At 50.9% G+C, this 115,343-nt stretch carries 102 protein-coding genes, 1 pseudogene and 2 riboswitches (1 of these 105 running past the window's edge); of the genes and pseudogenes, 32 read left to right on the top strand and 71 right to left on the bottom strand.

Annotated elements, in window-relative coordinates; all coding sequences use genetic code 11:
• The 5 genes from ABEW34_RS16785 to ychF form a co-directional block, all read right to left on the bottom strand.
• Positions 1–468, bottom strand: the 5' portion of a protein-coding gene (locus ABEW34_RS16785; protein ID WP_430160318.1) for an L-threonylcarbamoyladenylate synthase. 606 nt of this gene lie to the left of the window's left edge; only the first 468 of its 1,074 coding nucleotides appear in the window; the start codon lies at positions 466–468; its stop codon lies beyond the left edge, outside the window.
• Positions 469–888: 420 nt separating this feature from the next.
• On the bottom strand, positions 889–1,641 hold the full coding sequence (gene spoIIR, locus ABEW34_RS16780) for a stage II sporulation protein R (RefSeq protein ID WP_430160317.1): 753 nt from the start codon (positions 1,639–1,641) through the stop codon (positions 889–891).
• Between the two features lie 226 nt (positions 1,642–1,867).
• Positions 1,868–2,953 (bottom strand): N5-glutamine methyltransferase family protein, encoded by a 1,086-nt coding sequence (locus tag ABEW34_RS16775; protein ID WP_430160316.1) that lies wholly within the window; start codon positions 2,951–2,953, stop codon positions 1,868–1,870.
• Between the two features lie 152 nt (positions 2,954–3,105).
• A complete protein-coding gene (gene prfA, locus ABEW34_RS16770; RefSeq protein WP_046231406.1) occupies positions 3,106–4,176 on the bottom strand; it encodes a peptide chain release factor 1 in 1,071 nt (356 codons plus the stop codon).
• Positions 4,177–4,365: 189 nt separating this feature from the next.
• Complete coding sequence (gene ychF / locus ABEW34_RS16765) at positions 4,366–5,466, bottom strand: redox-regulated ATPase YchF (RefSeq protein WP_430160315.1); 1,101 nt, start codon at positions 5,464–5,466, stop codon at positions 4,366–4,368.
• A 284-nt stretch (positions 5,467–5,750) separates the two neighbouring features.
• Here ychF and ABEW34_RS16760 point away from each other — a divergent pair, with 284 nt between their 5' ends.
• Both ABEW34_RS16760 and ABEW34_RS16755 read left to right on the top strand, forming a co-directional pair.
• Complete coding sequence (locus tag ABEW34_RS16760; protein WP_430160314.1) at positions 5,751–6,173, top strand: macro domain-containing protein; 423 nt, start codon at positions 5,751–5,753, stop codon at positions 6,171–6,173.
• 191 nt (positions 6,174–6,364) lie between these two features.
• Positions 6,365–6,508 (top strand): hypothetical protein, encoded by a 144-nt coding sequence (locus ABEW34_RS16755; protein WP_430160313.1) that lies wholly within the window; start codon positions 6,365–6,367, stop codon positions 6,506–6,508.
• Positions 6,509–6,657: 149 nt separating this feature from the next.
• Here ABEW34_RS16755 and ABEW34_RS16750 read toward each other — a convergent pair whose 3' ends face one another.
• From ABEW34_RS16750 to ABEW34_RS16735, 4 genes are all read right to left on the bottom strand, one after another.
• Complete coding sequence (locus ABEW34_RS16750; protein ID WP_430160312.1) at positions 6,658–9,006, bottom strand: S-layer homology domain-containing protein; 2,349 nt, start codon at positions 9,004–9,006, stop codon at positions 6,658–6,660.
• Between the two features lie 205 nt (positions 9,007–9,211).
• Positions 9,212–9,523, bottom strand: a complete 312-nt coding sequence (gene trxA / locus ABEW34_RS16745; RefSeq protein WP_056036730.1) for a thioredoxin — start codon at positions 9,521–9,523, stop codon at positions 9,212–9,214.
• Between the two features lie 67 nt (positions 9,524–9,590).
• The gene (locus ABEW34_RS16740) at positions 9,591–10,010 is read right to left on the bottom strand and encodes an RrF2 family transcriptional regulator (RefSeq protein WP_430160311.1); all 420 of its coding nucleotides are present in this window, start codon (positions 10,008–10,010) and stop codon (positions 9,591–9,593) included.
• Between the two features lie 135 nt (positions 10,011–10,145).
• Positions 10,146–10,979: an aldo/keto reductase gene (locus tag ABEW34_RS16735; RefSeq protein WP_430160310.1), complete on the bottom strand. Its 834-nt coding sequence runs from the start codon at positions 10,977–10,979 to the stop codon at positions 10,146–10,148.
• A gap of 297 nt (positions 10,980–11,276) precedes the next feature.
• Here ABEW34_RS16735 and ABEW34_RS16730 point away from each other — a divergent pair.
• A pseudogene (locus tag ABEW34_RS16730) lies at positions 11,277–12,033 on the top strand (Rpn family recombination-promoting nuclease/putative transposase).
• Positions 12,034–12,120: 87 nt separating this feature from the next.
• On the opposite strand, the gene ABEW34_RS16725 reads toward ABEW34_RS16730, so the two are convergent.
• The 5 genes from ABEW34_RS16725 to ABEW34_RS16705 form a co-directional block, all read right to left on the bottom strand.
• Positions 12,121–12,975, bottom strand: a complete 855-nt coding sequence (locus ABEW34_RS16725) for a carbohydrate ABC transporter permease (RefSeq protein ID WP_414811837.1) — start codon at positions 12,973–12,975, stop codon at positions 12,121–12,123.
• 48 nt (positions 12,976–13,023) lie between these two features.
• On the bottom strand, positions 13,024–13,935 hold the full coding sequence (locus ABEW34_RS16720) for a carbohydrate ABC transporter permease (RefSeq protein WP_430160309.1): 912 nt from the start codon (positions 13,933–13,935) through the stop codon (positions 13,024–13,026).
• Positions 13,936–14,010: 75 nt separating this feature from the next.
• Entirely contained in the window at positions 14,011–15,384 is a 1,374-nt protein-coding gene (locus tag ABEW34_RS16715) for an extracellular solute-binding protein (protein ID WP_430160308.1), read from the bottom strand.
• 47 nt (positions 15,385–15,431) lie between these two features.
• Complete coding sequence (locus ABEW34_RS16710) at positions 15,432–16,748, bottom strand: glycoside hydrolase family 125 protein (RefSeq protein WP_430160307.1); 1,317 nt, start codon at positions 16,746–16,748, stop codon at positions 15,432–15,434.
• 295 nt (positions 16,749–17,043) lie between these two features.
• A complete protein-coding gene (locus ABEW34_RS16705) occupies positions 17,044–18,201 on the bottom strand; it encodes a GntR family transcriptional regulator (protein WP_430160306.1) in 1,158 nt (385 codons plus the stop codon).
• Between the two features lie 227 nt (positions 18,202–18,428).
• Between ABEW34_RS16705 and ABEW34_RS16700 the strand changes: the two genes are divergently transcribed.
• Positions 18,429–18,635, top strand: coding sequence for a hypothetical protein (locus ABEW34_RS16700; protein ID WP_056036713.1), 207 nt, complete (start codon positions 18,429–18,431; stop codon positions 18,633–18,635).
• Between the two features lie 54 nt (positions 18,636–18,689).
• Here ABEW34_RS16700 and ABEW34_RS16695 read toward each other — a convergent pair whose 3' ends face one another.
• From ABEW34_RS16695 to ABEW34_RS16650, 10 genes are all read right to left on the bottom strand, one after another.
• Positions 18,690–19,355 (bottom strand): serine/threonine protein kinase, encoded by a 666-nt coding sequence (locus tag ABEW34_RS16695; protein WP_430160305.1) that lies wholly within the window; start codon positions 19,353–19,355, stop codon positions 18,690–18,692.
• A gap of 139 nt (positions 19,356–19,494) precedes the next feature.
• A complete protein-coding gene (locus ABEW34_RS16690) occupies positions 19,495–19,809 on the bottom strand; it encodes a DMT family transporter (RefSeq protein ID WP_341279950.1) in 315 nt (104 codons plus the stop codon).
• Between the two features lies 1 nt (position 19,810).
• Positions 19,811–20,218, bottom strand: coding sequence for a DMT family transporter (locus ABEW34_RS16685; protein ID WP_430160304.1), 408 nt, complete (start codon positions 20,216–20,218; stop codon positions 19,811–19,813).
• A gap of 42 nt (positions 20,219–20,260) precedes the next feature.
• Positions 20,261–20,875, bottom strand: a complete 615-nt coding sequence (locus tag ABEW34_RS16680) for a TetR/AcrR family transcriptional regulator (RefSeq protein ID WP_430160303.1) — start codon at positions 20,873–20,875, stop codon at positions 20,261–20,263.
• 274 nt (positions 20,876–21,149) lie between these two features.
• Positions 21,150–21,845, bottom strand: a complete 696-nt coding sequence (locus ABEW34_RS16675) for a stalk domain-containing protein (protein WP_430160302.1) — start codon at positions 21,843–21,845, stop codon at positions 21,150–21,152.
• A gap of 299 nt (positions 21,846–22,144) precedes the next feature.
• Positions 22,145–23,518 (bottom strand): MBL fold metallo-hydrolase, encoded by a 1,374-nt coding sequence (locus ABEW34_RS16670; RefSeq protein WP_430160301.1) that lies wholly within the window; start codon positions 23,516–23,518, stop codon positions 22,145–22,147.
• 3 nt (positions 23,519–23,521) lie between these two features.
• On the bottom strand, positions 23,522–25,192 hold the full coding sequence (locus tag ABEW34_RS16665) for an ABC transporter permease (RefSeq protein ID WP_430160300.1): 1,671 nt from the start codon (positions 25,190–25,192) through the stop codon (positions 23,522–23,524).
• Positions 25,193–25,339: 147 nt separating this feature from the next.
• Entirely contained in the window at positions 25,340–26,425 is a 1,086-nt protein-coding gene (locus ABEW34_RS16660) for an ABC transporter substrate-binding protein (RefSeq protein ID WP_430160299.1), read from the bottom strand.
• Positions 26,426–26,484: 59 nt separating this feature from the next.
• Positions 26,485–27,459: an ABC transporter ATP-binding protein gene (locus ABEW34_RS16655; RefSeq protein ID WP_430160298.1), complete on the bottom strand. Its 975-nt coding sequence runs from the start codon at positions 27,457–27,459 to the stop codon at positions 26,485–26,487.
• 211 nt (positions 27,460–27,670) lie between these two features.
• Positions 27,671–27,835, bottom strand: coding sequence for a hypothetical protein (locus ABEW34_RS16650; protein WP_430160297.1), 165 nt, complete (start codon positions 27,833–27,835; stop codon positions 27,671–27,673).
• A gap of 62 nt (positions 27,836–27,897) precedes the next feature.
• On the opposite strand from ABEW34_RS16650, the gene ABEW34_RS16645 reads away from it, so the two are divergent.
• Both ABEW34_RS16645 and ABEW34_RS16640 read left to right on the top strand, forming a co-directional pair.
• On the top strand, positions 27,898–28,821 hold the full coding sequence (locus ABEW34_RS16645) for a LysR substrate-binding domain-containing protein (protein WP_430160296.1): 924 nt from the start codon (positions 27,898–27,900) through the stop codon (positions 28,819–28,821).
• An 87-nt stretch (positions 28,822–28,908) separates the two neighbouring features.
• Positions 28,909–29,772 (top strand): hypothetical protein, encoded by an 864-nt coding sequence (locus ABEW34_RS16640; protein ID WP_430160295.1) that lies wholly within the window; start codon positions 28,909–28,911, stop codon positions 29,770–29,772.
• A gap of 139 nt (positions 29,773–29,911) precedes the next feature.
• Here the strand turns inward: ABEW34_RS16640 and ABEW34_RS16635 are convergent, their stop codons facing one another.
• The 7 genes from ABEW34_RS16635 to ABEW34_RS16605 form a co-directional block, all read right to left on the bottom strand.
• On the bottom strand, positions 29,912–31,588 hold the full coding sequence (locus ABEW34_RS16635; protein ID WP_046231290.1) for a ribonuclease J: 1,677 nt from the start codon (positions 31,586–31,588) through the stop codon (positions 29,912–29,914).
• A 126-nt stretch (positions 31,589–31,714) separates the two neighbouring features.
• Positions 31,715–32,137: a hypothetical protein gene (locus ABEW34_RS16630; protein WP_430160294.1), complete on the bottom strand. Its 423-nt coding sequence runs from the start codon at positions 32,135–32,137 to the stop codon at positions 31,715–31,717.
• Complete coding sequence (hisC, locus tag ABEW34_RS16625; RefSeq protein ID WP_430160293.1) at positions 32,137–33,201, bottom strand: histidinol-phosphate transaminase; 1,065 nt, start codon at positions 33,199–33,201, stop codon at positions 32,137–32,139. The genes ABEW34_RS16630 and hisC overlap by 1 nt, the downstream gene beginning before the upstream one ends.
• Before the next feature lie 97 nt (positions 33,202–33,298).
• Positions 33,299–33,964, bottom strand: coding sequence for a YIP1 family protein (locus ABEW34_RS16620; RefSeq protein WP_430160292.1), 666 nt, complete (start codon positions 33,962–33,964; stop codon positions 33,299–33,301).
• Positions 33,964–34,491, bottom strand: coding sequence for an N-acetyltransferase family protein (locus ABEW34_RS16615; RefSeq protein ID WP_430160291.1), 528 nt, complete (start codon positions 34,489–34,491; stop codon positions 33,964–33,966). Before ABEW34_RS16615 ends, ABEW34_RS16620 begins: the two co-directional genes overlap by 1 nt.
• A gap of 34 nt (positions 34,492–34,525) precedes the next feature.
• Positions 34,526–36,118, bottom strand: a complete 1,593-nt coding sequence (locus ABEW34_RS16610; protein WP_430160290.1) for a helix-turn-helix domain-containing protein — start codon at positions 36,116–36,118, stop codon at positions 34,526–34,528.
• Between the two features lie 169 nt (positions 36,119–36,287).
• Complete coding sequence (locus ABEW34_RS16605; protein WP_430160289.1) at positions 36,288–37,319, bottom strand: ABC transporter substrate-binding protein; 1,032 nt, start codon at positions 37,317–37,319, stop codon at positions 36,288–36,290.
• A gap of 364 nt (positions 37,320–37,683) precedes the next feature.
• Here ABEW34_RS16605 and ABEW34_RS16600 point away from each other — a divergent pair, with 364 nt between their 5' ends.
• From ABEW34_RS16600 to ABEW34_RS16590, 3 genes are all read left to right on the top strand, one after another.
• Positions 37,684–38,730: a fatty acid desaturase gene (locus tag ABEW34_RS16600; RefSeq protein ID WP_430160288.1), complete on the top strand. Its 1,047-nt coding sequence runs from the start codon at positions 37,684–37,686 to the stop codon at positions 38,728–38,730.
• A 124-nt stretch (positions 38,731–38,854) separates the two neighbouring features.
• Positions 38,855–40,003 (top strand): sensor histidine kinase, encoded by a 1,149-nt coding sequence (locus ABEW34_RS16595; protein ID WP_056036684.1) that lies wholly within the window; start codon positions 38,855–38,857, stop codon positions 40,001–40,003.
• Positions 40,000–40,599, top strand: a complete 600-nt coding sequence (locus ABEW34_RS16590) for a response regulator (protein ID WP_430160287.1) — start codon at positions 40,000–40,002, stop codon at positions 40,597–40,599. The genes ABEW34_RS16595 and ABEW34_RS16590 overlap by 4 nt, the downstream gene beginning before the upstream one ends.
• 88 nt (positions 40,600–40,687) lie before the next feature.
• Here the strand turns inward: ABEW34_RS16590 and ABEW34_RS16585 are convergent, their stop codons facing one another.
• The 3 genes from ABEW34_RS16585 to ABEW34_RS16575 are packed head-to-tail and all read right to left on the bottom strand — an operon-like array spanning position 40,688 to position 43,083.
• Complete coding sequence (locus tag ABEW34_RS16585) at positions 40,688–41,590, bottom strand: MetQ/NlpA family ABC transporter substrate-binding protein (RefSeq protein ID WP_430160286.1); 903 nt, start codon at positions 41,588–41,590, stop codon at positions 40,688–40,690.
• Positions 41,591–41,635: 45 nt separating this feature from the next.
• Positions 41,636–42,301, bottom strand: coding sequence for a methionine ABC transporter permease (locus tag ABEW34_RS16580; protein ID WP_430160285.1), 666 nt, complete (start codon positions 42,299–42,301; stop codon positions 41,636–41,638).
• Positions 42,298–43,083: a methionine ABC transporter ATP-binding protein gene (locus ABEW34_RS16575; protein ID WP_430160284.1), complete on the bottom strand. Its 786-nt coding sequence runs from the start codon at positions 43,081–43,083 to the stop codon at positions 42,298–42,300. The genes ABEW34_RS16580 and ABEW34_RS16575 overlap by 4 nt, the downstream gene beginning before the upstream one ends.
• Positions 43,084–43,573: 490 nt before the next feature.
• Here ABEW34_RS16575 and ABEW34_RS16570 point away from each other — a divergent pair, with 490 nt between their 5' ends.
• Positions 43,574–44,929 carry an LLM class flavin-dependent oxidoreductase gene (locus ABEW34_RS16570; protein ID WP_430160283.1) on the top strand — a complete coding sequence of 452 codons (1,356 nt, stop codon included), beginning with the start codon at positions 43,574–43,576 and terminating at the stop codon, positions 44,927–44,929.
• Positions 44,930–45,002: 73 nt separating this feature from the next.
• Here the strand turns inward: ABEW34_RS16570 and ABEW34_RS16565 are convergent, their stop codons facing one another.
• The 4 genes from ABEW34_RS16565 to ABEW34_RS16550 all read right to left on the bottom strand — a co-directional run bounded on the left by ABEW34_RS16565 (position 45,003) and on the right by ABEW34_RS16550 (position 49,285).
• Positions 45,003–45,932, bottom strand: a complete 930-nt coding sequence (locus tag ABEW34_RS16565; protein WP_430160282.1) for an ADP-ribosylglycohydrolase family protein — start codon at positions 45,930–45,932, stop codon at positions 45,003–45,005.
• A 57-nt stretch (positions 45,933–45,989) separates the two neighbouring features.
• Positions 45,990–46,802 carry an inositol monophosphatase family protein gene (locus ABEW34_RS16560; RefSeq protein WP_430160281.1) on the bottom strand — a complete coding sequence of 271 codons (813 nt, stop codon included), beginning with the start codon at positions 46,800–46,802 and terminating at the stop codon, positions 45,990–45,992.
• 155 nt (positions 46,803–46,957) lie between these two features.
• Positions 46,958–47,440, bottom strand: coding sequence for a hypothetical protein (locus tag ABEW34_RS16555; protein ID WP_430160280.1), 483 nt, complete (start codon positions 47,438–47,440; stop codon positions 46,958–46,960).
• 171 nt (positions 47,441–47,611) lie between these two features.
• The gene (locus ABEW34_RS16550; protein ID WP_430160279.1) at positions 47,612–49,285 is read right to left on the bottom strand and encodes a glutamine--tRNA ligase/YqeY domain fusion protein; all 1,674 of its coding nucleotides are present in this window, start codon (positions 49,283–49,285) and stop codon (positions 47,612–47,614) included.
• Between the two features lie 204 nt (positions 49,286–49,489).
• On the opposite strand from ABEW34_RS16550, the gene ABEW34_RS16545 reads away from it, so the two are divergent.
• Positions 49,490–50,719, top strand: a complete 1,230-nt coding sequence (locus tag ABEW34_RS16545) for a hypothetical protein (protein WP_430160278.1) — start codon at positions 49,490–49,492, stop codon at positions 50,717–50,719.
• Positions 50,716–51,474, top strand: a complete 759-nt coding sequence (locus ABEW34_RS16540) for a glycosyltransferase (RefSeq protein ID WP_430160277.1) — start codon at positions 50,716–50,718, stop codon at positions 51,472–51,474. Before ABEW34_RS16545 ends, ABEW34_RS16540 begins: the two co-directional genes overlap by 4 nt.
• 135 nt (positions 51,475–51,609) lie before the next feature.
• Here ABEW34_RS16540 and ABEW34_RS16535 read toward each other — a convergent pair whose 3' ends face one another.
• The 3 genes from ABEW34_RS16535 to ABEW34_RS16525 form a co-directional block, all read right to left on the bottom strand.
• Positions 51,610–52,155 (bottom strand): glutathione peroxidase, encoded by a 546-nt coding sequence (locus tag ABEW34_RS16535; RefSeq protein ID WP_430160276.1) that lies wholly within the window; start codon positions 52,153–52,155, stop codon positions 51,610–51,612.
• Positions 52,156–52,264: 109 nt separating this feature from the next.
• Positions 52,265–53,608, bottom strand: coding sequence for a DUF2252 domain-containing protein (locus ABEW34_RS16530; protein WP_430160275.1), 1,344 nt, complete (start codon positions 53,606–53,608; stop codon positions 52,265–52,267).
• Between the two features lie 46 nt (positions 53,609–53,654).
• Positions 53,655–54,137: a CcdC family protein gene (locus ABEW34_RS16525; protein WP_430160274.1), complete on the bottom strand. Its 483-nt coding sequence runs from the start codon at positions 54,135–54,137 to the stop codon at positions 53,655–53,657.
• Positions 54,138–54,340: 203 nt separating this feature from the next.
• Between ABEW34_RS16525 and ABEW34_RS16520 the strand changes: the two genes are divergently transcribed.
• Positions 54,341–54,607 carry a hypothetical protein gene (locus tag ABEW34_RS16520; protein ID WP_430160273.1) on the top strand — a complete coding sequence of 89 codons (267 nt, stop codon included), beginning with the start codon at positions 54,341–54,343 and terminating at the stop codon, positions 54,605–54,607.
• Positions 54,608–54,754: 147 nt separating this feature from the next.
• On the opposite strand, the gene ABEW34_RS16515 is transcribed toward ABEW34_RS16520, so the two are convergent.
• On the bottom strand, positions 54,755–55,852 hold the full coding sequence (locus ABEW34_RS16515; RefSeq protein ID WP_430160272.1) for a hypothetical protein: 1,098 nt from the start codon (positions 55,850–55,852) through the stop codon (positions 54,755–54,757).
• 302 nt (positions 55,853–56,154) lie between these two features.
• Between ABEW34_RS16515 and ABEW34_RS16510 the strand changes: the two genes are divergently transcribed.
• From ABEW34_RS16510 to ABEW34_RS16500, 3 genes are read left to right on the top strand one after another with little or no spacing between them, the layout of a single operon-like run.
• Complete coding sequence (locus ABEW34_RS16510) at positions 56,155–56,613, top strand: MarR family winged helix-turn-helix transcriptional regulator (RefSeq protein WP_430160271.1); 459 nt, start codon at positions 56,155–56,157, stop codon at positions 56,611–56,613.
• 12 nt (positions 56,614–56,625) lie between these two features.
• Positions 56,626–58,371: an ABC transporter ATP-binding protein gene (locus ABEW34_RS16505; protein WP_430160270.1), complete on the top strand. Its 1,746-nt coding sequence runs from the start codon at positions 56,626–56,628 to the stop codon at positions 58,369–58,371.
• A complete protein-coding gene (locus tag ABEW34_RS16500) occupies positions 58,364–60,220 on the top strand; it encodes an ABC transporter ATP-binding protein (RefSeq protein WP_430160269.1) in 1,857 nt (618 codons plus the stop codon). Before ABEW34_RS16505 ends, ABEW34_RS16500 begins: the two co-directional genes overlap by 8 nt.
• 103 nt (positions 60,221–60,323) lie before the next feature.
• Here ABEW34_RS16500 and ABEW34_RS16495 read toward each other — a convergent pair whose 3' ends face one another.
• Positions 60,324–61,910, bottom strand: a complete 1,587-nt coding sequence (locus ABEW34_RS16495) for a hypothetical protein (protein WP_430160268.1) — start codon at positions 61,908–61,910, stop codon at positions 60,324–60,326.
• 439 nt (positions 61,911–62,349) lie between these two features.
• On the opposite strand from ABEW34_RS16495, the gene ABEW34_RS16490 reads away from it, so the two are divergent.
• On the top strand, positions 62,350–63,273 hold the full coding sequence (locus ABEW34_RS16490; protein ID WP_430160267.1) for a methyltransferase domain-containing protein: 924 nt from the start codon (positions 62,350–62,352) through the stop codon (positions 63,271–63,273).
• Positions 63,274–63,450: 177 nt separating this feature from the next.
• On the opposite strand, the gene ABEW34_RS16485 is transcribed toward ABEW34_RS16490, so the two are convergent.
• The 4 genes from ABEW34_RS16485 to cls form a co-directional block, all read right to left on the bottom strand.
• Positions 63,451–64,941: a catalase gene (locus ABEW34_RS16485; RefSeq protein ID WP_430160266.1), complete on the bottom strand. Its 1,491-nt coding sequence runs from the start codon at positions 64,939–64,941 to the stop codon at positions 63,451–63,453.
• 225 nt (positions 64,942–65,166) lie between these two features.
• Positions 65,167–66,018 carry a winged helix-turn-helix transcriptional regulator gene (locus tag ABEW34_RS16480; protein ID WP_430160265.1) on the bottom strand — a complete coding sequence of 284 codons (852 nt, stop codon included), beginning with the start codon at positions 66,016–66,018 and terminating at the stop codon, positions 65,167–65,169.
• Positions 66,000–66,389, bottom strand: a complete 390-nt coding sequence (locus ABEW34_RS16475) for a Fur family transcriptional regulator (protein ID WP_430160264.1) — start codon at positions 66,387–66,389, stop codon at positions 66,000–66,002. Before ABEW34_RS16475 ends, ABEW34_RS16480 begins: the two co-directional genes overlap by 19 nt.
• Before the next feature lie 562 nt (positions 66,390–66,951).
• Positions 66,952–68,397 (bottom strand): cardiolipin synthase, encoded by a 1,446-nt coding sequence (gene cls / locus ABEW34_RS16470; RefSeq protein ID WP_430160263.1) that lies wholly within the window; start codon positions 68,395–68,397, stop codon positions 66,952–66,954.
• Positions 68,398–68,544: 147 nt separating this feature from the next.
• Here cls and ABEW34_RS16465 point away from each other — a divergent pair, with 147 nt between their 5' ends.
• The 3 genes from ABEW34_RS16465 (at position 68,545) to ABEW34_RS16455 (ending at position 71,725) form a co-directional block, all read left to right on the top strand.
• A complete protein-coding gene (locus ABEW34_RS16465) occupies positions 68,545–69,861 on the top strand; it encodes a deoxyguanosinetriphosphate triphosphohydrolase family protein (protein WP_430160262.1) in 1,317 nt (438 codons plus the stop codon).
• Positions 69,862–70,736: 875 nt separating this feature from the next.
• Positions 70,737–71,096: a hypothetical protein gene (locus tag ABEW34_RS16460; protein WP_430160261.1), complete on the top strand. Its 360-nt coding sequence runs from the start codon at positions 70,737–70,739 to the stop codon at positions 71,094–71,096.
• 20 nt (positions 71,097–71,116) lie between these two features.
• A complete protein-coding gene (locus ABEW34_RS16455; protein WP_430160260.1) occupies positions 71,117–71,725 on the top strand; it encodes a hypothetical protein in 609 nt (202 codons plus the stop codon).
• A gap of 351 nt (positions 71,726–72,076) precedes the next feature.
• Here the strand turns inward: ABEW34_RS16455 and ABEW34_RS16450 are convergent, their stop codons facing one another.
• Together ABEW34_RS16450 and ABEW34_RS16445 are read right to left on the bottom strand one after the other, a co-directional pair.
• On the bottom strand, positions 72,077–73,039 hold the full coding sequence (locus ABEW34_RS16450; RefSeq protein WP_430160259.1) for a nucleoside hydrolase: 963 nt from the start codon (positions 73,037–73,039) through the stop codon (positions 72,077–72,079).
• A 136-nt stretch (positions 73,040–73,175) separates the two neighbouring features.
• Positions 73,176–74,153, bottom strand: coding sequence for a D-alanyl-D-alanine carboxypeptidase family protein (locus tag ABEW34_RS16445; protein ID WP_430160258.1), 978 nt, complete (start codon positions 74,151–74,153; stop codon positions 73,176–73,178).
• A 272-nt stretch (positions 74,154–74,425) separates the two neighbouring features.
• On the opposite strand from ABEW34_RS16445, the gene ABEW34_RS16440 reads away from it, so the two are divergent.
• On the top strand, positions 74,426–76,294 hold the full coding sequence (locus ABEW34_RS16440; protein ID WP_430160257.1) for an LTA synthase family protein: 1,869 nt from the start codon (positions 74,426–74,428) through the stop codon (positions 76,292–76,294).
• Positions 76,295–76,403: 109 nt separating this feature from the next.
• Here the strand turns inward: ABEW34_RS16440 and bcp are convergent, their stop codons facing one another.
• The 5 genes from bcp to ABEW34_RS16415 all read right to left on the bottom strand — a co-directional run bounded on the left by bcp (position 76,404) and on the right by ABEW34_RS16415 (position 80,136).
• Positions 76,404–76,871 (bottom strand): thioredoxin-dependent thiol peroxidase, encoded by a 468-nt coding sequence (gene bcp, locus ABEW34_RS16435; RefSeq protein ID WP_430160256.1) that lies wholly within the window; start codon positions 76,869–76,871, stop codon positions 76,404–76,406.
• A 64-nt stretch (positions 76,872–76,935) separates the two neighbouring features.
• Positions 76,936–77,997: an asparaginase gene (locus ABEW34_RS16430; protein WP_430160255.1), complete on the bottom strand. Its 1,062-nt coding sequence runs from the start codon at positions 77,995–77,997 to the stop codon at positions 76,936–76,938.
• 137 nt (positions 77,998–78,134) lie between these two features.
• Positions 78,135–78,713: a ferric reductase-like transmembrane domain-containing protein gene (locus ABEW34_RS16425; protein ID WP_430160254.1), complete on the bottom strand. Its 579-nt coding sequence runs from the start codon at positions 78,711–78,713 to the stop codon at positions 78,135–78,137.
• Positions 78,710–79,771 (bottom strand): FAD:protein FMN transferase, encoded by a 1,062-nt coding sequence (locus ABEW34_RS16420; RefSeq protein ID WP_430160253.1) that lies wholly within the window; start codon positions 79,769–79,771, stop codon positions 78,710–78,712. Before ABEW34_RS16420 ends, ABEW34_RS16425 begins: the two co-directional genes overlap by 4 nt.
• A 2-nt stretch (positions 79,772–79,773) precedes the next feature.
• Complete coding sequence (locus tag ABEW34_RS16415; RefSeq protein ID WP_430160252.1) at positions 79,774–80,136, bottom strand: hypothetical protein; 363 nt, start codon at positions 80,134–80,136, stop codon at positions 79,774–79,776.
• Between the two features lie 52 nt (positions 80,137–80,188).
• Between ABEW34_RS16415 and ABEW34_RS16410 the strand changes: the two genes are divergently transcribed.
• Complete coding sequence (locus ABEW34_RS16410; protein WP_430160251.1) at positions 80,189–80,356, top strand: hypothetical protein; 168 nt, start codon at positions 80,189–80,191, stop codon at positions 80,354–80,356.
• Positions 80,357–80,383: 27 nt separating this feature from the next.
• Here ABEW34_RS16410 and mglC read toward each other — a convergent pair whose 3' ends face one another.
• From mglC to ABEW34_RS16380, 6 genes are all read right to left on the bottom strand, one after another.
• On the bottom strand, positions 80,384–81,403 hold the full coding sequence (mglC, locus tag ABEW34_RS16405; protein WP_430160250.1) for a galactose/methyl galactoside ABC transporter permease MglC: 1,020 nt from the start codon (positions 81,401–81,403) through the stop codon (positions 80,384–80,386).
• 33 nt (positions 81,404–81,436) lie between these two features.
• Positions 81,437–82,948 carry a sugar ABC transporter ATP-binding protein gene (locus ABEW34_RS16400; RefSeq protein ID WP_430160249.1) on the bottom strand — a complete coding sequence of 504 codons (1,512 nt, stop codon included), beginning with the start codon at positions 82,946–82,948 and terminating at the stop codon, positions 81,437–81,439.
• Between the two features lie 227 nt (positions 82,949–83,175).
• A complete protein-coding gene (locus tag ABEW34_RS16395) occupies positions 83,176–84,204 on the bottom strand; it encodes a galactose ABC transporter substrate-binding protein (protein WP_430160248.1) in 1,029 nt (342 codons plus the stop codon).
• A gap of 336 nt (positions 84,205–84,540) precedes the next feature.
• On the bottom strand, positions 84,541–85,530 hold the full coding sequence (locus ABEW34_RS16390) for a substrate-binding domain-containing protein (RefSeq protein WP_430160247.1): 990 nt from the start codon (positions 85,528–85,530) through the stop codon (positions 84,541–84,543).
• Positions 85,527–87,419 (bottom strand): cache domain-containing sensor histidine kinase, encoded by a 1,893-nt coding sequence (locus ABEW34_RS16385; RefSeq protein WP_430160246.1) that lies wholly within the window; start codon positions 87,417–87,419, stop codon positions 85,527–85,529. Before ABEW34_RS16385 ends, ABEW34_RS16390 begins: the two co-directional genes overlap by 4 nt.
• Positions 87,416–89,071 carry a response regulator gene (locus tag ABEW34_RS16380; protein ID WP_430160245.1) on the bottom strand — a complete coding sequence of 552 codons (1,656 nt, stop codon included), beginning with the start codon at positions 89,069–89,071 and terminating at the stop codon, positions 87,416–87,418. Before ABEW34_RS16380 ends, ABEW34_RS16385 begins: the two co-directional genes overlap by 4 nt.
• Before the next feature lie 474 nt (positions 89,072–89,545).
• Positions 89,546–89,746: riboswitch (cyclic di-AMP (ydaO/yuaA leader) on the top strand.
• Between the two features lie 108 nt (positions 89,747–89,854).
• A riboswitch (cyclic di-AMP (ydaO/yuaA leader) is annotated at positions 89,855–90,044 on the top strand.
• A 255-nt stretch (positions 90,045–90,299) separates the two neighbouring features.
• On the opposite strand from ABEW34_RS16380, the gene kdpF reads away from it, so the two are divergent.
• The 5 genes from kdpF to ABEW34_RS16355 all read left to right on the top strand — a co-directional run bounded on the left by kdpF (position 90,300) and on the right by ABEW34_RS16355 (position 96,159).
• The gene (kdpF, locus tag ABEW34_RS16375; RefSeq protein ID WP_081418871.1) at positions 90,300–90,377 is read left to right on the top strand and encodes a K(+)-transporting ATPase subunit F; all 78 of its coding nucleotides are present in this window, start codon (positions 90,300–90,302) and stop codon (positions 90,375–90,377) included.
• Positions 90,378–90,491: 114 nt separating this feature from the next.
• Positions 90,492–92,171 (top strand): potassium-transporting ATPase subunit KdpA, encoded by a 1,680-nt coding sequence (gene kdpA / locus ABEW34_RS16370; RefSeq protein WP_430160244.1) that lies wholly within the window; start codon positions 90,492–90,494, stop codon positions 92,169–92,171.
• Positions 92,172–92,193: 22 nt separating this feature from the next.
• Positions 92,194–94,227, top strand: a complete 2,034-nt coding sequence (gene kdpB / locus ABEW34_RS16365) for a potassium-transporting ATPase subunit KdpB (protein WP_430160243.1) — start codon at positions 92,194–92,196, stop codon at positions 94,225–94,227.
• Between the two features lie 118 nt (positions 94,228–94,345).
• Positions 94,346–94,951 carry a potassium-transporting ATPase subunit KdpC gene (gene kdpC, locus ABEW34_RS16360; RefSeq protein ID WP_430160451.1) on the top strand — a complete coding sequence of 202 codons (606 nt, stop codon included), beginning with the start codon at positions 94,346–94,348 and terminating at the stop codon, positions 94,949–94,951.
• Positions 94,952–94,971: 20 nt separating this feature from the next.
• Entirely contained in the window at positions 94,972–96,159 is a 1,188-nt protein-coding gene (locus tag ABEW34_RS16355) for a sensor histidine kinase KdpD (RefSeq protein WP_430160242.1), read from the top strand.
• 126 nt (positions 96,160–96,285) lie between these two features.
• On the opposite strand, the gene ABEW34_RS16350 is transcribed toward ABEW34_RS16355, so the two are convergent.
• Positions 96,286–96,909 (bottom strand): pectate lyase, encoded by a 624-nt coding sequence (locus tag ABEW34_RS16350; protein ID WP_430160450.1) that lies wholly within the window; start codon positions 96,907–96,909, stop codon positions 96,286–96,288.
• 332 nt (positions 96,910–97,241) lie between these two features.
• Here ABEW34_RS16350 and ABEW34_RS16345 point away from each other — a divergent pair, with 332 nt between their 5' ends.
• A complete protein-coding gene (locus ABEW34_RS16345; protein ID WP_430160241.1) occupies positions 97,242–98,063 on the top strand; it encodes a formate/nitrite transporter family protein in 822 nt (273 codons plus the stop codon).
• 29 nt (positions 98,064–98,092) lie between these two features.
• The gene (locus ABEW34_RS16340; RefSeq protein WP_430160240.1) at positions 98,093–99,016 is read left to right on the top strand and encodes an L-lactate dehydrogenase; all 924 of its coding nucleotides are present in this window, start codon (positions 98,093–98,095) and stop codon (positions 99,014–99,016) included.
• Positions 99,017–99,102: 86 nt separating this feature from the next.
• Here the strand turns inward: ABEW34_RS16340 and ABEW34_RS16335 are convergent, their stop codons facing one another.
• From ABEW34_RS16335 to ggt, 6 genes are all read right to left on the bottom strand, one after another.
• Entirely contained in the window at positions 99,103–100,098 is a 996-nt protein-coding gene (locus ABEW34_RS16335) for an ABC transporter substrate-binding protein (RefSeq protein WP_430160239.1), read from the bottom strand.
• Positions 100,099–100,212: 114 nt separating this feature from the next.
• The gene (locus ABEW34_RS16330; RefSeq protein WP_430160238.1) at positions 100,213–101,940 is read right to left on the bottom strand and encodes a helix-turn-helix domain-containing protein; all 1,728 of its coding nucleotides are present in this window, start codon (positions 101,938–101,940) and stop codon (positions 100,213–100,215) included.
• Positions 101,941–102,031: 91 nt separating this feature from the next.
• Positions 102,032–104,086, bottom strand: a complete 2,055-nt coding sequence (locus tag ABEW34_RS16325) for a CotH kinase family protein (protein WP_430160237.1) — start codon at positions 104,084–104,086, stop codon at positions 102,032–102,034.
• Positions 104,087–104,372: 286 nt separating this feature from the next.
• Entirely contained in the window at positions 104,373–105,251 is an 879-nt protein-coding gene (locus ABEW34_RS16320; RefSeq protein ID WP_430160236.1) for a fumarylacetoacetate hydrolase family protein, read from the bottom strand.
• Complete coding sequence (locus ABEW34_RS16315) at positions 105,248–106,450, bottom strand: amidase (RefSeq protein WP_430160449.1); 1,203 nt, start codon at positions 106,448–106,450, stop codon at positions 105,248–105,250. Before ABEW34_RS16315 ends, ABEW34_RS16320 begins: the two co-directional genes overlap by 4 nt.
• Before the next feature lie 197 nt (positions 106,451–106,647).
• Positions 106,648–108,228, bottom strand: a complete 1,581-nt coding sequence (gene ggt / locus ABEW34_RS16310; RefSeq protein WP_430160235.1) for a gamma-glutamyltransferase — start codon at positions 108,226–108,228, stop codon at positions 106,648–106,650.
• A gap of 227 nt (positions 108,229–108,455) precedes the next feature.
• On the opposite strand from ggt, the gene ABEW34_RS16305 reads away from it, so the two are divergent.
• Genes ABEW34_RS16305 through ABEW34_RS16295 form a run of 3 tightly spaced genes read left to right on the top strand, consistent with a single transcriptional unit; the run spans position 108,456 to position 110,117 of the window.
• Complete coding sequence (locus ABEW34_RS16305) at positions 108,456–108,938, top strand: Lrp/AsnC family transcriptional regulator (protein ID WP_056036576.1); 483 nt, start codon at positions 108,456–108,458, stop codon at positions 108,936–108,938.
• Positions 108,939–108,941: 3 nt separating this feature from the next.
• Positions 108,942–109,562, top strand: a complete 621-nt coding sequence (locus tag ABEW34_RS16300) for a chromate transporter (RefSeq protein ID WP_430160234.1) — start codon at positions 108,942–108,944, stop codon at positions 109,560–109,562.
• Positions 109,563–109,574: 12 nt separating this feature from the next.
• Positions 109,575–110,117 (top strand): chromate transporter, encoded by a 543-nt coding sequence (locus ABEW34_RS16295; RefSeq protein WP_430160233.1) that lies wholly within the window; start codon positions 109,575–109,577, stop codon positions 110,115–110,117.
• A gap of 114 nt (positions 110,118–110,231) precedes the next feature.
• Here ABEW34_RS16295 and ABEW34_RS16290 read toward each other — a convergent pair whose 3' ends face one another.
• From ABEW34_RS16290 to ABEW34_RS16275, 4 genes are all read right to left on the bottom strand, one after another.
• Positions 110,232–110,750, bottom strand: coding sequence for a phage tail protein (locus ABEW34_RS16290; protein ID WP_430160232.1), 519 nt, complete (start codon positions 110,748–110,750; stop codon positions 110,232–110,234).
• Positions 110,751–110,775: 25 nt separating this feature from the next.
• Positions 110,776–111,279, bottom strand: coding sequence for a phage tail protein (locus ABEW34_RS16285; protein WP_430160231.1), 504 nt, complete (start codon positions 111,277–111,279; stop codon positions 110,776–110,778).
• Positions 111,280–111,319: 40 nt separating this feature from the next.
• Entirely contained in the window at positions 111,320–111,844 is a 525-nt protein-coding gene (locus tag ABEW34_RS16280) for a phage tail protein (protein WP_430160230.1), read from the bottom strand.
• 48 nt (positions 111,845–111,892) lie between these two features.
• Positions 111,893–115,343 (bottom strand): tandem-95 repeat protein (locus ABEW34_RS16275; protein ID WP_430160229.1); only part of this gene is annotated, 3,451 nt, incomplete at its 5' end.

Raw genomic sequence — 115,343 nt, 5'->3', positions numbered from 1 at the left:
CGTAGGGCTTGGCCTGCCTGAACGATTAGCGCTCGGCGCAGCAACTGGACAGCCAGCAGCTGCAAGGAGGCGCATCGCCACCGGGTGGGAAGGCATCCGAACACCAACAGTGGATAAGCCAGCCGTCACAAGCGGCGACACCGCTCCCGGCTGAACGGGAAGCACAAGCGTAAGCGGTCCCGGCCACAGCTGCTCCATCAATTGCTTTGCAAGTGTCGAATAAGGAAGCACCAGCTCATCAAGCTGCGATATTGTTGCGATGTGAACAATAAGCGGATTATCGGAGGGGCGGCCTTTGGCCTGGAAAATCTTCGCCACTGCCTCCGGGCTGCGAGCATCAGCACCAAGCCCGTATACCGTCTCCGTCGGGAAAGCAACCAGCTCTCCACGGCGAAGCAGTTCTGCCGCTTCCGCGATAGAAGCCTCCGCATTTTCGTCCGTTATTCGCCATACCTTCGTCGTAGTCATCTCTATCCTTCAATCCTTGCTCTGTTATAGTCATCCTTCTAGTCTGTATACTCCCATTAGTATACCATACGGTTGGATAAAACGGAGCCAGCAGCATAACCGCAGCCCGCGGATGCTCACTGGCTCAAACCTGGCTATTAGCTGCTGTTTGTTACGAAGACCGCCTGTAGATGAGACCCTTGTTGCTAAGACCTCATAGCAGCCTGGGAGCTTGATAGTTCGGGAGCTCGGGGCGCTCATTTCATCCTCATTTTGTCGTCAAAATGGCTAGTGGCATCGCATTAGCTGCTCCTGAGTCCGCGACCTATGCCTTAATCCGTAATTCTGTTAAAATAGCGGCTGCAGTGTCCGCCATATCTAACTTTGTACAGGGAGTAAAACCCTGAAACGAAGAGTATGGAGCTGGCTTGCATACTCACCCTAGGCGAACAAGCTTTGCACCCAAGCAATCAGCTTTTGCAGCATTTCCCAAAGGAAAAACTTCGCTTCCGGCGCTTCGCCTGCCGCTTTGCTGGGAGCAGAATCTTGCTTGGCATGGACAACCTCGCCGGTATTTTCTTTCTGTACAGAAGCCTCCTCTACTGAAGCTTTCGCTTCTTTCGCTTCTGCCTTGCTAGCTGCGTTTGCTGCCTCCACTTCGCCATCGGCGGCTACCGCTTCGCCGGAAGCTGCGTCGATGAAGCACAATGGCGGGAACAGCACGCACCACCAGTTTTGCCCCTTGCCTTCGCCTAACGTAATGAGCAGCGCTTCGTAGTTGCCCGCAGGATATACTTCACTTCCGTACATTTTAGTAGGGAAAGGAACTTGGCCAAGCTCAATGTGAAACGCATAATCAAAACCCCGGCTGCTCAATACTTTGCCAACCAAAAGCTCCATCTCGCCCATATGCAGACGCATCGTGGCACGAGCTTCTTCTATCGTCTGCGGCCCAGTTACCCAGCCGTTCATTGCCTCGACCACAGCATCACGAACGACACGTTTAACTGTCTGATCGGCAGGAGCGTCGGAATTAGCCAATATACGGAGCCTGATAGACTCCTCCGGAATATGACTGCCAGCTACAGCAGCATCTACCTTTTGCAGCTCCCAGCTCATCACAAGTACAGCAAGCACCACCATAATAAGAACGACGGATCTACGATAAGAAATACGGGAATAATTGCGGGACATACACAAGCTCCTCTCGATGGCACCCGTCGGTACCTCTGCTTGCGTTCCGGAACGTATCTATCCGTAAGTATGTCCGCGATTCCCGTTCTATAAACGTCAAAACTATTAAATTTTAATAGACAAGCGTAAAGGGTTGTCTCCGTCCTTTGGCCGCGAGATTCAGTCCGAGAAATAAAAGAACAGTAAGGAAAATAAATGCTTCACAAGGGGAGATTGCTCATCCTGCCTAGCCGTTAGTACGAACCGCTATAACATGGCGGTCAATGCCGCCATAATCCGTAATCGTCCGTACCTCGTCCCACTCTCCCGCTCCCCTTAAAAGCTCCGCCACCGCTTCCGCTTGGCCCATGCCCAGCTCGAAAGCGACGATGCGCGGCATTTGCCTCAGCAGCGGGAGCTGCTCTACCATGCTGCGGTACGGGTTCAGCCCGTCCGCTCCGCCATCCAGCGCGAGATGCGGCTCGAAATCCCGCACTTCGCGCTGCAAGCCCGGGAGGTCATCCGCCGGTATATACGGCGGATTGGACACCAGCACATCGACGCGGAGGTCTGCCGCGCCGGGTGCCTGGTCTGCGGCGGCGCCGCCCGTTCCGAGGAACGGCGCCAGCAGGTCGCCCTGCACGAACGCCATGCGGCCCGCCGCTCCATGGCGGGCCGCATTCGTGCGGGCGACAGCCAGCGCGTCCGGCGAAAGATCGGACGCGCATACGCGCCAGAGCGGACGCAGCGCAGCCAGCGTCACGCCGATGGCGCCGCTGCCCGTGCCGACGTCAAGCACCGTCGGCCGCGCAGCCAAACCTTTAGCCGAGTCAGCCGTTATCGCTGACCCTTCCTCCTGCTCCGCCTGCTCGCTGGCGCTATTGCTCGCAGCGGCAAGCCCCGCCCCGGACGCACCTTCCGCTGGCGCGTCCTCCGCTTCCGCCTGTGCCGATTCCGGCCACAGGCGATCCGCCGCCTCAAGCACTGCCTCGACGAGCAGCTCCGTCTCGGGCCGCGGAATCAGCACGGCCGGCGTAACCGCAAATGGCCTACTGTAGAACCACTGCTCTCCGATGATATATTGCACCGGCTCGCCGCTTCCTTTTCGCCGAGTGAGCTCGTCCCATGCCGGAGCCAGCTCGCTCGGAAAAGGATCGCCCCCGTCGCGCAGCAGCTCCATGCGCCCGATGCCCAGCAGATGCAGCAGCAGCAGCTCAGCATTATTGCGCGGCTCCTCAACGCCCTGCCCCGCCAAAAACGAAGAAGCCTGCAAGCAGGCTTCTCTAATGGTACAAGGCAGCAAAACCTGCCACTCCTTGCTATTGTCGCCCATGTATCCAACGTCCCTTCCTTTACTTCCCAAAATACCCGTCAATAAAACACATAGCCGCATAAAAGGCAGGGTCTCCAAGCACAGATGCTCGAAAACCCTGCCTCTTCACGCAGCATGCCTGATCTGGCAGCTCACTTGGGAAAGCACTTCAGTTAGTTCAGTTCTCTCTCCATAATGTCGGCTTGCTCAGCAATCGTAAGCGACGAAATGATTTCCGCCATGTCGCCGTTCATAACTGAATCAAGCTTGTGCAGCGTAAGACCAATACGGTGATCCGTCACGCGGCTCTGAGGGAAATTATACGTGCGAATCCGCTCACTGCGGTCGCCCGTTCCGACTTTGCTTTTACGCTCGCCGGCATATTTCGCTTCTTCCTCTTGACGCTGTACATCGACAATACGCGCACGCAATACTTGCAGCGCTTTGGCTTTGTTCTCATTTTGCGATTTGCCGTCTTGGCAAGTTGCCATAATGCCCGTTGGTACGTGAAGCACGCGGACAGCGGATTTTGTCGTATTAACCGACTGGCCGCCAGCGCCGCTGGAGCAGAATGTATCAACCCGGATATCCTTGTCAAAAATCTCAACTTCCACTTCCTCAACCTCCGGCATAACCGAAACGGTTGAAGTGGACGTATGAATACGACCGCCTGACTCCGTTACTGGAATACGCTGTACCCGATGAGCGCCGCTCTCGAATTTCAGCTTGCTGTAGGCGCCTTTGCCCGTAATCATGAAAATAACCTCTTTAAAGCCGCCCAAGTCATTTTCATTAAAATCCATCAGCTCTACACGCCAGCCTTGCGTATCCGCAAACTTCGTGTACATGCGGTACAGCTCGTAAGCGAATAAAGCCGCTTCATCGCCGCCAGCAGCGCCGCGAATTTCCACGATAACGTTTTTGTCATCGTTCGGATCTTTCGGCAGAAGCAAAATTTTAATTTTCTCTTCCAGCTCTTCCTTGCGGTCAGACAGCTCATCAATCTCCATCTTGACCATCTCGCGCATTTCATCATCCAGCTTCTCGCCCTGCATAACCTTCGCATCGTCCAGCTGCTCCGACACTTGTTTATATTCAGTATAAGCTTCATAAGATTGTTGCAGATCGGACTGCTCCTTGGAATATTCCCGCAGACGCTTCGGATCACTTGCTACATCTGGATCACACAGCAGCTCACTCAACTTCTCGTAACGGTCAGCCAGTGCTTGTAAACGGTCCAACACCATCATTCACCTCTGTTATCACACTTTGATACTCCATTATAACATATGCGCAGCATTCTATCGACAAGCGAATTACTGCCGCCTCGCCCAGTTTTCTACTTTTCCGCTAATAAAGTTCGCATACCTAGACGAAGGAGCCTCCGAATCCGCTTAAATAGCAGATCGAAAGCTCCCTCTTCCGTGAAAAATCTAAACGTTAAAACGGAAATGTATAACATCGCCGTCTTTTACGACATAATCTTTGCCTTCCAGGCGAACCTGGCCACGCTCTTTCGCCACGTTCATCGAACCTGCAGCAGACAAATCGTCAAACGATACAATCTCGGCGCGAATAAAGCCACGCTCAAAATCCGTATGAATAACGCCAGCTGCCTGCGGCGCTTTCGTTCCGCTGCGAATCGTCCAAGCGCGAACCTCCTGCACGCCTGCAGTAAAATACGTATAAAGGCCAAGCAGCTTGTACGCCGCACGAATCAGACGGTTAAGTCCCGACTCCGCAAGACCAAGCTCCTCAAGGAACATTGCCTTGTCTTCGCCTTCCAGCTCGGCAATTTCTTCCTCAACGCGCGCGGAAATAGGTACCACTTCTGCATTTTCAGCAGCAGCGAACTCGCGAACTTTATTAACGAATTCGTTATTGTCCGTGTCAGCAACCTCAGCTTCGCTCACATTGGCTGCATAAAGTACAGGCTTCATAGTCAGCAAATGCAGATCGCGAATGAGCAGCTTCTCATCATCGGACAGCTCCAGACTGCGCGCTGGCCTATCATTGTAGAGCGCCTCTTTCACACGCTCAAGCACTTCAACCTCTTGCACAACTTTTTTGTCGCCGCCCTTGAGATTTTTGCGGGAGCGCTCGATCTTTTTATCAACGGAATCAATATCCGCCAAAATCAGCTCCAGATTAATCGTCTGAATATCGTCGATCGGGTCGATTTTGCCCGCTACATGCGTAATATTCTCGTCTTGGAAGCAGCGAACAACATGAACAATCGCATCGACTTCACGGATATGTGCCAAAAACTTGTTGCCAAGTCCTTCGCCCTTGCTCGCGCCCGCTACCAGACCGGCAATATCAACAAACTCAAATGCTGTAGGCACGATGCTTTTCGGCACTACAAGCTCAACGAGCCTATTCATACGCGGGTCCGGCACCTCTACAACACCAACGTTAGGATCAATTGTACAAAAAGGATAGTTAGCGGATTCAGCACCCGCTTGCGTAATTGCATTAAACAAAGTCGATTTGCCGACATTCGGCAAGCCTACGATACCAGCTTTTAAAGCCATGCGTAAAGACACCCCATTTTCCGAAGTAACAAGCTCTCGTCATTATACCCGATGCGTATAAACAATAAAAGGGTGAGTTCGCTTACCCGCATAGCAAAAAGCCCAGACTGGGGTGTTAATACACTCCAATCCAACCAGTGTTTGAGCAAGAGCTTTAAATTAGAATCCGTATTCAAATTCATATTTGCTGTTTATTTCTTCCCATAGCTTTTGTCTGATTTCCGCTGGTTGCTCCCCACCCACTTTGACCTTGTGATAAAATCAGAGCAGAGGAGTGACGTTTGATGCATTTTACCGAAATGAAAAAGGACTTATTTACGATGCCAGAAACCTATTGCCTAGCCCATTGTATTTCTGCCGATGCCAAAATGGCCGCTGGGATCGCTGTTTTATTCCGTAAACATTTTAAACTCAAATCCCTGCAAAATATGGCTGACAATAGCCCATTAGCTGTAGGAACCTGCTATAAAATCGACAGAGCTTTGAATTTAGTTACAAAAACAAAATATTTTCACAAGCCCACCTATCAAACGCTCACCCAAGCCATCGTATCCATGAGGGACATTTGCTTGCAAGAGGGCATTGCCCAGCTAGCCATGCCCCAAATCGGCTGCGGGCTCGATAAGCTGCAATGGGGGCAAGTCAGAGAAATCATTAAAAATGTTTTTGCAGACACAGAAATCGAGATCGTTGTATGCACCTTGTAACCTTTACGGCAACGCAGCTAAAGAGCCACAAAAAGACAAGCAGCGAATATACAATTGAATTTATGATTTTTACATAATTATGCTTGTACATTTCCGTTTCATAGCTCCCTCGCGTCGTTTTTTCACGCATGCTTCAGAACACTTCGGCCATACTAAAGCTGGGGTTACCCGCAGTCAGGAGGTGAAGCGCCGTGGAAAACAACACTCATAAAGGCAATTACAAAGGCACAACGAAGATGCATGCGAAAAATCAGGACATGGCATTCGTAAACGATAACATTAAGGATACGAAATCCGTATCCAACTTCACAGACAAGAAGGAAAAAACCGACTAACCATCCCTAAACCCCTCTTTTCTTCCAGTAAAAAAAGCATACGGAAGAGCCTCCAGCCACTTAACTGCCTGGCCGAAGGCTCTTCCGTTGTTCATTGCCGCCCTTAGGCTATGCCTCGAATTGCTGAGCAAGGGATAGCCTTTTAGCCCTTAGTTGCGAATCGGCGCTTCCTTCAAATCCGCTCGCGTCTGCAGGTAGCGGAAAAATGCCGTCGCTGCCTCTGCTCGCGTCACTTTACGCTCCGGAAGGAAGCTACCGTCCGACAGTGACATAATGTTCAGGCCGACCACGATGGCCGCCTGGCCTTTTTTCTCTGTTTTGTCCGCATCCTTAAAATTAATATTAAACAGCTGGTCATAATCCGCCAGCGTATTGTAGCCCAATGCCCGCACGATCAGCTCGGCCATTTCCTCACGGTCTACCTCGCCCGCCGGATTAAAGGTGCCATCGCCAATATCAATGAGGTTTTGCTCAAGCGCGCTCTGGACATAAACATAATAACCTGACCCCGCTGCCACATCATTAAAAGCCGCGCTTGCTGATTCAGCATTCGCCATCACTTTCGGACCACGCCCGCTGTTCATGGCAAGCACGAGCATTTTAATCAATTCACCGCGTGTCACAATCGCATTAGGACGAACCTTGCCATCCTTCACATCCAGCGCCTTGTAGGCAACCATCAGCTCTAACTGACGCTGTGCCCAGTGGCCTTCTACATCTAGCGCTTTAGGCTTCTCGAGCGCCGTAACCTCTCCACTTTCGCGATTCCGCCATTGCCCGCTTTTGGCATCCAGAAACACAGATTCATCAATGGCAGCCGGAACAAGACGGTAGACCAGCTTCACATCCGTCTTGCTGTCCACTTGTTCAGAATCCAGTTCACCAGCAGCCAGCATTAGGTTATATTTATCAATAGGAATAGGCTGGCCTTGCAGGGAATATTCCCGCTCTACATAATAAGTCAGCTCTGTACGATAGTAGGTGAGCCACTTTTCAATCGCTTCTGATTTCTCAATGACCTTCGGCGCTTCCGCAGGATAGTTGAAGGAAGCAAGCTGGGCGTCATACATCGTCACTTCATTTGTCCGGGCATCTACATTGACATTGACCCGATCATAGGACACGGTTGCTCCCTGAATTTTGCGAACAAAAGAAACGTAATAGGAATTAATCGTTCCGGCAGGCGCCTCGCTGTACTTCGTCGGATCGGGCTTTACAACGTACAGCTGGGCTGCTGCCCAAGGAAGCTGCTTTTTCACCATATCTGTTGCGATTTTCTCCGCCTGCTCGTAGGTCAGGGAAGGCTTCACCGAGGTATCCCCGCCATCGTAGGCATAGGCATAATAGCTCCGAATAATACCAGTCTTGCTATCCACGGTCGCCGATACAGAGCCCGTCTCTCTGGCTCCGCTTTTCGTCGTCCAATTGAGATTCCAATACGATTCGTTATGACCTGTTGTATCGTCGCTGTACTCATTGTAGCTCGTATTAGAAAGCACAGCGCCTGTTGGCAGCTTGAAAGCAGACTCTACGAGTGCAACTGCCTGTTTATCCGTCAAATTGCCCACTTTCAGCGCTTCGCCGAGCGCTTCCGGCGCAATTGGCGTTTCAGATACGCTGCTTTTCTGATCGTATAACTTTTTAATAAGCGAGCCGTCTAGAGCATTCACTGCCAGGCCGCCCATCTCATAGCTAAGCAGAGGGGTGCGCTGCCCCTCTGGACTATACGGCACAATATATTGCAGCTCTGGCTGGGAAAGCTCACGAAGCTTCGCATTGGCCTGGGCTAGCGTAATGCGCGAGTCTGCTTTTGGAAACTGCAGCGTGTCGTCCCATTGCAATTTATAATTGGTAATATGGCCTTCACTGTCCACATCGAGTTCAATATAGTTGTCTACATAAGGAATGTCGTTAACGATTCGGTCATAGCGGATTTTATGAACAACCTCACCTGTCAGTGGGGGAAGCACCTGTGCTCCGTATTCGGGATTGTAGCGCACCTGCCCTACATAATCTGCTGCAATTTGCTTCATGAAGGAGACAGCAATATCTTGGGCTGCCGAACGCTCTACCTTGAGCGGATACGTTGGCTTGGAGCTAGGATTGTCTATATAGGAACTAAAGGACAGCAACTGGCCGCCGTCAGCATCAATTTGAACATAAATGCTGCCCTTATGCTTGCCGTTTACTTTCTTGACGAAATCAAGCCCCCATACATTACGTTTGCCCTGTGCCAGCACACTGACAGCTAAAGACGCGCCCTGCAGCGTATATTCCTTCGGAATGCTCACTCGCTCGCGCGCCAGCTTCTCTGCCTTATCCTTCGAAACCGATACATTCACCGCAGAATCCATTGAACCCTCCCCGGAAATACTGTCTGCCAAAGTAGTCTGGCGATCAATCGTCACCTTCGCTCCGTTTGCAAAAGCGGCGGTAGGCACACTGCTTGTTATCGCAACTAGCGCAACAAATGCAATCAACCGTTGTTTGCTTCCCATCTCCTGCTTCCCCCTCCAATACATTCCTGAATATCCTATAGACGCCCAAGCTTTGAGGGAAGTTGCGTCATTTTGAAGAATAATTTGCCCAAGCGTAAGCGGAGCTGCCAACCTTTCGTTCCCCTATACAAAAAAAGAAGCCGCACACCGATGAACCATCGGCGATGCAGCTTCCCTTCATTGAATCAATGTGCGACCAAAGGTCTTACAGTTGATTGCTGATTTTTGCTTTCAAAGCATCTTTGCTTTGCAGACCTACCATTTTGTCAACGGGCTGTCCGTCTTTGAACAAAATAAGGGTTGGAATGCTCATTACGCCGAATTGCGAAGCCAGTTCAGGCTCTTCATCGACATTGATTTTTGCAATTGTAGCTTGGCCTGCAAGCTCAGTTGCCAATTCTTCAACGATTGGAAGCTGCATTTTGCAAGGTCCGCACCAAGGTGCCCAGAAATCCACCAGAGATACGCCGCTCTCTACGTTAGATGAAAAGTTGTCTTTCGTTAATGCTACTGCCATTTCAATCATCCTCTCCAGTTGTGTATGCTAAGGGAATACCCCTCACACCGTCTTTATAATCAGCCGCCTATTCACACGCATGAATCTGGCCAAGCACATCCTGAATGGTCGTGTGACTGAAATGCGATTCCAGTTGCTTCTCTGCCTCACAAAAAATCCGGAACATCACCTGGTTCATATTGGAGCCGACGACGCACTCCATGCCCGGATCGCCCGAGCACCAGCTTGGAATAAGCGAACCTTGCGCCATCACTCGGTAAACATCGGCAAGTGTTACTACACTCGGATCAATCGTCAGCCGATAGCCGCCTCCCGATCCTTCGCGCGTATCCACATAACCGCTGCGGCGCAAGCCGCTCATCACCTTGCGAACGCGGGCTGAATGAGTGCCTACGTTGATGGCAATCATTTCGCTGCTCGCCATGTTTTCCGGCAAATGAGCTAAATATACAAGACTGTGTACGGCAATTGTAAATTCGCTGTTCAATGTGAACGGCCTCCCTGTTTAGTACTGTAATTTTATCAATTACAGTTCAAACTGTCAATAGTCCGTTCCCTCTAATATTCAACATTAGGATGCGATGACTCTTCATCTATTATGCACGAGCCAACCAAGCTACCTTTAAAAATTGAAATTCATCGGGTTGGAGCCATAGCGACGGCCTTCATTTAGCCCATCAATCGCCGCAACCTCCGCTTCCGTCAATTCAAAATCAAACACATCGCCATTTTCGATAATACGTTCTTTTCGAACGGATTTCGGAATCGTAATGACGCCTTTTTGCAGATCCCAGCGGATGACGACTTGCGCCGGGCTTTTGCCGTATTTGCCAGCCAGCTCCTGAAGCAGCGGCACATCTAAATTCCCTTGCATGAGCGGGCTCCAAGCCTCAAGCTGGATGCCCTGCTCGCGGCAGAAGCTTTGCAGCTCCGGCTGTGTCAGCAGCGGATGGAACTCCACCTGATTAACCATCGGCTTAATTTCGCAGCCTGGCAGCAGTTCGTCGAAATGCGGCAGCAGAAAATTGCTCACGCCAATCGCCCGAACGTAACCATCCTTATAAAGCTTTTCCAGCGCGCGATACGTTTCCGTAAACTTGCCCGTCACCGGCCAATGCACTAAATACAAATCTATGATATCCAGCCCTAGACGCTTGCGGCTAGCTTCGAATGCTTGCAGTGTCGACTCATAGCCTTGGTCCCGGTTCCATACCTTCGTCGTAATGAACAGCTCGTCCCTTGCAACCCCACTCTCGGCAATTGCACGGCCTACACCCGTTTCATTGTTGTAAGCGCTTGCCGTATCGATGCTGCGATACCCAGCTTCTATGGCGTAACGCACAGCGTGCTCAACCTCATCGCCTTCTTTCGACAAGTATACGCCAAGCCCCAGACGCGGCATTTGCACCCCGTTATTCAGCGTCGTTACTTCCGTGCTTATTGCAGCTTTAGTCATCTTTGTTCCTCCTGTTCTTTTTGAAAATATAAGCATTTATAAGTTTCACACCTATAAATACGCTTATATTTCTCGGACTGAAACGAGCCGCGCCGCGCCGCGCCGCAAAAGGACGGCGACAGCCGTTTCACCTTGAGAAAAGTGATGAACGATTGCAGTAAAACTATTTTCCACAAAATAGTAACAACAAAAGACGGGTGGGTCAACCTATTCCTGTGACTGAAGGGATGATAATGTCTCTAGCCTGTCGCAACGTGATATAATAGATATTAACGTATCGAACGGAGTTGATTATTGATGGCGGAATTGCTTAATCCTCGAAATGACTTCTTGTTTAAACGCATTTTTGGTAGCGAAGAGAACCGGGATGTATTGCTTGCCTTCCTCAACCGGACCTTTACAGAAGCAGGGAAGCCACCATTAACGGAAATCACTCTTCTCAATCCCTATACAGAAAAAGATGCTCCACGAGACAAACAATCGATCTTGGATATTCGGGGCAAAACTGCCGAAGGTGAATTAATTAATGTTGAAATGCAGCTGTTCAATAAATATTCTTAATTACTCATTTTTGCCTAACGAACAGTATCATAACGTGTTTCATCTTCGAGAAGATCGCAGTGGCATTTCCCTAATCGATGATATAGAACTGCATTTTTTAGAATTGCCTAAGCTAGATGACCTCGCAGTACCTGTTGAAAATGGAGGATTGGTCAATTGGCTGCTGTTTCTAAAGAGTACGAATAAATCCAATTGGGAGGTGCTCACCATGAATGATCCTGTATTAAAGAAAGCTATGAATACACTTGAGTTTCTTAGTCAGGATACAGAAGCGCGCCGGTTGTATGAGGATAGGCAAAAGTATTTGCATGATGAGGCTTCCATGATTGAAGGTGCTTTAGCAGAAGGGGAAGCCCGCGGCGAGCGAAAAAAAGCAATCGAAATCGCTTCCGAGCTTATAGCTCTTGGAGTTGAAGCGCATATTATTGCTAAAGCATCCGGTCTTACTGAGTCAGAAATCTTAAACATGAAACAAAAACGCCACGAACGCTAATTTTACGATTACCAAAAAAAAGCGGCATGCCCATCCAAATAAGTGGTGGGGCTTGCCGCTCTTTCATTTAAAACTATTACTTCGTAATTAACCCTTATTCGCCCCGCCAAAGCTAAAGCCTTGGGACATAAAGCGTTGGCCGAACACATAAAGCGCGACCGCAGGGATCGTGTAAATGATCGAGAAGGCGGCCAGCTTGCCGTATTGCACGATGCCATTTTGCCCAAAATACTGGTAAATGGTAACGGCAGCAGGAAGCTTCTGTGGGCTTTGCAGCAAAATAAATGGAACGAGGAAGTTCCCCCAGCTGCCAGCAAAAGCGAAAATGCCTACTGTGAAAATACCTGGCAGCATCAGTGGTGCAACGACTAGACGAAGCGTCGTCCAGATGGACGCGCCGTCCACCCAAGCAGCCTCCTCCAGCTCCAAAGGCACGGAATCCATGAAGTTTTTCATCATCCAGATGGAATATGGCAGCGCGGAGGCGGCCAAGAACAAAATGGTGAAAAACAAGGAATCCTGAATTTGCATATACAGGAAAAATTGATAAACCGGAACCATAACCGCCGTAATCGGCAAGCCTGTTGCGAACAGGATGACATACATAAACGGGCGTTTATACCGCAGCTGATAACGTGACAGCGGGTAAGAAGCCAGCCCTGCCGCCGCTACAACAAGCAGTGCTTGTCCAAGCGCCAGCAGCAAGCCATTGCCGAAAGAGCGCTGATTGTCAGAGCTCGCTAGCGTAGACGTATAATTGCTTAGCGTTACCTCATCAGGCACCTTCAAAGCAAGGGTTGCCGCTCCATCGAATGAAGCCAATACGAGCCATAACATAGGAAGCAGGAACAATAAAGCGATAAAACTCAAAATAATATAAGGAAGCACCCGGCCGACCATAAACCGATTCATTCTGGGGCGCTTGCGTACGTTGCTGCTCATTCTCGCGTCCTCCTTTTAATAAACCATTATCCAAGCTTTGCGCATGGCTTACAGCTTCACTTTTAGAAGCTTCATATACAACAGACTGGCAACAATACCGATCAACAGCAGAACAAGCGAAATAGCTGTGCCGTAGCCAAGCTGATAGTTGACGAAGGCCTGATGATACATATAAATCGGGAGCGTTTCCGTTGCATTTCCCGGACCGCCACCTGTCAACGCATAAATAAGCGTGAAGGAGCCTAATGTTTGAAGCGTTACGAGTACCATATTCGTTACAACAGAACCGCTGATCATTGGAATGGTAATGCGGATAAGTCTTTGCCAAGCCGAAGCGCCATCGATCATTGCCGCTTCCTCAACCTCTTTAGGCACGTCGCCCAGTGCAGCCTGGAATACCATCATCGAGAAGGCTGTTCCATGCCATACGTTTGCAATAATAACGGATACCATCGGGAATGTGTAGAGCCAAGCAATAGGCTCAAAGCCAATGCCTTGAATGAATGCATTAGCCGTTCCCGTATCATTCAGAAAAGCAAACCATACAAATGCGCATACCACTTCCGGCGCGACCCAGCCCGAAATAACGATGGAGCCGACAACACTGCGGAATACGCGGTTTCTGCCATTCATTAGAAAGGCAATAAGAAAGCCCATAACCTGCTGGCCAATAACGGCCGAGAAAATGAGGAAGAGGATGGTATTGCCTACAGAAGTGCGGAATGTCGCATCCTGAAACATATTCGTGAAGTTTTGGAACCCGACAAACTGCGTATTCGCTGCTGCGGCCCCTGTCAAAGCCATATTCGTAAACGCGAAATAAAAAGTTAATACTGCCGGCACGAAGAAAAAGAGTAAAAGCAGCAGCCAGCTAGGCGATAAGAATAGCGCTGCCCTCCACTGTTCACTGCCGTTCCCTTTCCTTTTCGCTTTGGGAAATCGCGAGTTTATCGCTTCCATCTGGTATCCTCCTGACTGAATTTGAAAAAGACAAGCCGATTGTCATTAAGCAACAATCGGCTTCCCAGCTGTGTGCTACTTCGCCGCTACTTTATCAGCGCCGACTGTTCTTTCTACGCTTTTTGCATATTCTTTCATGGCAGCTTCAGGCGCAAGAGATCCCGATGCCACTTTTTCAACCATTTCTTGAATGGAAGTCGATACTGCCGGGTAATTCGCATTAGTAGGACGAACATGCGTGTACGTAATAAATTCAGCAGCTACGCCATACAGCGTGCCAGGCTGGCCCGTGTATTCAGTATCAGCCGCAACGTCGGTACGAGGCGTTAGAGCGCCGTCCAGCATAGCGAACTCTTTGTTATGCTGTTCATTAGTTGCCATTTTAATAAATTCAAAGCCTAGCTCTTTTTCAGTGGATTTCGCGCCAACGCTAAGCGTCCAGCCGCCAGACATCGAAGTGAAGCCAGGCTCTTGACCTTTCTCTGTCGGCATTTTCACGTAGCCATATACATCAAGCGCTTCCGGCCACGGCTTGCTGCCGCTTGCCGACCAGTTGCCAGTCAACCAGTTGCCGTTCAGAACGATTGCGACCTTCTGATTCGGCATCAGATCTGTCTCCAATACTTGACCTGCTTGTGCAGTCAGTACTTGCGACATTTTTGGACCCATGCCCTCGGAGTAGATGGAGTGAATGAAATTCAGCGAGCTCAAAATGCCCGGGCTTTGCGTCACCCACTTGCCATCTTCATAAAGTGTGTCGTCTGTTCCATAAAGCAGCATTTCGAACGTTTGCATCGTCGTTGCTTCTTGGCCTGCTTTACCAGAGTTCATCCAGAAAGGAATGATGTCTGGCAGCTTGGATTTAATGGTGCGGGAAGCGCTTAGCACATCATCCCAGCTCTTAGGCTCCCAAGGCACAGGCAGACCTGCTTTCTTGAACAGCTCTTTGTTGTAATACAAGCCGCGAACGTCAGTGGAGAAAGGTACGCCATAAACTTTGCTGTCCGTAGCTGTTACAGCCGCTTTAATACCTTCGTTGAATTTGCCCCAATCTTCCCATGAATCCACAGCAAGCGGCTCAAGGTAGCCGGCCTCGCTGTCGGCATTAATCATGAAGGAATCTTCAGCAAGCACCTCTGGCGCCGTTTTCCCATCCATCATCAGCAGCGGAATTTTTGTTGCATATTGCGAGCCTTCAATCGGTTGCAGCTCGACAGTAACGCCAGGGTTCGCTTTTTCAAAATCCGCCTTCACGCTAGTCAGCCACTTGCCCCAATTGTCCGTCTCATTCCATTTGCCATATGCGACTTTAACGGTCTTTGTCGCGCCTGCTGCGGAAGTTGCTTCTGCGCCCTCCGAGCCATTTGTGCCTGCATTTCCTGAACATGCTGCTGTGAAAACAGTTAATGCTGCAACCGTACCTGCCAGAATTGTTTTTTTACCTGCCATCTTGATCGCTCCCCTTATTGTCCGTCTGTTACGCTTATTATTTGTTCCTATATTGAACGAGCATTCATGCTCGATGGAACCTTAAAGCCGCAATACGTCAAAATCAATTCGCTAAACAAGGCATTAGCCCAAGAAAACCATTCACGCGTATACTCGCTTGGATCATCTTTATGAAAGCCTTCATGCAGAAAATCCGTTCCGGCATCCGTGCTCTCCAGCACGTTCAGCAGTCGTTCAACCTCTGCCTCATCTTGTGAAGTCAGCGCTTGCATAGCCAGCGAAATGTGCCAAATATAGTTTTCCGGGGTATGAGGGCTGCCAATTCCTTGCGCCGCCGTACCTGTGAAATAATAAGGATTATCCTGGCTCAGCACGAAGCGTCTAGTATTCAAATATATCGGATCATCCAGCTTGCAGCAGCCGAGGTAAGGCAGGGACAGCAAGCTTGGCACATTCGCATCATCCATCAGATTGTAGCCGCCAAGACCGTCTGTTTCGTAAGCAAAAATTTTGCCGAACTGCTCATGCTCGACCGTTGCATACTCTTCGATACCGGACTGTATTTCCTGACGAAGAGCAATCGCCTGCTTCGCCAGCTCTTGATTGCCAAGCACTTCAACCGCCATTTCCGCCATATAATCCAGCACAACGACTGCAAACATGTTGGAAGGAATGAGGTAGCCGTAGTCGCAAGCATCGTCGCTTGGACGAAAGCCCGACCAGGTCATGCCCGTCACTGCGCTTGGCGTGCCTTTGCCTTCATTAAGCAGCGTGTCCGAAGGCGGACAATCCGTTCTTTGGAAACGGTAGCTCGACTGCCCATCGTGGTTCTGCTCCGTTCTCCACACCCGCAAAATACTGAAGCAGGCTTCACTGAATGCCTCATCCAAATGCGCCGTAGTTCCCGTTGTCTTCCACAGAAGATAAGCTAGCTGGATCGGATAGCAGAGCGAGTCAATTTCATATTTGCGCTCCCATAGCCAAGGCGTCATTTCCGTTAAATCGTTCTGATGCCCTTTGCTGTTGGCATGCTCATTAAACGCATTCGCATAAGGGTCCTGCAATATATGTTGAATTTGCCGTTTGACAACGCCTTCAATTAATCGCGCCATCTCTGCATCTTCATTCGCCAAGATCAAGTATGGACGAACCTGAGCTGCTGAATCCCGCAGCCACATCGCTGGGATATCACCCGTAATGACGAAAATAGCACCGTCAGGCTGAGGCTTCAACGTCGTCGTTAACGTATTGGAGAAACAGTTTGCAAACATCCGGGCCAGCTTCGTACGCGAACCGAGCTTCCCTTCTACTTCCTGGATTAACGACTGCACCGATGTCGGCAGCGTTTCCATTACTTCAGTCATTTCAAGCATCCCTTTCTATATAAGCGCTTTCAAGTGGTTTATGTACCGATATTAATCTATATTTCATGTCATGTCAATATACTATGTTATATTATTTAAAAACAAATAGCATACTAATCATTTTATTAGATGCACTTCCGGTTCAAGCCCCTGAAACATAACGATATATAGCAGAAAGCCCTTGCTGTCTTGGTTGACAGAAGGGCTTTGTTCATCAGGATACTAGTGTTCAGTTTCTCACATTAGCCTTAAAATATGCAAAGCACGTAGTACAACGTGCCCAGCAGCCCGTTGCCTATTGGGGTGCTGGCCCCGTCGATTTGCCAGCTACAAGCTTGACTTGCAGCGATATTTTGCTAGGAAGTGTGGCACCTTTAATCAGCTCCAGAACATTATTGACGGCGAGGCGGCCAATCTCTTTCTCATTCTGCTCCAAGTGCGTGAACGGATACAGCGCCGATGTGCTCTGCGGGCTATCAAAGCAAATAATCGAAATTTGCTGTGGAATTTGCAGGCCCAGCTTTTCCACCGCTTCCTTCGCTATGAGCGCCAGCTCATACTCCATTGCAAACAAGGCGGTAATCCGTGGATGCTCGCGCAGCATCTGCTGAATGATTTTCACATATTTATCGATGAGGTGGCTGCTGGAATTGTCATTGGACGTCCAGTTCATATCGGTAAGCCAGGATGAGCGATCCAGCAAAATACCGGCTTCGGCATGCGCCTGCACAAACCCCTCTATCCGTTCCTCAATCGCTACATTATCCGTCACCCGTGAAGCAAGCAGTCCAATATGGCGATGGCCGTGGCTAAACAAATGCTGTACACCCATTCGCGTCGCTTCCACATTGTCCGAGCTGATTGCCGTTGTGTCCGTCCATTTTAAATAGCGGTCAACCAGCACATGGGGGAATTTATCGATGACCAGCTTCAAAATTTCCGGGCTGAAGTTTTGGCCGCGCGTCGGATAAATAATCAGGCCATCTACCCCGTATTGGCGCAGCATCTGAATGGCCTTCTCTTCCACATCGGGCTGGGAAAAAGAGATGCGCAGCATCAAGTAAACGCCGAGCGCCTGTGCCGTCCGTTCCATCTCCGACAGCATTTCCTTGCCATAGCTGTCGCTGAAATCCTCCATAATGAGCCCTAATACAATTTGCTGTGTGCGCACAGCAGCAGCCGCTGGATCTAGAGCAGGAGGAGCTTCCACCTGTTCCTGAACAGCATGCTCGATAACGAAAGAGCCGCGTCCCGGCTGACGCATGATATAGCCGTCCTGAACGAGCATATCCAGTGCTTTCTTGGAGGTAATCCGGCTGACTGAAAATTCCTCCATCAGCTCCTTCTCCGAAGGGATGCGGTCACCGACCGTATAATCTCCGATTTGAATCTTTTCGCGCAGCATCAGATACATTTGTTCATATCTAGGCTTTAAAGCGTTCATGCCTTCCATTATACATTCACCTTCAGCATCTATTTGGTCGTACTGGGACGATGTCGTAATTATACATATCCACCTAGTATACTATGTCATGTCATTTCTGGAAAGCTTATAATGCCGCTTTCGGCAAATGCAAGCTTATCCTTCAGCCCTTTGAATAAATCTGTCATGGCAGCGGGAGGACCCGGAATATATATAGCTTGAACGGATAATCTGTGCAGAACTCGGAGGTGCATAGGATGGGGCTGCTGTGGCGGCGGTGGGTTGCCATCAGAACCGAAAGCGGTTCTAGGGCGGATATCATTGACCGATTGGAGGCTCATTTGAAGGCAAGCGGCATTAAGGCGAAAATTACACTGGAAGGCAATTTGAAACGGCTTCATGTACTTAAGAAGGACGTTGAAGCCGCTCAGCAACAGTTGGACGCTTTCGACTCCGAACCTTAAGCACAGGCGCGGGCCGGGCACGCATCATCTATTCGTCTGCCCGGCCGCGCACAGTTATCTGGATGAAGCACGCACCCAGCGATAGCCTTTGCGCACACCATTCATGACCCACTCAGGCACGGGCATGGAATGCTTGGATAGAAACGGCATGTAAATCCGGTTGTACGCTTTTTTCAAATCATCCCACATCATGCAAGGCTCTTCTTTAAGAAAATCGGATACGTCCACGACAAGGCCGCGATCATCATTAGATACCATTACATTTTTGCCATGAACATCATGTGGAAACAGTCCCTGTTCACGAGCGTAATCCAAAGCTGCATCAATTTCCGCAATGATGCGATCCTCGATGATCACACCCTCAAGCACACACTTGTATAGTGTCTTCCCTTCAAGCCTGCGCAGCATTAAATATTCCAGATCGTTGCTTTTGGATGCATGGTAGCAAGTGGAATAGGCGGGATGGTTGCCCAAACGGCGATAAACCTCCCTTTCCGCTTCCCAGCCTTCCCTGCCCGGCGCATACACCTTCACGGCTATATCCTGCGCATCCCGATGAACGAATACGCCAGCATAATTTCCCGCCCCAAGCAGCTCCCAGCCTTCTGGCAATACATCCACTTGAACGGGCTCGCCATGGTTAATGCTGCGGAGCTTCACGCCTTCAAGCAGCGTCCGTTCGGTCATCTCAATCCATTTCTCCAGCCGTTTCTCTTCCATACCTTGTGCCTGCCTCTCTCACCTTGTCTATACTCTATTCTATTATTTTAAATCGGAAACGGCGAAAAGAAAAGAAGAGCGACATAGGATCGCTCTCCTTCTTTAGGTTTATGGTCTACTATAATCCATATCGCCAATATTAACCTACCAGCTTGAGGCCAATGACGCTTCCAATAATCATGAGGACAAAGAAGATTTTACGCCAATCGCGTGATTCTCCGAAAAAAATCATCCCCAGGATGACGCTGCCGACCGAGCCGATTCCCGTCCAAATGCCGTATGCGGTACTGATCGGAATGTCTTGAAGCGACCGCGACAGAAAGTAGAAGCTGATGAAGCCGAAAATAATGGCTCCAACCGTCCCTCTCCACCTTTTAAAGCCATCCGACAGCTTCATGAATGTCACGCCGCCGACCTCACCCAGGCCGGAAATAATAAGAAAAATCCATGCCATTTTATTTTCCGCCCCTTCCCTGCACGACCGGTGCTGATTTCAGCGCTTCCGGCGCCAATCCATCAGATGCCTGCTCCTGCTTTGGCTTTTCGCTGGATACGAGCTTAAGCCCGATAATGCCAATGATCAGCGTGCCGACCAGCAGCAGGCGTTTAATATCCGCAGACTCACCTAATACCAAAATGCCGAACACGACCGTACCAGCTGTACCAATTCCGGTAAATACCGCGTAAGCTGTGCCAATTTCCAGCAATTGCATCGAACGGGCGAACAGCACAAAGCTAATAATAATTAAAATGACTGTAACAACGCTTATTAGCGGGTCTGTAAATCCTTTCGAATATTTAAGACCGAAGGTCCAGAATACCTCAAATATGCCCCCGAATATGACATAAAGCCAAGCTTTCATATTAATCTCCCCCTGTGTTAACTTGCAATGAAGCCAAGATGACTAAGCTGTCGTCCAGTATTTCTCCAGCATTTCCCATATGATCTGCTTGCGCGAGCTGAATACCGATTGTTCATAAATCTGATTCGCCACGAGCAAACCATCCAGCAGCGTATAAAACACCGCAATCATATTCTCCACATCCTGCTTAGGAAAAATGCCTGCCTGCTGCCCCTCCAAAAATAATGCGCCCACACTAACGTCCACTCGCTGCTCATGCTCCAAAAAATCGGCGCGGAACTGCTGCTGCAAATGCTTGGGCGGCATTAGCATCATCCGTTTCAGAAACCATTGGCCGACCGTCAAATGCGGGAAGTCCGTGAAAAAATCGTACACCTCGCGCAGCCGCTCCAAAATAGGCCTGCCTTGCGATTGCTGCATAAGCTCCTCAAATTTCATGCCCTCTTCGGCAATAACATCCGCGCAAAGCTCTAAAAAAAGCTGCTCCTTCGACTTAAAATGAGCATAGATAGATGGCGTCTTAATCTGAACCGCCTTGGCGATATCGGACATCGACGTTCCTTCGTAGCCAAATTCAGTAAAGATCGTCAAGGCAGCATGCTTAAGACGCTCTGCCGTTGCTTTCGATGCTGGCACTTGTATGGTGTCCTTTTTCATAGCCTCATTCACCTTTCGGCAATTATTCTTTTCACCTAACGAACGTTAGTTAGTCTTAAGGTATTGTATGATGCCTTTATCCAAAAGTCAAGACTGGAGGCTTTAGAAGCAGCAAATTGTCCCCGCTCCTCCTTCCATCCTGTACACACAATTGCGGCGGCGTTTACCTTTATATACAAAAAAGCCCCCGTGCCGCTTGGAAGCAGCAGGGAGGACTTCTTTATTCCTATATTCCAATATTCCTATAGCGAGGCGTTTGTTTCCCTCGTCAATCTTATAGTTTTGCTACGCTCACTGCGATTTTTTCCATTTGCGCCTGAGTCAGCACTTTGTCAGGGGAGCTGATGGTGATTGTACGGTCATCGAGCTGGAAGCTAAGCAGTGGCAGATCGCTCGGCGTATACCATTTTGCTTTTACCCCGTTCGATAACACGACCTCCTTGCTTTCATAACCGTCCGAGTAGTCTCTTGGCGATACATTGACGTTCATATGGTTGAAAATCACACTAACCCCGTCGCCCCCAGCAAACGATTTGACAAAAGCATCTCCGGCTGCCATCTGCTTAGGTGCATATGCCGTTTCGAAGCCGTCAAATGCAGCAAATTCCTTCTTAATGAGTTTGATTTGCGCATCGCTGTATTTGACCTCCACATACTGCTCGGATGCTTGCTGCCCTTTGCCAATCAGCACCTGATTGTTTTTTGAATCATATTGAATTGGCGTGTTGAGCGCTCCCGCGAGCGAGCGGACAGGCAGATACATTTTATCCTGATACATAATTGGCGAAAGCTTATGGCCGTTCTCATCTTTAAGGGTATAAGCAGCCCCATCGACCTTGACACTAATATTGCCGTTCAAATAGGCTGAAATTTTTTGGAGGCTCGCTCCAGCATATACGCCTGCTGCTCCCGTCAATGTCATTCCGACAACTACCATCGATACGATTCCTTTTTTCATGTTGTTTTTCATTTTTATAATCTCCTTTTGAATACTCCGTTTTTTTGTTTTATCTCTATTTTTATAATTTCAATTATTGGACGCTCTAGCTGGGCGCTACTGCTGTCCCTCCTCGTTTGCCGCTGCTGCATCCTCCCTGATGAATACAGTATATAAAGCGGATATCTCAAGACTGCGTCCAGCTTGTATCCAACTTGTAAATAATATTCCCCCACTACAGCGCGTCTGAAAACTTTAGCAGGCAGCAAAAAACAACAGGGATTCATTACGACATTTTAGCGTCGTGAATCCCTGCTGTTTTTATTTTTCATTTATAAAATCAACCGTTCCCCCGGACTCAGCGAATAGATGCCCTCATAGCCCTCATCCCTTAATACTTCAAGCAGCTCGTCCGTTCTTGGCTTAACCGCATGTGCTAGCACAGTGGTGCGGCTGGGCACCCGCTCCAGCATCTGGCGGACATCCGGCAGGCCCTGATGCACCTTATAGCGGATATGCTGCACGGGTAATGGGAAGCGCGTCAGGATACTCCCACTGCCGTTACTGCCATCGCTGCCCTGGCTGCTCCGCAATGCCATTTCGCCAAATGAGCCTGCAGCGAGATGTCCGGTTAGCAATATGGCATGGTGGGCGGCAACCGAAAGCTGCTGGTAGTACCACCGCGCAACTTCAGACTGCATCATGCCATCATTCGTAAAAATCAGGACGCTGCCCTTGCGAGCAAGCGCCTTTAGCCGCTCCTCTTCATCTGCGACTATCGTAAGCCTGCCATTCGCCAGCAGCGCCTCCATACGGGCCAGCGCTCCGGCGCCCAGCCATTCCGGCAGCGCAGCCAGCTGGTGGAACGGCTCCATCAGCGCCCGCTCCACAATAAGCTGCGCCTCTGGGAAGCACTCGCTCGCCCATACCAACAGCTCCTGCCCTCTCCCGCTCGTCGGCACCGGATACAGCACCGAGCCCTGCGCCCGCAGCACCTCCTCGGTCGCCCGCTCCAGCTCCGCAAGCCGAACCGCCTGCGAATCCGGATTCGCTCCGTACGCTGCATCGATGATCGCAAGATCCGCGATACATCTTGTCTCTGAAATCGGACGGCGGGCGTCATCCGCCCCTTCTCTACCCTCGCGAATCGATTCTAGCCGCGGCTCATCTGCCGCAAGCAAGCCCGATTCCCCGGTATAATCTCCCGAGAAATACACCAGCTTGCCATGCCAATCTAGCGCCAGCCATACCGCGCCTGGCAAATGCCCGCTGCGCCCCCATTTTATGCGGAGCCCGGAAACCACGCTGCTCCACTCACCTGCGAAGGTATGCTCCTCCAAATAGGCATAGCGGATAGCCGCAATATGCTCGTCCCCATAAGGCAGCTCGGCAGCCTGTGAGCGGGCATAACGATTCCACGCCTGAAAATAACCCGGAAGCTGCTGCGCCGTCACGCGGCTCGTCCATACTTCACCTTCATAACCGTGCTTATAAAGCAGCGGCAGCGCCATGGAATGATCCTCATGCGCATGCGATAAGAATACCGCTTTCAGCTGCGGAATCACTTCTGGGCTAATGAGCGGATATTGTCCGCCGCCTTCTTTTTTTCCGCCGCAATCCAGCAAAATCGCTTCGTCCTTATATTGCAGCAAATAGCTGGAGCGTCCATGTTCGCCCGCCCCACCCCATATGGTCAATTGCATCATCAGCTATTCCACTTTCTGTTGTGAGCTAAAAACATTCATTGCCAGCAGCAGCACGGTTGTGACACCGACCGTAATGACGGCCATCGCCATCCCCATCGACACCTCTCCCTGCTCAAACTGGGCAAAAATATACGTCGCCGACGTTTTCATCGACGGCGGCAGGACGAGCAGCGACGCCACCAGCTCCCGATTGGATATCGTGAACGTCATCATCCAGCCCGCCAGCATGCCGGGCAGCAGCAGCGGCAGCAAAATCCGCCGCAGCACATAAAGCCTGCGTCCGCCAAAAACTTGTCCCGCCTGCAGCAGCATCGGGTCGATTTGCCCATAGCTCGCTTTCACATATTGCACGGTATAAGGCAGGAACAAAATAACATATGTCAGCACGACCATGCCGTACGTATTGTACAGCGGAATCGGCATCCACTTCGCATTCCATAACAAAATCAGTCCTACGACGATGACGATGCCCGGTACTGTATTCGGCAGCAAGCTGAACAGATCGACCAGCTTCTGTCCTGGCGTACGCGAGCGCTGCACCGTCAAGGCAAACCACGTGCCCAGCACGACAGCAATCGTGGAGGCGACAATCGACAGGCCAAAGCTGTTAAGCAGCGCATCCAGACTCGAAGAGCCTGGCGTAAGCAGCTCCACATAATGCTGGAGCGTCAAATTGTCCCATGCGAGGCCTACGCCGCGCAGCTTCAAGAGCGATGCCGTAATAATCGAAAAATACGGAATACCGATAGAGGCAAGGAGCAGTATCCCCATGTACAGCCAGCACAATATCCGGCCCCAGCGGCTCATCGTCGCTGTCTGCTTGATAGCGCCCTTGCCGCCGACTAAACGGTACGAATAGCGGCTGCTAATCGTGCTTTGGATATACCACATCACAAGACAAGCCGCGAGCAGCACCGAAGCAAGGGAAGTCGCCTTGCCAAAATCAATCGGCCAGCTGGAAATATATTTATGGATTTCCGAGGTCATAACGTAAAAACCGATTTTGCGCCCGAAGGTGGCGGGCGTGCCGAACTCGGCAATTGTTTTTACAAAAATGAGCAGGCTGCCCATGACGTAGCTGGACAAGAGCAGCGGCAGAACGATGCGCCGCAAGCGGTACAGAAAGCCGCCGCCATGGACCGCCGCCGCTTCCTCCATGCTGCCGCCGATTTGCAAGAGCGCATTGCGCAGCAGCAAATACAGAAACGGAAATAAATGCAGGCTCATAATCGCCACCATGCCGCCAAAGCTGAAGAAGGCGGGCGTAATGGCCGAGGTGGCCGGAATGAACTGCTCCATGTAGCCATTCGTCTGCATGAACAGCATCCAGCCCATCGACCCGATGTAGGGCGGCGTCATGAAGGGAATAAGCAGAACAATATCCAGCCACTTGTGGCGGCGCAGCGGCGTCTTCGCCATGATCCAAGCCAGCGGGAAAGCAAGCACCGTCGTAGCCGCGATGACGCATAGTCCCAGCCAAATTGAATTGAACAGCACCTCGCTAAGCTCGCTTTGCCTAATGATTTGCAGCGGTGCCAGCAAATCGAGCTTCTGGTCGGTGTATAAGCTTGTGCCGAATACGATCAGCAGCGGCGCGAGCACCAGCATGCCGAGAAGCGCCAGCGCCAGTCCCATGCCGAGCCAAACATAGTTTTTGAATAAAGAGGATTGCATCGTCAGACCACCTGTCTATTGCTTGTATTGCTTGTATTGCTTGTATTGCTTGTGTATTGGCCTTTCCTATTGCTTGCCTATTGCCAGCACCGCCCGATACCTAATGCCTTAGGGCAGCAGATATCAGGCGGCTGGTAATCGATCGCTTTATTTAAACAATTGGGTAAACTTCGTCGTCACGCTGTCGCTATTTTCATTCATCCACTGCCAGTTCACGTTGAAGGTAGGAATTTCGTCCACACTTGCCCGATCCTTCGCTTCCACATCCGAGCGGCCTGGTAGCAAATATGCGCCAGTAACCATTTTCTGAGCATCATCGGACAGCAGATAATCGATAAAAGCTTTGGCATTGTCGGCGTTTTTGGTCGTGCCTACAATAGCAGCCGGACGCGGGCTAATAACGCTGCCCTCTTTTGGATAAACAATATCAACCGGCTCGCCAGCCGCTTTCGCTTTGTACGCCATGTAATCGACGCCGGCAGCTACAACGGATTTCGCTCCTGTAATGACTGGATCAAGCGCCTCTTGATTCGCGCCCGCCATCGCTACGCCGTTTTGCTTGTAGCTGTCGAATAGCGACCAGCCGCTATCGCCCGATGCGCTCAAATAACCGGAAATAAAATCAAGTGCCGAGCCCGACAACGATGGATCAGGAATGTTAACCTTGCCGTTCCACTCCGGCTTAGCCAGATCAGCCCATGATGTTGGTGGCGTCTGTACAAGCTTTGTATTGTACACAATGCCAAGCGCAGAGGCGCTGTAGCTGAAATATTGCCCGTCTTTATCCGACCAGTCGGCAATCAGCTTGTCCGCATTAGCCGCATCCGGATAGCTCATCAAAATACCTTCCTCTTTCAGTCCCTGCATCGCTGGAAGCGACGCCAGCACTAGCACATCTATCGCTGGATTCGATTTTTCCGCTTCCATGCGGGCCAGAATTTTGCCCGTTGTGCCTTGGAACATTTCAACCTTCACGCCAGTCTTCGCTTCAAAGCCTTCCTTTATTTTGTTCGCAAGCCCTTCTGGTCCTGCGCTGTATACGACTACGCTGCCGCTCCGTTTAACCTCCGATTGCTGCGGCTGCTCTGCTGATGTAGAAGCGGCTGGTGCCGAAGGTGACGCAGACGCCTCACTGCTTGCTTGTCCATTGCTTGCTGCTGCTCCACAGCCTGCCAAGCTGACTCCCATAAATACGGTTAAAGCAAGCATCATGCCTTTTTTAGCTAATTTCATTGGTAGGGCCTCCCGATTGTTCTCATTTTTTTATTTGTCAAAACATTTAACCCACTCGTTTAGGACACCACTTCATGCACATGCTCCGGCGAGGCGTAAACCTGCACCTTATCGCCAACGAGCAGCCTTGACGGAGAGTAGGCCGTCCAAGTACCCAGATTCTCCTGCATCTCAAGCTCTACCTCGTAGCGGTCACCCATGTAGCTGGCATGCCGCACCTCCGCCTCGAAGCGATGGTCCTCAGCATCCGCCTCACGAAAGCGCACATGCTCTGGCCGCAGCATCCACTTGTCCTTCATCAGCCAATTCGACTTGCCGATGAATCGGGCGACGAATGGATGCTCCGGGGCGCTGTATATTTGCTCGGGCGTCCCCTGCTGCAAAATTTCGCCGCCTTGCAGCACGACTACCTCATCCGACATGCTCATCGCCTCCGTCTGGTCATGGGTGACGTAAAGCGCCGTCACGCCCGCTTCCTTCACCAGATGGAGCAGCTCCGCCCGCATCTCATCGCGCAGCAGCGCATCCAGTGCGCTGAGCGGCTCGTCGAACAGAACGAGCTGCGGCTTCATAACGATCGCTCTCGCAAACGCGACGCGCTGCTGCTGTCCGCCGGACAGTTGATGCGGATAACGCTTCTCCATACCGCCAAGACGGACGGTCTGGAGCGCGCCTAGCACCGCTTCCTGAAGCCCGGCCTTCATGCCGGCAGCGCGCAGTCCGAAGGCGACATTTTCAAACACCGTCATATGCGGCCAAAGCGCAAAATCTTGAAACACCATTCCGAATTGCCTTTGATGAGCTGGCTTATTGATTCGCTTTACTTTTGAATAGTAGCACTCCCCATTCACATGAATCTCGCCGCCATCCGGCGTTTCAAGTCCTGCGAGCATTCGCAGCAGCGTCGTCTTGCCACAGCCTGAGGGGCCGAGCAGCGTTGTAAAGCTGCCTTTGGCAATCGATAGGCTGGAAGGCCGCAGCGCCTGAACAGCGCCGAAAGACTTTTCCAAATGATTCATTACGATATGTCCCATATGCATTAACCTGCCTGTCTATTAAATGACTGGCGGAGCAGGCAGCCGAGGCTTCCTTATCCGCTAGGCTTTAAGCTTGACCTCAGTATAGCCTCCGACTATTCGTTGTTTATTTGAGCTGTGTAAATGAAAGATTAACTTTTTAGTGGATTTGTTTTAACATTCATCGAATTTTTCTATGCTACTTTTATAAGTAGTGGCAGAAAAGCGGTTACGCTGCATGAAAAACTTGACTTCCGATCGCCATTACCCTTGAATTTTTATTAATAATTTTCCATAGGAAAAAATTCAAGGCTAAAAGCATATGCTTACGATGCTGCTTTCCTACGGAAAGCTTTAAGCGAACGCTACCGCTTCTCCAGTTCAAGCTTTTCATTTCGCTTCTCCTTTCCGCCACACTTTAACACTTATCCGCTAATAAGTAGGAGGCAAGCGCCTGTGAATTTATTGAAGCTGAAAATTATTGAGCTGCTCGACAAGCATAAGAAAATTACCCCCGTTGCCCACGAGCTGGAGCTCAAGCAGCCGACCATTACCTATCATATGAAAAGCCTGGAGCAGGAAATGGGCGTCAAGCTGTTCGAGGCGCGAGCGGATAAAATGCTGCTGACCGCACCTGGCAAGGCGCTGCTTCATTATGCGGTGCGCATCAATAAGCTGGCGCAGGAGGCCGAGCGCGTCGTTATGGAATATGGCAGCCTGGCCCGCGGAAAGCTGACCATTGGAGCGAGCTACGTCCCGGCCACCTATGTGCTGCCGGAGGTGCTGAGCGATTTTTCCAGGCATCATCCGGGCATTGAGATTTCCGTGCTGGTGAAGCCCGCGCCTATCATTAAGGAAAAGCTTTGGAACCATGACATTCATCTCGGCCTCATCTCCTCCGAGCCGTTCGAGCAGCCCTCCTTGTCCACCCATAGCATTTGCGAGGATGAGCTGGTCGTTATTTTTGCCCCTACTCATCATCTGGCAGCTTATGAAACGCTTAATCCGGGGCTTATTGCAACAGCCAATTTTGTGCTGCATGGCGAGCAGTCCAGTACGCGGGAAATGACGACGAGATGGCTGAACAATCACCGCATTGACCTCATCGGGCCAATTGAGCTCGATTCGATTGAAGCCATCAAGCAGACGGTGCAGCAGGGTGCACATATTGCTTTTATTTCGGAGCTTTCGGTACAGGAGGAGGTTCGAAAGGGACAGCTGCTCATGCGTAAAATCCCCAATACCCGCTTTCAGCGCTCGATTTATTGCTGCTATAACAAGGATCGCTATGACTCCCGGCTGACCGAACAATTTATTGATACCCTCCATAGAAGCTTTAAAAATTCTCCGACACCATCCATTAATTATTGGAAAAATTAACATAATCCGTTTCCATGCTTGATTCCTCGCGAACAATGGCTCCCTAAAGTATAGGTTGTAGGTCCATTATGAAGAGGAGATGAGATAATGAAACATTGGTTAACGAAAGCAGGAACGATGGTTTTGAGTGCGACGCTGCTGCTGTCGGCGTTCCAGGCGCCGGACACCGTACAGGCAAAAAAGCTGGAAGCGAATATGGTCCCATCCTATGAGGTCAAGCTGCTGCTGGATTCTACGCAGGTGTTGAACAGCAATTTGACGTTGAATTCCGCTGTTGCCTCCCAGTTCAATCTGACTACTTCGAGACAAACCAATGTGGAATATTTCGATACCAACAGTCTTGGTCTGGATGATGCAGGCTGGAACGCACGTTTTCGCAAAAAAGAGGATAAAAACAACTACGAGCTCACGTACAAAAAACGCTATGCTGTGCAAAACGGCAATATCGACGCCGCGCTGACGCTCGCAAACACAGAAGGCTTTGACATTACGGATGACAATTATAAAGCAGAGATCGATTGGGGCTACAGCAAGCAGACGCTCAGCATGTCCGTCGATAAAAAGGTGAGCCAATCGCTAAACGGCGCGCTCGGACTTCCCTCCGAAGCAGCCGCCCGCCAAATGCTGCTCGACGAGCTGCCAGGCAAGCTGAAAAACTGGGGGACAAGCAATTGGGGCAAGACGCAGCTGCAAAACTCGCGTGCATACGGCCCTATCCTCACAACGAAGCACACAGGCAATTGGAATGGCCTTGAGGTAGACGTTGAAATTTGGCCAATCCGCAATGCTGCCGGTACAGGCATTGAGCCAATCGTGGAAATTTCCTTCAAAACAGATGAATACAGCGTCGCTAATACGAACCGTACCGCACTCATTAACAGCTTGAACAACCTCGGCTGGCTCGTGCCGGCAGACGGACTGAAAACGCAGCTTGTATTGGAACGTTATTAAGACCGCAGCTCTAAAATGAACGCAAAGAAGACCGTATAGCCCCCCTGATGAAACAGGCCGGTTATACGGTCTTCTTGTTCATGAATCTATTCAATGATCGGCTCACTAAGCAAAGTGAAGTGGACTGGTTAGGCGCCGATTAAACTTCCATGATGATCGGAAGAATCATCGGCTTTCTTTTCGTTTGCTCATATAAAAATCGTCCGAGCGCGTCTTTTACATTAGATTTTAGCGTCGTCCATTGGTTGACGTTGTCGCTAATTGATTTAGTAATGGTGCGGGATACGATGCGGCCTGCTTCGTCGAGCAGACCTTCCGATTCACGTACATAGACGAAACCGCGCGAAATAATATCCGGACCTGATTTAATCGTTTTGTCCTGCTTGCTGATCGTTACTACGACAACGAGAATGCCGTCCTGCGACAAATGCTTGCGATCGCGCAATACAATATTGCCGACATCGCCAATACCCAAGCCATCGATATACGTATTGCCAGACGAAACTTTGCCCGCTTTGCGTGCTTGGCCATTCGCAATCTCGACCACCTCGCCATTATCGACAAGGAAAATATTTTCCTTCGCAACGCCTACTGCTTCAGCGAGCTTCTTGTGGTGAAGCTGCATCCGGTATTCGCCGTGAATCGGAATAAAATATTTCGGAGCCATCAGGTGAAGCATCAGCTTCAGCTCTTCTTGGCTGGCATGGCCGGATACGTGCATGCCTGTAGCAGCGCCCTGACCGTAGATAACGTTCGCGCCAAGGCGGAACAGCTCGTCTACAGTACGGCCAATGCTCCGCTCGTTGCCTGGAATCGGCGTAGCGGAAATAATGACTGTATCTCCTTCCAGAATTTCAATCTGGCGGTGATTGGAACGCGCCATGCGCGTAAGCGCCGACATTGGCTCGCCTTGGCTGCCCGTGCACAAAATGACGACCTGATTGTCAGCATAACGGTTCACTTCATTCGTTTCAATAAGCATACCGTCAGGAATATTCAAATAGCCAAGCTCAGAAGCAATCGTAATCATATTGACCATACTGCGGCCAATAATTGCCAGCTTGCGGTTCGTTGCAACACCCGCGTCGATAACTTGCTGCAAGCGGTATACGTTCGATGCGAACGTTGATACGATAACACGGCGCTCTGCTTTGCGGAAAGCGTCTATGAAGTTCGCTCCGACGTTTCTTTCCGAAGGCGTGAAGCCCGGACGCTCTGCATTTGTACTCTCCGATAGAAGCGCCAGTACGCCCTTGCGGCCAATTTCAGCCATGCGGTGAAGATCAGCATGGTGATCATTAACCGGCGTCTGATCAAACTTGAAGTCGCCTGTGTGTACAACGACACCTTCAGGCGTATCCAGTACAACACCGAGGGAATCCGGAATACTGTGGTTTGTACGGAAGAAGCTTGCAGTTAGCGTCCCGAATTTCAGCTCGGATTCCGCATGAATCAGATGTCTTTCCGTAGCTCCCAGCAGGCCAGCTTCCTTCAGCTTGCCTTCGATCAGTCCCATTGTCAGACGACTTGCGTAGACAGGCAGGCTAAGCTGCTTCAAAATATAAGGTAATCCACCGATGTGGTCTTCATGGCCGTGCGTAATTAGCAGCGCTCTGACCTTGTCCTTGTTCTCGATTAAATAAGAAATGTCCGGCACGATAATATCGATGCCCAACAGCTCTTCATCGGGAAACTTGGAACCGCAATCAATGACAATAATATCGTTAGCGTATTGTACTGCGTACATATTTTTCCCAATTTCACCTACGCCGCCCAAGGCAAAAATGGATAGTTTGTTTTCTGTTCTGTTATTCAAAATAATCCTCCTATTTTATAAGACTGACGACGATTAATATACCTCAAACTAAAAAGATCCGAACCAGTCACTTGTCACCATTATAGCACGAAAATTTAATAAAAAGGAAATAGGCTTATTCGCCGTTTATTCCTTGTTCATTCGACCCAAAATGTAAAGCAAACCCTTAACAAACATTCCCATAAAAGCCGATGCGGCTACCGTGCATAAATTCAGCCCGTGAATATAAATAACGAGCAAACCTCTGGATGTCGCTTCTTCGGATAAGGGGAACAATAGCCCCAGCCCATACGTTAAAATGACTGTAAGGGGTATCCATAGTACCGGAATAAATAGCGGAAAATACCAATAGAGTCCGCTAAAGCTTCGAACGATGGCTATCGTATAAAGCACGCCAATCAGGATCAGCAATGTGACTACACCATGCAAAATCGTCATGCTGTAAGCCGTCGCATAATACAAAGTATTGCCGATTAACGAGAAAATTAAGCTAAGAAGTGTTACCCTCCGCATAGCAGAGCTGAACGACGAGCGATATTCCTTGCTCATTACGGCTTTACAATTTCAGCGATTACGTTAAGTAAGACGTCCATTTCCTCATCCGTACCGATACTTACCCGCAAATAATGATCGATGCGAGGCTGCTTGAAATACCGGACGAGTACGCCCTGCTCGCGCAGCTTTTGAAAAAGGTGTTCCGCCGCTTGGTCAGGATGGGAAATGAACAGGAAATTGGCTGTGGAATCGGTCACGACAAAGCCGAGTTCCCGCAGACGCACAGCCGTCTGATCCCTAGTCTGATTCACTTTGGCCGTAATCTCCTGGAAATAATCCTCATCTTCTATAGCGGCAACAGCACCGGCAAGCGCTAAGCGGTCGATCGTATAGGAGTTGAATGAATTTTTCACACGGTTAAGACCATCGATAAGCTCTTCACTGCCAATCGCCCAGCCCACACGCAAACCCGCTAGTGAACGAGACTTCGACAGCGTCTGAATAACGAGCACATTCGGATAATCAGCAACTAGCTTAACGGCCGATTCGCCGCCGAAATCAATATAAGCCTCGTCAATGATGACCACTTGATCGCGGTTATGCTCAAGGATTGAGCGGAACTCGTCAACCGGGACAAGCATCGCTGTCGGAGCATTCGGATTGGGAATGACGATGCCGCCATTTTCACGCGTATTAAATTGCTCCAGAGGCATGCGGAACTGCTCATCTAGTGGAATTAAATCTGCCTGCAGCCCGTAAAACTCGGCATACACTTTGTAGAAGCTGTAAGTAATATCGGCAAACAGCACCGGCTTAGCAGGATCGAAGAACGCCGCGAAAGCGAACGCCAGCACCTCATCAGAGCCATTACCCACAAAAACCTGGCTTGGGGAAACCTTAAAATAAGAAGCTAGCGACTGCACAAGCGCTCCGCTCGTCGGATCAGGGTATAAGCGCAAATCCTCATTAGCCGCCGCTTGGATCGCCTCAATCACCTTCGGTGAAGGTGGATACGGGTTTTCATTCGTGTTGAGTTTAATATATTGCTTATCCTTTGGCTGTTCGCCCGGCACATAAGGTACTAGCGATGCCGCAAGTGGGCTCCAGAACTTACTCATGAGTCAAGCTCCCTTCTTTTCGATTAACGGCCCCTGCCGTTTGTCCGCTTTATTCATCCTCATTCAGCATAAAACATTTTGATGCCGAATGCATCCACTAATTTGCGATTATGCCAATGACTAAAAAAGGCAATACAAGAATCATTACAAGTATGCTTATAGCTACCATAATAATTAATGAAACGCCAAGTGCGCGCCAAGCCGAAAACTGATGGGCCTCGCCGACCGCATGCAGCATAATAATGAACACCCATATGCTCAAAACAATTTTGATCATAGCGAACAGCAGGCTAAGAGTCATCAGCACGCCGCCTGGAAGGTCAAGCCCTGAGGCCAGTCCACCCGAATATACAAGCGTATCGGCAAAGCTCCTTCTTCCTAACAGCACAAACTGCGGAATCCAGAGCAGTCCGATTAATACGGAAGGAGCCAACACGCCACGGGCAAATGCAATGTACATCTGATGCCTGGTGGCAGTACCGCCGAACCATGAGCCCACCCATCTATACAAAACGCCGGATAAAAATAATCCTCCGATTCCAAGCGGTGCGCCAACTAAAACCGCCAGCAGCAATATCAAGCCCGAATAAATATGATTACCCCACTCATTATCCGCGCCGGTATCCAAAAACTGAAAGATGCCGCTGAATAATGCAATCATAACAAGCGGCCAGAATGGTCCCGGATGTTTGAGAAAATGCCTAACCGTCTGACGGGGATGAATCCATACGCGAAACCAATATTTCCAATTTCCTTGCTGCATCATTTTTCCCCTTTCGTTCTTTCTCCAACGCGGAGCCCCATAATAATCAAATCGCGCTCCACCCCATCCAGCTCCGCCACTTTCGGCATGTACGCCCATTGTTCAAAGCCGAACTTGCCGAGCAAGCCAAGGCTAGGAGCATTGTGGGCAAAAATAAAGCCGAGCAGCGTCCGAATATGCAGCGCCGGACATGCCTCAAGCGCATGCTTAAGCAGCAAGCTTCCCAATCCCCGTGCACGATGCTGCTCCGCTATGTAGATGCTGATTTCGGCTGTCGCCTGATAAGCAGGGCGCCCATAAAACGACTGAAAGCTGAACCAAGCCAGCAGCTCTCCGTCCTCTTCCACCACCCAAAGCGGCCGAGTATCCGGCGCATGCTCGTCAAACCACGCCTGCTTCGCTTCCACCGTTGACGGCTCCAAATCCGCTGTCACCTGGCGCGACGCAACCGTTGAATTATATATAGCTACAATGCCGGGCAAATCCTCTTGCACGGCATCGCGAATTCGATACGTTTCCTCTGCCATAAACCGCTCTCCTTAGCGTCATAATATCACCAGTTTAACACAATACGCGCAGCACATCGTCGATTTTTCGATGATGGGACAGCACGCCATAATTCATCCACGACAAAAAATCGACCTCATACACGCTGCCGTTGCGCACAGCGGGCAGCGACCGCCAGAGCGATGAATGCAGCAGCTCGATCTGCCTGCCTGCAGCCAGATCAATCGTAATAAACAAATGGTCAGCGTCAAGCAGCGCCAGCTCCTCCATCGTCAGCTCAACAAACCGCAGCCCTTTAGCCAGCTTTTCTACGAGCGAATGCGGGCTCAGTCCTAAATCGCGGTAAATCACCGGGCCGGTGTAGCCATGGTCAGGACCGCCATATAATTGCACTCTATCGGCTGACAAACGCAAACAGGCGACCGTTTGCCGCTTCACCGCCCGCAGCAGCTTCGCTTTTGCGGCTGCCGCTTTATTTTCATAATCAGCAATAACAGGGCTTACTTCCTCAGCCTTCCCGAGCAAATCCGCAATGCTGTGCAGCGTTGTACGCCATTCCTCGCCTTTATAGGAAAGCTGAATGCTTGGTGCAAGGCTGGCGAGCTTGTCCATGCCCCAACGTTCAATGCCTGTATCCATCAAAATAAATTCCGGTGCAAAGCCAGATAATGTCGCTTCGTTATCGGTGACCACATTAAATTCTGGCACATCATCGAGGCCAAGATATTCCTGGCGCCCCCAATGATCGTGGGTGAATTGCATAATAGGCCTAACGCCAAGCGCCAGTAAATAATCTTCTATGAACGGAGCAAAGACCCGAATATTTTCCCGCTGATGGCGGCGATATTGACCCGGTGTAAGGCCAACCGACTGCTTGAAGCGGCGGCTAAAATAATATTCATTGCTGTAGCCGACGCTTTGCGCGATGCTGAACAGCCGTTCATCCGTGCTTGCCAGCAGCTTTTTCGCCTGCTCCACACGTACGCCATTCAAATAATGCAGCGGAATTTCGCCCGTCAGCTCCTTGAATAGACGGGAATAGCGCCAGCGCACGATGCCGGCATGGTCGGCAAGCTTGTCTACCGACAGCTCTTCCCGGAAGTTTTGCCGAATATGGGCAATGGACTGCTCCATCGCTCGCCTTTCGCCGCTTTCTGTGCGCAGAGGCAAGTTTTGCTGCATGATGAACAATAAAAGCTGCTGAAACCGGATATCATGACGGAAAGCCTCCAGCTCGTCCTCCAAGTCCCGCTTATCATGGAGCGCCTGCAGCTCACTCAAGCAATAGGAGAAGGGCTTGCAGGATACCTCGCCCAGGCATGGAAAGGAGGCTTCCCCCGATTCCGCTCCAATTCCATCAAAGGCAATATAGCAGAACGACAGCCCCTCTTCTCCGCCCTCAAATCCGCCAGCTGCAAACTCCATCCTCTTACCCGGGCCAAAAATAAAACAGGAGCCACGGCTCAGAGCATGCCGCTCGCCATTTACGTAAAGCGTTCCCGTTCCTCCCATCACTATCATGATGATATGTTCATCAACGGTGGGCAGCACCTGCTCCTGCCCATTTATTACGTTCCTATATTGTATCGCAGCCAGCCTATAGAAAATCGCATGACGCAGCTGCGGCTTATTCCCCTCGTTGCTCATTCATATCCCCCTTAGGATGTTTTGGCAAACAGCACGCGTTATGCCCGCACATGCCGAAGTAAATGAGAATGATTTTCACAACTAGTATAAATGAAAAAAGAAAGCCCATCAATGCACCGATGGGCCTTCCTCTTCATTTCTTTAATTGCGCGCTTGCCAGGGGCGCTGCTTATTTCACGAACATTTTCAAAATATCATCCATTTTCATGGAATTTGCTGTTATGCCACCGGACTGCCAATAAGATCTCTCCACCCGGTGTACATGCCCTGCCTTCACTGCGGGAATAGCCTTCCACATACTGCTGTCCAAAAGCTTCAGCGCTTCCTGATTTTCAGGTGAATCCCAAGTGCCGTTGGACAATAAAAGAATAATGTGGTCGGCATCCAAATCCGGCAGGCTTTCCTCTGATAAAACCTGTTGAAATTCTTCCATTTCCTTCGACCATGTATTTGGCGTAAGACCCAACTGGGAGTATAGAGAGCCAATAAAACGGTTGTTCACACCGAACAGCGCGAAGGTACTATCATCGACATTCAAACGCATGACCGCTACGGACTCATCACCAAGCGCTGTATTGAGCTTTTCCTTGGCATCGTCTACTTTCTGCTCGTAAGCATTAATCACAGCTTCTCCCTGTTCCTTCATATTCATTACATCTGCAATGTTGGTCAAAATCGCTTTAGAATCATACAAAATATTTTCTGGCAGCCGGTAGGTAGGCGCTATTTTAGAAAATAAATCGTATTTGGCCTTGTCTGCCCAGCCGTCCAATATAATCAAGTCCGGCTCCATATCAAGCAGCACTTCAATATTGCCCGTAATATCAAACGTCGGCAAATCCAGCTTCAAATATTCCTGCGTTCCCCAAAGCGGGTGATACCACTGGACAACTGGCGTTACGCCAAGCGCCGTCAAATAGTCCTCCAAATAAAGTGCCACTACGCGCTTCGGATGCGCCGGAACCGTTACCTCGCCAAACTCGTCCTGGAGCACTCGCGTTTCCGCTTCCTGCTTCGCAGCTGCCGACTCATCCGTTGCCGCAGGAGATGGGCTAACAGCGGCCGCTGCATCGCCAGCCTCCGTATTAACAGCTGTCTCGCCTTGCGAACCGCAACCCGCGAGCGCTATGATAACGGCTAACGCCAGCAGCGTGAGCACCGTCATTTTACCCTTGAACCTCTTTTTCCCCCATTGCATCATCTTTATTCGACTCCCCTTTAAATCAGTGATTATCATTATCAAATGACGAGATCAAGTGTAGCCTATCCTCCGCCCTGCCTTCAATGCACATACGCTACAATTTTCTTATACAAACGCTATCGCCACGGCCTATTCGCCTTGCTCCCATCCAATAGCCCTCTATCCATTCCCTGCAAAATTTTTGTTAAAAACATGCATTTATGGGCATTCAGCCGCGCTTTCATATGACATATGTCATATAGCTGAACTGACGTTTATGACTTATGGCGCATGACGTTTTTCTTTACAATATAAATATAGCTAGCAGGATGCAGGCACCTTGAACAAAGGACGTACATCCCGTTATTGAAGGAGGAGCTCCATTATGGATCAGAAAGCCAAGCAAGTGAGCTTGAAAAAGAGCCTTGCCCCTTACGAAAAAGTGAATATGAAAACCAGCATACAACAATTAATCAATACTTTACTCCCACTCGGCTTTTTCTGGTACGCGGCGTATGCCGTCATGCCAATCTCCTATTTGCTCACGATCGTTTTTTCCTTAATTACTGCAGGCTTTGTCATCCGGACCTTTATTATTTGCCATGATTGCTGCCACGGTTCTTTCTTTAAGAGCAAACGGGCAAATGCTATCGTCGGCACGATAACAGGGATCATTACCCTCGTCCCTTTCCAACAGTGGAAATACAGCCACTCCATCCATCATGCAACGAGCAGCAATCTCGACAAGCGTGGTATTGGCGACATTTGGATTATGACCGTAGATGAATATATTGCAGCAACGCCTTTGCGCCGTCTTTTCTATCGGATTTACCGCCATCCAGCCGTCATGTTTGGTCTTGGCCCGATTGCCGTGTTTCTGATCCAATACCGTTTCAACCGTAAAGGCGCTAGACGCCAGGAACGCCTCAACACGTATTTGATCAATGTTTCGATTGTTGCTTTATATGCAGGTCTTAGCTGGCTTCTGGGCTGGCAGGCTTTTGTCATGGTACAGCTGCCCGTTATGTTTCTCTCTGGACTGTTCGGCATTTGGCTGTTCTACGTCCAGCATCAGTTCGAAGATACGTATTTTGAAAATGAAGATGAGTGGAGCTACGTGAAGGCAGCCGTCGAAGGCAGCTCCTATTACAAGCTTCCCCGTCCATTGCAATGGATTACCGGCAACATTGGCTTCCATCACGTGCATCATCTGAGCCCGAAAGTGCCTAACTATTATTTGGAGGATGCGCACAACTCCTCTGTTCCCCTTCAGCAGGCAACGACAATTACGCTTAAAACAAGCTTGACTGCCTTGCGTTTCCGCCTGTGGGACGAAGAGAATAAAATGTTCGTCAGCTTTAAAGGCTTGAAGCACCGTCTGCGCAAGCCGCGTGCGGCAAGCACCAAGCTCGATACTCGGCGCGTAGGCTAGCAGGTACGAAGATACAAACACGAAAGAGGCTGCGCGGAACCAAATGCGCGAGCCTCTTTTATGTTAAAATAGCTTCAAAGCAGCTCTTATTGCTGCAACAGCGATGTAAAAAGGCGGGACGCATATGCAAAAGTGGCATCATATTTTTCATAAAAACACGGGAATCAGCCCCTATGTATGGGTCGTTTTCTACATCCTGCCCTTCTACTTTATTTTCCGCAACTCATCGCCCTACCAAGCGACGTCCGGCATTGTGATGATCGTTTTATTTTTCATCTGTTATATGCTCTCCTTCGTATCCAAGGGCTGGCAGGTTTATTTCTGGACCAGCATCCAAATTATTATTTCCATTGCGATGACGCTCATGTTCGGATATGTGTATTTCTCGATTTTTCTCGCTTACTTTATCGGCAATATCCAGAATCGCATCGGCTTCTTTACGCTGTATTCCATTCATATCGTCACGACCTTCCTGAGCATCAACTTTGGGCTGGCTGTGCAAAATCCGGTCTTTCTCGCGCAGTTCCCCTTCGTGCTCATTAGCTTGATCGGCGTCATTCTGCTTCCGGTCAATACGTACAACCGCAACAAGCGGGACAAGCTGGAAGGCGAGCTTGAGCATGCCAACAAGCGGATTTCAGAGCTCGTCAAGCTGGAGGAGCGGCAGCGGATCGCCCGCGACCTGCATGATACGATCGGACAGAAGCTGTCGCTCATAGGTCTGAAAAGCGATCTGGCAGGCAAGCTGATGCAGAAAAATCCCGCCAAGGCGCAGGAAGAAATCGATGATGTGCGCCAAACGGCGCGCACGGCTCTCAAGGAAGTACGGGAGCTTGTTACGGAAATGCGTGGAACACGGCTTGAGGATGAGCTTTTTCGGGTAAAGCAAATTTTGAAGGCTGCCGATATTCAGCTTCTGGTAGAAGGTGATCCGGCGCATACCGACACTTCACTGCTTGCCGAAAATGTCGTCAGCATGTGCCTTAAGGAAGCTGTAACGAATATCGTCAAGCACAGCTCCGCCACCAAGTGTCTGGTCGAGATTGAACCGACCCGCACAGAGCTCATTGTCCGCGTTCAGGATAATGGCACAGGCATTGCTACAGGCGGCAAGGAGTCGCGCAGCTATTACCGGGGAAATGGCCTTAGAGGCATGAAGGAAAGACTGGAGTTTATTAATGGCAGCCTGGACATTATTTGCGGAGACGGCACGATGCTCGTCATAAAAGCGCCCAATGTCGTCCAGAAGCCGGAAAAGGAGCCCACACTATGATAAGAATTGTTATCGCCGAAGACCAGCGAATGCTGCTGGGGGCGCTTGCTTCCCTGCTTGATCTGGAGGAGGATATGACCGTGGTTGGCAAAGCTGGCAACGGCGAAGAAGCGATCACGCTCGTCCAGCTTCACAAGCCGGACATTTGCATTATGGACATTGAAATGCCGGTCAAGAACGGGCTGGAGGCAGCGGAAGAAATCCGCCAGCTAGGCTGCAAGGTGATCATTTTGACCACCTTCGCCAGAAGCGGCTATTTCGACCGTGCGCTAAAGGCCGGCGTGTGCGGCTATTTGCTCAAGGACAGCCCTAGCGAGGAGCTGGCGAGCTCCATACGCAGCGTCATGACAGGCCGCCGCATTTATGCGCCCGAGCTGGTAGACGACGCCTACGGGCAGGAAAACCCGCTCACCGAACGAGAGAAGGAAGTTCTCGGCCTCATCGCCGACGGCAAAAACACGAAGGAAATCGCCGACCAGCTTTATTTGACCAATGGCACCGTGCGCAATTATATTTCGGTCATTTTGGATAAGCTGGGCGTGAGCAATCGGATTGAGGCGATTACCCGTTTCAAGGAGAAGGGCTGGTTTAAATGAAAAAGCATGTTCTTTCCCGCAATTGCGGAACGGAACATACTTTTCAAGCGTTGGCCGAGCTTAGCTTGCCGTTTGGCCTCTTTTATTTTTAAAAAGCTGGCACAACCGCCACGCCGTATTTGTCCTGAATGAACTTTTTCACCTCGGGCGATACGAGCACCGCATCCAGCTTCTTGATTTCTTCGCGGTTCTCATCCCCGCTGCGGACGACGATAATGTTGGCGTAAGGCGATTCTGCATCCTCGCGGAACAGCGCAGTGTTCGGATCAATGCCAGCCTCCAAAACCAGGTTCGTGTTGATGATAGCGCCATCTACGTCAGGCAATACCCTTGGCAAAGTTGCCGAATCTACTTCCTCAAACTTGAGATTTTTAGGATTGTCTACGATGTCTTTCGGCGTTGCCTCATACGTATTTTCTAGGCCTTCCTTCAGCTTGATCAGCCCTTGCTGCTCAAGCAGCACCAGCGCCCTGTATTCATTCGATGGGTTGTTCGGAATCGCAATGGTTGCGCCATCTGCAATATCATCCTTCGCTTTCAGCTTCTCGGAATAAAAGCCAATCGGCTCGACATGCACCTTCGCGGTTACTGCAAAATCATACCCCTTCTCCCCTTTAATCGAGTCCAGATACGGAACGTGCTGGAAGTAGTTTGCATCGATCTGCTTCTCAAACAGCGCAGGATTGAGCTGGCCTTCATCATCGAGCACAACGATTTCCAAATTAACGCCCTGCTCCTTTAGCAGCGGCTTAACAAACTCCAAAATTTCAGCATGCGGCACTGGAGCAGCGCCTACTTTAAGCGTCACTGCCTCTTGCGGGGCTGCCGAAGCGGAAGCTTCCGTCGACTGGGTTTGCTCGGCAGGGCTTGCAGCTGCGCTCGCTTCCGTCGAGATTGCCGGGGCATTATTGGCTGCGGTGCCGCAGCCCGAGACGATAAGGCTAAACATAAGAATAAGGGCGGATATAAAGGTCCATTTCGTTGTTTTCATGGTTACACTCCTGCTTTCTCTATTTAGGTTTGAGGGCCGCTATAGCTACCCTAGATGACGCTTTTTCAAAATCGCTTTAGCTACGCTATCGCCTGACAACTGAATCGCCTGCACTAACAAAATAATGACGATAACAGTAGCAATTAAAATATCTTCGCGGAACCGCTGATAGCCGAAGCGGATCGCCAGACTGCCAAGTCCCCCTGCGCCAATCGCTCCTGCTACCGCTGTAAATTCCGTAATCGCAATGACGGCGATGGTCATCCCCCGCACAAGCGCTGGAAGCGCTTCGGGAATCAGCACGCGGAATATAATGGTTAGCGGCGTCGCTCCCATCGCTTTGGCCGCTTCTATTTTGCCCGCGCTCACCTCCTTTAAGGAGTTTTCAATGATGCGGCCCAGAAACGGCGAGGCCCCAATCGATAAAGCGACGATGGCGGCTGTCGGGCCAAGCGAGGTGCCTACGATAAGCCGGGACAAGGGAAGCAGCAGCACGATTAAAATAATAAAAGGCAGCGAGCGCACGCCATTAATCGCCGTTCCCATGATTTTATGGATGATCGGCGCTTCCAATATACCCCCTTTCTCGCTGACGACGAGTGTAATGCCTAGCAAAATGCCAATGATTAAAGCAAATACCGAGGACCAAGCGACCATATACAGCGTCTCCAGCAGTCCCTCCCATAGCAGCTCGAACAGATCATCTCTCATATTCCTGCTCCCAGCCCCTCCATGATCGACCGTTTGTCGCGGTAATAATCGATGATGCTGACGAACCGCCGGGCGGTGTAGCTGACGGGGTTCATAAACAGCTTGTCGACCGTCCCTGTCTCGACGATAGAGCCCTGCTCAATAACCGCCATATGGCGGCAAATATGCTGAAGCACATCCAGCTCGTGTGTAATTAAGACAATGGTCAGCTTCAGCTTGCGGTTAATATCCTGGAGCAGCTCCAGAATGGAGTAGGTCGTCTGCGGATCGAGCGCCGAGGTCGCCTCATCGCTGAGCAGCACATCCGGCTCATTCACAAGCGCCCGGGCAATGCCCACCCGCTGCTTCTGGCCGCCGCTGAGCTGGGACGGATACATATGCTCCTTGTCGGTCAGCCCAACCAGCTCCAGCATCTCCCGCACGCGCTCCCGAATGAACGGCTTTGGATAACCGGCCACTTGAAGCGGAAACGCGACATTTTGAAACACATTTTGTGAATCCAGCAAATTAAACTGTTGAAAAATCATTCCAATCTTGCGCCTGGCCAGCCGCAGCTCCTTGCCAGACAGATCCGTCAGCACCTTGCCGCCAATTTCGATCGAGCCCGAATCAGGCTCCTCAAGCCGGTTCAGACAGCGGATCAACGAAGATTTGCCTGCCCCGCTAAAGCCGATAATGCCGAATATATCCCCCTTATCAATCGTCAGGTTAATGTCATTCAAGGCGGTAATCGTGCTGCTTCCGCTTGTATAGGTTTTGTGCAAATCCTTTATGACGATCATGCGGAAAAACTCCTCTCCTCCCTGATAAGCAAAAACGACTTCGTCGTCCTTTCGGGACGAGCGAAGAGCTTTGCCCTAGAATTCTAAACGGATATAAGGATGAAACTTATATATTCTTAGAATTCAAGGTGAAACGGCCGAAAGCCGTCCTTTGGCGGCGCGGCGCGTTTCAGTCCGAGAAATATAGAGAAAGGTTGGCGAAATCATATACTTTCCTATATTTAAATAAAAAAAACCAAACTTCAGCACCGTTCAATCTGCTCGGTGGAGAGTTTAGTTTCCAGTGTTCTGGTCAACTAATTATGGGCTGATCGCCCAAAAACCAACTATTCCTATTTGATTTATAAATTTAAAGCAATTGCCCGGCGGTGTCAACTTCTTTTTTTGGCAATAATCGGGATTGACGCTAGAAATTGAAGGTGATAAATTAAAACAAACTATTCCACCCTGTTCACTTATATTATGCATATTTATCGAGGAGGAGCTTGACATGTCCCAACAAACTACGGGAAAAAGGCGGCAAATAAAATTATCCGCTTATTTGGTTGGCACAGGCATGCATGTGGCGGGCTGGCGCCATTCCTATGCACAGCCGGATGCGAGCATCGATATCGACTATTACCGGAAGCTCGCCCAAACAGCTGAGCGCGGGAAATTCGACATCGCTTTTATCGCAGACAGCCTGGCGATTAATGAGCAGTCTCATCCAAACATACTAAACCGGTTCGAGCCGATCACACTGATTACAGCTTTAGCATGCGCCACGACGCATATCGGCGTAGTCGCCACCGCCTCAACCTCTTATATTGAGCCGTTCAATCTGGCTCGGCTGCTTCTGTCTGCCGATCAGATCAGTAAGGGGCGGGTTGGCTGGAACATCGTCACTACACGGGATCTGTCAGGGAATACGGCGCGCAATTTTGGCCGGGATGAGCATTTCGAGCATAGTCTTCGCTACAGGCGGGCGGAGGAATTTCTCGAGGTTGTGCAAGGGTTATGGGATTCTTGGGAGGACGATGCCTTCGTCCGCAACAAGGAATCAGGCCAGTTTTTCCACAAGGAGAAGCTGCATCGGCTTCAGCATCAAGGCGAGTTTTTCTCGGTGGAAGGCCCGCTAAATATTAGCCGCTCGCGGCAGGGGCATCCTGTGCTCGTGCAGGCCGGAAACTCTGAGGCCGGACAGGATTTCGCCTCGCGAACGGCGGAAGTCATTTTCTCTATCAAGCACAGTAAGGAGGAAGCGCAGGCATTCTACCAATCGTTTAAAGGGAAAGCCGCTAAATGGGGGCGCGCACCTGAGGATATATATATTTTGCAAGGTATATCGCCGATTATTGGCGATACCGAGGAGGATGCGCGTGCGAAGCTTAAGCAGCTGGAGGCGTTGATTACAGAAGAACAGGGCATCGGCTTTCTGGCGGATTATTTTCAGGCGATCGATTTCACTGGCTATACGCTGGAATCACGCGCTCGCGAGGTCGGGCTTGACCGCATTAAGCTGAACAAAACGGACTACCTCAAGCACCAGCCAGTTATTGCTAGGGAAAACCCGACGCTGCGCGAGGTTTATTCCTTTCTCACAGGCTCGTTCAGCGGGGATCATCTCGTCGGCACCGCCGAGAAGATCGCAGACACTTTGGAGGAATGGTTTACCGAGCAGGCGGCTGACGGATTTATGCTTATGGCTCCGCTGCTGCCGGATGGACTGGAGCTGTTTGTCGACCTTGTCGTGCCGATTTTGCAGCAGCGCGGCCTTTTCCGCACCGAATATGAAGGCGTTACCCTGCGGGAGCATTTCAACCTGCCGCTGCCACGCAATCGCTTTACTAAAGCAACGAGCCATTGATATGCAAAACCGCCGCCCCCAGGTAGAGCTAAGGGAAGCGGCGGCGATTTGTTTATTTGGGACTGGGGAACGGTTATGCAAGCCCTTCGTTAAAGCTGCCGCATAGCTGAAATAGCTCATCCGCTCGCGCAAGCTGTTCCAGCCAATGCGAGGGAATGGACGACAGACCATAATAGATGCCCGCAAGACCGCCTGTTACCGCACCTGTCGTGTCCGTATCCTCGCCCAAGTTAATAGCGCGAAGTACTGCTGCGGCGTAGCTGTCGGTCGTCAGCAGGCTCCAGATGCTGGCTTCCAGCGTGTGCATGACATAACCTGACGAAGCAATGCTGTCCTCCTTAAGGCTTGCCAGCTGCCCGCTAAGCAGACGTTCAAAACGATCCAGATAGCTGTTGCCCGCATAAAACAGCTGGATTGTCCGATTCGTTGCCGCATAACTATCCTGCGGGCTGTGGCCCTTCAACAATTGCACGGCGTACTCCGTGTAATAGACGCAGGCCATAATCGATATAGGATGCCTGTGAGTTAGCGACGAAACTCTGCCAACCGCAGCCGATCGTTCCTCTATGCCAGCATCAAGCATCCAGTAGGCCATCGGCAAAATACGCATCAATGAACCGTTGCCATTGCTGTATTCGCCGCTGCCGCCTGCCAACTCAGGCTCTGCCCCACGCGCAAGCCGATCAATCGCCTCGCTAGTCGCTATGCCAATATCGAACACCTCGCCATGCGGCGTCCAGCGCTCGCCCCGCTTCCATTCCACGAAGCGGCTCGCAATATCATGCACCTCTACGCTTTTGCAATAGACAAGGCTCTCCACCAAACATAAGGTTAAGGACGCATCATCCGACCAAGTGCCTGGCGGCTGCTGATGCGAGCCATAACCGACCATGTCCGTTAAAGGTGCTTTCTCTAGCGTCTTCCGATTGCAAAACTCCACAGGAACGCCTAATGCATCCCCGACACAAAGCCCTATTAATCCTGCTTGAATAGATAGATTCATTTCGTAAACCTCCTGCTGCTGCCAGCTTGGTCTAGCGGTATCTTAAAGCTGCTTCGCCTACTTCCCAACAAGACCATTATGCACAAGCCCGCGAAAAAAAGGCAAATGCTGCGGATAGCATGCAATGAGGTATGGCTCCCTGCTCATGCCTGTGAATGGCCTGCCGTCATAGTCGGTAATGATGCCGCCAGCCTCGCGCACCATAAGCATCCCCGAATAAAGATCCTCGCCCTCCGAGTTGTACAAAATAATCGCATCCAAATCACCCTTCGCCAGCATGCTCCATTGCAAGGTAGGCGCCCACAGCCGCATCATTCGCTTCGTGTTCGCATCAATATGCTGGCGCAGCCTGACTGCTCGCTGCTCCTGCTGTACTTTATGCCCTTGAATCCAGCCGACCGTCGCTCTCTTGAAGGGGCGCGGCTCGCCCATTCGAATGATTCGCCCATTGCAGCGAAAACCGCCGCTCGCCACCGCCTCATACAAGCGGTCCGTCAGCGGCTCATAAATGACCGCCATAACCGCTTCGCGCTGATACATGAGCGTTATGGATACGGCAAATAACGGCATCCCGACCGCGAAATTATTCGTCCCATCCAGCGGATCAACCAACCACAGCCAGTCACTGGCGAATCGATTGTCTCCAGCCTCCTCCGAAATCACTTGATGCCCCGGAAACGCCTGCTTAATTTTGCCCAAAATGATCGCTTCCGCCTGATGGTCGGCTTCGGTCACCAAGTCGCCGGAGTCGTCTTTATGCTGAAAGGCACTGGAATCCAGCTTTTCAAAAAGCTTTTTCAGCAGCGCTCCCGCCTCCCTCGCCGCCAAAACTGCCACTCGCTGTGCTTCTCTTACGATCGTTGTATCCAAATGTAATCCCCCTATTTTCGTTTATTGGTTGAACTGGACACCCCGCCGCATCTAAGAGGACAAAACAAAATCCTTCTTGCAGATCAGAAGGATTTCATGGTTGAGATTATCTTCGGACTGCCATTTCGAATGGAGGCAATGAATCCAAACGGCACCTACGTATTGTTGTTTTGATCAGGGCCTGTAGGCAGATTGGGCAGTGGAGGCGGCGTCATATTGGATTGCGGGCTCGTGCTTCCAGAGTTGAACGGGCTGTTGATTGGGCTGCTAGTTGGGCTGCTGGACGGGCTAAAATGGGACTGTGGCCCCGGCGCATAGCCGTTTCCTGCTGGTCCCTTCGTTAAATCCAGCTCTGTCTTCTCTTCAACGATCAGCTCCAAGCCGCCGAATTTCTTGGCCAATACGCCATACAGCAAAGCGATAAGCATGCTAATTGCACCGTAGATACCAATTAGAAAAACCGGCATTAACGTATAGGTTATACCGAGGATCAAGACGGTAGGCTCCCCAGTAATCAACCCTACCATTAACATTCCAATTCCTAATAAAAATAAAAGGGCAGAAGGAATAATCATCATATACGCCGTCGCTTTAAAAGCACTGACCGTACCTATCCCTTTAATTTCCAGTTTTTTCATCATTTCAGCTCCTAGTTATGTTTTTGTGCTTTCTTTTTTTCGCAGCAGCCACTAGGTAAAATTCACCAAAAAGTGACAAATTCCTTCTTGCAGCTCAAAAAAAGAAAAAAGCCGCGAACACCACCCATAAGGCAGGCATTCACGGCTTATCCTATTGCTCGATCGCTGTCATTATGCTTTCGCTGGATCGAAAGAGCTTTTCAGCGAAACGATGCGGTTGAAAACAAGCTTCTCTGGCGTCGTATCCTTCGGATCCACATTGAAGTAGCCGTGGCGGAAAAACTGGAACTTCGCCTGTCCTTCGGCATCCTTCATGTTCGGCTCTACGAAGCCTTGAAGCAGCTCCAGATTGTTCGGGTTGATGCATTCAAGGAATGGCTTGCCATCCTCTTCTGCTTCATTCGTAATCAGAGGCTCGAACAAGCGGAAGTCCGCAGGAACCGCCTGTGACGCTTCAACCCAGTGAATCGTGCCCTTCACCTTGCGGGCGTTAAAGCCCGAGCCGCTTTTCGTTGCCGGATCGTAGGTGCAGCGAAGCTCAATCACGTCGCCGGCTTCATTTTTCACAACCTCTTGGCAAGTAATGAAATACGCATGCTTCAAGCGCACCTCATTGCCAGGGAACAGACGGAAATATTTATTGGGCGGGTTTTCCATAAAATCGTCCTGCTCAATATAAAGCTCGCGGCCAAACGGAATTTGGCGCATGCCCATTTCTTCGTTCTCGGCGTTATTTTCTGCATCCAGCAGCTCGGTTTGGCCTTCCGGATAGTTCGTAATGACGACTTTGAGCGGTCGCAATACAGCCATCGTACGAAGCGCCTTAAGCTTCAGGTCCTCGCGGATAAAATGCTCCAGCATCCGCTCATCGACCGTGCTGTTCGCCTTGGCAACCCCGATTTCGCGGCAGAAGGCGCGAATCGCTTCCGCTGTAAAGCCTTTGCGGCGCAGACCGCTGATCGTCGGCATTCGTGGATCATCCCAGCCGGTTACGACTTTCTCGTCGACAAGCTGCTTCAGCTTTCTTTTGCTCATCACGGTATTGGTAACGTTCAGACGGGCGAACTCGTATTGTCGAGGCACCGCCGGCATCTCGCATTCGGCAATCGCCCAGTCATAGAGCGGACGGTGATCGGCGAACTCCAGCGTACAGATGGAATGCGTAATGCCTTCAATCGCATCGCTGATCGGATGCGCATAGTCGTACATCGGGTAAATGCACCACGCATCGCCAGTCCGGTGATGATGGGCATGAGCGATGCGGTACAGCACCGGATCACGCAGATTGATATTTGGCGAAGCCATATCGATCTTTGCTCTCAACACCTTGGAGCCGTCAGGAAATTCTCCGGCACGCATACGGGCAAACAGATCGAGATTTTCTTCTGCGCTGCGCTCACGATAAGGGCTGTTTTGCCCCGGCTGCGTCAGTGTTCCACGAGTCTCACGAATTTGCTCGGCAGACAAGTCGCATACGTATGCTTTGCCTTTGTTAATGAGCAGCACCGCCCGGTTGTAAAGCTCTTCGAAATAGTCCGAGGCAAAATGAAGCTCGTCCCAATCAAAGCCCAGCCACTTCACGTCCTCTTGAATGGAATCGACGTATTCGGTATCTTCCTTGACCGGGTTCGTATCGTCAAAGCGCAGGTTTGTTCTGCCTTTGAAATCGTCAGCCAGCTCAAAATTCAAACAAATCGACTTCGCATGTCCAATATGCAAATAGCCATTGGGCTCCGGCGGAAAGCGCGTCACGATTTCCTGGACATGGCCGGTCTTCAAATCTTCGCTCACAATATTTTTTATAAAGTTAGAGGATGACAGCTTTGTGTCCACGTTGTTTTCCATTGTGACCAACCTTTCCCACGAAAAATAGATATCTTTCTATAATACACAAAATCCCGCAAAATTATAAGATCATCGGGCCGGATAATAAAATAGATGGCATGTGATCAACCTTTGTTTTCATAGGTTCTATTAATCATGTATTTGCTCGCGGCACGGCGTGCGCTGCCAGAGGCTGGGGCAACCTGAACGGATGGTGAAGACATCATGACTGGGAAGCCGATCGTTATTTTTCCCTACAGCCGTTTTGGAGCGTTCCCGGCGGCGGAGCGCGACTGGCTGGCTAAGCTCGGAAAACAGCGCCAAATCTATATGGTCGCCGAGGATGCGCTCCCTGACTGGGCAATCACCGCAGCTATTGCTCCCCTATCGCTCGCTCGTCTGCCTGAGCTGGACTTTGACAGCACTTGCGCGCTTGTGCTCCATCCTTGCTGGACGCATATAGCAGCACCGCTGGCAACGCGATGCCTGATTGCCTACTTTCCCGATTCAGAGCCCCAGGAAGAAGAGCGATGGCGCTCCTATCGCAGTTGGCTGTGCGCGCGGGCGACGCTCGTCATTGCCTATACGGAGGCATTTTATTTGGAGCAGGCCTTTTGCCGTGATGATGTTTTTCTGCTTGATGGTACCGACGAAACGTCCGATCTGCTGGCGAGACAAGCGATTGAATGGCATTTGGACGGCTATGCCTCGCAGACGCTCATACGGCTGCAGCAGCGCTACCGTGCGATTTGGCATGAGGAGCAAGCCGACAAGACGCGTGCGGCTGGCCCGTCCGCTGCAGGAAGAGAGCGGCTGGCGGATCAGCTTTTTTCCCATGCGTTATACCGTTACTTAACCGGCGAAAGCTTGCGAGCGCAGGGCGAGCTGCTCGCCGCCTTCGAGCTAGCTGTGCTGGATGGGCGCGAGCAGGCGCTGCAGCATATTTATCGGTTTCGTTCCGCCACGCAGCTGGAGCTGGGATTGACGGATGATGCGGTGCGCACCTATCTGTACACCGCGCTCACCGAAGAGGAGCAGCAGCAGGGCGAGCAGCTGCTCCGTTGGATGGACGGCGGCAAGCGCCTATTAGCTGAGGCGCTGCTGTACCGGCTCAACGATGATTATCGCTCCGCGATTGCCCTGCTTGAGCCGCGGCAAGCCGATCCGGAAGCCCGTAGGCTGCTGGCCGAGCTTTATTTGCAAAGCGGCAGACTGGAATGTGCCTACCAGCTGCTGGCGATGGAACCGCCGGGGAGCATAGCTGAACGCGAGCAGTTTCAACTGATGACCAGCACGGTGCTGCTGCTGCAGGGCAAGCGCCATGAAGCGATTCACAGCTGCCTTATCGCGGCGGAGACTAACAACGAAGCGCTTAGCAGCATCATTGAACTCGCCAGGCTCGATAGCATCGTAATGGAGCAGGCACACCATCGCGGCAGGGAGGTTCAGCCATGAGCGGCTTGGGGCCATTTCGTATCCCTCGCAAATTATCAGGCAATAAGCTGACCGCTATCATGCAGGTACGCAATGAGGAAGGCCGTTATTTGGAGACGCTGCTTGCGGACCTGTCCAGCTTCGTTGATGAAATTGTCATTGTGGACGATGCCAGCACCGATGCAACCGTTGCGATATGCAAAGCCAGCCGCAAAGTCGTCAAACTGGTAGAAAATGAGGAGCGGTTGTTCGGATGCGAATGGCGGCTGCGCCAATTGCTCTGGCGCGCAGCCGAAGAAACCGAGCCGGATTGGCTGCTTGCGGTCGATGCAGACGAATTTTATGAGGATGCCGCCAAGGCTGAGATGAGGAGCCTGATAAATCAGGGCGAGTACGACTGGTTTGCTTTTCGAAAGTATGATTTCTGGGGTTCAGCAACGCATTACCGGGAGGATGCCTTGTGGAATTCGCATCAACGTCCGACGGTGGCGCTCGCTCGCTACTTGCCAGGCTACCATTATGCCTACCCGCAATGGGCACAGCATGCGCCTCGTCTTCCACTCACCTGCAGCGCGCTTCCCGGAGCACAGACCGAACTGCGGATCAAGCATTTCGGCTGGGCAGGAAGCGCGGAGGAGCGCCTTCGTAAATATGAGCGGCATATGCAGCTTGACCCGGATGGCAAATGGGGCAATCTTGCCCAATATGCCTCGATTCTTGATCCGAACCCCCGGCTTGTTCGCTGGGAGGAGCGAGGGAAATCAAAGGGAGAATGACGTGGGCAGCCTAGCTCCAAATCATTGACGCTATGAAGGATTTTCGGCTGTCTTTCCCTGGCTTTAATAAGGAAGCGGCCTCCGTCCGATGGAGCTTAGGACGAAGGCCGCTTTCTGTTTTTTATTGCAGCATTTTTATAGCAGCTTCTCAATATCTTCCTTCATACTGAGCGGCTCATCTGTCGATTCGAAACGCTTGACGACACGGCCTTCACGGTCAATGAGGAACTTGGTGAAGTTCCATTTGATCGAGTCTCCATCCATAAAATGCGGCAGCTTTTCGGTCAAAAATGCGCTTAGCATTTTGCCGCTTGCTTCCGTTGTATCAAACCCGTTAAACGGCGCCTCTGCCGTCAAGTAGTTGAATAGCGGGTGTGCTGTTTCATCACGCACATCCGTCTTCGCGAACAGCGGGAAGGTTACGCCATAGTTCAGCTGGCAAAAGCTTTGTACATCCGAGTTTTCGCCAGGCTCCTGCTCGCCAAATTGATTGCTTGGGAATCCGAGTATTTCCAGGCCTTGATCCTTGTACTGCTCATAAAGCTTTTGCAAATCAGCATATTGGGGCGTAAAGCCGCATTTGCTCGCCGTATTGGCAATAATAACAACCTTGCCTTTATACTCCTCCAGGCTAACTGTCTTTCCTGCAATTGTATCCGCTTGATAATTATATATAGACATGAATGCACACTCCTATTTGTAGGTTTATTTTTCCGTCTTCCAACCTTTCTTCCAACCTGTCTTCCCGTCTGTCTTCACGCTTGGCAGCTGTTGTGGAGCACACTATCCGCTAGTCCGCATTTGACTTATTGCCCAGCCAATCTACAAACAGCGCATAATCCTGCTCAACTTGATCCGCATAGGACATCGCCCACTCTGCAATGAAGCGGCTAAAGGCCTCTTCGTCACTGCCCATCGCTTTGACAATTGCCTGCTCGCTGTGATAATCCAGAACGCCGCTTTGCACATCCCGATCCGCACGCGCATGCAGCTTCGCGGTCAGCTTGCCCATCGTCTCTGTCACGATCCGCATATCCTCCGCCGTCTCCAGCGATTCGAGCTTGAGCCGCTTTTTGTAGGGAGAGCGTTCACGCACATAAAACTGCCTGTTGCCAATCGTCAGGTGACCGAGATACGGATCAGCCTCATGGTGCATTGCCTGCTGGGTCATCGTCACGCGTTTGCCCTGATGCTCGAACGCTGTCCAGAACGAATCATCATAGGGCAGAAAATAAGCCGGAACCGCAACGCGCACCTCTTTCACTTCCAGCACAATATCATCCTCGTGCCCTTGCTCGCCGCTGCCCGCTTCAATCAGTACATAAAAACGGTCCAGCCCGATCGAGGCTGTTCCAGAGCCATGCTTAACCGCTATATCTTTAATGTGATAATGGGCAGCCTCCTGCGCATCATCAGCATGCAGGCTTTCCACATATTGCGGCCAAGCCTCAAGAAGCGCAGCACGCTCTTTTTCCGTTGGAGCGACGATCTCATCCGTATGGGCGAATTTGCGATGCTCCTGAACAAGCGCCGTAACCTTTTCCAAAAAATGCTGTTCCCGGCGCTTCTGCAGCTTGCGAAGCAGCTTCCTGACCTTGCCGCTTGCCCGCCCTTCATCCATCGCGAACGAAGCCGGATCATCCTTGCCCTTAACGAATTTCCACATTTGTTTCACATAGGCGCGCAGATAAGCTTCGATTTGCTCCTTCTGGGCTTCCTCCGACTCGCCTTTCATGCGGCACACAAGTGCGATGCTGACCGACATGCGCAGCAAATCATATAAATACGAGCCCAAATAGCCCTCGTCAAAATCATTCACATCATAGACAAGCGTCCCCTGCTCGTTACGGAAAGCTCCAAAATTTTCAAAATGCAAATCGCCCTGAATCCAGGTCGGACGCTCTGCCGGCGTGTGATAGGGAAACCATTCCCTCGTCACATCCATATAAAATAAATAGGCGCTGCCGCGAAAAAAGGAAAACGGGCTTATCGACATTTTGCGGTACTTTTCCTCCCGCTTCTCGCTGCCCAGTCTCATGATTTTATGATCAAATTCAGTAAGAACAGCGGTAATCGTCCGTTTCCGAAGCCTCTTTTGCGTAAGCTTTACACGTTCTGTCAATGATCCGTCCATTTCGGTTCCCCCTTAGGCAGCAGCTCTACCTTTTATCCGACTCCATCTATGAAGAAAGCTTGTACAATCTAAGATAATCATTGACCATCGCCAGCCGCCACGGAATAATCATGCCGAAGGCCACGAGATAGAACATCGCCCCCGTCTGCGGAATCGACATATATTGCTCCACAACGCTGTGCAGCGCCATTCGAATAATGAATAAGGTCAGCATGATGAAAATAAAAGCTTTGGAGCGCCTGACATAAATATCGGCATCAATACGCTCCAGCCGGGTCGATACGACCAGCGGAAAAGAAAATATCAATAGGCCCGTCCCGAATGCCGCGACCCCCCAGCCCCATGGAATATGAGTTATAGGTGCCAGGAACATCATAAAACCGGTCGACATGCCGACTGGCGGGATAATGATTTTACGAAGGGTAGTCGGCTGCTTGCCTGCCCGGATACGCAATAAGATGAGCATAAGCCCTGCGATAGCCGACATTATAATGAAGCCTACCTGAATCATTTCAGTAGACAGCTGCACCGCCCTTTTCCCCCTTACTCTTAAAAGAATGCCTTTTCTTTCTTTATCCTACTTCAAAAAACAGGCCGCTGCAAATATTGTCTAATCTCTTAAAACCGCTGGTTCTAGCGCGTTCTGAATAAAGCGGCCAACACCTCAGATGGCGTTCATTTGTGAAAAAAGAAATAAGGAACCAACGGCGGTCGTGAGAAAAACGCCCCCGATTGCATAACCAGCGCATTGAGGATGGCGAAGCGCTGGTGCTGATAAGGCTGCGCGAGGATGAGCTCACGTTCCAGCGGCCTGCGGCAACAGATTATGCTATTATGGTGCCTTCCGGCATATTCCACAACCTCGTTAACACCGGCAGCAAGCCGCTCAAAATTCACAGCATTTATGCGCCTGCTGAGCATCCATACGGCACAGTTCACAAAACAGCAGACGATGCAGACCGCGCCGAGCTGACCGAGCTGCTGGAGGATGATGACTAGATAGGGCCTTTATTTGTAACAACAGCATTGAAACCACAAATAATAGAAAAAGCTATCCCTGAAGCCGTTCAAAAACGGTGTAGGGGATAGCTTTTTTAATAACCTGCCTTCTATTCAATGCTAGCACTAGGCAGTATTTATACGAATCTAGTTATAGTAATTAACGGTAGGCGCAGGCTCGATTCCATTTGCATAGTAGAAATTCAAGTCGCTGACAAAATCAATAACCTTGTTCGTATTCAAGTCATAAACTAGAATTTGGGGATTTCCGAGCATGTCCAGCAAGCCGAACCGTCTTGGCGTTGTATACCCTTTCGTATCAACAAAGGTTTGAAAATATTGTGTTGGAGGGCCAGAGGCGAAAGTAGAATAGTGATACATGAATAAGGTATCTTCCTTCAATACTATAAGTACGGCATTGTTGGAGCTTGCATAAGTAGAATGATAGTCTACCGCCGTTGTAATATAATTCACTCGTGCATCTGAAATGCTATGAGTGCGCGATTGATAGTTGCCCCCATAAGAAAAATAATACTCTCTCTCCCAATCCAATTGCGGGTTCGTATTCGCAGCATTGGTCGTATTGGCAATCCGCTTATTGTTGAGATATAAATCATTATTCGAATACTTCCATACTACGGATTGCAACAGATTTGAAACGCTATTATAAGATATGGCGCCATTAGGAGCGGAAGCATTGGACTGGATATTATAGGTGTCTCCTACTGTGCCCGTAGAAGTTACTAATAGTCCAAAGTCGGCAGCCGGCAAATTGTTGGCAGCTGACAGATTGCCGCTTGTATTGCCGATGCCTGTCGGATAAGCCGTCCCCGTACTCCAATCAATCTGGTACAAATCTACACGGTAGCTGGCATTGGCAGATTGAGTCCGAAAAATGATGCTGCGTGCCGTCGCCAAACTAAAGAAATAAAAATTTTGCGGATTGCTCGCCGTTAATGAGCTGCTATAGAACAGGATATCTCCTTCCACATTATAATTTAAGCGGCTTGCCGCATACGCTGGATTCGGTTTTTTCAAAAGATCGGACGCACTGAGCGCTATACCGCTTTCCCAATCGGTTTGAATGCTTTCTACTTCCCCGATTAAATCAGGTTCTGCTTGAACAGCGGGCAGCAATTCGGGTTGATTAAAAGTGGCGGCTTCGGCTGAAATAGGAAGAGCCATTACGAAAAACAGCAAGAGAACTAAAAAAGGCGTAGTCACGTACTTTCTTTTCATTGTCATGGTTTTTTCCCTCCATCTTCTTTCATTTTTTATTAACCTCCCTTATCTGCCTATTAGGTTCCAATCAATTATGTTATAAAATAAGGAAATTATGTTAATCTCAATTCATATTTTAATATAGTTACCAATAACATTCAATACAAATTTATACAAAAACACTTTTTATAATACCACAATGAATACTGAGAATAGGCTGCATGACGCTAAGAATAAAGCTTGACGGCGGTTCCAGCCTCGTTTTAAAATATAGTTAGTCGACAAACTAATTTCTGTATGATGTTCAAAAAGAGAGGGGTGCCGCTATGCCATTTCGCAGAGGGCCTGACCATATTACGCGGATTCTCCGCCATTTAACCCGCCAGCATCAGAAGCAGCTGCATGCCCAACTCCAGGATTATGATCTTTATCCGGGGCAGCCGCCGCTGATGTTCGCCTTGGAGCGTGGACCGGGACGGAGCCAGAACGAGCTGGCACAGGAGCTTGATATTAAAGCGGCAACGCTTACCGTGATGCTGAACCGGATGGAGAAGAACGGCATTGTCCGCAGGGAAGCCGATCAACGTGATCAGCGTGTGTCGCGCATTTTTATGACCGACAAAGGAAAAGCGATGCTTGGCAAGCTGCGCGAGACGCTTCAACTTCTGGAAGAGCAGTCGCTGCAAGGCTTCAGCGAGGAAGAAAAACAAATCCTCAAAGGGATGCTGCACCGAATTGGCGATAATATAAACGCGATGAACCCTGCCGAGGGAAATCAAGATTAGAGGAAGTGGACGATGATCAAGCTTGCGCGATATTTGAAACCTCACTGGGCCGCTGTATTGCTTGCCCCCTTGCTGATGGTTTTGGAAGTATGCATGGACCTGCTCCAGCCTAAGCTGATGGCGAGCATTGTCGATGAAGGCATCATTAAAGGAAATTTAAGCCATATCAAAATAACAGGCTTATATATGCTTGCAGCCGCATTAGTGGGCCTGATTGGCGGGGTTGGCTGCACCGTATACTCCAGCATTGCCTCGCAAAAATTCGGAGCCGATCTGCGCGGCGATTTGTTCCGCAAGGTACAGACGTTTTCCTTCCGAAACCTGGATGAGCTTAAGACCGGATCGTTGATTACGCGGCTTACGAGCGATATTGTCCAGCTCCAGACAATGGTGCAAATGCTGCTGCGCATTTTTGTCAGATCGCCAATGCTGGCCATTGGCAGCATTATTATGACGATTACTATCAGCCCGAAGCTTGCGCTCATTCTCGCCATTGTCGTTCCGTTGCTGTTTATCGTCATGTTTGCGCTGATTCGCTCTACTCTGCCGCTGTTTGCGAGCATGCAGTCGAAGCTGGATGCAGTAAATACGGTGCTGCAAGAAAACTTTACCGGCATCCGGGTCGCCAAAGCATTTGTCCGCTCCACCTATGAGAACGAGCGGTTTGGCCGTGCGAATCGGGATTATACGGGCTCGGCTATTAAGGCGATGCAATTGGTCGCCATTAATATGCCGATTCTCACTTTTATTTTGAATGCGGCGATTGCTGCCGTGCTCTGGTATGGCGGTCTTGATGTGCAAAAAGGAGCGCTTCCCGTCGGCGACTTAATTGCTTTTATCAATTATGTGACCCAGGTCATGCTGTCGCTGTCGATGATCGGCATGATGCTCGTCCGTTTCTCAACGGCGAAGGTTTCTGCACAGCGCGTGCAGGAGGTGCTGGACACGTCATCGGAAATTCGCTCGGCTGATTCGGCTGCCCAACATAACGATACAGCGGGAGAAGTGGCGTTCGAGCATGTTTCATTCGCTTATGCGGGCATAACTGCGTCAGAGAATGCGTATGAGCTGCGCAACATTAGCTTTACGGCGAAGCCGGGACAGAAGCTTGCGCTGATTGGAGCCACCGGATCAGGCAAGTCTACGCTGGTCAGCCTGATTCCTCGGTTGTACGAAGCCACACAAGGGCGCGTGCTTCTGGACGGCGTTGATGTGCGCGACATCGAGCTTAATAGCCTGCGCAGCCATATTGGCATCGTGCTTCAGGAGTCGATTTTGTTCACGGGCACCATTCGTGAAAATATTTGCTTCGGCAAGCCAGAGGCCACCGAAGCCGAAATGCTTGCCGCCGCCAAGGCCGCGGCGGCGCATGATTTTATTACCCGCCTTCCCGAAGGGTATGACACGCAGCTTGGCCAGCGCGGCGTCAATTTGTCCGGCGGGCAGAAGCAGCGGCTGTCGATCGCTCGTGCGCTGCTGCTCCAGCCCTCGGTGCTCATTCTCGATGACAGCACGAGCGCCATCGACATGAGAACGGAGGCGCAGATCCAAGCAGCGCTGAGGCAGCTGATGCACGGACGCACCAGCATTATGATCGCGCAGCGCATTTCCTCCGTCATCGACGCCGATCATATTATTGTACTCGATGACGGGCAAATTGCCGCAGAGGGCACCCATAGCGAGCTGCTGTGCTCCTCTGAGCTTTATCAGGAAATTTACCAGTCGCAGGCTGGCAAGGAGGCGACCGTTCATGGCTGATCCTAAGCCTTTCTCTCCTGGTGAGCGCCCGTCAGCGTCAGCGTCAGCGCCGGCTCTGCCGAACCTTGGAATGCGCGGCGGTCCTCCGGGCATTCCAACTGCAAAAGCCAAACCCAAAAATACACTCCAGACGCTGCGTCGTATTTGGAACTACCTGAGCCGCTATAGCGCAACATTAATGAGCGTGCTGCTTGCAACGATAGGCGCAACGCTGCTGTCGCTCGCCGCGCCGTATCTCATTGGCCACGCCATCGACCAATACATCATTCCGCGCAGCTATGACGGACTGCTGTCGCTATGCTTCCTGCTGCTTGCCGTATATGCGGGCAGCTCCATCCTAACTTGGCTGCAGCAGAAGCTGGTTGTGAGCGCATCCCAAAATACGGTGCTGGACATGCGCCGCGACCTGTTCGGCCGCCTGCAGCTGCTGCCGCTTCGCTTCTTTGATGGCAAGACGAATGGAGAGCTGATGAGCCGAACAACGAACGATATCGAAAATGTGTCCAGTACGCTCAGCCAGAGCGTCACGCAGCTGTTATCCAGCGTCATCATGCTTGCAGGATCGCTCGCCATTATGCTGTCGCTCAATCTATGGCTGACCCTGCTTAGCATGGTAACGATACCGCTCGTGCTGCTGTTCACTAAGAAGGTGGCGGGTTTCACCCGCCGTTTCTTCTCCAAGCAGCAGCAGCATTTGGGCGAGCTGAATGGATTTATCGAGGAAACGGTCGCTGGGCAAAAGGTGGTGCAGGTGTACCGCCGCGAGCAGCGGGCCGCAGAGCAATTCGATAAAATGAACGGCGAGCTGACGAATGCGAGCATTCAAGCGCAAATTTATTCAGGAACAATCGGCCCATTCATGAACGTCATGAACAATCTCAGCTTCGCCCTTATTGCTGCAGTTGGCGGCTTTATGGCGCTGCATGACTGGACGACCGTCGGCATCATTGTCAGCTTCCTGAACTACTCGAAGCAATTCCAGCGTCCTTTGAACGAGCTTGCGAATCAGTTCAATTTGCTGCAATCTGCTGTGGCGAGCGCCGAGCGCGTATTTGAGCTGATCGATACCGATACAGAATACGAAGGCGATGGCACCAAGCAGCTTGCAGCTTGCACCGGCCATGTGCGCTTTGACAACGTATCGTTCAGCTACCGCGAAGGCCATCCAATTTTAAGCCATGTATCGCTCGAGGCCAAGCCTGGACAGATGATCGCACTCGTTGGTCCAACCGGAGCCGGCAAAACAACGATCATTAATTTGCTCACGCGCTTTTATGATATTGACCATGGCAAAATTACAATCGATGATGCCAATATTCGCGAGCTGGACCGCAACAGCCTGCGCCGCCAGCTTGGCATCGTGCTTCAGGACGCCTATGTGTTCTCCGATACCGTGCGCGAGAACCTGCGCTACGGGCGGCTTGACGCCACCGATGCGGAAATCGAGCAGGCGGCGCGGCTGGCGAACGCCCACAGCTTTATCAGCAAGCTGCCGCAGGGCTATGACACGCCGCTCACCGCTGGCGGCGGGAACCTCAGCCAAGGGCAGCGGCAGCTGCTCACCATCGCCCGCGCTGTGCTTGCCGATCCGTCCATCCTCATTCTGGATGAGGCGACAAGCAGCATCGATACGCGGACGGAAATGCATATACAGGCCGCCATGCGCAAGCTGATGGAAGGGCGTACCAGCTTTGTGATTGCCCACCGTCTCAGCACGATTCGCCAGGCGGATCAAATTCTCGTCATTGCGGACGGCGGCATTAAAGAGCGCGGCACGCATGACGAGCTGCTAGAACAGCAGGGCTTCTACTATGAGCTGTATATGAGCCAATTCCAGCGCAGCGGCTAGAGCCGCAAGCAAGGACAAAGAAGGCGAGCGGAGTGGTCTCCGCTCGCCTTTGCTTTATTTTCAGCAGGGTCTGTCTATTGGATAAGATCACTCATGGCCGCTTCTACTTTTTCAACCCGCCTGATAAAATAAGCAGCAGCTGCCGTTTGGGAAGGAACATATGCGCGGCCACATACAGGAGCAATGGCGGCAGGGCAATCCAATAACCGTACAGCCCTCCAATTGTCCTCATGACTGCCTCTCCTGATTGACTGAGTATCTCCGCGCTTCGTGTCATTTGCATAAACATCATTACAGGCGACCGATGAGTATCTGTAATGTACAGATAGGAAGGCACGAAGTTGCCGTAATTCAGCGCTGTTTGAAGCAGCAGCATGCCGCCTGCCGCGGACAGCAGCGTAAAAATAGATAGCTTGGCTTCCAGCCGCAGCACAGCGGCGACCGCCCAAACAGCCGCTGCCGAGAAGCTGGTGACTGTTACAACGGCAAACAACGTATTCAACATCCCCACCTCTCGAATGGTCATGTAACTGGATATTTTAAATGGTTGAACGGTTAATAGGGTAATGATTGAAAGGACAATAGAAGCTGACCACAAAATTATTTTTTGCTTGGATCTAAAGGCCCCAGCCATCGCCATTGCAATCACGACTGCCGGAATCGCTCCTGCCAGCGAAATGAGGAAATACAATAAAATGGAGGAGCCAAAAGACGGCCATCCCTGCTCTGGCAATGGCTCAAACGAGCCGCCTTCCACCCAGTAAGGCACAAAATAAATGATTGTAAATAAGGCAAAAACCACTGCTGCTGTAATGGCGCGTCCCGCATAACCAACCGTTTTCTCTAGCTCTCGTTCTCCGCGGAAAGTCGCCTTGTAAAGCAGGCGCAGCGGAATGAACAGGAGCAGCAAAGACACGGCCGACAGCAGCATTTGCAGCACATTGGCGGCGGCGCTGGAACTGAAGTTGGCCTGCATCAGTCCTGATCTTAATATATACGTGTCCAACACATCCGTTGAGCCCATAGTCACCGGATTCGACAACAGAAAGGTCATGGAAAACAAACCGCTGCCTATAAAGGCAAGCGATGAGAGGGCAAACAGGCCAGCCCCTTTGACTGGCAGCCAAGCATCCCTGCGGCTCTGGCCCTCACCCGCAGCAAAGATGATAGCGATAGGTATACCCGCATATTTCAAAGCGCTGAGCAGCGGATGCAGAATGCTCATTACCGATTCCTGCAAAAAAGGCTCGCTGCCAAGCACATACATCCACCAATGGCTGTAGACGCTGGCAGGCACAAGAACAATCAAGGCTCCCAGCATAACAACTCCCTGCCGCACCTTGGAAGGCAAGACAAGCAGAGCATACCCCGCTAGAGCCCCAAGCACAAATACGAGGCCCGCAAACTTCAGGTTAAAGGCGATTGTGTTGCCTATAACATGCATAAACTCAGATGATTCCATTAAAGCTCGCAAATGTTGAAGCCCGACCCAAGCCGAGTCCGTCATGCCAGCAAACGGTTTATAATCCTTCATGCTCATCATGATTTCTTTCCCAAAGCCAACCAATGCCATCAATAAACCGATACCCAAAACAAGCAAAGAAACTAGCGTATAAACCTTTGATCCTGTAGTTTCGCTATCATTATTGGTTGGAACTACATGCCCGGCATACGGGTTCTCAGTACTCATCGCTGTTCACATCCCGTTCTTTTATAATCGCCATTTCCGAAACAATATTAACCATAAAACGCATTTATTACAACACCTTTTTAAAGTTTGTGAAAATAGGAAATTTGATTTCCGCCCCTTCACGATAGGAACATTGCTCCTTAGTGACGCACTCATCAAAAACCTTTCCGCTCCATTAAACGAGCCTTTTCCCTATATTGATCAGGAGAAGACTCGTTGATTTTTTGCTATAATCTATTGAGGGAAGCGCCTTTCGGCAGCTTCTGCGTTCAAATTCCACAATGGGAGTGTTAACTCGGCATGATCATCAAATTCATTCGTTTGCGTTAATGAGAGGTACAGCAGGATGAGCCAAGCTTTTTTCGTGCAAAAGGGCTAGGTTTATTTGTCTGTGCCTTCTTTCATTTACTCAAATCAAATGAATGAGGTGCTTTTTGTAATGCGTGAAAATAGAAAAAAGCTTGCGGTGGCGTTAACCTCCCCCGCTTATTCCAATTTGCTCCGCTGCCCGATGTGCACAGGCTCTATGCAGCTGCGGGACGGCCGAAGCCTGGTGTGCAGCAGCAAGCATAGTTACGATCTTTCGAAGCATGGCTATGTCCATTTTCTAAGCCGCCCTGTGCGGACAAAATACGAAAAAACGCTATTCGAGGCGCGGAAAAAGGTGATGGACAGCGGCTTCTTCGCTCCCGTCCTCTCCCATATTTCCGAGAGCATAAACGGCTCGTGGCAGGATCGGACTGGGCCTATCAGGCTGCTGGACGCTGGATGCGGGGAAGGCTCGCATTTGTCCATGCTTCAGCAGCAGCTCAGCCGCAGTTCAGATACTGCGGTGCTGGCGGCAGGCCTGGATATTTCCAAGGATGCAATAGCGCTTGCGTCGAAAAATAACGGCGAAGCATTCTGGTGCGTCGCAGACCTTTCTCACAGCCCTTTTGCCGACCACTCCTTTGATTTCATCTTCAGTATCCTATCACCTTCCAATTATGCCGAGTTCCAGCGGCTGCTTGCTGATACAGGCAATGTCATTAAAGTTTTTCCTGGACCTGATTATTTAAAGGAGCTGCGCTCCTTGCTATACAACAGCACAGATAGCAGCCACAGCACGAATCTTAAAAGGAACGTTTACGATAACCTTGCGACTATAGAGCGTTTTAGCGAATATTTTGAAGTGCTGGGCAGCCGGCGGCTGCACTACCGCTTTCTTTTGCACCAGCCGCTGATTGAGCCTTTCATTGCTATGACGCCATTGTCCTGGGGAATGAAGGAATCGCTTGTACAACAAATAAAGCAGAGGCCTACGCTTGAAGTGACAGTCGACTTGACGGTCATCATTGGGGGTAGAAAAACAGCTGTTTACTAGCAGCTATAGCTTAATTCCCCAACTGCTTGATGCAGGAGGAAAATAAAAGCAAACAGGCGGAGCCCCCATTTGCCGGGGGACCCGCCTGTTTGTTCTGCCGTTTTTCTGACATTTGTCTGCCGCTTTATTCTTCTATTCCATATAAAAGCTTCCTTTTCTGCTGTACCTTGAGTCCGCTTAACGCTGTGGCATATGCATGCGAATATCTACGCCAAGCCCTTCGGACAGTCTCATCCCAAGCTCCACGTTGGCCCGGAAAAAGTTGCAAATGGCACGCAACTGAATATCTGCATTTGTCTGCCCCAAATCATGAACCAAATTTTTCACTAAATTGTCCTGCTGTGGACCCGTAAGGGAAAGATAGCGTTCGCCTGCCTGCGTGAAATCATCGGTTTTATCGATTTTCTGACGGCCGGCAAAGCCGTGAACAGGAACAGTATGGTCAGCGTGACCCCGCTCGGCTTCCTGCGGACTTGTGCTCAAGCTGTTCGGCTCATAATTGACGCTGGAGGAATCGGCCTTCATCGTCATCGCTCCGTCGCGCTGGTGATTGCGGGCAGGCGCATACGGGCAGTTGACCGGAATGTGCAAATAGTTCGCGCCCAAACGGTAGCGCTGTGTATCCGGATAGGAAAATAAGCGGCCTTGCAGCAATTTATCCTCCGACGGCTCAATGCCTGGCACCAAGGCGCTCGGTGAGAACGCTGACTGCTCTACCTCGGCAAAATAATTTTCCGGGTTGCGATCCAGCGTCATCGTTCCGACTTTATGCAGCGGGTACATGTCCTCTGGCCACGTCTTGGTCGGATCGAGCGGGTCAAAGGAGTAACGCTCCATATGCTCAGGAGGCAGCAATTGCACATGCAAATCCCATTGCGGAAAATCTCCTTTTTCGATTGCATCATATAAATCCCTTGTTGCATGGTTAAAATCGCGCCCCTGCATCTCAGACGCTTCCTCAGCGGTGAAATTGCGCACCCCCTGCTTCGATTTCCAGTGGTATTTCACATACGTTATCTTGCCTTCGGCATTTTGCCACTTGAACGCATGCACGCCAAAGCCGTCCATTTCACGGTAGTTCGCTGGCGTGCCATCGTCAGAAAACAGCCACGTCAGCATATGCGTCGATTCCGGCGACAGCGTCATAAAATCCCAATAGCGGCCTGGCTCCTGCACGTTCGTCTGTGGCGACGGCTTCAGTGAATGCACCATATCCGGAAATTTCATCGCATCGCGAATGAAGAATACCGGAAGATGGTTGCCCACTATGTCCATATTGCCCTCTTGCGTATAAAACTTCACCGCAAAGCCGCGCGGATCACGCGCCGTCTCAGGTGAACCCGTTCCATGAATGACGGTCGAAAAACGGACAAATACCGGCGTCTCCACTCCCGCCTCCTGCAAGAAATGAGCTTTCGTATGAGCAGCCATGCTGTTCTCTACACGGAATACGCCATGCGCGCCAGCGCCTCTGGCATGGACAACCCGCTCCGGAATACGCTCGCGGTCAAAATGCGCCAGCTTCTCCAGCAGATGATAGTCCTCCAGCAGCGTTGGGCCGCGCTGTCCGGCTGTACGTGAATTTTGGTTATCAGCAACAGGCGCGCCTTGATTGGTCGTCATGTAGTTCGCATTCGATTGGGGATTCGTATTGGACGTATTGGTCATCGTTTTTACCTCCGAGTTGGATTTAGACTTGGTCTAAATATTTACCCTTATTATAGCGACGCCAAACGACGCCTGTCATGAATATTGGATGAACGTATGATGAAGGTTGGATGAACACGCCGCAGCAAGGCAGGCCTCACCATAAGACAGCCCTGCATCCGCAATTGACAAGAAAGCCATAAAAAAAACCACTGAAGGCCGCTAGAGCCATCAGTGGTCTTATCATTACGACGTTGCAGCTTCATCCGCCAGCCGGTAGCCCGCGCCCCGCACCGTCACAATATATTTCGGCGCTACTGCGCTGTCCTTCAGCTTCTTGCGGAGCGACTTAATATGCACATCGACGACATTGCTGCCGCCGAGAAACTGACTGCCCCAGACCGAATCGAACATTGTCTCACGCGAGAGCACGGAGCCGTCGGACGTAATAAACATAAGCAGCAGATCGTATTCGGTCTTCGTCAAATCAATGCGCTGCTCGCCGCGGAATACGGCCATTCTTTTCAGATCGACCGTCAAATCCTTATAGTTGTAGCCGGATACGACGACCGGGCTTGATTGCGGCTGCTGGTCCATTATACGGTTGATCTGGTTAACGGCCTCCTGCGGTGCAGCCGGCCATTCAATCATAGCAGCGGCATCGGGCAGCAGATGGCGGATCACGCCTGCCGGAGCACCTGCCAGAAATAAAATCGGCACTCCCTTAAGATGCGCCGTATGCTGCAAAGCAGCCTGCAGCGCTTCTACCGCATCCGTATGTCCTTGGACATACGGCGTCGCATCATAAATCAGCAGCTCGGGCTGCAAGCTGTGCACGAACGCTTTATTCAAATCATGCAGCGTAAATAAATCAAAGCAATCTGCCGCAAGCAGCTGCAGAAGACTATGAACCCGCTGCGGGAACGGGCTGACGACCATAACCCGCTTCGTCATGGAGCAGACCGCTCCTTCCGGTAGAATGCCCTCGCCGAGCTGCTCCGTAAAATCCGGCTCAAAGCTGTCCTGGCGTGGCCGGGCGAGCTTTTTCCCATTTAAAGCTGTCTGTTTGTCCTGATTCGTTACGACTGGCTCGCGCATGACTCGCAAACCCCCTCTAACACAATATGTGAATGGTGAATTATGAATCTGGTTTCCTCCGCAACTCGGCGAGTCCACTCCTGCGGCACCTCAATCATTACTTCTTCAATACGCCCACATTTGCTGCACATGACATGCTGGTGCTCTTCCGTACGCCCGTCGTAGCGGCTAACCGCCTCTCCAAGCTTGAGCTCACGGATAACCCCTGCATCGGTTAAATAACGAAGCGAATTGTACACCGTCCCGTAAGCAAAGTTGAAGCCTTTGTTTCGCAAACGCTCAATTATATCGGCTGCTGCCGGATGGTCGTGAGATTGCTGGATAACGTCCAAAATCGCCTTGCGCTGGACCGTTAAATTTAGCTTTGCCATAAGGCCTTCATTCCTTCAATTTTTGATTTAGACTAAGTATAATTCTGTTGTCAAAATCGGTCAACCCCACCTCTATACCCTAATGGCCTATTGCCAGAAGCAAGCTGAATCCAAGTACTCACGACTTTAAGATCATTTTGCAAAAAATGAGGAATTTAAATATTCTGAATATTTACAAATTTCAAATAATAAGATATGATGAACCTATCCTAAACGAGAGGGGATAGCCCATTGGAGTAGCGTAAGCGAAGCATGTCACCTATTTAAGCGGAAAGGAGATTGCAAGGATCATCCGGACATGCGGGAACTCACCATAATGAGCAAGCAAGATTGCAGCACCGTCACTCGGTCAGGTAATACAAGCAACACAAGTAATACTTAACTTTGATAGTTTGGTTTTCAATGAGAATTCATTCGGTTGTGGCAAGCGCAATAATGAATGGAAGTTGTACATGGAAATGCGAACTTTGGAATGGAGCGTTTGAATAAATTGAATAGAAGTGAGTCAGAAAGTTAAAGGGATTCCGGTTATCATCGATAAGCGGAATCCCTTTATGCTGTCCTAAAGAATCGGTGAGAGCAGCCGGCTAATCGACTCCTTGAAGCGTTCAAACAGCGGACGTTTTGCAAACTCGTCTTTCTGGAGCTTGATGCTATTTTCAATATCCGCCTCGAAAATCTTCTTTAATTGTCCCGCGGTACTTTCCTCATAAATAAAAGCGTTCATTTCAAAATTCAGTTTAAAGCTGCGAATATCAATATTTGCTGTTCCCACCGAAGCGATCTTGCCATCGATGACAATCGTTTTGGCATGCAGGAAGCCTTTTTCATACAAATAGCATTCAATGCCGCCTGCCAGCAGCTCGGCCATATAGGCACGGGTCGCCCAATAAACAAAGAAATGATCGCGCTTTTTCGGAATCATTACCTGTACCTTCACACCTGATTGCACGGCAATTTTCAGGGCGGTCATTAAGCTTTCGTCTGGCACAAAATATGGGGTTTGCAGGCAAATCGATCGTTTCGCCGAATAAATCATTTTAATATAAGCATCTTTAATTTGCTGCTCCTCGGAATCCGGGCCGCTGGCTACAACCTGCATCCCAATGCCTCCACCTTCTTTGACCACCGGAAAGTAGCTGCGATTCAGTTCCACCGTACCGGAGGACGCGAGATTCCAATCCATGAGAAACTGCGCCTGCATTTGATGCACGGCATGTCCATTCACCCGCAAATGCGTATCCCGCCACTCGCCGAAATGCTTGTCCAACCCCAAATATTCGTCTCCTACATTAAATCCGCCAATATAGCCGGTCATGCCGTCGATGATGGCCAGCTTGCGATGATTGCGATAGTTCAGCTTTAAATTTACATATGGAATGCGCGAGGGGAAAAAAGCTTGCGCCTTGCCGCCCGCTTCCCGAAGCTTGTTGAAAAACGACCGCGGAAGCCCCGAGCTTCCGATGTGGTCATAGAGAAACTTCACCTCTACCCCTTGCTGCGCCTTCGCGACCAACGCTCTGAGAAGCCTGTTGCCCAGCACATCATTACGCACAATGTAATATACCAGATGAATATGATGCTCTGCGGAGGCGATATCCGCAATGAGCGCATCGAATTTTTCGTTGCCCTCGGTATAGATGCGAATGGCGTTATTTTGTGAGAACAAGGCGTAGCTGCTGACCAAATTCATAAAAATCATATCCCGGTAGTCGTTCGTCCCAGCATCATGAAAAATGCTGTTGCGATCCTGAAGCTGAAGCTTCTGCCGATCTACGGTATCTTCTATGATACGCTGGCTGTCTCCGAGCAGCTTGAACAATTTGCGCTTGCGCAGCTGCTGGCCGAGAATCAAATAAAGAATAAAACCGAATACAGGAATGAAAGATAATACCATAATCCAAGCCCAGGTAGAGCTGACGTTGCGTCTCTCCAGGAAGACAAGGGCGAAAGCGAGCAATATATTCAGCAAGGTGAAGATGAAATAAAAATCTTGAAACATAGTCATCGCTAAAGCTCCCCCGTTATGCTATTTACAACATGCACATTTTTTTATAATTAATCAAATCATACTCTATGGGCGGTATATGTTCAAACATGAAAGTATGCTACAATTTTTCAAAAGAACTGCTGGAGCGGCATGGGAGGAACAACAATGGATTTACGCAAGCTACGATTGGACGAACCTGCGCTGGGAACTTTCAGTGAAGAACGAGACGAATATGAACGGGATTATGCCCGCTTGATTCAATCCCCCGCTTTTCGCAGGCTGCAGGGAAAATCACAGGTGTTCGGCGCTGGTTCTGGCGATTATTACCGCACGCGTCTGACGCACTCGCTTGAAGTTTCCCAAATCGCCCGTGAGGTTGCGCGGAGACTGGGCAAGCAATATGCCTTTTTAGCTAAAAAAGAGCATCCCGGCCTCATGCTCGATCCCGCCGTCGTCGAAATTGCGGCACTGGCTCATGACCTCGGCCATCCGCCATTCGGCCACAAAGGCGAAGAGGTGCTCGATCACCTGCTTCATGAAGAGCATGGCATGACCTATGAAGGCAATGCGCAAAACTTCCGCATCCTCATGTTTCTGGAGAAGCGCGCCGGCAGCGGCAGCGGGCTTGATCTGACCGCAGCCGTGCTGCTGGCTACAAATAAATACCCCTATTCGCTGGATGAGCCTGGCCGGCTTAAAGGGCTGTACAGCTCCGAATGGGCCGATATTGAGCAGCTGCGCGATTCGTGGAAAATGCCCAAGGGCCGCTCGACGCTTGAAGCCCAGCTCATGGATTTATGCGATGATATCGCCTATTCCACGCATGATATCGAGGATGGCATCCGGGCAGGCAAAATTCAGATGAATCGCACGTTTTTTGAAGACCAGCGCCTGATTGACCATCTGGTACAGGAAATTGTCGAGGACCAGGGCAATATGGAGGTTGGCTGGAATCAGGTTGATATTCCCGCGATGGTGAAGAAGGTGCTCGCCGCTTATTTGGAGCAATGGGAAGAGCTGTATGCGCTGTACGATCAGGAAACGTCGCGCACGCGCAGGGAGATGAAAGCGCGCTGGGTCAGCGTTTTTGCCGGAAAGGTCGGCATTATTGACTCTTCTACCCCAGGCTGGAAGAAGGTTACCTTCGTCAAGGATGGACAGCAGGATCTGGAGCTGCTGCGGACGATGGAAATTCTCAAGAAGCTGGCTTGGGTGACGCTGATTAAAGATTTCCGCGTCCAGCGTTTGCAAAAACGCAGCGAAATTATGATTCGCAGACTGTGGGAGAGCTTCCGCATCCCAGAGAATGGACGACTCATCATTCCGCCTGACTGGATTGCTAACTATGAGCAGCACAAGCAGAACTGGACTTGGCCGCGCTTCGTCGCGGACTATATTTCCGGCATGACCGACGCTTATGCGGAGAAGGTCTATGCCGAGCTTTATGCTAGCAAGTCTGGCTCTATTTATGAAATGGACTAGCGTGACATTTAAAGGGTCGTTCTAGAAATGTTGGTGAAAAAAGAGGCTGCGCTGCATGAAAAGGTTGGCTTCCGATCGCCATTGCCCTTGAATGTTTTTGAATAAGCCACCCATGGTGGACATTCAAGGGCAAAAGCATATGCTAACGATGCTGCTTTCCTACGGAAAGCTTTAAGCGAACGCTAACGCTTCTATAGTCCAACCTTTTCATTCCGCTCCGCCCTCTTTCACCGTTTTCTAGAAAAAACATTATAAATATACTGCTTAATTATGGTACTTAAGCACAAAAAGAGATGAAGCGTGTCAGCCTCATCTCTTTCTTTTTTCCAAAATAAATCGGAAGCCTCTGTGTAATAATACCCACATAGTAAGGCTTGAATCATTTCAGTCACAGCTACCCTTACATTGTTAGGCGCAGCAAAAGTAAACCGCATAGCCTGTGTATAAAAACCCAGTTGGTATGCCTATTCACGTCAGATTTAGCTCAGTGCCGCAGGTAAACTCATTTATATATTTGAAAAGAGATTTAGCTTATGTGACTAACAAAATTTACTACCCTGTGAACAAGAAAATAATCAATGAAAATGAGCCTCTAGAACCCCTTCTAAGGCTTATTTTCATTGTACAGATAAATGTCATGAAATGAAAACTACCGAGATGATGATAATACCCATAGGATTCCTTCAACGGTCTTATAAATGTTTAGATAAAGGACTATTGACAGCAAGAATCAGACAATTTTCATTCAAGGGATACTATAGTATTAATATATCCATTTTCAAAATATTAGTTTATCTATATATTATAATTTGACATAAAAGAAATATAGAGTTATAGTAATGTTCGTTGTCATAATACCAATTGGAGGAATTTAAATGAAAAAAATGATTCTTACTGTTTGCGCTAGTTTCGTCCTTGTATCTGGAATATCTTTCAGCGGGATAGCTACTGTGACCCCCAAAGCTTCTGCTACAGTTATTACTATAATTGCTGAACTCGAAAGACTGGAAGCAATTAAAATTATTCCCAATTCACTTAAAGATTCAGATGATAAAGTTATCCTAGATAAGTTCAGTGAGAGCGTAAAAGGAAAAGTGGCCTATAAGGAGCCAAAAACTGGATGGACCATCGAAAAAGATACTGCTGGGCATGGTGGACGGAAATGGAAACTAAAAAATAAAAGCGGAGATAGAGTTGCATCTTTGGATGAGAATGGTAAAGTATTAAGTAAGTAAATCCTGGAAGGTTGGAGAATATGAAGTACAAAAACATTTTTCTAAACGATAGTTTGTTTCAAAAGGATCCTGACATCAATAGCGATCATACTCTTAATGAAAATATGGAATACTTCCAAAACAATTATCCTGAAAACTTTTTTTATATTGATCGTTTTCCCCGTTTAGTTAATGATTTTGACAAGTATTCGCAACTAGAAGTTTTTTATAGCCAAGATGGCGATAATGATGTTTACAAATCAGAAGAGAAAAAGTTCATCTCGGTTATATCAAAATTATGGGTCTATAGCGAAACGGTAGTTGAAAGTTCAATTTATTCAGAAGACGATATAACCATTCAATCAGAAGAGCACCCAGAAGATCCATTTTTTTTAGAAGAATTTAAGACTGAAGAATTAGTGAATATTACAAATATAGAGAAATTGACTGGTGTATTAAAACTCGCTTTACGCGGGAAGATTTGGGCATGTCTCATAATCAATGATCTATCCATAGTAATTTGGTGTAACGATCTTTTATTGGGTGTATATTTCGAAGACTCTGCGAAGTACAAACCTCTAGTGCAAAGCATATGTACTACCGAAGGATTGTATTTACGATCTTTTACCGAGGGAGATTCAATGGAGTAAGAAGGGGCAAATCCTATTCCTCTCTCACCACCGTACGTAACGATTGGTATACAGCGGGGTTCAGAAATGATTCTGTATCAAGTTATATCTCACTGCTAACCCTTCAATCCATTTTTTTCAAATTTTAAAGTTCTTATCCTTAGGCAGACCTGAGGATAAGAGCTTTTCTACTTTGTTTCTGGTTTTTTATTGTTTCCCAAGACACATTTCCAGTCTACGTTGGATCCAATTATCCATGTCGACAAAGGTAATTGGCGTAGCCGCTAGTAAAAGCAATCATTTCATCCTATAGATTTAGGTATATTTCCTCAGAAGCTGACACATAAAACGTAACGGTTCAATCACTTTCAATTACGCTGGATTAAGCTCAGCGCTGCAGGCCAGCGCCGTTATATAATCGAAGAAACGCTCCGGCTCCACATCGTACACGAGGCTAACTGGACGGCCATCAGCCGCTTCAATGGTGCGTCCTTGGCTGGCGCCATGCGCAATTGCCTTGCTGTGCACCGTCTTCATTGAGACTAGGCTCGAATCGCCCACTGTTGCCGTTGTTAGAACATCCCATAAGTAATACGTCGAATTCGTTTCCATATAAACAAGCGGCGGACATGCTGCATAACATTGCCCGACAAAATCCATGCCCTCATGGCGACGCAGCGAAGCCCAGCGATTGCGGATTGGCAACGTCAATGGCACTTTATTGGTGCTTTCCAAAGCAACGAGGAAGATCGGAATTTCGCTTGCCCATACCCGCTCCACCGCTTCCGGGTCCCAGAACGCATTCCATTCGGCAGTCCCATCATGCTCCGGCTCCTGTACGTTGCCTTTCTCATTGAACGTTCCGCCCATCCAGACAAGCTTCTCGATCTTCGCTTCAATATCTGGCGCTTCATCTAGTGCACGGGCTAAATCCGTCAGCGGTCCCGTGAACAGCAGCGTTGTTTTCTCATCTGAGGCACGAATGGCCTCAATCATATGAAGATGGGCCGGAAGCTCCGCTTCACGCGTCTTGATCTGCTCCGGCTCGTTCAAGATCGGCAGCGCATCGACGAAAAACGTATGCATCCGCCATTCCGCAGGGAACGGATTGCGTCCGCGAGAATTGGATCTCGCAACCTCGACGCTTGCCGAGGCATTGCCACGTCCAAAGCGGTCGATGATTTTACGGCTGGCTTTCATGCCAGGCTCCAAATAGCCATCAGCCGGAATGACCGATACGCCGACCAGCTCCACCTCTTTCATTTGCAAAACAAGAAATAAAGAAACGAGATCATCTACTCCCGCATCATGATTGTAATAAAGTCTGGTTCCCATACGCATCCATTCCCTTCACTTGTATAAATTGCTCCTTAATTTGTCCATCCTAAAACTTCGGCAGTATGATCATAAAAAAGCAGCGTTTTCCCGCCTGAGTTCATTCCCAGACTGAGTAAACGCTGCGCTTCCACAATTAGTTGCTTACTGGGATGGCGTTGTAATACTCCTCCAGCGTCTGATCGTTATCCGTCAATTCCTTCGCCAGCGCCTTGCCTACATATCGAAGATGCCACGGCTCGTATTTGTAGCCGGTAATTTTATCTTTGCCTTCAGGATAACGGATTATAAAGCCATATTCATAGGCATGCTTGCCGAGCCATAACGCTTCATCCGTGCCGCCAAAGCAGCTTTCGGCTGCACATTTGCCATCGCTTCCAGACACGTCAATCGCAAGTCCCGTCTGATGCTCACTCGTCCCCGGGATAGCGCTGTACGTTCTGGCTTTCTCCAGGCCATCCTTTTTCACATAACGGTCGAACAGCGCCTTTTGGGTCGCTTGCGAACGATAGGCCGACACACCTGCTAAATAAATTTTGTCCTTCTTGGCTCCTGCAAACAGCTCTTCCAAAGCGTCCGCTGCTACTTTGCGCATTTTACGCTTATCGATTTTCTCGCTGAAAATAAAGGCCACATCCGGGTATACCAGCTCGGAAGGCTCGTAATCATCCGGCAGCTTGTTTTGCTTATTCACTAGCGCCGTGACGCTTTCCGGCTCCGCTACAACGGCTAAGCCTTCATCCAAATCGCCAGAAGAGCTGCCGCTTGAAGGCTTTGCTGTTGCCTTCGGCGTTGCTGTCGGCTTTGAGGTCGGCTTCACAGTCGGCGACGCTGTAGGAGCAGGCGTGGCGGCTTGCGTTTCTTCTGCTGTTGGTGTTTCTTCCGCCGTCGCCGTTGCTGTAACCTCCGGCGTAGGACTGTCCTCAATCGGGGAAAGGGACGGCGAAGCGTCCACTTCGGCCGTAGCCTCTACTGTCGGCGAAACAGCCGCTGCATCACCAGAACCAGGTGCCTCAGCCGCCGTTTTATCAAACCTCACAATTACTATAACAGCCATCGCAATTAAGCATAAAGATAACAAAATAACGACCGCTCTTCTGCGTTTTCTCTTCATGATGCACTCCTTATTTAGTTTAATGTACAGGGAAAAAGGGTAATAAACGATAAGTCTGTTCTTTTTATACTATACCTAATAGACTTCATACTGCCTTAAAAGGTTGCCGAAACTTCCAATGTAATTTTTGTGAGCCTCCTCCGCGAATATGCGGCATAGGTCTAATTTTGCATTTTGACATTCTACTATGAGAAGAGGCATAATAAGTATGAATTTATCGTAAATTTACGAGGGACTCGGCCTTTATTTGTCGAGGGAAGGTAGGCGATACTTTGACTTTATCTGCACCAAAACGTCTGTTCAGCACCAGACCGATCATTGTTTTCTCCATTATTGTACTATTCAAAAGCTTTCTTACATGGATGGTTGTATTCGGAAGCCCATCGTGGAGCACCTTGTTTAAGGAGGTTCCATTTGCGTTAATCGTCTTTTGCCTCATTGAGTGGTTCGCAACGAAACGCAAGCTGACGTATTATTTAACTGCGAATTTACTAATAACAGCCATTCTCTTTGCTGTGCTGATGTACTATAAATATTACGGCGTCATCGTCACCACCTCTGCACTAAAGCAGGTCAATCAGGTAACGGCGGTTAGCAACAGCGTATTTTCACTGATGGACCCGTATTATTTACTCGTCTTTATCGATGTGATCCTTATGTTCTATTTTCTCGTTCGCAAGCAGAAGGCGCAGTATTGGAAAACCGCCAGCCAGACTCGTGTGAGCAAAAGAATGCTAACGACCGTCTTCGCGGTATCGCTCGGCCTGTGCCTTTTCAACATTTTGCCGAATAGCGCCAGCATGAATGAGATTGTGAAAGCCGAACAAATGGGCATCCTGAATTATGAGGCCTATACGATTTTTGGCAAAAAAGAAGCTGAGCTTGTCGATTCCTCCACGATTACGCAGGAGAAAATCAACAGCCTCAAGACGCTTGAGCCTGTCGCCACGCCGCAGCTGCAAGGCGCCGCCAAGGGCAAGAACCTAATTATTATCCAGCTGGAATCGTTCCAAAACTTCCTCATCGGCCTCACCATTGACGGCAAGGAAATTACGCCGAATATGAATAAGCTGGCGAAGGACAACTATTATTTCAAGCATTTTTACCAAGGCGTGGGTCAGGGCAATACGTCCGATGCTGAATTCATTGTAAACACGTCCTATTATATTCCGCCTAATGGCGCCGCTACCCAAGTGTATGCTGGCAAGGTACTGCCGAGCCTGCCGCGCGTTTTGACGGAAAACGGCTATGATACGGCGACGTTCCATACGAATGTCGTGGAGTTTTGGAACCGCGGCGAGCTGTATCAGGCACTTGGCTTCAATCGCTATTATGATAAAGCCTTTTTCGGTGAAGACGATACGGTATTTTTCGGCGCCTCCGATGAGGTGCTGTATAAGAAAACAGCGGATGAGCTTGCGAAAATGGACAGCAAGGACCAGCCATTTTATGCTCAAGTCATTTCGATGACCGCTCACCACCCCTTCACCATACCGGATACGAAGTATAAAATGGAGCTGCCTGAGCGTTACGAGGGCACGTTCGTCGGCGACTACATTCGCGCCCAGAACTATGCGGATTACGCGCTTGGTGAGTTTATTGACGATCTCAAGCAGCGCGGCCTCTGGGATGACAGCCTAATCGTGCTATACGGCGATCATCTAGGCTTGCCGATTTATTCGCTGGATCGCGATGATAAAGAGTTAATGGCGGAAATTTACGGCTATGAGTACAGCTATACGGATATGATTAATATTCCGCTTATCATTGCTTCTCCTGGCGTTACCTCGCCCAAAGAGTTTGATCAGCTAGGCGGACAGGTCGATTTGCTGCCGACAATTTCGAACTTGCTTGGCGTTTCGCTCGATAAGCAAATTCATTTCGGCCAAGATTTGTTGAACAGCACCTCGTACAACCTGCTGCCACAGCGCTATTATTTGCCGACGGGCTCCTTCGTCAGCAGCAAGGAGCTGTTCCTGTCCGGCAGCGGCTACGACGATGGCACCCATCACCCGCTCGCAGGCGATGGCATGGAAAGCGCCAAGGAAGCAACCGAGGATGAATACAACCGCGCGCTGGAGCTCCTTCAGCTCTCCGACAGCTACGTCAGCCAGCTGCCAGACCACGAACCGCAGAAATGACGCAAACAAGCGGCAGGCGGGATCCGAGCATAATGCTCGAATCCTGCCTGCCGCTTTATTTTTCACAAAATTCCCAGTCATCTATCATACTGTTTGCCTGCTGCACCTGTTAGGCCTGTTTCGCCGCCTCCAGCACTTCCTGCACATGGCCCTCGACTACGACGCTGCGCCATTCTTTCGCCAGCTTGCCCTCTTCATCGATCAGAAAGGTCGAGCGCTCGATGCCCATAAACTCCTCGCCATTACGGCTGCGCAGCTTCCATACGCCAAACTGCTCGGCAACCTGATTTTCGGTATCCGAAAGCAGCAGGAAAGGAAGCTCATGAGCAGCAATGAACTGATCATGCGACGCCAGATCATCCGGGCTGATGCCAATGACTTCGGTATTGAACGTTTTGAATTGTCCATTGAAATCACGGAAATCGCAGGACTCTGTTGTACATCCCGGTGTCATATCCCGCGGGTAAAAATAAATGACCAGCTTCTTGCCCTTATAGTCCACCAGCGATACGTTCTTGCCATTCGAGGCTGGCAATGTAAAATTCTCAACCTGTTGTCCAATTTGCACTTGCGTCATGTCCAATCAGCTCCTTTGTAATGGATATTGCGGCTTGCTTACTCAAACAACGATAGCATTTCCTTCAGCGAGATGCTACAAACTCATAGAAAAGCGGTGTGTTCATGACAAACTCGCGAAGTTGCTGCTTATCGGTATAAAGGGAATAAGCAAGCGTCAGCTTCATAAGCGCCGCATCCACCGACATATTTTCGATAAAGGACACTCCCGCCTGCTGCAAAGCGACCGACGACGCATATAGCGTCTCCGAGCTGTCCTTAAGCGGACACAAATACAAGTCTACGCTATGCTCGGCGCAATATTTGGCGAATGCAAGCAGGGAATGGCGCTCGCTTGCACTCGTGTTCGCCGTGCCGGAGTGGAACAGATCGTGAACGACAGCCTTCGGCGCTTTTTGCCCAAAATCAAAATAGTCATACGTCATGCCGGAAAATGGCTTTACATACAGCAGTCCCGATTGCAGCTTATCCTTGCCAGCGGTGAACGGGCTCGGGGAAGGCTTGCGAGAACGCAGCTCCTGTACAGGTGGGTTGTAAGAATGCTGATTTACGATCAGCTTGCCCTCGCTCATGATGCCATAATGCACGTCATACGGGCATTCCAGCTGATCGGTGAACGACACCGCCTGCGTCACGCGCGTGCCTAAATACACGATGGCCTCGCCTGCGCTGTTTTCATAGACGACGTAGACGCCCTTCAGCTTCTCGCCATCTATGAACTCAACGGCCGAGGCAAAGTTGCGCAGTCCATTGCTGCGCGGATCGCCAAGCGGATAGTTGCTCGCCACCAGCACAATCGGGATGGGGCTATCACAAAAAATATAGCTAAGCATCGCAGCCGAATATGCAAGCGTATCTGAGCCGTGGGTGACGATAATGCCGTTATAACGGGATAAGTCTGCGCTGCGGATCGTTTCAATCAACACATTCCAATCGTCTGGGACCAGATTTTCACTGAGAATATTCAGCGGCTGCGCGCATTCCAGCTTTACAGACTCGCGGCAACGGGGGCTCGATTGATAGCCTTCAATAATCGCATAGGAGCCTGCTTCTCGCACGCTAATCGCTCCTGCGCCAGATTTGCTGCCAATCGTCCCACCCGTGAAAATAACTAGAAGATTGCTCACTTGGTTTCCTCCATATCCAGCAGCTTTGAAGGTCGCCCTTCGCACCAGCCGCCTGTTCATACCAGTTCCCATTCATTCTACTATCTTCTCCGCAAGCTGTCTAAACCTATACGATCCTACAGGAATATCAGGAAAAGTTACCCGCTTTTTGCCGCGACACCCTGACTTTTCGCAGCGCCTGGCTTTTTCTTGACGGTCGCCCTTCCCAAAAACAAGCCTACGCTAACGATTAACGTCGCACCATACATGAATTGCACAAGGCCAAGCTGTGTATCCGTTCCAGCCAATATGCCGTGAAACAAAGCCAGTAAATAGATCGGATAGGCAAGCATATGGATAGCGAGCCACACTTTCCGCTTCAGCTTCGGACGCAGGTCCGAGGTTAAAATCAACACGAGCATGCCATAGAGCGCAAGCGTACCTATGCCGTATATCACCGGATGCTCATGCGCGGTAAAAGGAATCAGCAGCTCTCCCCATGTAAATGGCGTGTACGTATCAATGACGAGCACCGCCATATGCAGCAGCGCCAGCAGTGTTCCCCCATTCGTGAAACGGATATGCCAATTGTACACGCGGGCTTTGCTGGGTCCTTTCACAAACGGATAGCTGTACAGCATACCCAGCGACATGCCGACGAACAGCATCAAGTAAGAGCCAATGCCGAGCACCCGCGTCATTTGCCATGTAGGCCAGCTCAAAATCCATTCTGTCATGCTGACTCCTCCTTTTCGCCTTCGATCTCGCATTCGATTTCGCTTCTGCTGCTGGCTCTAGCCCTAGCCGCGGTTCCCGCTTTATTCAGCGGTTCTCGGATATTCCAATTCAAGCCAGACTTGCGGCCTTTACTATGTTTCACAATCTCGCCGCCGCTCATGAAAATAACGGCTTCACAGTCTCGCGCATGCACGTCCATCAGCCGCAAGCCTTGATCGAGACCGGCGATGCACAGCGTCTTCGCCCATATTTCACAAGCGACGGCATCGGGGCCTGCAACCGCTGCTTGAACGACATCGCTGACGCTCGGCTGCATCGTCAGCGGATCGATCAAATGATGCGAGGCCAAGCTGCCCGTTCCCCACTGCCTGCCCAGCGTCCCCGAGGTCGCAACTGCGCCGTTAGCCAACAGCAGCTCCCCAACCGTTGCTCCAGCTTCCCATGGATGCTGGAGATCAATAATGGCTGGCTGCGCGGCTGCGCCCCCGCTGTTCCAAGCATACAGATCACCGCCGGCATTGACGATGCCTGCCGGAACCCGCCTGCTGCGCCTCAGCCAATCGGCGAGCTTCTGCACGGCCCAGCCTTTGGCGATGCCGCCGGCGTCGATACTCGTTCCCCCGGCGAGCTTCACCGCCTTCATGCCATAGTCCAGCTCCAGCTCGCCAGCCGGGCTCAGCTTCCGCCGCTCAGCACCGCCAGCTCCCGCCTGGAATGCCGCCGCGTGCTCGAAAGATTTCGTATAGCCGGACGCTTCCAGCCCCGGCAGTATCCGCAGATCGAACACCCCTGCCGTCAGATGGCGATAGCTTTCCGCCGCTGCAATAACCTCAAACAGCCAGTCCGACACGACGACCCAGCTGCCCGCCGAACGGCCAAGCCTGCTCCACTCGCTATCCGGGCGGAAGCGGCTAAAGCGCTGCTCCACCGCCTCAAACCAGTCGCGAGCGCGGTCTGCATAAAAGGCTGTCGTGCGGCGCTCATCCGCTGCATAATCCAGCAAAATTTCGACATTCGTATTCATCGCCCGAAACCGTATCGTCCCCCGCCCGCTCATCGTTAGGACCTGCCTGACTGGGAGCGCATGCCGCCCGAGCTGCTTGAGCTGCCGCTTCCACTGCTGCTCCGGTTATCCACGCTGCCGCGGCTGCCTGAGCTGGAGCTGTCTGACCAACTGCTTCCGCTGCTGCCGTTATTCCAGTCCGAGCTGCCGCTGCCCGAAGACCCCGTGGACATCCACTGGTCCACCGTATCCTGCTGATCGCCCTGCTGCTCCGTTCCGGAGGCCGTGCTGCCTCCGGCCGCCGCTGTTTGCGCCGCCTGAAAAGCCGCTGTATTTTGCACCGTACTGAATAATATAAAAATGCCCGCCGCGCCTGCGGCACCAAGCTGCCATTTTAACCATTTCGAATTTCCACTCATCCTTCTCCACCTGCCCTACTCGTTGTAGTTTAGCTAAGTATAGGAAGCCAAGATGAAAGCAGCGTTAAAACTATCTGAAGAAACGCTAAAAGAAAACGCCCCTACTCTACGATGCGGATTAAGCCTGTATACAACAGAAAAGAATGCGGTCCTTGGACCGCATTCTTCACCTGCCTCTATTCAGCTTAACTATTCTCCAGAAGACAAAAATCTCTCCTAGCGGCTGCCTCGTTAATCCGCTGCTCCGCTACTTCTTCGCCACATACTTGCGAATATCGAATGCGACCGCAGCGACAATAATCATCCCTTTAATAATGAGCTGCCAGTACGGGCTTACGCCGACAAAGGTCAGACCGTAGTTGATGACGCTGAAAATAAGCACTCCTGCGAGTATGCCTCGCACGCGCCCGACACCACCCGCCGTCGAGACGCCGCCGACGACGCAGGCCGCAATCGCATCCAGCTCGTACATATTTCCGTAGTTGTTCGTAGCTCCCCCCGTGCGGGCAGCCTCCAGCACGCCGGCCAGTCCATAAAGCGCGCCGGCAATCGCATAAATATAAATCAAATTGCGCGATACATTAATGCCCGATACATTAGCGGCCTGGATGTTGCCTCCAATGGCGTACATATTTTTGCCCAGGCGCGTGTTATTGAAAATGACCCAGACGATAAACGAGACGACAATCGCTATAATAACGATATACGGGATCGAATAGGTGCCGTTCGGCCCGATATACCCGGTCCCCAGCTTGCTGAATTCCTTGCTTAAGCCCCCAATCGGCTGAGATTGGTTCGGCTTCATATCGAAATAAAACGAGTTTACACCGTACACGATAACCATTGAGCCGAGCGTCGCAATAAATGGCGGAACATGAAATTTTGCGACAATAATACCGTTGATCAAGCCAAAAATCAAACCGACGACAATCGCCAGTATAATCGGTACGATAATCGGTAGCTCCGGCAGATTAGGGAAAAACTTGCGCGGATAATCCGACATTTGCAGCATCGACGCCGAAACGACAGCGCTCAAGCCAACTATCCGCCCAGCGGATAAATCCGTTCCTCCCGTAATCAGCACAAACGCTACGCCTAGAGCGATTATGACCCGCGTCGACGATTGCAGCAAAATATCCCGCAGCGTCGTAATGCCGATAAAATTAGGGTCAGCTACAGCTATGCCGACGATAAGCAGAACCAATATAATATAAATCGCATTTTGGGAGAAAAAATGCTTAACTCCTTTTGCATCCAGTGCATTCATCGTATTCACTCCTCCAAGTTGTCCTGCCCGCTACTACTGTGCGGCAAGCCGCATAATTTCTTCTTCCGTCGCCGCTTTGCCGTCTACGATGCCGGATATGCGCCCCTCGCGCATGACGATGATGCGGTCGGACATGCCGATCAGCTCCGGCATTTCGGAGGAAATCATAATGATGCTTTTGCCCTGCTTGGCAAGCTCGATCATGAACGAATAAATTTCATATTTCGCTCCGATATCGATGCCGCGCGTCGGTTCGTCCAGCAGCAGCACCTCCGGGTCGGTCAGCAGCCATCTGGCGAGCAGCACCTTTTGCTGATTACCACCGGACAGGTTGCGAATGAGCTGCTTGGTCGATGGCGTTTTGACCCGAAACTTCTCCACGCTTTGCTGCGACACTTCGCCAATCCGCGCATTGCTAATTAAGCCATAGGGTGTCTTGAACCGACCCAAATTCGCAATAACTGTATTTTCCGCAATTGTCAGCACGGGAAAAATCCCCGTCACCCGCCGCTCCTCGGTGAGCAGCGCAATGCCTTGACGAATGGCGTCAGACGGCGCCTTCAGCTTTATTTTTTTGCCATGCAGATGAATGCTGCCCCGCTTAAGCGCCCGCATCCCGAACAGCGCTTCTATAACCTCGGTCCGCTGCGCCCCTACAAGCCCGCCGAGCCCCAAAATCTCGCCCTTGCGGAGCTCGAACGAAACATCCTTAAACGAATGCGGATGCACGGAGGTCAAGCCTTCTGCCCGCAGCAGCACCTCACCCGGCACGTTCGTCCGCTCCGGATAACGATTGGATAAATCCCTGCCCACCATGCGGGTAATGATTTTATCAATCGTCAGCTCCTTCGCCTCCCATGTGCCGACATGCTTGCCATCGCGCATAATGGTTACATCATCTGAAATACGTAATATTTCTTCCATTTTGTGGGATATATAAATAATCGATACACCGCGCCGCCGCAGCTCATTAATGATGCGGAACAGCTGCTCCACTTCATTTCCGGTGAGTGAGGAGGTCGGTTCATCCATGACGATGACCTTCGAGTGGAACGATACCGCTTTGGCAATTTCAAGCGATTGAATTTTCGATACGGACAGATCGCCTACCTTTTGTTTCGGATGAATATCCATCTCCAGATCTTTGAGCAGCTTCACCGTATCCTCCTGCATTTTGCGGTGGTCGATGAATTGCAAAGGCCCCAGACCTCTGGTCGGGAATCGTCCGAGCCAGATATTTTCCATGACGTCGCGCTGCGGCACCGGGTTCAGCTCCTGATGGATCATTGACACCCCGAGGGCCAGCGCATCCTTCGAGCTGTTGATTTGCACCAGCTGCCCACCGAGCATGATGTCGCCGCCGTCGGGCTTATAGATGCCGAACAGGCATTTCATCAGCGTTGATTTCCCCGCACCATTTTCGCCCATCAAGGCATGTACCGTACCGGGGCGCAGCTTCAGCGTCACATCGTCGAGCGCCTTCACGCCGGGAAAAGATTTGGAGATGTTATTCATCTCTAGCACATAAGCCGGATGCTCTGGCATTTGTATAACACCCCTTTACAAACAATTAAGTTAAAGTTATCCAGTAAATAGCCGTGTTTAAACGGCACTGCCAGCCTTTGGAGGCAATGCTCGTTTTGCTGCAAGCGTAAACGGCTGTCACCGTCCTCTGGCGGAAAAGCTACCGTTAAAAAAAGCAAGGGCAGCGCCAGCCTTATGCTTCCCTTGCTCCTTTCGTACCACTTTATTCCTTTCGTCCTCACAGGCCACTATTTCAGCACTTGATCCTTGTTCTCGCTCGTTACCTTCTGATATGGAATCCATACGTATTTGCCGTCGGTAATGTCGAAGCCAGTGTTGTCCTTGCTTGGCGTTTCGCCAGCAGCGAGTACGCGGGACAGCTCGACCGTCGCCTTGCCTTGGTTCACCGCATCGTTGAGCACTGTGCCGAGCAGCGTGCCTTCATCCAGCGCCTGAATCGCAGGAGCGGTAGCATCTACGCCGACAACCGGAATATATTTATCGCCGGTAAAATAGCCCGCCGCATTCAGCGCTTCAATCGCACCGAGCGCCATATCATCGTTGTTGGCGAGGACGGCTTCGATTTTATCGCCATGGGAAGCGATGAACGCCGCCATTTTTTCCTGCCCTTTTACCCGGTCCCACATCGCTGTGTCCTCTGCCAGCTTCTCGACCTTGATGCCTGCATCCTCAATCGCCTGCACGGAAAACTTCGTCCGCAGCTCGGCATCCTGATGGCCCGGCTCGCCTTTGAGCATGACGTATTGTAATACGCCGTCCCCATTCTTATCCGCTTCCGGATGCGCCTTCCAATAATCGACGATGAGATCGCCGGACATCGTGCCCGATTCCTCCGCCTTCGCTCCGACAAAATACACCTTATCCCATTTCGCCATATCATCCGCCAGCGGCTCGCGGTTAACGAAGACGACCGGAATGTCTGCTGCCTTGCCTTTATCAATAATGACGCCCGCTGCTGTGCGGTCTACCGGGTTAATGATCATCGATTTGACCTTCTTCGTAATGAATAGGTCAACCTTGTCATTTTGCGTCGGCTGCGAGTTTTGGCTGTCTACGATATCCACCTGCACCTTGCCTGCCGCCGCTTCCGTAATCGCGTTGCGGACGCCTGTCATAAACGTATCGTCAAACTTGTAAATCGCAACCCCTACCTTCGGCTGGTCGCCCTCGCTTCCCCCTGCGTTGCCGTTTGATGCCGAGCAGCCTGCCGCTACCGTCAATGCGCCGATCAGCAGCGCAGCCGTTACCTTTTTCATTTCATCATGACCTCCCCGTTTTTTTAAAATATAAGAATTTATAAGTTTCACACTTATAAATAGGCTTATATTTCACCCGCGAAACAGTAGCTTCTCCGCCAAAGGACGGCTTCAGCCGTTTACGCTTGACGTATAGGAAAGTATATGAATTTGCTCATACTTTCTCTATACGTTTCGTCGAAACGATGGCGTCTATAGAAAGGACGCCGCCAGCCGTTTACGCTTGGTTCATGCTGATGAGCGTGTGCAGCTCTGTTTCTCTTTCGTGTCCTCATTATGGCTGAAACGGGGCCGGAAACGAATGTAAAATCCTCATCATTTTTATTAAAATCCTCCTTACTTCTGGATAAAGGGAAACAGCACCCGCTGATTTTCAGGCCAAAACATCGTGTCGCTATTTACCAGCTTGGCTTCCATCGCTACATGCAGCGGCACTTCCTCGCCACGCAAAGCGAGCACGGCGTTTTTGATGCCAAGATAGCCGATGCTGAACGGATTTTGTACCAGCACCGCTTGCAGCTGATCCTCCTGCAGCAGCTCAAGCAGCTCCATGGAGCTGTCAAAGGCGACAATTTTAATTTTGCCACCGAGCCCTCGCTGCTTTACCTCAAGGGCAGCTGAAACGGCAGCTTGGACATTAAGCGCCAATATGCCATCCACCTGCTGCTCGTCCAGCAAGCTGCTGACGACGCTTCGGCAGTTGCCTTCAGCCTCCAAACAGGGCTTAATGCCGATAAGCGCCATGCCGCTTTCCTCGGCAAGCGCCTCCTTAATGCCCTCCTCGCGGCGCAGCTGATTGTTGTCCCCAAGGCCGTCCGTCAGTAAGGCAACGCTGCCTTTGCCCGCCAGCAGCTCGCTCATTTTGAGAGCAACTGCGCGGCCCGCCTGATGATGATTAATTGTGATGCTTGAGCTGATGCCCGCTTCCTCCGTCTCCGTGTCAATTGCAATAAGCGGAATCCGCGCTGCCTTGCCCGCCTCGACAATGCCGGTCGTAACCTCTTCATTTCCAGCGGCGAATACGACTGCGTCGGGGTGATGCACCAGCGCAAGCTTTGCCATTTCCAGAAGCTGCTCCGGGCTGCCCTGCTTATCCGGCCCGGAAATATGCAGCGTCACATTAAACTCCTTCGATGCAGCTTCGGCGCCCATGACGACGGAGTTCCAGTAGTCGCCGTCCAGCCGCTTGAGCAGCAGGCTGATGTCGATATTTTCACGCTGAATGGCGCTGTCCTCTGCCGGATGCGTGGTGCAGGAGCCCAGCAGCGCAGCCATAGCCACCATGCACAGCATAGTGAGCCGTCCCAACCTGCGTTTTGCGCTCATCCTTCCTCACTCCTCTCGTCGGTTTCATCGCCAGCTTGCTTGAACGGGAAACATATCGTCACGGTCGTTCCCTCCTCCAGCTCGCTCTCAAACTGCAAGCCATAAGGCTCGCCGTAAAACAGCCGAATCCGCTCATGCACATTGCGCACGCCTACGCCGGAGCCCGCGCGGGAAGCCGCGCTGGATGCAGAACTCGATGCAAAATTGGCGGAGGTTGAACTCTTAGAAGCCATTGAAGCAGCCCCTCCGATGGTGCCGTGACGATCAGCCTTACGACCTCCAGCATATCCCGACGGCTTGGCGGTACTATCGCTGGTTTCTTCCGTGAGCAGCGCCGCCAGCTGCTCGCCGCTCATCCCGAGCCCATTGTCACTCACCTGCAAGTACACTTGCCCGGCCTCGATCCATGCACGAACCGTAATCAGCCCTTTATCGACGGACGGCTCGATGCCGTGCATAATGGCATTTTCCAGCAGCGGCTGCAAAATCAGCTTGAGCGACAAGCTGGGCAGCGCCGCCTCTTCGACGTCAAACACATAATCGAATTTATTTTTGAAACGGATATTCTGAATGATGAGATAGTTCCGCGCATGCTCCAGCTCACTCGCCAGCGGAATCATCGGCTTGCCTTTGCTGAGGCTGATGCGGAACAGCTTCGACAAGGAGGTAATCGTCGTCACCACCTCCTCGTTGCGGTTCATGCCGACCATGCGCACGACCGTATTGAGCGTGTTGTATAGAAAATGCGGATTAATTTGCGATTGCAGCGCCTCAAACTCATATTTGCGCTTCGCCTCCTGCTCCACAACAATTTGCTGCATCAGCTCGCGAATTCGCGACACCATCAGATTAAAGCGTGTGGATAGCCGCTCTACCTCCAGCGGCCCGCGAATCGCGGTCATCGTATGGAAATCGCCGCGCTCGACATTTTTCATCGACTTCTCCAGCTGCCGGATCGGACGGGCAATAATGCGCGAAATGAGCCACGACATCACGATGACGAATACGAGCAAAAGCAGCAGCAGATTCAGCAAATAATCGTTCAGCTCGCGCTTCGTCGTAATAATCTCATCGGTAAAGGACACTCCGACCACCTTCCAGCCGATGTTGCCGATCGTCTGCACGGTAATCATTTTGTCCTCGTCGCCGGATTCGTCATGAAAGCTGCCGAACGTATATTTCAGCGCCTGCTCCACGTTTTCGCTCTTCAGCCCGGCATAGATGAGCTGCTGCTGCGGATGATACACCATATTGCCCGCACTTTCGTCCACAATGTAGACGTAGCCCTTCTTCCCGAGCACGACCCGCGAGGACAGCTGATTGATTTTGTTAAAATTGACGTCCAGCAGCAGCACGCCATGCTCCGTTTTCCCGCCCCGTACTACGGTAATGCCTTTGCTTAGCGAGACGACCCATTTGTACTGCATTTTGTACATGTTCTGCACATGCGGCAGCGAGTAGCTGAGATGGTTCGGCGTTTGAAGCGCACTCTGGAACCAGCGCTGATTGTATAGACTCAAATTTTCCTTGAGCGCAACGCCCGGAATGCTCATCATAACCTCGCCGTCATGCCCAATGACCGCCAGCGATACAATTTCTCCCCGAATGCCGATGATCGTGTTCAGCTGGCTGCGCAGCTCCTCTTCGTTCACATCACCGCTGCGGCTGATCGTATCGTGGATAACCCCATAAATTTCCGACATCCCCTGGATATAATCCTCCAAATTGTAGCTGACCTGATCGACGACCTGCTGGGTATTGCGCAGCGCATTCGTCTCTGCCGTCTGCGAAAACTTGTTGTACAGCAGCACGCTGACCATTATAATCGCCGCCGCAGCAAACACCGACAGCGCCACGGAAATCAAAAACTGGATGCTGCGCTTCCTCATGGCGTCTCTGCATTCATCGCCTGATTGCGGTATTCCTTGGCGGAGACGCCTACATTTTTCTTAAAGCACAGTGAAAAATAATTCGGGTCCGCGAAGCCGACCTTCTCGGCAATTTCGAACGTCTTCAGCTCCGTCGCCCGCAGCATTTCCTTCGCCGCCTCCATCCGCAGCTGAAGCAAATAGCCACCAAAGGTCAGCTTCACTTCCTTCTTGAACAGGCTGCTAAAGTAGCCTGCGCTAATATGCAGATGACTGCACAGCCGGGCAATCGACAGCTCGCTGTCATGGAAGTTTGCCTTCGTATAACGCACCGCTTCCTCGACCAGCTGCTTGTAGGAGCTTTGTCTGCGGCTGGCGATATGATGGCGGATCTTCTCGCAGAGCGACATATACCAGCTTCTCGTCTCCTCAAGCCCGCTAAGCTGCTGCAGCTCCGCATAAATTTGCAGCTCGTAGCCCGCTATTTCATACAGACTCAGCCCTGCTTCCTTCACCAGCTTCATTATCGCCGTCATCATCTCCAGCATGTACAGCTGGTACTCCCGATAAGCCGCGTTAACGCCTTCAATCTCATCAAAAAGCGCGGCCACCAGCTGCTCCAGCTCCTCATGCGTACCTACTCGCAGGCACCGGATGAGCGCCTGCTCCTTGAGCTCGTCGAATTGCAGCTCCTCGACGTAGCGCGTCTCCACATCGTCAATGCAAATGATCCGGTTGCTGCCAACCAAATTATGATAATCCAGCGCCTGCTGCGCCTCCTCATAGCCCTGCTTCAGCTGCGCGACATCGGGCAGCGTCGAGCTGACTCCAATCGTCACGGGAAAACGCAAGTATTTCCGGATATTTTGCAGCATTTCAGCGAGGCCGCCCAGCGTCCGCTCCATTAGCTCCAAGGCGCCTGCTCCCTGTCCAACCGCAAGCAGCACCACCTGATCCTGATGCAGAAAAACTTTGCCCAGCCCGAGCCTGCCACACACCTCCTCCGCCACATTGCGCAGGGCAAACAGCTTGAGATCGAGATCGCTGGAGGCCGCAAGCGAGCTTTCAGCCGTTCGCAGCGGAACGCCGGGAAGCGCTTCCAATACATGCGTGTGCAGCACGGACACAATGTATGCCTCTCCCGCCAAATCGAGCTCATATTTCTCTGCCTTCTCCTCAATCTGCCGCAGCGGAAGCTTACGGGAGAGCAGCGACGACAGAAACAGCTCCTTCACGACCGGCAGGCTTGTACGGTAATGCTCCTGCAGCAGCTGCATATTCTCCCGTTTCTCACGCTCATCATCCAGCCGTTCCTTCACCTTGTCCATCACCTCAAGCAGCTGCTGCGCGGAAAAAGGCTTTAAAATATACTCATCCACCTGCAAGCCGATCGCCTGCTTGGCATATTCGAATTCATCATAGCCGGAAAAAATAACGATGCGCGTCAGCGGATACGTCTTCCTCGTCCATCCCGCAAGCTCCAAGCCGTTCATATACGGCATGCTAATATCCGTCAATACGATGTCCGGCTCCAAACGCTCGATCAGCTCCATCGCTTCCCGGCCGTTCGCCGCTGTATCTACGATTTCAAAGCCATGGCGCTCCCAGGCAATTTCCTGCAGCAGTCCGCTGCGCGTCTCTTCTTCATCATCCACCAATAGCACTTTATACATCGTGTATCCCCCCGCTATTTAAATACGCGGCCGATCAGCCGCAAAGACCTGATTCTGTCAACATGCTATTTATCATATTCGTTTCCTTGTTTTCTGGAAAGAGGGGGTGCTTTTAGAAAATAAAAGAAATCGCGAGATAAATCGATCTTACTAAAGATAATTCTCGTTGTAAGCGTTTAAAATCAGGCTAATCCGCTGCGTTCGCTCTCTTTTGCCGCGTAAGCTTCCTTTACAGCACTCGCGGCGGGGGAGTATGATTCATAGCATGCATGAACCTTTTTTTGAAATATAAGAATTTATAAGTTTTGCACTTATAAATAGGCTTATATTTCTCGGACTGAAACGCGCTGCGCCGCCAAAGGAAGGCGTGCCGTTTCACCTTGAAATATAGGAAAGTATATGTTTTCGTTATACTTTCTCTATATTTCTAAGGGCAAAGCTCTTCGCTCGTCCCAGAAGGACGACGAAGTCGTTTTTGCTTGATCGCTGAGTCTTCGCGCACTAGGCGAAGAGCGGGGGAACCAAACGCACTGCAAGAGTCCGATGTGAGAGTCGGAGGCTGGCAGCGCAGGGGTGAATCGTTTGCAGGAGTGTCATGAAACTCCAGGCAAATGTAGGGCGACTCTCACCGCCCGAATCCGACAGCTAACCTCGTAAGCGCAGGTGTAGAGAGGAATGGTGAACGATTGTGACCTTGTAAATCAGGCCACAGAGCGTCATACGCCTCTGTGGTTTTTTGTTGTCTTTTTTTCGAAAATAGCACTCGCAACATCGGCAGATATTTTGTTTCAATCGCTGAGTTCTGCACTGCCGCAGAAACGGGGGAACCATCGACGGCTCTCTGTCATTGTCCAATGGACGATGACAGAGAGCGTCACGGGGTGAATCGCTTGGGCACGATAAGTGCCGAGCGTAGGGCGTCTCTCGCGCCCGAATCCGACAGCTAACCTCGCAAGCGTCAACGGGAGAGGCCACACTTACACTTATCGCAGGCGAATCAAGGGCAAATGCTGCCCGGATGAAGGAAGCTGCGGGTGAAGAGTCCTCTTTGCCCAAGGCTTCTTTTTTGCTGCCTTTTTTTCCAAAATGACCAGGGATAAATTGAAATAAGGAGCGCTGCAGCTATGCTGGATATCGAAATGGCTTTGACCTTAATTGCAGCTTTCGGGCTGATCGCCGGATTTATATGCTGGTGCGACCGTTCCATTAGCGAAACGGAGGAACGGGGATGATTGTCATATTGCTCGTTACAGGGGCTTTGCTGGTGTATCTCGTCTACGCCTTGCTCCATCCGGAAAAATTTTAGCTATATAAGTTGAACGATTGACTAGCAACGGGCCGCTGCTTCCTTCTTCCTATGCATTTTTTAGTTCAGCTTATATTACTGCGGTTTATTATTCATATAAGAGGAGGAACGGCTGTGGACGTCCTGCAAATGGCGGTAGTCATCGGTATTATCATGCTGATCGCAAAGCCGCTTGGGCATTATTTATATTCCGTGTTTTCAAACGTTCCAAACCGTACCGACAAGCTGTTCGGACGAATCGAGGCGATCATTTATGCAATAATTGGGCTCAAGAACCGCCAAGGCATGAGCTGGAAAAGATATGCGCTCAGCTTTATTACACTCAATTTTGTGCTCGTAGCTGTCAGCTATGTGCTGCTGAGGGTGCAAAGCGGCCTGCCGCTTAACCCGAATGGAATTGGCAGCATGGAGCCGACACTCGTCCTAAATACGGTCATCAGCTTTATGACCAATACGAATCTCCAGCATTACAGCGGCGAATCAGGGCTGACGTATTTTGCGCAAATGGCGGTCATTACGATGATGATGTTTACGTCCGCTGCTACCGGCTTTTCCGTTGCTGTCGCCTTTGTACGCGGCATTACGAGCAAGGGCGGAACGCTCGGCAACTTTTTCGTGGATTTCGTCAAAGCGCATACGCGGATTTTCTTCCCGCTGGCTATCGTCATTACGCTGCTGCTGGTGGCGCTGCAAGTGCCGCAAACGCTTAGCCCTACCATGACCGTTACGACACTTACGGGCGCAGTTCAGCATATCGCCATCGGGCCAGTCGCCTCGCTGGAGTCGATTAAGCATCTTGGCACGAATGGCGGCGGTTTTTTCGGAGTCAACTCCGCCCATCCGTTCGAAAATCCCAACCCGCTGACGAATGTCATTGAGATTTTGTCCATGTGGGCGCTGCCTGCCGCGCTGCCCTTCATGTACGGTCGGTTTGCGAAAAGCAGCAAGCAGGGCTGGGTTATTTTTTCGGCGATGATGGCGCTGTTTCTGATCTTTCTTACGATTTCCTATACGGCTGAAAAAAGCGGCAACCCGCTGATCGCCACGCTCGGCATCGACGCTTCGCAAGGCAGCATGGAGGGCAAGGAGGTTCGCTTCGGCATCGCCCAGTCCGCGCTGTTCACGACGGTGACGACGGCGGCCACGACCGGCTCGGTCAATTCGATGCACGATACGCTGACTCCGCTTGGCGGGCTCGTTCCCCTTGCCCAAATGATGCTGAACGTCGTCTTCGGCGGCAAAGGCGTCGGGCTCGTCAATATGCTGATGTATGCGATGCTGACGGTGTTCATCTGCGGGCTGATGGTCGGGCGGACACCAGAATTTCTCGGGCGAAAAATAGAGCCGCGCGAAATGAAACTGATTGCCATTGCCATTCTCGTGCATCCGTTTATTATTCTTGCACCAACGGCAGCGGCTTTTCTGACCGATCTGGGGCAAGGCGCTATATCCAATTCGGGCTTTCATGGCATTACGCAGGTGCTGTATGAATATACGTCCTCGGCCGCCAACAACGGCTCCGGGTTTGAGGGGCTTGCCGACAATACGCCGTTCTGGAATATAACGACCGGGCTCGTGATGTTTTTCGGCAGATATATGTCGATGATCGCGCTGCTCGCTGTAGCCGGATCACTCAGCCGCAAGCAGTGGGTGCCAGAGACGATTGGAACGTTCCGAACAGACAATTCGCTGTTTGCCGTTATGTTAATGGGCGTCGTTATTTTGATCGGCGCGCTCACGTTTCTGCCCGTCATCGTCACAGGGCCAATTGCCGAGTTTTTAACGATCCGTTAAAGGGAAATGAGGGGTAAGCGTTATGAATGACCAACGTGCTAAAAAATTATTCACCGGGCCGCTCGTGACCGAGGCACTCAAAATGAGCCTCCTCAAGCTGAATCCGGTTCATATGATGAAAAATCCGGTCATGTTCGTTGTCGAGATTGGAACGCTGATCGTTCTGCTCATGACCGTATTTCCAGGGTACTTCGACTCGCAGGATCGCATCGGCTTCAACTTGACTGTCTTTATTATTTTGCTGTTTACGGTGCTGTTCGCCAACTTTGCCGAGGCGTTAGCTGAAGGCCGCGGCAAAGCACAGGCTGGCTCGCTGAAAAAAACGAAGCAGGAAATTATGGCGAATAAGCTGCTGGGCGACAGCATTCAAGTCGTCCCTTCTACGGAGCTGCGCAAAGGGGATATCGTCATCGTCTCCCAAGGGGAAATGATTCCCGGAGACGGCGAGGTCATTGAAGGCCTCGCTTCCGTCGATGAATCGGCTATTACCGGCGAGTCGGCCCCCGTCATCAAGGAGGCGGGCGGCGACTTCAACTCCGTGACGGGCGGAACGCGGGTCATCAGCGACCGCATCAAAATGCGGATCACGAGCGAGCCCGGCGAAACGTTCATTGACCGGATGATCGCGCTTGTCGAAGGGGCAAAGCGGCAAAAAACGCCGAATGAAATCGCCTTGAACACGCTGCTCATCAGCCTGACGATTATTTTCCTCATCGTCGTCGTCACGCTTGGTCCGATTGCTGCTTATGTAGACGTCAATCTGGAAATTCCCGTGCTCATCGCGCTGCTCGTCTGCCTCATTCCGACGACGATCGGCGGCCTGCTGTCCGCCATCGGCATCGCCGGCATGGATCGGGTCACCCAGTTCAACGTGCTGGCCATGTCCGGGAAGGCGGTCGAAGCAGCCGGCGACATTAATACGATGATTTTGGATAAAACCGGGACGATCACCTTCGGCAATCGGATGGCTAGCGAAATCAATCCGGTGGGCACCGCTGGAGCAGATGAGGCCGCGGCATGGGCCGCCATTTCCTCCCTGCAGGATGAAACGCCGGAAGGCCGCTCGGTGCTGGAATGGATGAAAAAGCACAACAAAACCTATGATGCCGCACTGGGCGAAGGCGGTCAATTCGTTCCTTTTCAGGCCGAGACGCGCATGAGCGGCATCGATTTGGCCGATGGAAGGCTCGTGCGCAAAGGAGCCGTTGAAGCGATTCGCGGGTGGGTGCTTGCCCAAGGAGGAGATATACCAGCTGATCTGGCTCAGGAGACCGAACGGATCGCCAAGGAAGGCGGCACGCCGCTCGCTATCGCCGTCGATCAGCACATATTCGGCTTGATTTATTTGAAGGATACGGTCAAGCCGGGCATGAAGGAACGGTTCGACCAGCTGCGAGCGATGGGCATCAAAACGATTATGTGTACGGGCGATAATCCGTTTACGGCGGCAACTATCGCCAGAGAAGCGGGCGTCGATGATTTTATTGCCGAAAGCAAGCCGGAGGATAAAATCGCCGTCATCCGCCGCGAGCAGGCGGAAGGCAAGCTCGTCGCCATGACGGGGGACGGAACGAATGACGCGCCCGCACTCGCGCAGGCCGATGTTGGCCTGGCGATGAACAGCGGCACGACGGCTGCCAAGGAAGCTGCCAATATGGTCGATCTGGATTCCGACCCCTCCAAAATTATAGAGGTCGTTTCGATTGGCAAGCAGCTGCTTATGACGCGCGGTGCGCTCACGACCTTCAGCATCGCCAATGACGTTGCCAAATATTTCGCCATCATCCCGGCGATGTTTATGCTGGCGATTCCGCAAATGCAGGCGCTGAATGTGATGCAGCTCGGCTCGCCGCTGTCGGCGATTTTGTCCGCGCTCATCTTTAATGCGATCATTATTCCGCTGCTCATTCCGCTGGCGATGAAGGGCGTCACCTATCGTCCGCTCAGCGCCGCCCGCCTGCTCAGCCGCAATTTGCTCATTTACGGGCTCGGCGGCATGATCGCGCCGTTCATCGGCATTAAGCTCATCGACATGATGGTTCATATTTGGATTTAACATTGTCTTGATAGGCTTTGGCATTTTTGCGGCATTTTTAATGAAACGAACCTTTATTTAGAAAGAAGGGATTTGCGCTATGCATGCTATTTTAAAAAGAAAACGTCCATCGTCATCTATGCCAGCTGCTTCTTCTTCATCTGCTCCGCCCTCCTCTGTGATTGGGGTGTCGCTGCGCGCCAGCCTGCTGTTTCTGCTCCTGTGCGGTATCGTGTATCCGCTTGTGAGCACGGGCGCCGCACAGCTGCTGTTCCCGGCTCAGGCCAATGGCAGCCTGCTCAAGGACAGCGCAGGCAACGTCGTTGGTTCGTCGCTGATCGGTCAGCCTTTCACCGATCAGCGCTATTTTCAGGGGCGGGTGTCGAGCATTGACTATAAGGCGGAAGCTTCCGGCTCTAACAACTATGCCCCTTCGAACCCGGAGCTGCTGGCTCGCATGAAAGCATCCATCGCCCAGTGGCAGCAGGATAATCCCGAGGTGCCGCTCGCGCAGCTGCCGCTTGCATTAATAACAAATTCCGGCTCCGGGCTTGACCCGGATATTACGCCGCAGTCGGCTAATGTACAAATTGCAAGAATCAGCAAGCTGACGGGACTGCCCAAGGCGGAGCTTGAAGAGCTTGTACACGCGCATACGAAAGGACGCGAGCTCGGCCTCTTCGGTGACAAGCGCGTCAATGTGCTGGAGCTGAATCTGGCTTTATCCACACGAATCGCCAAATAAAAAGAGAAGGCGGGAGCAGAATGCCACCGTATCAACGCAAGACGCCAAAGGAGATATTGGCTTCTATCTCCCGGCTGCATAAGGGACGCCTGAAAATCATCATCGGCTCGGTCGCTGGCTCCGGGAAAACGTATCATCTGCTGCAGGAAGGCAAATTTCTTAAGCGTAAAGGTGTGAATGTCGTCATTGGCTGGCTCGAAACGCATGGCCGCAAGGAAACGGCCGAGCAGGTCGGCGGCTTGGCCATTTTGCCCCGGGAAGTTATTCCCTATGGGGCAGCGCGGCTTGAGGAAATGGATACAACGGCTGTTATCGCGCGCCGCCCCGAGGTTGTGCTGGTCGACGAGCTTGCCCATACGAATGTGCCCGGCAGCCTGCTCAAGAAAAGGTACGAGGATATTTTGCAGCTGCTGGAGCACGGAATTTCCGTTATTTCCACCGTAAACGTGCAGCATGTGGAAAGCTTAAATGATGCGGTGGAGCAGTTGACCGGTGTACGGGTGAGAGAAACGGTGCCGGACGCGATTTTACAAATGGCGAATGAAATCGAGCTCATTGACGTTACGCCCCAAATGCTGGCGCAGCGCATGCGCGAAGGTAAAATTTACAAGCTGGAAAAGGTGGAGCAGGCGCTGGGCTCTTTTTTCAAAATCGGCAATTTGATTGCCCTGCGGGAGCTGGCGCTGCGCGAAATTGCGGATGATGTCGATGAACGGCTGGAGTCGTGGGAACGTGGCCCTTCGCTGCGGGGACCTTGGCGCAAGCGCGAGGTGATTTTTGTATGCATCGATTTGGGTGATCAGGCGGAAAGGTTGATTCGCCGCGGTTTTCGCATCGCTCACCGCTTGAAGGCGGAATGGCATGTCCATTATGTGCACAGCCGTAAAATTCAGCAAACCGAGGCGCAGCAAAAGCGGCTTCATGCGCTGCGGCAGCTGTGTGAGCGGCTTGGCGGCCAACTGGCGGTAAGTGCGGCAGATAGACGCCAGGAGATTAGCGGGATTTTGCTGAAAAAGTTGACTGACCTGCAGGCGACCCAGCTCATTATTGGACAATCGCGCCGGCCGCCGTGGCAGACGCTCGTCCGCAAAACGATTGTGCAGGATTTGCTGCGCTCCGCCAGACATTTGGATATGCTCATTGTCGCCAAATGGGAAACAGAGCCCATGCCGCCTAATCTCGGCGCAGGCCCTGTTGATGATTTATAAACAGGCTTACTTACGGGGGACGGCTATCCTTTCAAACGCCAGGCACTGCGGCTCAAGTTCAAGCTCAGGCTTAGGCTAAAGCTCAAGCTCAAGCGGCATGGCCACGTCTTTTTTTGGAAGGATTGCCTAATAAGCCGTGTTTCCGGATTGGCTGGTTTTGCCGGATGCAAAACCTTTGAACAGCGTCGGCACGCCAGAATAGCGCGTGTTGGTTATTTTGCCCGTTGTGGAGCTGCTGTCTGTTCGCAAAATGGAATCCTTCACCTTGGAAATATCGCTATTTGAAACATTCATGGAGACCGAATAAGAGGTGCCGCCATTTTGACGAACGAGCTTGCCGATGTCATTGGCCTTGAAATTTTTAATATTGATCGTGCCGGATGCATTCATTTGGAACACTTTGTCATAGGCTTTGTATGCGCCTCCGCCTGTAATATTAACGGTGCCGGAAGATTTTAGAGTCAAAGCGTCCTCGCCTACATCCTGCCAAGTCACATTCTCAATATTGCAGCTGCCATAACAGTGAACGCCGTCGGCAGCAGGAGCGCCGATAATAACATTTTTCAGCGTTGCGCCTGCTTCCAGACGGAATACCGGCTTCTGGTTCTCAGCCTGGCTGCCATCCCCTAACGTACTCGGGTTCGCTACAAAAACTTTGCCTTTGCCGTCGTAGGTCGTATTTTTAGGAACAATAATGGTAGCGTTTACAACTTCTGCCGCTGATACAGGGGCAGGCTGCACACCAGCCATTGCAATAATAAGGGCCAAAGATAATAGAGCACCAATCCAATTTTTCATCGAATAAACTCTCCTTTATTCCATTTAATTTGGTTGTGGTGAAGCCTCATCCTTTAATGCCTCAATAATTTATGCAAATAGATGTGCACCTCCGTTTGCATCTACATAGAAGATTACCTAATTTTTGCCATTACAGGAATAATCATTAGCTCAGCAGTTGTCCAATTGGCCCAAAATCCCTTATTCTGTAACAATTTTCGCGGTTTCCTGTGATGAATGTCACAATCGTTTGCGCCTCCCTGTGTTATTCTAACCTCAGTAAGCAGCAAGAGGAGTGATTGCTCATGGAAACAGAAGCGCTAGGGAAAGTCGAGCAGCTCGCACAGAAGAAGCATATGATTTTTAAGCAAAGCCGCATTCGATATATTTCCAGGTCCATGCTCGCCAGCATGTTCATCGGCTTTGGCGTTATTGTCGCCTTTAAGACGGGTAACTTTTTTTATGCCGAGCATTCTCCACTCGCTTATCCGATGGCTGCGCTAACGTTCGGAGCTGCGATTATTCTCATCGCATACGGCGGCGGCGACCTGTTTACCGGCAATACGTTTTATTACTCGTTTACCGCGCTCCGGCGCAAGCTCAAATGGACCGACGCTATCAAAATGTGGCTGACCAGCTACGCTGGCAACCTGCTCGGCGCTGCCGTGTTCGCCCTGCTCATTATGACAACCGGACTGTTCGACAGCGAGAAGGTCAATACGTTCCTGCTCAGTGTCGTCGAAGCGAAAATGCATACGTCGTCGATGGAGCTGTTTTTCCGGGCGATTTTATGTAACTGGCTTGTCTGTCTCGCCTTTTTCATTCCGATGGGCATGAAGCATGACGGGGCAAAAATGTTTTCGATGATGCTGTTCGTCTTCTGCTTCTTTATTTCGGGCTACGAGCATAGCATTGCCAACATGTGCACCTTCGCTATTGCACTAGTCGTCGACCATCCCGACACGATTACTTACGGCGGCGTCATTCATAATCTAGTGCCTGTCACACTCGGCAATCTGATTGGCGGCGGCGTATTAATGGCATATATGTATTATTTCGTGAACAAGCCTTATTTCGACAAAGAGGATCACACGCAAGAGCAAGGACAGAAGGAATTGCAGGAGTAATTACATCACTAGACAGGGAGAGATCGAATATGAAAAAATCAAGAATTGTTGTCATTGGCGCCGGGGCCGTAGGCTCGACAACCGCTTATACCCTGCTGCTTCGCAATCGCATGGATGAGCTGGTGCTCATTGATGCCAATGAGAAAAAAGCGATCGGCGATGCGCTCGACATGAACCACGGCATGCCATTCCTTGGCGGCACGAAGGTATGGGCAGGCACATACGAGGACTGCAAAGGCGCGGACATTATTATTATTACGGCGGGTGTGGCACAGCGTCCGGGCGAAGAGCGCATTCAGCTGCTGAAGCGCAACGTGGCGATTTTCGACCAAATTATTGAAGAGGTCTTGAAATATAATGACGATGGCATTTTGCTGATAGCTTCGAACCCAGTGGACGTCATGAGCTACTTCTCCTTGCGAAAATCGCGCTGGCCCGTTAACCGCGTCATTGGTTCAGGCACGCTGCTCGACAGTGCGCGCTTCCGCTATCTGATTGGCGAAGAGCTGAACATTGATCCGCGCAGCGTCCACGCGCCGATTATCGGGGAGCATGGCGATTCGGAGCTGCCGGTATGGAGCCTGTCGAACGTCGCAGGTACGGAGCTTGGGCTGAACGACGAGCAGAAGGACCGGATCTTCACCGGCACGCGCGATGCCGCTTACCAAATTATCGAAGCGAAAGGCGCGACGTATTACGCCATCGCTCTGGCACTGGATCGCATCTGTACCGCGATTCTGCAGGATGAAGGCGCTGTGCTGAACGTATCCACCCTGCTCGACAACTACCTTGGCGTATCCGATGTGTACATCGGCGTTCCATGTGTCGTCGACCGCAGCGGTATCCGCAACGTTCTGGAGCTGACGCTGTCCGACGAAGAAACGGCGCTGTTCCAGAAGTCGGCGAACAAGCTGAAAGGCTTGATTGAGTCGATTCGGGATGAGATGGCGTAAGGAATGCGTTGGAATAGGGAATATGGAAAGAACCTGCCGAATGTAGTTCAGCAGGTTCTTTCCTTTTCTATAAGCAAGCCTAACTGTTATTTGATTAACGATTTTAAAACGTCATCTATAATGAGTTGGTTGGCAACGGCATTGGAATTGAACCAATGACCTGAATCTACCTCAAATATATGGCCCGCCTTAAATGCGGGAAGCGATTTCCATAGAACATTATCGGTTGGCGTCTTTGGCCTACCCTCGCCGGAAAGCACGAAAATGTAGTCCACATCACCCATTTCCCCGAGCTTCTCTATGCTATAATCTCCAAAATCCTCATCTGTGGCTATTTGGGGCTGCTTAAAACCTAATTCCCCGTAAAGCAGGCCCGCGCTGTAGAAGCTTCCAGAAAACAATTTAAATGATTTATCACCTTGCGGCAAAAGAATAGCTGCCGTCTTCCCTTGAAAATCAGCGGCCAACTGGGCTTTAGCTTCCCCCAATTTCTGGTCGTATTTCGAAAGCGCCTCCTGAACGGCACTCGGATTGTTCAGTACATCCCCCAGTGCAATCAGATTATCCCTCCAGCTCTGATCGTCTGACGATAGGATAAAGGTTGGGGCAATTTTTGCGTAATCCTCATAAGTTCCGTTCTTAATCCAAGACTCTGATGTAAACACAATCAAGTCAGGATCGTAGCCTAGCGCAAGTTCAGGCGTCAAACCATTCGTCAAATCCAGCACTGGCGTGTCCTGCAGCCAAGATTGCAAATATTGCTGCGGCTCCTTGCCGATTCCCCACTGGGCAACCGGCTTGGTTCCCAAAGCCATCATCGGGTCTTCCAAAAATAATGCCAGCACTCTTTGCGGATTTCCCGGCACCTTCACTTCATGTCCAGCTGCATCCTTAAGTGTCCGCTCTTCATTGGAAGCCGCCTTGCCGCCCGTTTCAGCTCCTGTCGCTGCAGATGGATCAGCCGCAGGAGCTTGGCTTGCTGCAGTGCTTTCTTCTTGCTTCGTTCCTCCACAGGCCATAAGACATATCCCCATCATTACAATTGTTGCGGCTATCATTAACCCCTTGTTAGTAAAACGCATGCTGGCTTCCCCTTTTCAACTGATAATAATTATCAGCCATTAGCTTAGCACGACTCCTTCTAGGACTCAATGGACATTGCTTTCTTATCGGCCCTATTGATATGGACAATGTGATCATGCTAAAGAAAGAGGGGACATGAGAGCATCTACTGCTCTTCCAAGCTGCTTTTCAATAGCAAGCGGATCATAAAGCAAAAATAAATCGGCATCCAATATCCGTACCCGCCCCGTTTGCACGGCTTGCAGACTGGTCCATTCCTTCGTCTGCTGCAGCTGTTCCCAGCGGATAGCGGCAGCCCCAGAATCCTGTTTCATAAAGACGATCATCCAGTCTGCATCGTACTCCCGCCACGCTTCTCCACTCAACTCGACAAAGCCGAAATCGGCATCCTGGCTCATTTGGGCAGCAATTGAGGCCACAGGCCTCAGCTTAAGCGCATGATAAAAGACATGCCCTACATTTTGGCCGCCATAAACACGCAGCACATCTCCACCATAAAGCATCAGCAGGGTGAACGTTTCCTTTTCGCTGACCGTGTTGGCAATTTGAATACGCCCTTCTTCGGCACTTTCTGCATATCGGCGCAGCCATGCTTCAGCCTGCAACTGGCGGTTCGTTAATTGGGCTATAAAAGCAAGCCGTTTCAACAAATGGCTATGAAACCATGGAATTTGAATAACAGGCGCGATGGACCTCAGCTTCTCTTGCCAGCCAACCTGAAACTCGTAGCATAAAATAACGTCCGGCTTTACCTGTTGAAACGCTAGCCATTTCTCTTGCCAGGAGCTGTTATTATCTAGACGTGTCGATCTGTTCCAATTCAGCTCATTAGGATGGCATAAATAAGGATCTTCCTGTACTAAGCAGGGATCAAGCTCAAGCGCAAATAAATAATAGGCAATGGAGCTCCAAGCCGCAGCCAGCCGTTTCGGCGGTTGCGCCGCATATTGCGTCGGCGTCAGCCCCGTCCTTTTTTTAAAAATACGGCTAAAATACAGCTCATCGCGATATCCGGCTTCGTTGGCAATATTTTTCATAGAGCCCGCTGCCTGCAGCAGCAATTCTTTGCTGCGATTGATCCGGAGGGTAGTCAAGTATTCCAGCGGGCTGGTCCCCATTTTTCGCTTGAATAGGCGGGAGAAATGAACCTTGCTCAACCTGCTCATTCCTGCCATGGCATCTAGAGTAAGCTCGTCCTTATAGTGAAGCTGCATATAATGAATGATCTGATCCATCCTGTATCTAAGGTCACTTGTAATAGGAACTTGCCTGCCCTCTTCCACCATACTCTCCAGCATTTCATGAAAAACTGCTTGCAGCCGGTACCTAGCGCCACGACTTGTACGATTGCTGTATTCAGCCATTTTGTTGATTTGCAGCTTGAATAGATCAAAGGATTCCATGAATAGTATGGCTGCTTCTCCAGGCCGGACCATACCCCAATTTGGCAGCTTCTGTATGGATTGAGGTTCCAGCGCTCCCTCACGCTGAACTGGGCTGTATACCTCAAACTGAACCTCGGCATAAATAAAGCGGTCATGTGGGACCGGGGATAGCTGGACGTAGCTGCCTGGCGGAGCCAGAAGCATATGTCCTTTTGTCACCTGAACGATGCCGCCATTGGCTTCCAGCATGCCTTGCCCTTCCATAATGACTAATATTACATAGGAAGTGAGACGGCGCGATTCCGCTTCCCAAAGCTCACATTCCGCCACGAATTTATGAAAAACGAACAGTTCGTTCCCTGTATGCTCCATGCCCTCTCCCAGGACGCCATTCATCTGTTCAGCCTCTTCGTATTTTGACATTAACTGCATCTTAGCTTGTGTATTACCGTCCATTATAAACGATCCTCTCCTCCTGCAACAGCAAAGAACCGACATCTCACTCATAAGAGAATGTCGGTTCTAGTAGGAATTTTGAGAAATTAGGCTAGCTTTTGCTCGTAATCTTCACCGTCGCCGTTGCCGCATCCCAAGCCGCATCCATATCCAGCCCTTCGGAAATGAATCTCACTGGCACGAGCGTCCGGCCGTTCACCACCGAAGCGGGAACATCCAGCGTAACCGCTGTTCCATTCACATAGGCCGTCGTGCTGCCAATCGTGAGCGTAACCGTGCGGTCATCCTTGACCGCTGTAATTTTTTTCGTAGCTGCATCCCATTTCACCTCAGCGCCAAAGGCTTCGAAGATGCCGCGAAGCGGAACGAGCACCCGCCCCGATTGATTAATTGGCTCCTGATTGTCGAAGCTCACTTTGCTGCCATTTAAAAGGACAGATATAGCTCCTACTGCTGTAGTTGGAGTCGTTGTCTTCGTTGTTGTAGGCAATGGTGTTACCGCCAGCCCCAGCTGCTCTTGCAAGCTAGCCAGCCTGTTGAGCGCAAAAGTCATCAGCGACCCAGCCGCCATCGTGCCCATCCCTTGGCCGCCTTGCCCTTGGCCTGCTCCTTGGCCTGGACCTTGTCCAGCAGCAGCTTGTCCAGTTGCTGTGCCATTGCCTGCGGCAGCATCCGTCGAAGCCGCATCACTGCTGCTTCCTGTCGCGGTTCCTGTATTGTCCGGTCTTGTTGCATTCGTGCCATCCGGCATCGTCGGCGGCGTCATACCCGCATCATCAGGAGGCGTCATGCCTTCCATTGCTCCGCCGCCTTGCATGCCGCCAGTTGCATCGCCTGTAGCGGAATAAGCTACATTGGATTCAAACTGCTCCACCGTATAAAATTTAGTCGGATCAGCCGTGACACTTGGCCGAATAATATCAGCCAGCTCGGTAATGCGATCCTCGATTCCGCCCAGATACTCCACCAGTTCATTTACATAGGTCAAATATTTGGCCTTATACTCCGGCACTTCCAGCAAATTCCCTATCATGGGGACGCTGTCCATGCTGATTCCCATGACCGGCACATCAACCGAGGCGGTTGTCGCATTTGTATTGGTAGCTGCCGTCGTCGTCGTGGACGTCGTTGTTGCCGTGGATGTCGTAGTTGTGGTCGCAGTTCCCGCTGCTGCCGCATTGCGACCGGCCCCACCTCCGCCACCAGAATAGCCGTTAAACGACATATTGAAATCCCATGGCAGGACACTGAATTTTCCATCTGCATCGCCATACAGCATGTAGTTATGGCCCTTATCGCCATTATAGCTGTCGTAGTTGCCCAGTACAGCGTTGCCCGCAATGTATTTCAGGGCCGAGTCTACATCGAGTACGTCCTCGATATTCCCTTTCTCGCCAGCAGGCATGTCATTCAGCACGCTAATAAAATTTTTCAACGATGCTTTGTCATCCTCTGTGCCAAGCTCATACGTCAGCGTCTCATAGCTGCCGTCTTCCTCATATTGCAGATAGCTTTTCTCGTCCGTATCGTAGAGCACGCCATCGTTGTAATCTTCGCCATAATTTCTTTCCATATAGCTGTCATCAATAGCTTCAGCACCTACATAAAAGCCATACAATTCACCATTGATATACAGGTTCGTAAACACGGTCAGCGGGGCATCCAGCCCGATTGAGCGCAAAGCTTCGTAATGCAAATATTCACGTAAAAAAGAAGGATCTGCGTAGCTGTTGTTCAGCACCATTTTATCCAGTCCGAGCAACGTTTGTTCTTTATCGTATTTGTCGAATTTCAAGCGAAAGCTGTAGCGGTCGGAATCCGTCATGCTGGCTACGGCCTTCAAGGTCAAATTGCCTTTGGTCGAAAAGCCTACGTTGCTCAGCACATTGCCGTCAACGTCTACCGTTACCTTTTTGTACTCCTTATCCAAGGGGCTGGCCAAAATGCTTTCCCAATCGTCGTCCGCGATCGTCACGTTCACATTAATGATTTTGTCCCCTTCAAATAGAGACTCATATTTTTGCGCAATGCCCGTCTCCGCAGCATAAACCACCGACCTGCTGCCGATTGCTCCAAAACCCGATACGGCAATCGTTAATGACAGAGCCGTAACCGCAATCTTCTTCCACATCTTTTTCAAATTCATAATTTGGATGACTCCTCCTTCAAACCAGATTTTAATTCCAGTCTTAAGGCTAAAGTATGAAGATTAAGTAAATCTTAGGTGAAATTGAAGGTTTGCTGAAAGTTGCTTGTACGCGGCGAAGGAGGGAGGAAGTAGAGTGGGAGGAGGCGCATAAGCCAGCCTCCAAATGACCAGCGGCTACTCGTAAAAAAAGAAAAACTCAAGCAGCCACTCTGCTTGAGTTCTTAGGACTGACACAACCTATTCAGCTCACAGGACGGGCCTAAGCTGGCCCAGCTGAGCCAGGTCAAATGAGCGGCGCACCCGCTTTCACTGGATGCAGCAGCGGCTCAAAGCCGGCAATGCGCGCCTCGATGACGTCGCCATCGCGAATGACGGCTGCGCCAGGCGTCCCTGTCAAAATCACATCGCCTGGCAGCAGCGTCATGACCTGCGAATGAAAAGCGACGAGGAACGCCGGCTGATAAATCATGTTAGCCATCACATTGCGATGGGCAAGCTCGCCATTATGCCAGGTTTCCACTGCCAGTTGGGACAAGTCCGCGATTTCATCGCGCGTAATCAGCTCCGAGCCGAAGCCAAAAAAGGTATCGAAGCTTTTGGCACGCGTCAGGAAACGCTGATGCTTGGCATGAATATCCGCAGCCGTTACGTCGACTGATACGGCAAAACCCGCTACGCAGCCCATCGCTTCGACTTCGGTTACATTTTTGCATGTACGTCCGATAATCATCGCTAGCTCAGCCTCCGCCGTCACATGCTCCGTCTGCTGGGCAGGCAGCTCAATTGCCGTATTTGGACCGATAAGCGACGTATCCGGCTTCATAAAGCTGACCGGATCAGCTTCAGCGAATAGTATCTCACGCTCAGCCGCTTCCTTCACATAATTCATGCCGATACCCCAAATTTTTCGTGGATGGCGATATAATGGCGCAGTTGTCATCGCTTCGTCTGGCACAAATGCCATCGCTCCGAGCTTTTCACGACCGCTCTCGTTATACCATGCCGTCAACTCGTCCAGCCGACCTTTTTGCAGCAGGTCAAATACGTTAATAGGCCAATCCGTCTGCTCCAATTGATTAATTGTATGAAGCAGCACAAAGCGATCGTCAATGTTGATGCACGCTTGCTCTACACCCTCGTAATGGATCGTCACCAGCTTCATTTTATGTTGCCGCCTCCCCTTCGCTCCCATAATTCCGCATGCTGCGTTACCCATCGCAGCAGCTTCAAATCCTGCCCTGCCCCTGCAATAATGGATAAACCGATTGGCGCCCCATCCACCTCGCCAACCGGAAGCGTTACCTGCGGCAAGCCTGACAGCCCTGCTATACAGCATAGCTGCATCGTTAGGGCGCGCTGCTTGTCTGCCGCTTCTCCACTAATGTCGCGGTCCGGCGCCGTTCCAGGAATGGTTGGAATAACGAGCAAGCTATTTGTTCCGAGCAGCTCTCGCAGCTTGGCACGAATGCTGCGCCGTTCCTCTACCTTTTTCTCGCTGTCTTCTTTGCGCAAGGTGCTTGCCCAGTGAAATCGCTGCGCTATCCCCGGGCCAAAAGCAGGCTGCTCACGTGTAATCCACTCGCCATGCGTCTGCCAAATTTCCAGCCCTTGAATAGTGCGGAACGCTTCCAGCCACCGCTCCAGTCCTTCAGGAGCAAGCATAAGTTGCTCGGCATTTGCGATAACGGCCTCCAGTTGAGCAACGAATGGTCTCAGCTGTAGTGCGCTAGCAGAATCCGCTTTGCTCCATGCATCTTCTGCGATCAGCAAGCGGCTGAAGAGCTTTACATCCGCCGTCTCCGCAGCAAGCAGCAGCTCGCCAACCTTCAGCAGCAGCGCGCTGTCCCGTGCCATCCAGCCTACCGTATCAAAGCTCGGAGCCAGAGGTATGACACCATCCATCGCAACTGCGCCATGCGTCGGCCTAAAACCATATACGCCGCAATAGGCGGAGGGCACGCGAACCGAACCGCCCGTATCCGTTCCGAGAGCAAAATCCACTGCCCCCGCTGCAACAGCTACGGCGGAGCCGCTGGATGAGCCGCCCGGTATGCGATCAGGCGCAAGCGGGTTAATTGGCGTACCGTAATGGGCGTTCTGCCCATTGATGCTGTACATCAATTCATCGGTATGCGCGGCCCCAGTCAGAGCGGCTCCGGCGGCAAGCAGCCGTACAATGGAAGAGGCGGTATCCTCCGCCGCTTCGTGCGTACGCAGCCAGTCGGGGTTGCCCGCACTGCTTTGATGCCCTTTAATCGCGAACACATCCTTAACCGCAAAACGGAGGCCATTTAGTTTGCCTGTATGAGTAGCTGGAAGTGTAAGCTCCGGCTTTATAAAAGCATGAAATGCATCGTTTATTTGATGCTGCATGATTGCTGTCCCTCCTGTCCAGCCTGTTCCGCTTATGTTCTAGCGATAAGGCCGATTTCGGTATCATTGATTACAACCAACTCTGCAATCGCACCTAAAAAGCGGGCAGCCCATCACAGCCCGGTCCCCGGTCTGCTTTACTCTTTACCGCATGTTTTGCCGCATGCTTCTCCGAGTCGAGCCGCTTACCAGCCAATTGCCGCGCCATCGCTGCGCGGATCAGCTCCGCCGCAAATGACGCCGTCCTTGCTAATCGTAATTGCATGGGCGTGGCCCATAATGCCGTCAAACTCTTTCATGCGGCGAACATCATGCCCGGCTTTCTCAAGCTGCTCCGTAACCTCGCCTGCTATGCGGCTCTCTAATTTCAGCTCCTGCGTCTGCGCCCCCCATGTGCGGCCCCACACCCAGCGCGGCTCATTCACCGCCTGCTGCGGATTCATGCCAAAATCAATCATCCGCGTAAGGATCGCCACCTGTGTCTGGGGCTGCCCTTCGCCGCCCTGCGTCCCGAACAGATGGCTGGGCCTGCCGTTCAGGCATGCCATAGCTGGCATCAGCGTATGGAAAGTCCGCTTGCGCGGCTCCAAGCGGTTCACGTGCTGGGGCTCCAGCGAAAAGAAGGACCCTCTATTTTGCAGCAAAATACCTGTATCCCCCGCAACAACGCCCGAACCAAACTCAAAATACAAGCTCTGAATGAAGGAAACCGCGTTGCCCTCCTCATCCACGACCGCCGCATAGGCCGTATCATTCCCAACAGGCTTCGTATCGATGGGGCGGGCCTCAGCAAGCTTAATAGAAGCTGCAAGCTCCGCCGCATAGGCAGGACTCAGCAAGCGTTCGAGCGGAATTTCCACAAAAGCAGGGTCCGTCAAAAATAAATTGCGGTCGCGGAAGCCGAGCTTAAGCGCCTCAATCATAAGGTGATAATACGTATATGAGCCATGCCCATAACTTTTCAGATCATAATTCTCCAACATTTGCAGCGCCATCAGCGCCACAAAGCCTTGCGAGTTCGGCGGCACCTGGTACACGTCATGTCCACGGTAAGAGCCTTTAAGCGGCGCAACCCATTCGCCTGCATGCTCGGCAAAATCCTCCTTGGTCAGCAGCCCGCCGCTGCTCTGCAAATAAGCGGCGATCCGCTCCGCCATATCGCCTTTATAGAAAGCATCGCGCCCCTGCTCCGCGATAGCGCGAAGGCTCGCTGCGAGGTCGCGCTGCACAAAGCGCTCCCCCGCCTGAACGGCGCGTCCTTGCGGCAGGTATACCGCCGCTGTAGCTGGAAATTGTGCCAGCATGTCCGCATGCTGCACCGTATTTTCATATTGATCCGGCGACATCGGAAAGCCGTCTTCCGCATATCCAATAGCCATGTCTAGCACCTGTGCAAAAGGCAGACGCCCATATTGGCTATGCACGGCATGCCAGCCGTCCACCATGCCCGGAACCGTAATAGCGCTGCGCGGTCCGCGTACCGGGATCGCAGCTTCGCCGGCAAAAGCTTCGCGCGTTACAAGACTGCCAGATCGCCCGCTAGCATTATAGGCTCTCACCTGCTGCTCCTTATGTTCGTATGTGAGCCAAAACGAGTCGCCGCCAAGTCCCGTCATATGCGGATAGACGACAGCCAGACAAGCACTGACCGCAATTGCGGCATCAAAGGCGTTGCCGCCCTGTTCTAATATCCGCGCCCCTGCTGCCGAAGCCAGATGATGGGGGCTTACAACCATGGCCTTCGTGCCGGTTATCGGCTTGTTCATGCTATTCCACCCTTTATAAGTCAAGTTATCTGACATGATCTATTGAGTATTAAAGTAACATGGGAGCTCGACTAGTGGCAACTATAAAATTCTTTTTGCCCACGATTGACAAATTTCATATTGATAAGGAATGAATTTGGTTATATATTTATTCATATCGTAATCAAATAAAACTTATCACATACGTTTTGACATTTACGCTCAACGGAGCAAAAGGAGCTTTTCATATGCAATCCAAAATGCCGCCCGCCCAGGCAGAGCACGCCATTGACGATATTGATCGTAAAATCATCGCTGCCCTGCATATTAACGGAAGGATATCTTACACTGACTTAGCCAAGGATATCGGTTTATCCCGCGTTGCTGTGCAAGCCAGAATCAACACCCTGCTGGAGCAAGGCGTTATTGAGCGCTTCACAGCCGTCATCAATCCGGAGAAAATTGGCGTGACGGTATCGGCTTTTTTCAATGTCGAGGTGGAGCCTAAATTTCTGCATGAAGTAGCGGATCGCTTATCCGAGGAGCCCGTCGTGACTAGTCTGTATCACATGACTGGCCCCAGCAAGCTGCATATGCATGGCCTGTTCACCAGCAACCAGGAAATGGAGTTATTTTTGAAAGAAAAACTGTACCCGCTACCCGGCATTATGAGCGTTGATTGCCAGGTTTTAATCAATCGCTACAAAAGCAGAATGGGAATGAGGCTGTAAAAAATGGAGACGACAACGAGCACCAAAGCATATGGACAGCTTTCCTGGGCGATGTTTAAAACGGGTATTTTCGGCTTTGGGGGCGGCCCCTCTGTTATTCCTCTCATTCGGCACGAGGCTGTGACTCGCTATGATTGGATTAACGATGAGGAGTTTGGCGAAATTTTGGCGCTGGCCAACGCATTGCCTGGACCCATTGCAACCAAGATGGCCGCTTATCTCGGCTATCGGCTGCAAGGCTGGCTGGGCGCGCTCGCTGCTGTGCTTGCTCATATTTTGCCTTCAGCCGTCGCAATGATCGCCTTGCTGTCCGCTGTACAAATTCTTAGCGGCTCCGCTGTTGTGCAGGGCATGATCGCTGCGGTCATTCCCGTTATTGCAGTCATGCTTGGGGTAATGGCATATGAGTTCGGCAACCGTGCGGTGAAGGGGCTGGGCTGGATAGCTGGGCTCATCAGCTGTGTGCTCGCTTTTCTGCTGCTGCAGGTCGTGAATATTCAGGATGCGGTCGTTATTGCCGCCTTCCTTCTCTATGGGGCGATGCATTTCAAGGCTGCCGCATGGGTGAAGACGTGGAGAAACAACCGGCGCGATAAAGACAACAATACGAGCGCGAGCGCATAAGGAGCAGTCACTATGGATTGGTTGGATTTAATTATTGGTTTTTTTCTCGCAAATATTTTAGGCTATGGCGGCGGCCCTGCCTCCATTCCGCTCATGTATCATGAGGTCGTGGACCGTTACCACTGGTCAACCGATGCTGAATTTTCAAACATACTTGCGCTTGGCAATGCCCTTCCGGGACCGATCGCTACGAAAATCGCCGCGTTCGTTGGATACGACGTATACGGTATTCCGGGCATGGTGATCGCGCTTGCGGCAACGATTATCCCTTCGGCTGTGGCGCTGATTTTTCTGCTTAAGCTGCTGCAAAAGCATCGCCAGTCTCCCATCGTCAAAGGCATGACGCTGCTCGTTCAGCCCGTTGTCGCCATTATGATGCTGCTGCTCACCTGGCAAATGGCAAACACAGCCGTTCAATCCGCTGGCCTCTGGCAGACGCTCGCTATTGCCGCTGTCGCCTACTGGGCGATGGAACGCAAGAAGATTCATCCAGCGATCGTCATCTGCGTCGCCTTCGCTTACGGCGGCATCGTGCTGTCGCAGACGATGGCATAAAGGATGCAGCATGCCTCCTTTATGTCACTCATCATGAAAAAGAAGCGGCCCGCACATTCGCCAACGCGTTTGTGCAGGGCCGCTTCTTTTTTATCTCCATCTTCAAATCCACTTTTATTGCTTAGGCGGATAGATACCCTCCATGCAAATAATATAATTGATTGCCACGAATGGCTGCATATTATTGTGGGGTTGGGAGCCTCCGCTTACCTGTAAGGCAAGAGGGTGCATAGTTGTGTTCGGCGATTCATTATATGCATATGTTGTAGTGCCGCGCGGTTGATTGGCCCAAATGCTGCTAACGGCATCCGTCGTATTGGCTACTGTCTGGGCATTAATCGAGTGGGTATGATTCGGCATTTCACTTTGGAGTATCGTTTCCGTTCTGCTGCCGCCCGTCTCATAGCACTCCCTCGCTGTCAGACCATCTCCGGTGCCATGATGCATCGGCACAAGCCCGCGCAAATCAGGCAGCTTAAAATAACTAGTCTTGTCTGAACCAAACTGACCTCCTATTATTGTGAATAACGCTTGATTTCCTAATATAGGTATCTGCTGGCCATGACAAAATTCCCAGCCCGCCGGAGCAAAATCACCTGTAAACAAACGTATTTCACCAAGGTAAGCGTCCATATCAAACCCCCGCTTTCTTTTTTTATTATTGTCTCTGTGGAAAAGTCCCTTCTATGGCAATGCAAAAATTAGCAACGGCATAGGGCTGCATATTGTTATGAGCCTGTGATGCTCCCGTTATACCGATGGTGTTGAACGACATGTTTCCGCTTGCCGTTTTGCTGAAGGCATTCAAGCTGCTTGCACTCCATGTATTACCTGCCACCGCGCCTTTTGTTCCATTGTCGGAGCTGGCCGACACCGTATGGGTATGGGCAGGAATCTCATTTATAGTCAGGACATGCTGTTCGGAACCGCCCGTTGCATACACAGGAATGGCAGCATCAGTGGTTGGATGTATGACAGCCTTGCCCTGCAAATTTGGCAGTTGAAATGTGGCTTTGCCGTCTCCTCCAAATTTATTTCCGATAATCGCGAATAATGCTTGGTTTTCTGTCACTTTAAGCATTTGTCCATTGCATGCAGCCCAGCCTTTGGGGGCGTAGCCAACTGCAAATAATCGAATTTCGCCAAGAAACCAATCTCCCATTTGTATTCCTCCTCTTGAATAACTATCGCCTTGTTTACTCCTAAGACTGTTGGATCGGGTAGAGGCCGTTCGTACAAATAATATAGGTCAAGGCCATAAAGGGCATCATATTGTTGTGGGGTTGATTGCCTCCTACAGAGTACAAAGTACTGCTGTTACCCAGTGTGGCATTAGGTGCCTCTCCTCCCGAATATTGCTTAGCCGTGCTCGCTGCCCAAAAATTGTTTTCAGGCGATGATTCCTCGCCTGCAGCACGCTGCGCTTGTGTCAGGTGGGTATGAGCTGGCAGCTGCGACTCCGTCAGCTGTACAGTTTCAGCACCGCCTTTATCCTTCAAATTATAATTGCTTCCCTCTGCACTCTTGCCCATATGAACCGGAACTCGTCCCCGGAAATCAGGGAGGGCAAACGTTGTTTTCCCATTTCCTCCGTATGTTGTCCCTATCAGGCTGTACAAGGCTTCGTTTTGGGAAATTAGGATCGTCTGTCCATTGCACATCTCCCAGTCCATTGGCGCATACTTGCCGACAAACAGCCTGATTTCGCCCAAATAAGAATCTGCCATTTTAATTTCCTCCTCGGTTTATTTGTTCTGTGCTGATTGTTTAGCAGCCTACCCGTTGATTAAATCAGCCTGCAGCAGCAGTCTGCGAATGAGTGCAGCAGCCTCCGCACGGGTAATGTCGTCCTGCGGATGCAGCTGTCCGGAGTTACCCGTCACAATTTGAAGCTCAACCGCAGCGGCCATAGCGTCTTTCGCCCAACTGCTGATTTCATTCAGGTCCTTGAAAGCGGACAGCTTATCCAAAGATCCCGAAGCGCTCAGCTTCGTGTAAGCTACAGCTCTTGCGATAATCGCAATTGCTTCCTCGCGGGTAATTGTCTTTAGGGCGCCAAATGTGCCGTCAGCATAGCCGGTAATAAGACCATAAGCCGCAGCTGTTTCCGCATAACCGGCATACCAGCTTCCAGTCTGTACATCAGAAAATTTACTTTGCCCTTGTAGAGCCGCTGGACGCAAGCCTAAACCACGTACGATAATCGCCGCAAATTCAGCGCGGGTAATCGAAGCATCCGGTGAGAAGGCCGTCTCGCTTGTCCCTTGTACAACCATGCGGGAAGCCAGGTCATTCACCTCATCGCGGCTCCAATGCTGCGCCAGGTCCTGCATTTCACGCGGATGCCAGATGACGGAGTACGTACTGTTCGTCAGGCTGTTGATCACTGCATAATACTTTCCGTTCAGCTTCGTAATATTGGTTGGCACATGATAGAGCTGTCCATCGGAATGCAGCACGACTCCTGTCGTAATACGACTCGCATCAGCGCCCTCCGGCATAGGAATCATCATTTGCATATAGCCGCTGAATGTGGAGACAGCCGTCTGCTCTCCGTTGTAAGAAGCTGTAATATGGAATTCCAACGGCGAAGCGGCGATCTCCATGCCCTGGCCGGATGCCGCAGCATATACTTGATCAGACTCCGATTTTGCCGATTTTGCTATTGTGATGCTGAAAATAATGTCCTTTAAGCTGTTCTGCGCTCCTAGCTCCTTGGCAATCGCATCAACAGGGATAAGCGATGCAGGGAATAAATAAGAGGCTGAGGCCGTTTGAATTTCAAGCGTCGCCGTTTTATCTGTCATTACCTTGAGCAGTTGACCATTCAATAAGCTGTTCACACTATCTGCCGCTTCTGTATACGGAATCGTGACTTCGCGATTGGATTCGGACTCCAGCTTTTTAATGATTTTGTCGTTGTCGAGCGTTACTGTCGCATAGCGCAGTTGATTGCTGGTGAACGTCTGCACCGTAGCCGTCTGCTCTTGCTTCACTCCGTCTACATATACTGAAATTCCGGTTCCCGCTACCACTGTCCCCGTTTGAACGGAAGTGCCTGTTGAAGGAGTTGAACCTGAGCTTTGCTGGGCGCGGGTCACCTTCACCAGATAAGTACGGCTCGGCTTTGTTGAGTCAGCCGCCGTAACCGTGACCGGAATTTCATTCAGACCGACACTTAACTGCACTGTAACCGGATTTTCTGCCGATTGGCCGTTTATCATTACCGTCGCAAGCGGATCAAAGGCTTCAGCTGTAATCGTCGTTGCTTCAACTGCATAAGCCACATTTTGCTCGTAGCTCAGTGTATCCTTGTGGAATGTAGGCGACAGACTGCCCGTGCTGGTCGAAAGCGCCCCTAATTCGCTAATTCCATAAGGTGTAATATTTACTGTAATAACGGCTGGATCGGAATCCTCCTGTCCGTCCGAAGCTACATAGGTGAAGCTGTCTGTCCCTAGCTGACTCGGACTCGGCACATAAACAAACTCATCGCCGTTAATAATCGTCACGCTGGAGGACTTTGTACCGGTTGTGATTATACGGAAAGTTAATGGATCTCCGTCCGCGTCTGTTGCTTGCAGCTTTTGAGTCAGAGATGCAAGACTTTCTACATAGTAGCTTGCATTCTCAGCTACCGGCCGGTCATTCACCGGCGTGACCGTCACCTGGACCGTAACCGGATCGGATTCATCCACCCCGTCAAAGGCCTTTATTGTAAAGCTGTCATCCCCTTTAAAATCCTGATTCGGCGTGTAGGTCAGCTGGTTCCCGTTGGCAATAACCGCTTGGCCGTGCTCCGCCTGTGCATCCACCAGAAAGGTCAGCGTATCCAGATCCTCATCCGTCCCCGACAGCGTCAGGCTCAATACATCGTCCTCATCCATTTGCTGAGGAGCAATCGCCGTTATAACAGGCTTGGTGTTCCCCACAGTCACCGTAAAGCTGGATGTACCTTCCGCCAGACTGCTGTCCAATACATGGATCGTAATGGCAGCTGAGCCTTGCATTCCTTGAGTCGGCTCCACTGCAACCGTACGCTGCTTGCCGCTGCCTGCTAGAGTAATTCCGCTGAGCGGAACAAGAGCAGTATTGCTCGATTCAGCTGTTACTGTAAAATCGCTCGGCTCTGCGTCAGGATCCGTAATGGTAAAGCTTAGAGCCTGTGTAGCTGTATTTCTGCTTATGCTTTGATTGGCAATCGCACTTACTGTCGGAGCATCATTCACCGATGTCACAATCAGGGACGTCTGACTGTCTACCACTGGGGCAGCTGTCCCATCATCCACCGTCACCGTTAAAACAACGGTCTCCGTCGTTCCCGGAGCAGCCCGGTTTGCCTCTGGCGCAAATACCAATTGGCGAATGGCTGTCGTCAGAGCATCAGCCTCTCCGCTTGCTTCATATTGACTGCCAACCAGACTGAAGCCGGATGCCTGAAGGGAAGCAGCGGTAAATTCACCTTTTGCCGCAGTATCCAGTGCGATGCTGACCGTTAGCGTCTGATCAGGATCCGCATCCGTTATCGATACGCCAGTAAAGGGTTGCTCCGTCTCCGTATCCAATAGCTCAAATGGAGTTGCGGCAATACCCGTCAATTCGGGAGCGTCATTTACCGGGGTAATAGTAACCGATATCGTACTGACCACCGTGCCTCCGCGTCCATCGCTTACTTCAATTTTAAATATATCCTGACCATAATAATTAGCGTCCGGAGTGTATTCCCACGCTCCGGTCGACGAATTCACCGTTGCGATTCCATGGGCGGCCTGCTGCAAAATGGAATAAGTCAGCGTATCGCCTTCTACATCGTGTGCCGATACTTGTCCAATAACCGACGTATCCTCATCAGTCGTTACGGAATCATCCGCAGCTGTCGGCGGATCATTCACCGGCGTCACGGTTACGGTAATGGTGCTGGTCGCCGTGCCTCCTTTGCCGTCGCTAACCTCGATCTTGAATACATCTTGGCCATAATAATCCGCAGCTGGAGCATACTCCCATGCCCCCGTTGACGCATTGACCGTTGCCGTTCCGCTGGCTGCCTGCTGCGACACCGAATACGTTAGCGTGTCGCCATCCGCATCCGTTGCTATCACCTGGCCCGTCGTATTGGTATCCTCGTCGGTCGTTGCCGTATCGTCCGACGTTGTCGGAGCCACATTGACGTTCACAACCGTTACACTTATTGTGCTCGTTGCTGTGCCGCCATTGCCATCACTAACC

This window comes from Paenibacillus algorifonticola (assembly GCF_050481745.1).
In the GTDB taxonomy this organism is placed as follows: Bacteria; Bacillota; Bacilli; order Paenibacillales; family Paenibacillaceae; genus Pristimantibacillus; species Pristimantibacillus algorifonticola_A.
The sequence above is the reverse complement of the archived record's forward strand: the minus strand, read 5'-3'. Positions and strand labels throughout refer to the sequence as shown.

Bases quoted from the DNA above. Each gene is read 5' to 3' on its own strand.
- spoIIR (WP_430160317.1), bottom strand. From the start codon at position 1,641: ATGTCCCGCAATTATTCCCGTATTTCTTATCGTAGATCCGTCGTTCTT.
- ABEW34_RS16775 (WP_430160316.1), bottom strand. From the start codon at position 2,953: ATGGGCGACAATAGCAAGGAGTGGCAGGTTTTGCTGCCTTGTACCATT.
- ychF (WP_430160315.1), bottom strand. From the start codon at position 5,466: ATGGCTTTAAAAGCTGGTATCGTAGGCTTGCCGAATGTCGGCAAATCG.
- ABEW34_RS16760 (WP_430160314.1), top strand. From the start codon at position 5,751: ATGCATTTTACCGAAATGAAAAAGGACTTATTTACGATGCCAGAAACC.
- ABEW34_RS16750 (WP_430160312.1), bottom strand. From the start codon at position 9,006: ATGGGAAGCAAACAACGGTTGATTGCATTTGTTGCGCTAGTTGCGATA.
- trxA (WP_056036730.1), bottom strand. From the start codon at position 9,523: ATGGCAGTAGCATTAACGAAAGACAACTTTTCATCTAACGTAGAGAGC.
- ABEW34_RS16735 (WP_430160310.1), bottom strand. From the start codon at position 10,979: ATGACTAAAGCTGCAATAAGCACGGAAGTAACGACGCTGAATAACGGG.
- ABEW34_RS16725 (WP_414811837.1), bottom strand. From the start codon at position 12,975: ATGAGCAGCAACGTACGCAAGCGCCCCAGAATGAATCGGTTTATGGTC.
- ABEW34_RS16720 (WP_430160309.1), bottom strand. From the start codon at position 13,935: ATGGAAGCGATAAACTCGCGATTTCCCAAAGCGAAAAGGAAAGGGAAC.
- ABEW34_RS16715 (WP_430160308.1), bottom strand. From the start codon at position 15,384: ATGGCAGGTAAAAAAACAATTCTGGCAGGTACGGTTGCAGCATTAACT.
- ABEW34_RS16710 (WP_430160307.1), bottom strand. From the start codon at position 16,748: ATGACTGAAGTAATGGAAACGCTGCCGACATCGGTGCAGTCGTTAATC.
- ABEW34_RS16705 (WP_430160306.1), bottom strand. From the start codon at position 18,201: ATGGAAGGCATGAACGCTTTAAAGCCTAGATATGAACAAATGTATCTG.
- ABEW34_RS16700 (WP_056036713.1), top strand. From the start codon at position 18,429: ATGGGGCTGCTGTGGCGGCGGTGGGTTGCCATCAGAACCGAAAGCGGT.
- ABEW34_RS16695 (WP_430160305.1), bottom strand. From the start codon at position 19,355: ATGGAAGAGAAACGGCTGGAGAAATGGATTGAGATGACCGAACGGACG.
- ABEW34_RS16690 (WP_341279950.1), bottom strand. From the start codon at position 19,809: ATGGCATGGATTTTTCTTATTATTTCCGGCCTGGGTGAGGTCGGCGGC.
- ABEW34_RS16685 (WP_430160304.1), bottom strand. From the start codon at position 20,218: ATGAAAGCTTGGCTTTATGTCATATTCGGGGGCATATTTGAGGTATTC.
- ABEW34_RS16680 (WP_430160303.1), bottom strand. From the start codon at position 20,875: ATGAAAAAGGACACCATACAAGTGCCAGCATCGAAAGCAACGGCAGAG.
- ABEW34_RS16675 (WP_430160302.1), bottom strand. From the start codon at position 21,845: ATGAAAAACAACATGAAAAAAGGAATCGTATCGATGGTAGTTGTCGGA.
- ABEW34_RS16670 (WP_430160301.1), bottom strand. From the start codon at position 23,518: ATGATGCAATTGACCATATGGGGTGGGGCGGGCGAACATGGACGCTCC.
- ABEW34_RS16665 (WP_430160300.1), bottom strand. From the start codon at position 25,192: ATGCAATCCTCTTTATTCAAAAACTATGTTTGGCTCGGCATGGGACTG.
- ABEW34_RS16660 (WP_430160299.1), bottom strand. From the start codon at position 26,425: ATGAAATTAGCTAAAAAAGGCATGATGCTTGCTTTAACCGTATTTATG.
- ABEW34_RS16655 (WP_430160298.1), bottom strand. From the start codon at position 27,459: ATGGGACATATCGTAATGAATCATTTGGAAAAGTCTTTCGGCGCTGTT.
- ABEW34_RS16650 (WP_430160297.1), bottom strand. From the start codon at position 27,835: ATGAAAAGCTTGAACTGGAGAAGCGGTAGCGTTCGCTTAAAGCTTTCC.
- ABEW34_RS16640 (WP_430160295.1), top strand. From the start codon at position 28,909: ATGAAACATTGGTTAACGAAAGCAGGAACGATGGTTTTGAGTGCGACG.
- ABEW34_RS16630 (WP_430160294.1), bottom strand. From the start codon at position 32,137: ATGAGCAAGGAATATCGCTCGTCGTTCAGCTCTGCTATGCGGAGGGTA.
- hisC (WP_430160293.1), bottom strand. From the start codon at position 33,201: ATGAGTAAGTTCTGGAGCCCACTTGCGGCATCGCTAGTACCTTATGTG.
- ABEW34_RS16620 (WP_430160292.1), bottom strand. From the start codon at position 33,964: ATGCAGCAAGGAAATTGGAAATATTGGTTTCGCGTATGGATTCATCCC.
- ABEW34_RS16615 (WP_430160291.1), bottom strand. From the start codon at position 34,491: ATGGCAGAGGAAACGTATCGAATTCGCGATGCCGTGCAAGAGGATTTG.
- ABEW34_RS16610 (WP_430160290.1), bottom strand. From the start codon at position 36,118: ATGAGCAACGAGGGGAATAAGCCGCAGCTGCGTCATGCGATTTTCTAT.
- ABEW34_RS16605 (WP_430160289.1), bottom strand. From the start codon at position 37,319: ATGATGCAATGGGGGAAAAAGAGGTTCAAGGGTAAAATGACGGTGCTC.
- ABEW34_RS16600 (WP_430160288.1), top strand. From the start codon at position 37,684: ATGGATCAGAAAGCCAAGCAAGTGAGCTTGAAAAAGAGCCTTGCCCCT.
- ABEW34_RS16595 (WP_056036684.1), top strand. From the start codon at position 38,855: ATGCAAAAGTGGCATCATATTTTTCATAAAAACACGGGAATCAGCCCC.
- ABEW34_RS16590 (WP_430160287.1), top strand. From the start codon at position 40,000: ATGATAAGAATTGTTATCGCCGAAGACCAGCGAATGCTGCTGGGGGCG.
- ABEW34_RS16585 (WP_430160286.1), bottom strand. From the start codon at position 41,590: ATGAAAACAACGAAATGGACCTTTATATCCGCCCTTATTCTTATGTTT.
- ABEW34_RS16580 (WP_430160285.1), bottom strand. From the start codon at position 42,301: ATGAGAGATGATCTGTTCGAGCTGCTATGGGAGGGACTGCTGGAGACG.
- ABEW34_RS16575 (WP_430160284.1), bottom strand. From the start codon at position 43,083: ATGATCGTCATAAAGGATTTGCACAAAACCTATACAAGCGGAAGCAGC.
- ABEW34_RS16570 (WP_430160283.1), top strand. From the start codon at position 43,574: ATGTCCCAACAAACTACGGGAAAAAGGCGGCAAATAAAATTATCCGCT.
- ABEW34_RS16565 (WP_430160282.1), bottom strand. From the start codon at position 45,932: ATGAATCTATCTATTCAAGCAGGATTAATAGGGCTTTGTGTCGGGGAT.
- ABEW34_RS16555 (WP_430160280.1), bottom strand. From the start codon at position 47,440: ATGAAAAAACTGGAAATTAAAGGGATAGGTACGGTCAGTGCTTTTAAA.
- ABEW34_RS16550 (WP_430160279.1), bottom strand. From the start codon at position 49,285: ATGGAAAACAACGTGGACACAAAGCTGTCATCCTCTAACTTTATAAAA.
- ABEW34_RS16545 (WP_430160278.1), top strand. From the start codon at position 49,490: ATGACTGGGAAGCCGATCGTTATTTTTCCCTACAGCCGTTTTGGAGCG.
- ABEW34_RS16540 (WP_430160277.1), top strand. From the start codon at position 50,716: ATGAGCGGCTTGGGGCCATTTCGTATCCCTCGCAAATTATCAGGCAAT.
- ABEW34_RS16535 (WP_430160276.1), bottom strand. From the start codon at position 52,155: ATGTCTATATATAATTATCAAGCGGATACAATTGCAGGAAAGACAGTT.
- ABEW34_RS16530 (WP_430160275.1), bottom strand. From the start codon at position 53,608: ATGGACGGATCATTGACAGAACGTGTAAAGCTTACGCAAAAGAGGCTT.
- ABEW34_RS16515 (WP_430160272.1), bottom strand. From the start codon at position 55,852: ATGACAATGAAAAGAAAGTACGTGACTACGCCTTTTTTAGTTCTCTTG.
- ABEW34_RS16510 (WP_430160271.1), top strand. From the start codon at position 56,155: ATGCCATTTCGCAGAGGGCCTGACCATATTACGCGGATTCTCCGCCAT.
- ABEW34_RS16505 (WP_430160270.1), top strand. From the start codon at position 56,626: ATGATCAAGCTTGCGCGATATTTGAAACCTCACTGGGCCGCTGTATTG.
- ABEW34_RS16500 (WP_430160269.1), top strand. From the start codon at position 58,364: ATGGCTGATCCTAAGCCTTTCTCTCCTGGTGAGCGCCCGTCAGCGTCA.
- ABEW34_RS16495 (WP_430160268.1), bottom strand. From the start codon at position 61,910: ATGAGTACTGAGAACCCGTATGCCGGGCATGTAGTTCCAACCAATAAT.
- ABEW34_RS16490 (WP_430160267.1), top strand. From the start codon at position 62,350: ATGCGTGAAAATAGAAAAAAGCTTGCGGTGGCGTTAACCTCCCCCGCT.
- ABEW34_RS16485 (WP_430160266.1), bottom strand. From the start codon at position 64,941: ATGACCAATACGTCCAATACGAATCCCCAATCGAATGCGAACTACATG.
- ABEW34_RS16480 (WP_430160265.1), bottom strand. From the start codon at position 66,018: ATGCGCGAGCCAGTCGTAACGAATCAGGACAAACAGACAGCTTTAAAT.
- ABEW34_RS16475 (WP_430160264.1), bottom strand. From the start codon at position 66,389: ATGGCAAAGCTAAATTTAACGGTCCAGCGCAAGGCGATTTTGGACGTT.
- cls (WP_430160263.1), bottom strand. From the start codon at position 68,397: ATGACTATGTTTCAAGATTTTTATTTCATCTTCACCTTGCTGAATATA.
- ABEW34_RS16465 (WP_430160262.1), top strand. From the start codon at position 68,545: ATGGATTTACGCAAGCTACGATTGGACGAACCTGCGCTGGGAACTTTC.
- ABEW34_RS16460 (WP_430160261.1), top strand. From the start codon at position 70,737: ATGAAAAAAATGATTCTTACTGTTTGCGCTAGTTTCGTCCTTGTATCT.
- ABEW34_RS16455 (WP_430160260.1), top strand. From the start codon at position 71,117: ATGAAGTACAAAAACATTTTTCTAAACGATAGTTTGTTTCAAAAGGAT.
- ABEW34_RS16450 (WP_430160259.1), bottom strand. From the start codon at position 73,039: ATGGGAACCAGACTTTATTACAATCATGATGCGGGAGTAGATGATCTC.
- ABEW34_RS16445 (WP_430160258.1), bottom strand. From the start codon at position 74,153: ATGAAGAGAAAACGCAGAAGAGCGGTCGTTATTTTGTTATCTTTATGC.
- bcp (WP_430160256.1), bottom strand. From the start codon at position 76,871: ATGACGCAAGTGCAAATTGGACAACAGGTTGAGAATTTTACATTGCCA.
- ABEW34_RS16425 (WP_430160254.1), bottom strand. From the start codon at position 78,713: ATGACAGAATGGATTTTGAGCTGGCCTACATGGCAAATGACGCGGGTG.
- ABEW34_RS16420 (WP_430160253.1), bottom strand. From the start codon at position 79,771: ATGAGCGGGCGGGGGACGATACGGTTTCGGGCGATGAATACGAATGTC.
- ABEW34_RS16415 (WP_430160252.1), bottom strand. From the start codon at position 80,136: ATGAGTGGAAATTCGAAATGGTTAAAATGGCAGCTTGGTGCCGCAGGC.
- ABEW34_RS16410 (WP_430160251.1), top strand. From the start codon at position 80,189: ATGAAAGCAGCGTTAAAACTATCTGAAGAAACGCTAAAAGAAAACGCC.
- mglC (WP_430160250.1), bottom strand. From the start codon at position 81,403: ATGAATGCACTGGATGCAAAAGGAGTTAAGCATTTTTTCTCCCAAAAT.
- ABEW34_RS16400 (WP_430160249.1), bottom strand. From the start codon at position 82,948: ATGCCAGAGCATCCGGCTTATGTGCTAGAGATGAATAACATCTCCAAA.
- ABEW34_RS16395 (WP_430160248.1), bottom strand. From the start codon at position 84,204: ATGAAAAAGGTAACGGCTGCGCTGCTGATCGGCGCATTGACGGTAGCG.
- ABEW34_RS16390 (WP_430160247.1), bottom strand. From the start codon at position 85,530: ATGAGCGCAAAACGCAGGTTGGGACGGCTCACTATGCTGTGCATGGTG.
- ABEW34_RS16385 (WP_430160246.1), bottom strand. From the start codon at position 87,419: ATGAGGAAGCGCAGCATCCAGTTTTTGATTTCCGTGGCGCTGTCGGTG.
- ABEW34_RS16380 (WP_430160245.1), bottom strand. From the start codon at position 89,071: ATGTATAAAGTGCTATTGGTGGATGATGAAGAAGAGACGCGCAGCGGA.
- kdpF (WP_081418871.1), top strand. From the start codon at position 90,300: ATGATTGTCATATTGCTCGTTACAGGGGCTTTGCTGGTGTATCTCGTC.
- kdpB (WP_430160243.1), top strand. From the start codon at position 92,194: ATGAATGACCAACGTGCTAAAAAATTATTCACCGGGCCGCTCGTGACC.
- kdpC (WP_430160451.1), top strand. From the start codon at position 94,346: ATGCCAGCTGCTTCTTCTTCATCTGCTCCGCCCTCCTCTGTGATTGGG.
- ABEW34_RS16355 (WP_430160242.1), top strand. From the start codon at position 94,972: ATGCCACCGTATCAACGCAAGACGCCAAAGGAGATATTGGCTTCTATC.
- ABEW34_RS16350 (WP_430160450.1), bottom strand. From the start codon at position 96,909: ATGGCTGGTGTGCAGCCTGCCCCTGTATCAGCGGCAGAAGTTGTAAAC.
- ABEW34_RS16345 (WP_430160241.1), top strand. From the start codon at position 97,242: ATGGAAACAGAAGCGCTAGGGAAAGTCGAGCAGCTCGCACAGAAGAAG.
- ABEW34_RS16340 (WP_430160240.1), top strand. From the start codon at position 98,093: ATGAAAAAATCAAGAATTGTTGTCATTGGCGCCGGGGCCGTAGGCTCG.
- ABEW34_RS16335 (WP_430160239.1), bottom strand. From the start codon at position 100,098: ATGCGTTTTACTAACAAGGGGTTAATGATAGCCGCAACAATTGTAATG.
- ABEW34_RS16330 (WP_430160238.1), bottom strand. From the start codon at position 101,940: ATGGACGGTAATACACAAGCTAAGATGCAGTTAATGTCAAAATACGAA.
- ABEW34_RS16325 (WP_430160237.1), bottom strand. From the start codon at position 104,086: ATGAATTTGAAAAAGATGTGGAAGAAGATTGCGGTTACGGCTCTGTCA.
- ABEW34_RS16320 (WP_430160236.1), bottom strand. From the start codon at position 105,251: ATGAAGCTGGTGACGATCCATTACGAGGGTGTAGAGCAAGCGTGCATC.
- ggt (WP_430160235.1), bottom strand. From the start codon at position 108,228: ATGAACAAGCCGATAACCGGCACGAAGGCCATGGTTGTAAGCCCCCAT.
- ABEW34_RS16305 (WP_056036576.1), top strand. From the start codon at position 108,456: ATGCAATCCAAAATGCCGCCCGCCCAGGCAGAGCACGCCATTGACGAT.
- ABEW34_RS16300 (WP_430160234.1), top strand. From the start codon at position 108,942: ATGGAGACGACAACGAGCACCAAAGCATATGGACAGCTTTCCTGGGCG.
- ABEW34_RS16295 (WP_430160233.1), top strand. From the start codon at position 109,575: ATGGATTGGTTGGATTTAATTATTGGTTTTTTTCTCGCAAATATTTTA.
- ABEW34_RS16290 (WP_430160232.1), bottom strand. From the start codon at position 110,750: ATGGACGCTTACCTTGGTGAAATACGTTTGTTTACAGGTGATTTTGCT.
- ABEW34_RS16285 (WP_430160231.1), bottom strand. From the start codon at position 111,279: ATGGGAGATTGGTTTCTTGGCGAAATTCGATTATTTGCAGTTGGCTAC.
- ABEW34_RS16280 (WP_430160230.1), bottom strand. From the start codon at position 111,844: ATGGCAGATTCTTATTTGGGCGAAATCAGGCTGTTTGTCGGCAAGTAT.